This is a genomic window from Streptomyces sp. DI166 (assembly GCF_900091315.1).
GTDB classification, from domain to species: Bacteria; Actinomycetota; Actinomycetes; order Streptomycetales; family Streptomycetaceae; genus Streptomyces; species Streptomyces fuscus.
Window position 1 is genome coordinate 112,255 of sequence record NZ_FLSP01000001.1, and the last position, 113,460, is coordinate 225,714.

100 protein-coding genes, 2 tRNA genes and 2 pseudogenes (2 of these 104 cut by a window edge) are annotated in these 113,460 nt (G+C 71.8%); 53 read left to right on the forward strand and 51 right to left on the reverse strand.

Annotation, left to right across the window (positions count from 1 at the left end; all coding sequences use genetic code 11):
• Positions 1-306, forward strand: partial view of an enoyl-CoA hydratase/isomerase family protein gene (locus GA0115233_RS00555; RefSeq protein WP_093717999.1) — the final stretch only. It extends 450 nt beyond the left edge of the window; the window shows 306 of its 756 coding nt (coding positions 451-756); its start codon lies off the left edge, out of view; it ends in the stop codon at positions 304-306.
• Here the strand turns inward: GA0115233_RS00555 and GA0115233_RS00560 are convergent.
• Positions 293-928 carry a DJ-1/PfpI family protein gene (locus tag GA0115233_RS00560; protein WP_093718000.1) on the reverse strand — a complete coding sequence of 212 codons (636 nt, stop codon included), beginning with the start codon at positions 926-928 and terminating at the stop codon, positions 293-295. The genes GA0115233_RS00555 and GA0115233_RS00560 overlap by 14 nt on opposite strands.
• A gap of 29 nt (positions 929-957) precedes the next feature.
• Positions 958-1,919 (reverse strand): annotated as a pseudogene (locus GA0115233_RS00565) (GlxA family transcriptional regulator).
• A 137-nt stretch (positions 1,920-2,056) separates the two neighbouring features.
• On the opposite strand from GA0115233_RS00565, the gene GA0115233_RS00570 reads away from it, so the two are divergent.
• The 4 genes from GA0115233_RS00570 (at position 2,057) to GA0115233_RS00580 (ending at position 7,070) form a co-directional block, all read left to right on the forward strand.
• A complete protein-coding gene (locus GA0115233_RS00570; protein ID WP_093718001.1) occupies positions 2,057-2,926 on the forward strand; it encodes an SCO6745 family protein in 870 nt (289 codons plus the stop codon).
• Between the two features lie 219 nt (positions 2,927-3,145).
• Positions 3,146-3,277 (forward strand): LPFR motif small protein, encoded by a 132-nt coding sequence (locus tag GA0115233_RS40805; RefSeq protein ID WP_255310010.1) that lies wholly within the window; start codon positions 3,146-3,148, stop codon positions 3,275-3,277.
• Positions 3,278-3,359: 82 nt separating this feature from the next.
• A complete protein-coding gene (locus GA0115233_RS00575; protein ID WP_093718002.1) occupies positions 3,360-5,741 on the forward strand; it encodes a Tex family protein in 2,382 nt (793 codons plus the stop codon).
• A gap of 129 nt (positions 5,742-5,870) precedes the next feature.
• The gene (locus tag GA0115233_RS00580) at positions 5,871-7,070 is read left to right on the forward strand and encodes a serine hydrolase domain-containing protein (protein ID WP_093718003.1); all 1,200 of its coding nucleotides are present in this window, start codon (positions 5,871-5,873) and stop codon (positions 7,068-7,070) included.
• On the opposite strand, the gene GA0115233_RS00585 is transcribed toward GA0115233_RS00580, so the two are convergent.
• Positions 7,067-8,704 carry an ABC-F family ATP-binding cassette domain-containing protein gene (locus tag GA0115233_RS00585; RefSeq protein WP_093718004.1) on the reverse strand — a complete coding sequence of 546 codons (1,638 nt, stop codon included), beginning with the start codon at positions 8,702-8,704 and terminating at the stop codon, positions 7,067-7,069. The two genes, GA0115233_RS00580 and GA0115233_RS00585, sit on opposite strands and share 4 nt — an antisense overlap.
• Positions 8,705-8,744: 40 nt before the next feature.
• Positions 8,745-9,767: an oxidoreductase gene (locus GA0115233_RS00590; RefSeq protein WP_093718005.1), complete on the reverse strand. Its 1,023-nt coding sequence runs from the start codon at positions 9,765-9,767 to the stop codon at positions 8,745-8,747.
• A gap of 66 nt (positions 9,768-9,833) precedes the next feature.
• Between GA0115233_RS00590 and GA0115233_RS00595 the strand changes: the two genes are divergently transcribed.
• Positions 9,834-10,775: an FAD-dependent oxidoreductase gene (locus tag GA0115233_RS00595; protein WP_093718006.1), complete on the forward strand. Its 942-nt coding sequence runs from the start codon at positions 9,834-9,836 to the stop codon at positions 10,773-10,775.
• A 3-nt stretch (positions 10,776-10,778) separates the two neighbouring features.
• Here the strand turns inward: GA0115233_RS00595 and GA0115233_RS00600 are convergent, their stop codons facing one another.
• From GA0115233_RS00600 to GA0115233_RS00610, 3 genes are all read right to left on the reverse strand, one after another.
• Positions 10,779-12,434, reverse strand: coding sequence for a BCCT family transporter (locus GA0115233_RS00600; protein ID WP_255310011.1), 1,656 nt, complete (start codon positions 12,432-12,434; stop codon positions 10,779-10,781).
• 134 nt (positions 12,435-12,568) lie between these two features.
• Positions 12,569-13,816 (reverse strand): M14 family metallopeptidase, encoded by a 1,248-nt coding sequence (locus tag GA0115233_RS00605; protein WP_093718007.1) that lies wholly within the window; start codon positions 13,814-13,816, stop codon positions 12,569-12,571.
• A complete protein-coding gene (locus tag GA0115233_RS00610; protein ID WP_093718008.1) occupies positions 13,813-15,753 on the reverse strand; it encodes a Xaa-Pro dipeptidyl-peptidase in 1,941 nt (646 codons plus the stop codon). Before GA0115233_RS00610 ends, GA0115233_RS00605 begins: the two co-directional genes overlap by 4 nt.
• A 190-nt stretch (positions 15,754-15,943) precedes the next feature.
• On the opposite strand from GA0115233_RS00610, the gene GA0115233_RS00615 reads away from it, so the two are divergent.
• A complete protein-coding gene (locus GA0115233_RS00615; RefSeq protein WP_176711586.1) occupies positions 15,944-17,437 on the forward strand; it encodes a M1 family metallopeptidase in 1,494 nt (497 codons plus the stop codon).
• A gap of 51 nt (positions 17,438-17,488) precedes the next feature.
• Here the strand turns inward: GA0115233_RS00615 and GA0115233_RS00620 are convergent, their stop codons facing one another.
• Both GA0115233_RS00620 and GA0115233_RS00625 read right to left on the reverse strand, forming a co-directional pair.
• Positions 17,489-18,397, reverse strand: coding sequence for an adenosine kinase (locus GA0115233_RS00620; protein WP_093718009.1), 909 nt, complete (start codon positions 18,395-18,397; stop codon positions 17,489-17,491).
• Positions 18,394-18,882 carry a macro domain-containing protein gene (locus GA0115233_RS00625; RefSeq protein WP_093718010.1) on the reverse strand — a complete coding sequence of 163 codons (489 nt, stop codon included), beginning with the start codon at positions 18,880-18,882 and terminating at the stop codon, positions 18,394-18,396. The genes GA0115233_RS00620 and GA0115233_RS00625 overlap by 4 nt, the downstream gene beginning before the upstream one ends.
• 145 nt (positions 18,883-19,027) lie before the next feature.
• Here GA0115233_RS00625 and GA0115233_RS00630 point away from each other — a divergent pair, with 145 nt between their 5' ends.
• Positions 19,028-19,741: a MerR family transcriptional regulator gene (locus tag GA0115233_RS00630; RefSeq protein ID WP_093718113.1), complete on the forward strand. Its 714-nt coding sequence runs from the start codon at positions 19,028-19,030 to the stop codon at positions 19,739-19,741.
• 52 nt (positions 19,742-19,793) lie between these two features.
• Here GA0115233_RS00630 and GA0115233_RS00635 read toward each other — a convergent pair whose 3' ends face one another.
• From GA0115233_RS00635 to GA0115233_RS00655, 5 genes are all read right to left on the reverse strand, one after another.
• A complete protein-coding gene (locus tag GA0115233_RS00635; protein ID WP_093718011.1) occupies positions 19,794-21,962 on the reverse strand; it encodes a 3-hydroxyacyl-CoA dehydrogenase NAD-binding domain-containing protein in 2,169 nt (722 codons plus the stop codon).
• Between the two features lie 41 nt (positions 21,963-22,003).
• Positions 22,004-23,218 carry an acetyl-CoA C-acetyltransferase gene (locus tag GA0115233_RS00640; RefSeq protein ID WP_093718012.1) on the reverse strand — a complete coding sequence of 405 codons (1,215 nt, stop codon included), beginning with the start codon at positions 23,216-23,218 and terminating at the stop codon, positions 22,004-22,006.
• Positions 23,219-23,240: 22 nt separating this feature from the next.
• Positions 23,241-24,383, reverse strand: a complete 1,143-nt coding sequence (locus GA0115233_RS00645; protein WP_093718013.1) for an acyl-CoA dehydrogenase family protein — start codon at positions 24,381-24,383, stop codon at positions 23,241-23,243.
• Positions 24,380-25,516, reverse strand: coding sequence for a CaiB/BaiF CoA transferase family protein (locus tag GA0115233_RS00650; protein WP_093718014.1), 1,137 nt, complete (start codon positions 25,514-25,516; stop codon positions 24,380-24,382). The genes GA0115233_RS00645 and GA0115233_RS00650 overlap by 4 nt, the downstream gene beginning before the upstream one ends.
• A 107-nt stretch (positions 25,517-25,623) precedes the next feature.
• Complete coding sequence (locus tag GA0115233_RS00655) at positions 25,624-26,004, reverse strand: MmcQ/YjbR family DNA-binding protein (protein ID WP_093718015.1); 381 nt, start codon at positions 26,002-26,004, stop codon at positions 25,624-25,626.
• A gap of 91 nt (positions 26,005-26,095) precedes the next feature.
• On the opposite strand from GA0115233_RS00655, the gene GA0115233_RS00660 reads away from it, so the two are divergent.
• Positions 26,096-27,274, forward strand: a complete 1,179-nt coding sequence (locus tag GA0115233_RS00660) for a saccharopine dehydrogenase family protein (RefSeq protein ID WP_093718016.1) — start codon at positions 26,096-26,098, stop codon at positions 27,272-27,274.
• 572 nt (positions 27,275-27,846) lie between these two features.
• Here GA0115233_RS00660 and GA0115233_RS00665 read toward each other — a convergent pair.
• From GA0115233_RS00665 to GA0115233_RS00675, 3 genes and pseudogenes are all read right to left on the reverse strand, one after another.
• Positions 27,847-28,530 (reverse strand): annotated as a pseudogene (locus GA0115233_RS00665) (endonuclease V); the annotation flags it as partial.
• A gap of 27 nt (positions 28,531-28,557) precedes the next feature.
• On the reverse strand, positions 28,558-28,887 hold the full coding sequence (locus GA0115233_RS00670) for a plasmid stabilization protein (protein WP_093718017.1): 330 nt from the start codon (positions 28,885-28,887) through the stop codon (positions 28,558-28,560).
• A gap of 54 nt (positions 28,888-28,941) precedes the next feature.
• Entirely contained in the window at positions 28,942-29,958 is a 1,017-nt protein-coding gene (locus tag GA0115233_RS00675) for a WD40/YVTN/BNR-like repeat-containing protein (RefSeq protein ID WP_255310012.1), read from the reverse strand.
• A gap of 301 nt (positions 29,959-30,259) precedes the next feature.
• Here GA0115233_RS00675 and GA0115233_RS00680 point away from each other — a divergent pair, with 301 nt between their 5' ends.
• The 5 genes from GA0115233_RS00680 to GA0115233_RS00700 all read left to right on the forward strand — a co-directional run bounded on the left by GA0115233_RS00680 (position 30,260) and on the right by GA0115233_RS00700 (position 35,670).
• Positions 30,260-30,676: an SsgA family sporulation/cell division regulator gene (locus tag GA0115233_RS00680; protein ID WP_093718019.1), complete on the forward strand. Its 417-nt coding sequence runs from the start codon at positions 30,260-30,262 to the stop codon at positions 30,674-30,676.
• A gap of 303 nt (positions 30,677-30,979) precedes the next feature.
• Positions 30,980-32,602 carry an ABC-F family ATP-binding cassette domain-containing protein gene (locus tag GA0115233_RS00685; RefSeq protein ID WP_093718020.1) on the forward strand — a complete coding sequence of 541 codons (1,623 nt, stop codon included), beginning with the start codon at positions 30,980-30,982 and terminating at the stop codon, positions 32,600-32,602.
• A 201-nt stretch (positions 32,603-32,803) separates the two neighbouring features.
• A complete protein-coding gene (ddaH, locus tag GA0115233_RS00690) occupies positions 32,804-33,580 on the forward strand; it encodes a dimethylargininase (protein ID WP_093718021.1) in 777 nt (258 codons plus the stop codon).
• Between the two features lie 217 nt (positions 33,581-33,797).
• The gene (locus GA0115233_RS00695; protein WP_093718022.1) at positions 33,798-34,775 is read left to right on the forward strand and encodes an acyl-ACP desaturase; all 978 of its coding nucleotides are present in this window, start codon (positions 33,798-33,800) and stop codon (positions 34,773-34,775) included.
• 55 nt (positions 34,776-34,830) lie between these two features.
• Positions 34,831-35,670, forward strand: a complete 840-nt coding sequence (locus tag GA0115233_RS00700; protein ID WP_255310002.1) for a hypothetical protein — start codon at positions 34,831-34,833, stop codon at positions 35,668-35,670.
• A gap of 50 nt (positions 35,671-35,720) precedes the next feature.
• Here the strand turns inward: GA0115233_RS00700 and GA0115233_RS00705 are convergent.
• Positions 35,721-35,795, reverse strand: a tRNA-Trp gene (locus GA0115233_RS00705).
• Positions 35,796-35,885: 90 nt separating this feature from the next.
• On the opposite strand from GA0115233_RS00705, the gene GA0115233_RS00710 reads away from it, so the two are divergent.
• Both GA0115233_RS00710 and GA0115233_RS00715 read left to right on the forward strand, forming a co-directional pair.
• A complete protein-coding gene (locus GA0115233_RS00710; protein ID WP_093718024.1) occupies positions 35,886-37,292 on the forward strand; it encodes a hypothetical protein in 1,407 nt (468 codons plus the stop codon).
• Complete coding sequence (locus tag GA0115233_RS00715) at positions 37,289-39,082, forward strand: AAA family ATPase (RefSeq protein ID WP_093718025.1); 1,794 nt, start codon at positions 37,289-37,291, stop codon at positions 39,080-39,082. The genes GA0115233_RS00710 and GA0115233_RS00715 overlap by 4 nt, the downstream gene beginning before the upstream one ends.
• A gap of 51 nt (positions 39,083-39,133) precedes the next feature.
• Here the strand turns inward: GA0115233_RS00715 and GA0115233_RS00720 are convergent, their stop codons facing one another.
• From GA0115233_RS00720 to GA0115233_RS00735, 4 genes are all read right to left on the reverse strand, one after another.
• On the reverse strand, positions 39,134-40,462 hold the full coding sequence (locus tag GA0115233_RS00720; protein WP_093718026.1) for an SDR family NAD(P)-dependent oxidoreductase: 1,329 nt from the start codon (positions 40,460-40,462) through the stop codon (positions 39,134-39,136).
• A 63-nt stretch (positions 40,463-40,525) separates the two neighbouring features.
• Positions 40,526-40,597 (reverse strand) — tRNA-Asp (locus GA0115233_RS00725).
• Between the two features lie 63 nt (positions 40,598-40,660).
• Positions 40,661-40,906, reverse strand: a complete 246-nt coding sequence (locus tag GA0115233_RS00730; RefSeq protein ID WP_176711587.1) for a WhiB family transcriptional regulator — start codon at positions 40,904-40,906, stop codon at positions 40,661-40,663.
• 147 nt (positions 40,907-41,053) lie between these two features.
• On the reverse strand, positions 41,054-41,845 hold the full coding sequence (locus GA0115233_RS00735) for a VOC family protein (RefSeq protein WP_093718028.1): 792 nt from the start codon (positions 41,843-41,845) through the stop codon (positions 41,054-41,056).
• Between the two features lie 95 nt (positions 41,846-41,940).
• On the opposite strand from GA0115233_RS00735, the gene GA0115233_RS00740 reads away from it, so the two are divergent.
• Positions 41,941-43,404, forward strand: coding sequence for a HEAT repeat domain-containing protein (locus GA0115233_RS00740; protein ID WP_141689460.1), 1,464 nt, complete (start codon positions 41,941-41,943; stop codon positions 43,402-43,404).
• A gap of 13 nt (positions 43,405-43,417) precedes the next feature.
• Here GA0115233_RS00740 and GA0115233_RS00745 read toward each other — a convergent pair whose 3' ends face one another.
• On the reverse strand, positions 43,418-44,383 hold the full coding sequence (locus GA0115233_RS00745) for a multicopper oxidase domain-containing protein (RefSeq protein WP_093718030.1): 966 nt from the start codon (positions 44,381-44,383) through the stop codon (positions 43,418-43,420).
• Positions 44,384-44,546: 163 nt separating this feature from the next.
• On the opposite strand from GA0115233_RS00745, the gene GA0115233_RS00750 reads away from it, so the two are divergent.
• Together GA0115233_RS00750 and GA0115233_RS00755 are read left to right on the forward strand one after the other, a co-directional pair.
• The gene (locus GA0115233_RS00750; protein WP_093718031.1) at positions 44,547-47,024 is read left to right on the forward strand and encodes a ThuA domain-containing protein; all 2,478 of its coding nucleotides are present in this window, start codon (positions 44,547-44,549) and stop codon (positions 47,022-47,024) included.
• Positions 47,021-49,216: an OmpL47-type beta-barrel domain-containing protein gene (locus GA0115233_RS00755; RefSeq protein ID WP_093718032.1), complete on the forward strand. Its 2,196-nt coding sequence runs from the start codon at positions 47,021-47,023 to the stop codon at positions 49,214-49,216. Before GA0115233_RS00750 ends, GA0115233_RS00755 begins: the two co-directional genes overlap by 4 nt.
• Here the strand turns inward: GA0115233_RS00755 and ligD are convergent.
• From ligD to tnpA, 3 genes are all read right to left on the reverse strand, one after another.
• Positions 49,203-50,228 (reverse strand): non-homologous end-joining DNA ligase, encoded by a 1,026-nt coding sequence (ligD, locus tag GA0115233_RS00760; RefSeq protein WP_093718033.1) that lies wholly within the window; start codon positions 50,226-50,228, stop codon positions 49,203-49,205. The two genes, GA0115233_RS00755 and ligD, sit on opposite strands and share 14 nt — an antisense overlap.
• A 264-nt stretch (positions 50,229-50,492) precedes the next feature.
• Entirely contained in the window at positions 50,493-51,713 is a 1,221-nt protein-coding gene (locus GA0115233_RS00765; RefSeq protein WP_093718034.1) for an RNA-guided endonuclease InsQ/TnpB family protein, read from the reverse strand.
• On the reverse strand, positions 51,710-52,144 hold the full coding sequence (tnpA, locus tag GA0115233_RS00770) for an IS200/IS605 family transposase (protein ID WP_093718035.1): 435 nt from the start codon (positions 52,142-52,144) through the stop codon (positions 51,710-51,712). Before tnpA ends, GA0115233_RS00765 begins: the two co-directional genes overlap by 4 nt.
• A 45-nt stretch (positions 52,145-52,189) precedes the next feature.
• Between tnpA and GA0115233_RS00775 the strand changes: the two genes are divergently transcribed.
• Positions 52,190-52,714 carry a tyrosine-type recombinase/integrase gene (locus GA0115233_RS00775; RefSeq protein ID WP_218063391.1) on the forward strand — a complete coding sequence of 175 codons (525 nt, stop codon included), beginning with the start codon at positions 52,190-52,192 and terminating at the stop codon, positions 52,712-52,714.
• Positions 52,715-52,739: 25 nt separating this feature from the next.
• Positions 52,740-53,804 (forward strand): ATP-dependent DNA ligase, encoded by a 1,065-nt coding sequence (locus GA0115233_RS00780; protein WP_093718115.1) that lies wholly within the window; start codon positions 52,740-52,742, stop codon positions 53,802-53,804.
• Here the strand turns inward: GA0115233_RS00780 and GA0115233_RS00785 are convergent, their stop codons facing one another.
• Positions 53,805-54,995 (reverse strand): zinc-dependent alcohol dehydrogenase, encoded by a 1,191-nt coding sequence (locus GA0115233_RS00785; RefSeq protein WP_093718036.1) that lies wholly within the window; start codon positions 54,993-54,995, stop codon positions 53,805-53,807.
• Positions 54,996-55,189: 194 nt separating this feature from the next.
• Here GA0115233_RS00785 and GA0115233_RS00790 point away from each other — a divergent pair, with 194 nt between their 5' ends.
• Complete coding sequence (locus tag GA0115233_RS00790; RefSeq protein ID WP_093718116.1) at positions 55,190-56,176, forward strand: DUF3048 domain-containing protein; 987 nt, start codon at positions 55,190-55,192, stop codon at positions 56,174-56,176.
• 9 nt (positions 56,177-56,185) lie between these two features.
• Here the strand turns inward: GA0115233_RS00790 and GA0115233_RS00795 are convergent, their stop codons facing one another.
• Complete coding sequence (locus GA0115233_RS00795; RefSeq protein WP_093718037.1) at positions 56,186-56,650, reverse strand: MarR family winged helix-turn-helix transcriptional regulator; 465 nt, start codon at positions 56,648-56,650, stop codon at positions 56,186-56,188.
• 238 nt (positions 56,651-56,888) lie between these two features.
• Between GA0115233_RS00795 and GA0115233_RS00800 the strand changes: the two genes are divergently transcribed.
• Genes GA0115233_RS00800 through pcaD form a run of 6 tightly spaced genes read left to right on the forward strand, consistent with a single transcriptional unit; the run spans position 56,889 to position 62,136 of the window.
• The gene (locus GA0115233_RS00800; RefSeq protein ID WP_093718038.1) at positions 56,889-57,644 is read left to right on the forward strand and encodes a CoA transferase subunit A; all 756 of its coding nucleotides are present in this window, start codon (positions 56,889-56,891) and stop codon (positions 57,642-57,644) included.
• Complete coding sequence (locus GA0115233_RS00805) at positions 57,644-58,288, forward strand: CoA transferase subunit B (RefSeq protein ID WP_093718039.1); 645 nt, start codon at positions 57,644-57,646, stop codon at positions 58,286-58,288. Before GA0115233_RS00800 ends, GA0115233_RS00805 begins: the two co-directional genes overlap by 1 nt.
• A gap of 28 nt (positions 58,289-58,316) precedes the next feature.
• On the forward strand, positions 58,317-59,090 hold the full coding sequence (gene pcaH / locus GA0115233_RS00810; RefSeq protein WP_093718040.1) for a protocatechuate 3,4-dioxygenase subunit beta: 774 nt from the start codon (positions 58,317-58,319) through the stop codon (positions 59,088-59,090).
• Positions 59,091-59,096: 6 nt separating this feature from the next.
• A complete protein-coding gene (gene pcaG, locus GA0115233_RS00815) occupies positions 59,097-59,702 on the forward strand; it encodes a protocatechuate 3,4-dioxygenase subunit alpha (protein ID WP_093718041.1) in 606 nt (201 codons plus the stop codon).
• Positions 59,699-61,012, forward strand: coding sequence for a 3-carboxy-cis,cis-muconate cycloisomerase (pcaB, locus tag GA0115233_RS00820; protein ID WP_093718042.1), 1,314 nt, complete (start codon positions 59,699-59,701; stop codon positions 61,010-61,012). Before pcaG ends, pcaB begins: the two co-directional genes overlap by 4 nt.
• Entirely contained in the window at positions 61,009-62,136 is a 1,128-nt protein-coding gene (gene pcaD / locus GA0115233_RS00825; protein ID WP_093718043.1) for a bifunctional 3-oxoadipate enol-lactonase/4-carboxymuconolactone decarboxylase PcaDC, read from the forward strand. The genes pcaB and pcaD overlap by 4 nt, the downstream gene beginning before the upstream one ends.
• Before the next feature lie 16 nt (positions 62,137-62,152).
• On the opposite strand, the gene GA0115233_RS00830 is transcribed toward pcaD, so the two are convergent.
• A complete protein-coding gene (locus GA0115233_RS00830; protein ID WP_093718044.1) occupies positions 62,153-64,837 on the reverse strand; it encodes an ATP-binding protein in 2,685 nt (894 codons plus the stop codon).
• Positions 64,838-65,034: 197 nt separating this feature from the next.
• On the opposite strand from GA0115233_RS00830, the gene GA0115233_RS00835 reads away from it, so the two are divergent.
• Positions 65,035-66,066, forward strand: coding sequence for a DUF2510 domain-containing protein (locus GA0115233_RS00835; protein ID WP_093718045.1), 1,032 nt, complete (start codon positions 65,035-65,037; stop codon positions 66,064-66,066).
• Between the two features lie 145 nt (positions 66,067-66,211).
• Here the strand turns inward: GA0115233_RS00835 and GA0115233_RS00840 are convergent, their stop codons facing one another.
• Positions 66,212-66,913, reverse strand: coding sequence for a TetR/AcrR family transcriptional regulator (locus tag GA0115233_RS00840; RefSeq protein WP_255310004.1), 702 nt, complete (start codon positions 66,911-66,913; stop codon positions 66,212-66,214).
• 207 nt (positions 66,914-67,120) lie between these two features.
• Here GA0115233_RS00840 and GA0115233_RS00845 point away from each other — a divergent pair, with 207 nt between their 5' ends.
• Positions 67,121-67,942, forward strand: coding sequence for a phosphatase PAP2 family protein (locus GA0115233_RS00845; protein ID WP_093718046.1), 822 nt, complete (start codon positions 67,121-67,123; stop codon positions 67,940-67,942).
• Positions 67,939-68,928 (forward strand): DMT family transporter, encoded by a 990-nt coding sequence (locus GA0115233_RS00850; protein ID WP_093718047.1) that lies wholly within the window; start codon positions 67,939-67,941, stop codon positions 68,926-68,928. The genes GA0115233_RS00845 and GA0115233_RS00850 overlap by 4 nt, the downstream gene beginning before the upstream one ends.
• 4 nt (positions 68,929-68,932) lie before the next feature.
• On the opposite strand, the gene GA0115233_RS00855 is transcribed toward GA0115233_RS00850, so the two are convergent.
• Positions 68,933-70,984, reverse strand: a complete 2,052-nt coding sequence (locus GA0115233_RS00855; RefSeq protein ID WP_093718048.1) for a phosphocholine-specific phospholipase C — start codon at positions 70,982-70,984, stop codon at positions 68,933-68,935.
• Positions 70,985-71,176: 192 nt separating this feature from the next.
• On the opposite strand from GA0115233_RS00855, the gene GA0115233_RS00860 reads away from it, so the two are divergent.
• Complete coding sequence (locus GA0115233_RS00860; RefSeq protein ID WP_093718049.1) at positions 71,177-71,716, forward strand: GNAT family N-acetyltransferase; 540 nt, start codon at positions 71,177-71,179, stop codon at positions 71,714-71,716.
• 12 nt (positions 71,717-71,728) lie between these two features.
• Here GA0115233_RS00860 and GA0115233_RS00865 read toward each other — a convergent pair whose 3' ends face one another.
• From GA0115233_RS00865 to GA0115233_RS00870, 4 genes are all read right to left on the reverse strand, one after another.
• Positions 71,729-72,613, reverse strand: coding sequence for a glutathione S-transferase C-terminal domain-containing protein (locus GA0115233_RS00865; protein ID WP_093718050.1), 885 nt, complete (start codon positions 72,611-72,613; stop codon positions 71,729-71,731).
• A 114-nt stretch (positions 72,614-72,727) separates the two neighbouring features.
• On the reverse strand, positions 72,728-72,868 hold the full coding sequence (locus GA0115233_RS40810) for a putative leader peptide (protein ID WP_176711588.1): 141 nt from the start codon (positions 72,866-72,868) through the stop codon (positions 72,728-72,730).
• 101 nt (positions 72,869-72,969) lie between these two features.
• Positions 72,970-73,119: a hypothetical protein gene (locus GA0115233_RS40815; protein WP_176711589.1), complete on the reverse strand. Its 150-nt coding sequence runs from the start codon at positions 73,117-73,119 to the stop codon at positions 72,970-72,972.
• 26 nt (positions 73,120-73,145) lie between these two features.
• On the reverse strand, positions 73,146-74,534 hold the full coding sequence (locus GA0115233_RS00870) for an RNA-guided endonuclease InsQ/TnpB family protein (protein WP_255310005.1): 1,389 nt from the start codon (positions 74,532-74,534) through the stop codon (positions 73,146-73,148).
• A gap of 3 nt (positions 74,535-74,537) precedes the next feature.
• On the opposite strand from GA0115233_RS00870, the gene GA0115233_RS00875 reads away from it, so the two are divergent.
• The 4 genes from GA0115233_RS00875 (at position 74,538) to GA0115233_RS00890 (ending at position 77,027) form a co-directional block, all read left to right on the forward strand.
• Positions 74,538-74,699 carry a toxin-antitoxin system HicB family antitoxin gene (locus tag GA0115233_RS00875; protein WP_255310013.1) on the forward strand — a complete coding sequence of 54 codons (162 nt, stop codon included), beginning with the start codon at positions 74,538-74,540 and terminating at the stop codon, positions 74,697-74,699.
• A gap of 183 nt (positions 74,700-74,882) precedes the next feature.
• Positions 74,883-75,953: an aromatic ring-hydroxylating dioxygenase subunit alpha gene (locus GA0115233_RS00880; protein ID WP_176711590.1), complete on the forward strand. Its 1,071-nt coding sequence runs from the start codon at positions 74,883-74,885 to the stop codon at positions 75,951-75,953.
• Entirely contained in the window at positions 75,950-76,111 is a 162-nt protein-coding gene (locus GA0115233_RS40820) for a hypothetical protein (RefSeq protein ID WP_093718053.1), read from the forward strand. The genes GA0115233_RS00880 and GA0115233_RS40820 overlap by 4 nt, the downstream gene beginning before the upstream one ends.
• Positions 76,104-77,027, forward strand: a complete 924-nt coding sequence (locus tag GA0115233_RS00890; protein WP_093718054.1) for a PDR/VanB family oxidoreductase — start codon at positions 76,104-76,106, stop codon at positions 77,025-77,027. The genes GA0115233_RS40820 and GA0115233_RS00890 overlap by 8 nt, the downstream gene beginning before the upstream one ends.
• Here the strand turns inward: GA0115233_RS00890 and GA0115233_RS00895 are convergent.
• A complete protein-coding gene (locus GA0115233_RS00895) occupies positions 76,978-77,793 on the reverse strand; it encodes an IclR family transcriptional regulator domain-containing protein (RefSeq protein ID WP_093718055.1) in 816 nt (271 codons plus the stop codon). The two genes, GA0115233_RS00890 and GA0115233_RS00895, sit on opposite strands and share 50 nt — an antisense overlap.
• A 150-nt stretch (positions 77,794-77,943) precedes the next feature.
• Between GA0115233_RS00895 and GA0115233_RS00900 the strand changes: the two genes are divergently transcribed.
• Genes GA0115233_RS00900 through GA0115233_RS00915 form a run of 4 tightly spaced genes read left to right on the forward strand, consistent with a single transcriptional unit; the run spans position 77,944 to position 81,303 of the window.
• Positions 77,944-78,915 (forward strand): ABC transporter substrate-binding protein, encoded by a 972-nt coding sequence (locus GA0115233_RS00900; RefSeq protein ID WP_093718056.1) that lies wholly within the window; start codon positions 77,944-77,946, stop codon positions 78,913-78,915.
• Entirely contained in the window at positions 78,912-79,685 is a 774-nt protein-coding gene (locus tag GA0115233_RS00905; protein WP_093718057.1) for an ABC transporter permease, read from the forward strand. Before GA0115233_RS00900 ends, GA0115233_RS00905 begins: the two co-directional genes overlap by 4 nt.
• Positions 79,682-80,461 (forward strand): ABC transporter permease, encoded by a 780-nt coding sequence (locus tag GA0115233_RS00910; protein ID WP_093718058.1) that lies wholly within the window; start codon positions 79,682-79,684, stop codon positions 80,459-80,461. Before GA0115233_RS00905 ends, GA0115233_RS00910 begins: the two co-directional genes overlap by 4 nt.
• Before the next feature lie 20 nt (positions 80,462-80,481).
• The gene (locus tag GA0115233_RS00915; RefSeq protein ID WP_176711591.1) at positions 80,482-81,303 is read left to right on the forward strand and encodes an ABC transporter ATP-binding protein; all 822 of its coding nucleotides are present in this window, start codon (positions 80,482-80,484) and stop codon (positions 81,301-81,303) included.
• 63 nt (positions 81,304-81,366) lie between these two features.
• Here the strand turns inward: GA0115233_RS00915 and GA0115233_RS00920 are convergent, their stop codons facing one another.
• The 8 genes from GA0115233_RS00920 to GA0115233_RS00955 form a co-directional block, all read right to left on the reverse strand.
• Positions 81,367-82,362, reverse strand: a complete 996-nt coding sequence (locus GA0115233_RS00920) for a LacI family DNA-binding transcriptional regulator (protein WP_093718059.1) — start codon at positions 82,360-82,362, stop codon at positions 81,367-81,369.
• A 105-nt stretch (positions 82,363-82,467) separates the two neighbouring features.
• The gene (locus tag GA0115233_RS00925; protein WP_093718060.1) at positions 82,468-83,145 is read right to left on the reverse strand and encodes a GntR family transcriptional regulator; all 678 of its coding nucleotides are present in this window, start codon (positions 83,143-83,145) and stop codon (positions 82,468-82,470) included.
• A 130-nt stretch (positions 83,146-83,275) separates the two neighbouring features.
• Entirely contained in the window at positions 83,276-84,277 is a 1,002-nt protein-coding gene (locus GA0115233_RS00930) for a proline racemase family protein (RefSeq protein ID WP_093718061.1), read from the reverse strand.
• 6 nt (positions 84,278-84,283) lie between these two features.
• Positions 84,284-85,183: a dihydrodipicolinate synthase family protein gene (locus GA0115233_RS00935; protein ID WP_093718062.1), complete on the reverse strand. Its 900-nt coding sequence runs from the start codon at positions 85,181-85,183 to the stop codon at positions 84,284-84,286.
• A 53-nt stretch (positions 85,184-85,236) separates the two neighbouring features.
• On the reverse strand, positions 85,237-86,643 hold the full coding sequence (locus GA0115233_RS00940; RefSeq protein WP_093718063.1) for an NAD(P)/FAD-dependent oxidoreductase: 1,407 nt from the start codon (positions 86,641-86,643) through the stop codon (positions 85,237-85,239).
• Complete coding sequence (locus tag GA0115233_RS00945) at positions 86,636-86,938, reverse strand: (2Fe-2S)-binding protein (protein WP_093718064.1); 303 nt, start codon at positions 86,936-86,938, stop codon at positions 86,636-86,638. The genes GA0115233_RS00940 and GA0115233_RS00945 overlap by 8 nt, the downstream gene beginning before the upstream one ends.
• A complete protein-coding gene (locus GA0115233_RS00950) occupies positions 86,935-88,092 on the reverse strand; it encodes an NAD(P)/FAD-dependent oxidoreductase (protein ID WP_093718065.1) in 1,158 nt (385 codons plus the stop codon). The genes GA0115233_RS00945 and GA0115233_RS00950 overlap by 4 nt, the downstream gene beginning before the upstream one ends.
• A gap of 119 nt (positions 88,093-88,211) precedes the next feature.
• Entirely contained in the window at positions 88,212-88,883 is a 672-nt protein-coding gene (locus tag GA0115233_RS00955) for an MmyB family transcriptional regulator (RefSeq protein ID WP_093718066.1), read from the reverse strand.
• A 224-nt stretch (positions 88,884-89,107) separates the two neighbouring features.
• Between GA0115233_RS00955 and GA0115233_RS00960 the strand changes: the two genes are divergently transcribed.
• From GA0115233_RS00960 to GA0115233_RS00970, 3 genes are all read left to right on the forward strand, one after another.
• Positions 89,108-89,758, forward strand: a complete 651-nt coding sequence (locus tag GA0115233_RS00960) for a helix-turn-helix domain-containing protein (RefSeq protein ID WP_093718067.1) — start codon at positions 89,108-89,110, stop codon at positions 89,756-89,758.
• Between the two features lie 32 nt (positions 89,759-89,790).
• Entirely contained in the window at positions 89,791-90,321 is a 531-nt protein-coding gene (locus GA0115233_RS00965) for a toxin-antitoxin system, toxin component (RefSeq protein WP_093718068.1), read from the forward strand.
• Between the two features lie 134 nt (positions 90,322-90,455).
• Positions 90,456-90,692: a hypothetical protein gene (locus GA0115233_RS00970; RefSeq protein WP_093718069.1), complete on the forward strand. Its 237-nt coding sequence runs from the start codon at positions 90,456-90,458 to the stop codon at positions 90,690-90,692.
• Between the two features lie 12 nt (positions 90,693-90,704).
• Here the strand turns inward: GA0115233_RS00970 and GA0115233_RS00975 are convergent, their stop codons facing one another.
• Positions 90,705-91,367 (reverse strand): 4'-phosphopantetheinyl transferase family protein, encoded by a 663-nt coding sequence (locus tag GA0115233_RS00975; RefSeq protein ID WP_093718070.1) that lies wholly within the window; start codon positions 91,365-91,367, stop codon positions 90,705-90,707.
• On the reverse strand, positions 91,364-92,224 hold the full coding sequence (locus tag GA0115233_RS00980) for a metallophosphoesterase family protein (protein ID WP_093718071.1): 861 nt from the start codon (positions 92,222-92,224) through the stop codon (positions 91,364-91,366). The genes GA0115233_RS00975 and GA0115233_RS00980 overlap by 4 nt, the downstream gene beginning before the upstream one ends.
• Before the next feature lie 301 nt (positions 92,225-92,525).
• On the opposite strand from GA0115233_RS00980, the gene GA0115233_RS00985 reads away from it, so the two are divergent.
• Both GA0115233_RS00985 and GA0115233_RS00990 read left to right on the forward strand, forming a co-directional pair.
• A complete protein-coding gene (locus GA0115233_RS00985; RefSeq protein ID WP_093718072.1) occupies positions 92,526-93,656 on the forward strand; it encodes an ATP-grasp domain-containing protein in 1,131 nt (376 codons plus the stop codon).
• A gap of 127 nt (positions 93,657-93,783) precedes the next feature.
• Complete coding sequence (locus tag GA0115233_RS00990) at positions 93,784-95,463, forward strand: carbohydrate binding domain-containing protein (RefSeq protein ID WP_093718073.1); 1,680 nt, start codon at positions 93,784-93,786, stop codon at positions 95,461-95,463.
• Between the two features lie 47 nt (positions 95,464-95,510).
• Here GA0115233_RS00990 and GA0115233_RS00995 read toward each other — a convergent pair whose 3' ends face one another.
• The 3 genes from GA0115233_RS00995 to GA0115233_RS01005 are packed head-to-tail and all read right to left on the reverse strand — an operon-like array spanning position 95,511 to position 101,197.
• On the reverse strand, positions 95,511-96,761 hold the full coding sequence (locus GA0115233_RS00995; RefSeq protein WP_093718074.1) for an alpha-L-fucosidase: 1,251 nt from the start codon (positions 96,759-96,761) through the stop codon (positions 95,511-95,513).
• Positions 96,762-96,763: 2 nt separating this feature from the next.
• Complete coding sequence (locus tag GA0115233_RS01000; protein ID WP_093718075.1) at positions 96,764-99,805, reverse strand: alpha-mannosidase; 3,042 nt, start codon at positions 99,803-99,805, stop codon at positions 96,764-96,766.
• Positions 99,806-99,856: 51 nt separating this feature from the next.
• Positions 99,857-101,197, reverse strand: a complete 1,341-nt coding sequence (locus GA0115233_RS01005; protein ID WP_093718076.1) for a 6-phospho-beta-glucosidase — start codon at positions 101,195-101,197, stop codon at positions 99,857-99,859.
• A 198-nt stretch (positions 101,198-101,395) separates the two neighbouring features.
• Between GA0115233_RS01005 and GA0115233_RS01010 the strand changes: the two genes are divergently transcribed.
• From GA0115233_RS01010 to GA0115233_RS01025, 4 genes are all read left to right on the forward strand, one after another.
• On the forward strand, positions 101,396-102,244 hold the full coding sequence (locus GA0115233_RS01010; protein WP_093718077.1) for a hypothetical protein: 849 nt from the start codon (positions 101,396-101,398) through the stop codon (positions 102,242-102,244).
• Positions 102,245-102,253: 9 nt separating this feature from the next.
• Positions 102,254-103,015 (forward strand): IclR family transcriptional regulator, encoded by a 762-nt coding sequence (locus GA0115233_RS01015; RefSeq protein WP_093718078.1) that lies wholly within the window; start codon positions 102,254-102,256, stop codon positions 103,013-103,015.
• A gap of 155 nt (positions 103,016-103,170) precedes the next feature.
• Complete coding sequence (locus GA0115233_RS01020; protein WP_093718079.1) at positions 103,171-104,361, forward strand: sensor histidine kinase; 1,191 nt, start codon at positions 103,171-103,173, stop codon at positions 104,359-104,361.
• Positions 104,358-105,032 (forward strand): response regulator, encoded by a 675-nt coding sequence (locus GA0115233_RS01025; protein WP_093718080.1) that lies wholly within the window; start codon positions 104,358-104,360, stop codon positions 105,030-105,032. The genes GA0115233_RS01020 and GA0115233_RS01025 overlap by 4 nt, the downstream gene beginning before the upstream one ends.
• On the opposite strand, the gene GA0115233_RS01030 is transcribed toward GA0115233_RS01025, so the two are convergent.
• Positions 105,023-105,409 carry a VOC family protein gene (locus GA0115233_RS01030; RefSeq protein ID WP_093718081.1) on the reverse strand — a complete coding sequence of 129 codons (387 nt, stop codon included), beginning with the start codon at positions 105,407-105,409 and terminating at the stop codon, positions 105,023-105,025. The two genes, GA0115233_RS01025 and GA0115233_RS01030, sit on opposite strands and share 10 nt — an antisense overlap.
• A 352-nt stretch (positions 105,410-105,761) precedes the next feature.
• Between GA0115233_RS01030 and GA0115233_RS01035 the strand changes: the two genes are divergently transcribed.
• Positions 105,762-107,876 (forward strand): MMPL family transporter, encoded by a 2,115-nt coding sequence (locus GA0115233_RS01035; RefSeq protein ID WP_093718082.1) that lies wholly within the window; start codon positions 105,762-105,764, stop codon positions 107,874-107,876.
• Between the two features lie 318 nt (positions 107,877-108,194).
• Positions 108,195-109,583 (forward strand): glycoside hydrolase family 16 protein, encoded by a 1,389-nt coding sequence (locus GA0115233_RS01040; protein ID WP_093718083.1) that lies wholly within the window; start codon positions 108,195-108,197, stop codon positions 109,581-109,583.
• 95 nt (positions 109,584-109,678) lie between these two features.
• Here the strand turns inward: GA0115233_RS01040 and GA0115233_RS01045 are convergent, their stop codons facing one another.
• Positions 109,679-110,572: a helix-turn-helix domain-containing protein gene (locus GA0115233_RS01045; protein WP_093718084.1), complete on the reverse strand. Its 894-nt coding sequence runs from the start codon at positions 110,570-110,572 to the stop codon at positions 109,679-109,681.
• 160 nt (positions 110,573-110,732) lie between these two features.
• Here GA0115233_RS01045 and tkt point away from each other — a divergent pair, with 160 nt between their 5' ends.
• Together tkt and tal are read left to right on the forward strand one after the other, a co-directional pair.
• Entirely contained in the window at positions 110,733-112,808 is a 2,076-nt protein-coding gene (gene tkt, locus GA0115233_RS01050) for a transketolase (protein WP_093718085.1), read from the forward strand.
• A gap of 19 nt (positions 112,809-112,827) precedes the next feature.
• Positions 112,828-113,460, forward strand: partial view of a transaldolase gene (gene tal / locus GA0115233_RS01055; RefSeq protein ID WP_255310006.1) — the 5' portion only. It continues 513 nt past the right edge of the window; only the first 633 of its 1,146 coding nucleotides appear in the window; it begins with the start codon at positions 112,828-112,830; its stop codon lies off the right edge, out of view.

The following is a 113,460-nucleotide window of genomic DNA, read 5'->3' on the forward strand; positions in this document are numbered from 1 at the left end:
GCGGCGAAGTACCTGCTGTTCTCGGGCGAGTTGATCGACTCCGAGCGGGCGCTGCGCACGGGACTGGTCGACGAGGTGCTGCCCGCGGGCGAACTGGACAAGCGGGTCGCGGAGTTCACCCGGATCCTGGTGAGCCGGTCCCAGCTGACGCAGGCCGCCGCGAAGGAGTTCGCCGACGGCCGCGAGGACCGGGAGGACCACTGGCGCGTGCAGGCCCGCTCCGGGGGCGACCTGGCGGAGGGCGTCGCCGCCTTCCTCCAGCGCAGGCCGCCCCGGTTCACCTGGACCGTGCCTACCTCAGGATGAACCGGCTGTTGCTCCGGAACTCCTCCACCAGGTGCGCGGGGGCCTTCTCGGGCGAACCGGCGTCGTAGGGCGGGTGCGGGTCGTACTCGGTCAGCAGTTGTACGGCCTGGGCGTGCTCGTCGCCCGCGATGCGCCCGAGCAGGGTCAGCCCCATGTCGATACCGGAGGAGACCCCGGCGGCGGTGACGTACTTGCCGTCGATGACGACCCGCTCCCCCGTGGCCTCCACCTCGAACGTCTTCAGGTACTCCAGCGCCAGCCAGTGCGAGGTGGCCCGCCGCCCCTTGAGCAGCCCGGCGGCGGCCAGCAGCAGCGAGCCGGTGCACACGGAGGTGGTCCAGGTGCTGGTGGCGTCGGCCGCGCGCAGCCAGTCCAGGAGTGCGGTGTTCTCCATCTGCGGGGTCTGTCCCGGGCCGCCCGGCACGACGACGATGTCCGGGCTCGTCACGTCGGCGAGGGTGCGGTCGGCGGTGAGCGCGAGGTTGCCGGTGTCCGTGCGGACGGGACCGGCCTGCTCGGCCACGAAGACGGTTTCCGAGTCGGGAAGTCGGCCGAGGGTTTCGTAGGGGCCCACGGCGTCCAGGGCGGTGAAGCGGTCGAAGAGGAGGATGGCGATCTGCATGTCGGCCTTTCCGGGGTGGTGGCTGGTGCTCAGGACGTGTGCGCCGGGCGGAAGCGGCGGCGGTACTCCGTGGGGGCCGTGCCCAAGGCCTTGAGGAAGGCCCGGCGCATGGCTTCGGGCGTGCCGTAGCCGCTGGCCCGGGCGACTTCCTCGACGCCCGAGGTGGTGTCCTCCAGCAGGCGGCGGGCGTGTTCCAGACGGACCCGGTCCACGTAGCGGCCGGGGGTCGTGCCCGTTTCGGCGCGGAAGGCACGGGCGAAGTGGCGCGGGGAGAGGCCCGCGCGGGCGGCCAGGGTCTCGACACCCAGGTCGGCGGCCGGGTGCTCGGTGATCCACTGCTGGATGTCCCGAAGGGGTTCGCGGCGGGCCGTCTGGGCGGCCAACTGGGCGCTGAACTGGGCCTGGTTGCCGGGGCGGCGCAGGAAGACCACCAGGTGGCGGGCGACGGTCAGGGCGGTTTCCCGGCCCAGGTCCTCCTCGACCAGGGCCAGCGCCAGGTCGATGCCCGCGGTGACGCCCGCCGAGGTGGCGACGGGGCCGTCCCGGACGTAGATGGGATCGGGATCGACGCACACGGACGGGTGGTCGCGGGCGAGCTTGTCGCAGTACGCCCAATGGGTGGTCACGCGGCGGCCGTCCAGGAGGCCGGCCTCCGCGAGCAGGATCGCGCCGGTGCAGACCGAGACCAGGCGCGGGGTGTGCGGGCCGTGGCGGCGCAGCCAGTCCGTCAGGGCGGGGGCCGGGCTCCGGGTGCCCCTGGCCGCCGGGGGACCAGGAGGGTGTGCGGTGCGGGCGCGGCGGCGAGGGAGGTGTCCGGGGCCAGGGTCAGGCCGCTGGAGGTGCGGACCGGGGCGCCGTCCAGGGAGGCGGTGCGGATGCCGTAGCTGCCCGGGGCCTGGAGCTCCGCGCCCGCGAAGACCTCCAGCGGGCCGGTGACGTCGAGGCTCTGGACGCCGTCGAAGAGGATCAGGAGAACCGTTCGCTGCGCCATGCACACGATTCTTGGCGGGCGGGGCGATGGCCGCAATGACGAGTTTCCCACCTTTCCTGCCATCCGGGCGGCCCTGTTCCTGTCATCTGGGCGGCCCTCTGGACAGGAGATACCAACCGGTCGGTAACCTGCCGGGCATGACTACAGCCGCCCTGGACCCGCGCGCGGGCCGCCGCTGCGCCAGTGCCCTCAACACGCTGCACGCCCTGCACTACTTCGCGCCCGAACTGGGCCGGGAGGCGCAGGCCCTCGGGATCACCCACCCCAAGGCCGTGAACTTCGCGATGCGGGCCGCCGCCCTGGGCGCCGCGGGGCCCGGGACCGTGGCCGCGACCTTCTACAACTACAAGTACGAGGCCGTGGCCCGGCACGTCCCCGCCGTGTGGCGGACGGCCGCCCCGGAGCAGGTGCTGGCGGCACGCGCGCGTGCCGTGGACGCCATGCTGCGGCGGCTGCTCGGGGACGAGGCCGTCGCCTCGGCGGAGATGGCGGAGGCCGCGCGGCTGGCCCTGCGCGCCGCCGAGGCGTGCACGCGCCACGCCCGCCCGCTGTACGCGGCCCACGCCGACCTCGCCGTCCCCGAGGAGCCGCACCTGGCGTACTTCCACGCGGCCACGCTGCTGCGCGAGTACCGGGGCGACGGGCATCTGATCGCGCTGGTCTCCGCCGAACTGGACGGCCTGGAGGCCCTGGTGACGCACACCGCGACCGGCCGCGGCTTCACCCCGCGCTGGCAGCTGGCCACCCGCGGCTGGAGCCAGGAGGACTGGGAGGCGGCCCACGCCCGGCTGCGCGAGCGCGGACTGCTGGACGGCTCCGGCGGCCTCACCGACCGGGGCGCCGCCCTGCGCGAGGAGATCGAACAGCACACGGACCGCCTGGACCGCGCCCCCTACGAGCACCTGGGTCCCGAGGGCGTGGCCCGGCTGACCGAACTGACCTCCGGGTTCGTGCGCACGGCACTGGCGGCGGGCGCCTTTCCGGCGGACCTGATCGGGAAGGGCTGACCGGCAAGGGCCGACCGGCGCCGCACCGGGACCGGCAGCGGTCCGCGCGGCCGCGGCCGCATCGGTACGGACCGCCCCCGCCGGCCGCCGCGACCAAATGCGGCGGGCCTTCTCCCGGGCTGATCGATACGTCCCTGATCGACCGTCGTGCATGCCCCGGCGCAGGTGAGGTACCCGGCACCCACCGGCCGGCCCGGTCGGGAAGGAAAGGGGATGCTCGTGTTCCGTGCTATCGCTGATGTTCTGCGCCAGATCGGTGGCGCCATCGCCACTGTCGTGACGCTGCCGTTCCGGGCGCTCGCCCGACTGTTCGGCGGCGCCTCGGGCAGTGCCAAGGGGCACCGGGCCTGACGCCGTGGCGCCCTGATCCCCGGTTGTCGGTGTCACCTGCCACAATTGCCGCGCAACCTCAGTGAGAAGGCGGTACGGGATCGTGACGACACCCGGGTCCAGCGGGTCCAAGGCAGCAGGGTCCATCGAAGGCAGGATCGCCGAGGAGCTCGGCGTACGGGAGCGGCAGGTGAAGGCTGCCGTGGAACTGCTCGACGGCGGTTCGACGGTGCCCTTCATCGCCCGCTACCGCAAGGAAGCGACCGAGATGCTCGACGACGCGCAGCTGCGCACGATCGAGGAGCGGCTGCGCTACCTGCGGGAGCTGGAGGAGCGCCGGACGGCGATCCTGGAGTCCGTGCGCGAGCAGGGCAAGCTCACCGACGAGCTGGAGGCCCGGATCCGGGGCGCCGAGACCAAGGCGCGCCTGGAGGACATCTACCTGCCGTTCAAGCCCAAGCGGCGCACCAAGGCGCAGATCGCCCGCGAGGCCGGTCTGGAGCCGCTCGCCGAGGGCCTGCTCACGGACCCGACGGTCGACCCGCTCGCCGCGGCGGCGGCCTTCGTGGACGCCGACAAGGGCGTGGCCGATCCACAGGCCGCCCTCGACGGCGCCCGCGCGATCCTCACCGAGCGGTTCTCCGAGGACGCCGACCTGATCGGTGAGCTGCGCGAGCGGATGTGGGTGCGCGGGCGGCTGGCCGCCAAGGTGCGCGAGGGCAAGGAGGAGGCGGGCGCCAAGTTCGCCGACTACTTCGACTTCTCCGAGCCCTTCACCGAGCTGCCCTCGCACCGGATCCTGGCGATGCTGCGCGGCGAGAAGGAGGAGGTCCTCGACCTCGTCCTGGAGCCGGAGGAGCCGACCGACGGGCCGTCGTCGTACGAGGGCATCGTGTCCGCGCGGTTCGGTATCGCCGACCGGGGCCGCCCCGCCGACAAGTGGCTGAAGGACACCGTCCGGTGGGCCTGGCGCACCCGCATCCTGGTGCACCTCGGCATCGATCTGCGGCTGCGGCTGCGGACCGCCGCCGAGGACGAGGCCGTGAACGTCTTCGCGGCGAACCTGCGGGACCTGCTGCTCGCCGCCCCGGCCGGCACGCGCGCGACCCTCGGCCTGGACCCCGGCTTCCGTACGGGCGTGAAGGTGGCCGTGGTCGACGCGACCGGCAAGGTCGTCGCCACCGACGTCATCCACCCGCACGTCCCGGCCAACCGGTGGGACGAGGCCATCGCCAAGTTGGCGCGGCTCGCCAAGGAGCACGCGGTCGAGCTGATCGCGATCGGCAACGGCACGGCCTCCCGGGAGACCGACAAGCTCGCCGGTGAACTGATCGCCAAGCACCCGGAGCTGAAGCTCACCAAGGTGATGGTGTCCGAGGCCGGCGCCTCGGTGTACTCGGCCTCCGCGTTCGCCTCGCAGGAGCTGCCCGACATGGACGTGTCGCTGCGCGGTGCCGTCTCCATCGCGCGGCGGCTGCAGGACCCGCTGGCCGAGCTGGTGAAGATCGACCCGAAGTCGATCGGGGTCGGCCAGTACCAGCACGACCTGTCCGAGGTGAAGCTGTCGCGCTCGCTGGACGCGGTGGTGGAGGACTGTGTGAACGGCGTCGGCGTGGACGTGAACACCGCGTCCGCCCCGCTGCTCGCCCGGGTCTCCGGCATCACCTCCGGGCTCGCCGAGAACATCGTGGCGCACCGCGACGCCAACGGCCCGTTCCGCTCCCGTGCCGAGCTGAAGAAGGTGCCGCGGCTGGGCCCCAAGGCGTACGAGCAGTGCGCGGGCTTCCTGCGGATCCGGGGCGGCACCGACCCGCTGGACGCCTCCAGCGTGCACCCCGAGGCGTACCCGGTGGTGCGGCGGATGGTGAAGACCTCCGGTCAGGAGGTGGCGGGCCTCATCGGCAACACGAGCGTGCTGCGGTCGCTGAAGCCGCAGGAGTTCGTGGACGAGACGTTCGGTCTGCCGACCGTGACGGACATCCTCAAGGAGCTGGAGAAGCCCGGCCGCGACCCGCGCCCCGCCTTCAAGACGGCGACCTTCAAGGAGGGTGTGGAGAAGCTCTCCGACCTGTCCTCGGGGATGGTCCTGGAGGGCGTAGTGACGAACGTGGCCGCGTTCGGCGCCTTCGTCGACGTCGGTGTCCACCAGGACGGTCTGGTGCATGTCTCCGCGATGTCGAAGACCTTCGTCAAGGACCCGCGGGACGTCGTCAAACCGGGCGACATCGTCAAGGTGAAGGTCCTCGACGTGGACATCCCGCGCAAGCGCATCTCGCTGACGCTGCGCCTGGACGACGAGGCGGCCCCGCAGGGCCAGGGAGGCGGCGGACAGCGCCGTGAGCGCGGCGGCCGTCCGCCCCAGCAGCGCCAGGGCCGTCCCTCCAGCGGCGGTGGCTCCCGCCAGGCCCCGCCCCCGGCCAACAGCGCCATGGCCGACGCCCTGCGCCGCGCGGGCCTCGTGGACCCGAAGAAGGGCAAGCGCTGATCCACGGCCCGGTGCGGGGGCAGGCGCGAACGCCCCCGCGTTGGGCCGTGTGCAGCAACACGAGCGGCCCGGCGGGACGGGGGACCGCAGGCTGGTGCGCGACCGGTTCTGTGTCCCACGGGAGTGCCCATGTCGAAGCGTCGTCGTGTTGTCCGCCGTGCCCGGTGGGGGGCGGTTCCGCTGGCCGCGGTCTGTCTGGCCGGGCTGTCCCCCGCCGCCGCGAGTGCCGCCGGGCATCCACGGCCGGAGGGTGACCCCGCCCTCCAGCGGCAGTTGGAGGAGCTGACCCGCAGACCCGGCGGACCGCCCGGGATCATCGCCGTGCTCAAGGACGGGCACCAGGTGCGGGTGGTCAAGGCCGGGGTGGCCGAGCTGGGCACCGACCGCAGGCCCCGGCCGCACGACCACATGCGGATCGCCAGCACCGCCAAGGCGTTCAGCGGGGCGGTCGCGCTCTCGCTCGTCCAGCTCGGGGACCTGAGCCTCGACGACACCATCGGCAAGCGGCTGCCCGGACTGCCGAAGGCGTGGCGGGCCGTGACCCTGCGGCAGTTGCTGAACCACACCAGCGGGCTGCCCGACTACTCCGAGTCCGCCGGGTTCCTGGAGACGCTGCTCGCCGACCCCCGGCACCACTTCGACTCGCGCAAGCTGCTCGACTACGTCGCCGACCGGCCGCTCAACTTCCGGCCGGGCAGCCGGTACCAGTACTCCAACTCCGACAACATCGCCGTCGCGCTGATGGCCGAGGCCGTCACCGGTGAGCGGTACGAACGGCTGCTGCGCGAGCTGGTGTACCGGCCGCTCGGGCTGCGGAACACCAGCCTGCCGCAGGGGTACCGGATGCCGACGCCGTTCCTGCACGGCTACGACGTGACCCCGGGCGAGCCGACCGAGGACGTCAGCGAGCTGATCGGCATGTCCGGGGTGTGGGCCTCGGGCGGCATCGTCTCCACGCCCGCCGACATGACCCGCTTCGTCCGCGGCTACGCCGGGGGCAAGCTCTACGGCCGCCCCGTCGTCAAGCAGCAGCGGGCCTGGATCGAGGGTGCCTCCGAGCCCGCGGGGCCGGGGAAGAACATGGCGGGGCTCGCGCTGTTCCGGTACCAGACCCGCTGCGGTGTCGTCCTCGGCCACACCGGCAACACCCCCGGGTACACCCAGCTGATCGCGGCGACCCCGGACGGGCGCAAGTCGCTGACCTTCTCCACCACGACCCAGATCAACCAGAGGCTCAAGCCCGAGCTGCTGCGCAAGCTGCGCGCGGTCCAGGAGAATTTCGTCTGCGCCCTGCTCAAGGGCAACGGCAAGGGCAAGGACAAGAGCTAGCGCTCGGTCACCTTGCCGTCCGCCACCTCCAGGCGCCGGGTCACCCGCACCGCGTCCAGCATCCGTCGGTCGTGGGTGACCAGCAGGAGCGTGCCCTCGTAGGAGTCGAGGGCGGACTCCAGTTGCTCGATGGCGGGCAGGTCGAGGTGGTTCGTCGGCTCGTCGAGGACGAGGAGGTTGACGCCCCGGCCCTGGAGCAGGGCCAGGGCGGCCCTCGTGCGCTCACCCGGTGAGAGGGTGGCCGCCGGGCGCAGCACATGGTCCGCCTTCAGGCCGAACTTGGCCAGGAGGGTCCGCACCTCGACCGGCTCGGTGTCCGGGACGGCCGCGCAGAAGGCGTCCAGCAGCGCCTCCTGACCGAGGAACAGCTCGCGGGCCTGGTCGACCTCGCCGATCAGCACCCCGGAGCCGAGGGCGGCCTGTCCCGCGGTCAGGGGGACACGGCCGAGGAGGGCGCCGAGGAGTGTGGACTTGCCCGCGCCGTTGGCGCCGGTGACCGCGACCCGGTCCGCCCAGTCGATCTGGAGGGTGACCGGGCCCAGGGTGAAGCCGTCCCGGCGCACCTCGGCCTCGCGCAGGGTGGCCACCACCGCTCCGGAGCGGGGCGCGGAGGCGATCTCCATGCGCAGTTCCCACTCCTTGCGCGGCTCCTCGACGGTCTCCAGGCGCTCGATCATGCGCTGGGTCTGGCGGGCCTTCGCGGCCTGCTTCTCGCTGGCCTCGCTGCGGAACTTGCGGCCGATCTTGTCGTTGTCGCCGGCCTTGCGGCGCGCGTTCTTCACGCCCTTGTCCATCCAGGAGCGCTGGGTCTGCGCCCGCTCCTGGAGGGCGGCCTTCTTGTCGGCGTACTCCTCGTAGTCCTCGCGCGCGTGGCGGCGGGCGACCTCGCGCTCCTCCAGGTAGGCCGCGTAGCCGCCGCCGTAGAGGTTGATCTGCTGCTGGGCGAGGTCGAGTTCGAGGACCTTGGTGACGGTGCGGGTGAGGAACTCGCGGTCGTGGCTGACGACGACGGTGCCGGCGCGCAGGCCGGTGACGAAGCGCTCCAGGCGTTCCAGGCCGTCGAGGTCGAGGTCGTTGGTGGGCTCGTCGAGCAGGAAGACGTCGTAGCGGGAGAGCAGCAGGGAGGCGAGTCCGGCGCGGGCGGCCTGGCCGCCGGACAGGGATGTCATCGGCTGGTCGAGGTCCACGGCCAGGCCCAGGGCGTCGGCGGTCTCCTCCGCGCGCTCGTCGAGGTCGGCGCCGCCCAGGTCCAGCCAGCGCTCCAGACCGGTCGCGTAGGCGTCGTCCGCGCCGGGCGCGCCGTCGACGAGGGCCTGGGTGGCCTCGTCCATGGCGCGCTGGGCCTCGGCCACTCCGGTGCGCCGGGCCAGGAACTCGCGGACGGTCTCCCCGGGGCGCCGCTCCGGCTCCTGCGGGAGGTGGCCGACGGTCGCGGTCGGCGGGGAGAGCCGCAACTCGCCCTCCTCGGGCGCCGCGAGGCCCGCGAGCATCCGGAGGAGGGTGGACTTCCCGGCGCCGTTGGCACCGACCAGCCCGATCACGTCCCCGGGCGCGACCACGAGGTCGAGCCCGCTGAACAGGGCACGGTCGCCGTGTCCGGCGGCGAGGTTCTTCACGACGAGGGTGGCAGTCATCAGGCCCCCGATCCTAGAGCCTGTCGTCCGTTCCCCCGGATTACCGGGCCATGGCCTCCACCAGCACGCTTCCGGAGGTCCGGGCCACCACGAAGGACTCGCCCTTCACGGCTCTGGCGTCCAGGGCGATGCGGTGGCGGCCGGCTTCCAGGACGCCGTCGAAGACCTCGTGGGTGTGGGTGCGGTAGAGGCGGTCCAGGCGGTACGCGGTGAGGCGGACCCGGCACGGGGAGGTGACCTCCACCCCGGCCTCGCCGTCGGCCGCGACCAGCCGGGTCAGCCGGCGCTGCTGGAGCGGGCTGCGGTCCAGGGCGTGTTCTATCTGGGCGACCAGCAGCGGGACGATCGGGGCGAGGCCGTCGACGTAGGCCACCTCGACCCCGGCGCGTTCGAAGGCGGCGCGTACGGCGGCGCGTTCCTCGGCGCTGATCGCGCGGCCGAAGGCGACGGCGCCGTAGGAGCGCAGTTCGTCGGCGGGGACGCCCTCGGCGTCGCGGGTGATGTCGGCGCCGATGCCGATGGTGCGCAGGGCGGCGGCGAGTTTGGCGAGCAGGGCGACCCGGGCGCCGATGAGCAGGACCCGGCGGCGGCCTCCGGCGGGGGCCCGGTCGAGGAGGGAGGCCAGCGCGGCGCGGTACTCGGTGCCGTGGAACCGGAAGGGCCCTATGCCGTGGTAGCCGTTGAGTTCGAGGTCGGCGTGTTCGTCGGTCTGCCAGGCGAAGTCCCGCCAGACGAAGTCGGTGCCGTCCGCCTCGATGGCGGCGGTGACCGCGCCGCAGGCGAGGTTCTCGCACTCGGGGCAGCCGTAGATGACGTAACGGCCGCCGGGAAGCGGGGCGTCCGCCTCCAGCAGGAGGCTGCGGACGTGGGCGGTGAAGATCGCGGGTGGTACGTCGGAGGCGAGCGGGGAGACGGCGTCGAGGTCGGAGAGCTGGAACAGCAGCGGGCGGCCGTCGACGATGAAGTCGACGAAGTCCCGGTGCACTTGGTAGTCACCGTTGGCGAGGACGCCACCGGCACGCATCGCCGGTGCCAGGCCGAAGGTCGCGTACTCGGCAGACATGTTGTGAGTATCCCCAGCGCGGGGGTGATGTGAGCACGGCATGGCACATTCCGCTACGGTCCACGCGTGGAGACCGGGCGGAACGGCGAAGTCATCGTGGTCGGCGGCGGGGTCGTCGGACTGACCACGGCCCTGGTGCTGGCCGAGCGCGGGCACCGGGTGCGGGTGTGGACGCGGGACCCCGTCGAGCGGACCACCTCGGCCGTCGCGGGCGCGCTGTGGTGGCCGTACAGGATCGAACCGCTCGCTCTGGCCCGCGCCTGGGCGCTGGCCTCGCTCGATGTGTACACGGAGCTGGCGGCCGACCCGGACGCGACCGGCGTACGCATGGTCGAGGGGGTACTGGGCGAGGGTGAGCTGGACGCCTGGGCCGCCGGGCGGCTGTCGGGCGTACGGGCGGTGACGGAGGCCGAGGGCGGTGTGGCGGGGCTGTGGGCCCGGCTGCCGCTCATCGACATGTCGACTCATCTGCCGTGGCTGCGGGAGCGGTTGCTCGCTGTGGGCGGGACGATCGAGACGCGGACGGTGTCCTCGTTCACCGAGGCCGAGGCGCCGGTCGTGGTCAACTGCACCGGTCTCGGCGCCCGCGAGCTGGTGCCGGACCCTTCGGTGCGGCCGGTGCGGGGGCAGTTGGTGGTGGTGGAGAACCCCGGTATCGACACCTGGCTGACCTCCAGCGACGAGAACGGGGAGATGGCGTACTTCTTCCCGCAGCCGGGGCGGCTGCTGCTGGGCGGGACGGCGGAGGACGACGCCTGGTCGCTGGAGCCGGACCCGAAGACGGCCGAGGCGATCGTGCGGCGCTGCGCCGCGCTGCGGCCGGAGATCGCCGGGGCGCGGGTGCTGGCGCACCGGGTGGGGCTGCGGCCGGTGCGGGACGCGGTCCGGCTGGAGCGCGAACCCCTGCCGGACGGGCGGGTGCTGGTGCACAACTACGGGCATGGCGGCGCCGGTGTGACGGTGGCCTGGGGCTGTGCGCGGGAGGCCGCCGCCCTCGCCTCCCGCTGACGCTCAGGCGTGCTCGTGGCCCAGCGGGTCGCCCTCCGTCCCGGTGCCGCGCCCCGGGCCGACCTGGATCTCGAAGTCGCCGTCGTACTCGCGGTGCCCGGTGATCACGGCGAGCTCCACGGCCTCGTCACCCATCTCGCCGCGCACGATGACCGGGTCGTGCCGCAGGTCGCGCATGAGGGCGACGCACATGCCGATCATGACGAGGACGAACGGCGCGGCGGCGAGGATCGTCAGGTTCTGCAGACCGGTGAGCGCGTCGCCCTGGCCGCTGCCGACGAGCAGCATGATGGCGGCGACGGCACCGGTCACCACACCCCAGAACACCACGACGAGCCGCCCGGGTTCGAGGGCGCCCTTCTGGGAGAGCGTGCCCATCACGATGGACGCGGCGTCGGCGCCCGACACGAAGAAGATGCCGACCAGGATCATCACCAGCACGCTCATGACGGTGGCGATGGGGAACTCCTGGAGCAGGCCGAAGAGCTGGCCCTCGGGGGTGTCCTCGCCGCCGAGCGCGCCGCCCTCCCTGAGCTTCATCGCCGAGCCGCCGAAGATCGCGAACCAGATCAGGCTGACGGTGCTGGGCACCAGGATGACCCCGCCGACGAACTGCCGGATGGTGCGCCCGCGGCTGATCCGGGCGATGAACATACCGACGAACGGCGTCCAGGAGATCCACCAGGCCCAGTAGAAGACGGTCCAGCTGCCGAGCCAGTCCGCGACACCCTCGCCGCCGCTGGCCTCGGTGCGGCCGGCCAACTGGGGCAGATCGCCGAGGTAGGCGAAGATCGAGGTGGGCAGCAGGTCGAGCACGATGATCGTGGGGCCCGCGATGAACACGAACACGGCGAGGATCAGGGCGAGCACCATGTTGGTGTTGGACAGCCACTGGATGCCCCGCTCGATCCCGGACACCGCGGAGGCGACGAACGCCAGGGTCAGTACGGCGATGATGGCGACGAGCAGCCCCTCGCTGACGTCGTCCATCCAGTCCAGTTCCTGGAAGCCGGAGCCGATCTGGAGCGCGCCGAGGCCCAGGGAGGCCGCGGAGCCGAACACGGTGGCGATGATCGCGAGGATGTCGATGATCCGGCCGCCGGTGCTGCCCGCGTTCTTCTCGCCGATGAGCGGGGTGAAGACGGCGCTGATGGTCTGGCGGCGGCGCCTGCGGAAGGTGCTGTAGGCGATGGCGAGGCCGACCACCGCGTAGATCGCCCAGGGGTGCAGGGTCCAGTGGAAGAGGGTGGTCGCCATCGCCGTCTCCATGCGTTCGCCGGAGTCGGCGGGGTCGGTGCCCGGGGGCGGGACCAGGTAGTGGGTGAGCGGCTCGCTCACGCCGTAGAACATCAGGCCGATGCCCATGCCCGCGCTGAACATCATCGCGACCCAGGACACCGTGCGGAACTCGGGTTGCTCACCCTCGGCGCCGAGCGTGATACGGCCGTAGCGGCTGATCGCGAGCCAGAGGGCGAAGACGACGAAGCAGGAGGCGGCGAGCATGAAGGCCCAGCCGCCGTTGTGGATCAGGCCGTTGAGCGCCTTGCTGGAGACGGACTCCAGCGAGTCGGTGGCCACCGCGCCCCAGATGACGAAGGCCACGGTGATGACGGCGGTGACCCCGAACACCACCCGGTCCGTCGGCTGGTGGCTGGGAATGTCCGTGGGGCCTTCCCAGCCACCCCGCTTCTTCAGGTCTTCCGTCACCTGCGGCACCTTCCCGTGGAGGCCGTGGATATTTCCGTTTTAGTAGCCTCTAGGACGTACCACAAGTGCCGTCGTTCTCCTCCGTTTCAGCAGTCGGTGTCGGGCTGGGCGGCGGTGAGGTGGTAGGGGGCCCGCTCGTCGAGGAGCAGCGGGACGAGGGCGCGCAGGGGCTGGCGGAGCGGGACGTAGGTGCCGTGTGTCCGTACGCCGTGCAGGGCGAGTTCGTCCTTGATCTCGGTGTACTGCTCCCCCGTCAGCCGGTAGCCGCAGGGTGGGTCGGACAGTGTCTCGGCGGGTTCCGGCGGGTCGTTGTCGGCGCCGCCGAGATAGACCGGTCCGGTGTCGTGCAGGCCGGTGCGGCGGGCGTCGGCGGTGGCCGCGTCGACCGTCCGGCCCCGCTCCCCCGCGAAGGTGAACAGGCCGTCGAGGGCGGAGAGTTGGGAGTCGACCCGGCGCCGGTTGTTGACCGGTGCGGGCACGCCGGTCAGGTTGTCCACGCGGCTCTCGATGAGCAGGCCGACGGTGTGCTTGATTCCGGACATGTTCCGCAGGATGCGTTCCTGCCCGTCGCCGGCGACCTGCCGGGTCGGCTCACCGGTGACGGGGTCGGTCCAGATCCCGTAGGTCCCGGTGGTGTGGCCGGCGGCCTCGGCGGCGGGGCGGACGTACTGCTGCGACAGGGTCCGGGCCTCGGTGTGCAGGGCGGGGGCGGTGTTGGGGTTGCGGGGCCACAGGTCGAACAGGTCCTTGTCGTAGTACGGGGGTGTGGCGCCGTATTCGTGCAGGTCGTAGACGACGTCCGGGACACGGTCGCGGATCACGGCGGCGAGCGCGCGGCCCTCGGCGGTGCGCAGGGCGAGGTGGTCGCGGTTGATGTCGACACCGTCGCTGTTGCCCCGGGTGTTCGCGGCCCGGCCGTCGGGGTTGGCGGTGGGCACGACCAGCACCGTGGTGGACCTCAGCAGCCGTCGGGTCCGGGCGTCGTCGTCGAGGGCCAGGTCGCGGACGGTGGTCAGACAGGCCTCGCGGCCCGCGGGTTCGTCGCCGTGCTGGCTGCACACCAGCAGGACGGTACGGGTGGTGGGGCGGGTGCCGATGCGGACGAGTTGGAGCGGGCGGTTCTGTTTCGTGGTGCCGATCCGGGCGACCGACATGCGGTCGCTCGCCCGGTCGACGGCGGCGAGGAACGCCTGCTCCTCCGGCTGGCTGGTCCAGCGGGCGCCGCCCGACTCCTCGAAGCCGGTGCGGGGCGGGGTGTCGGCCGCCTGCGCGGGGAGCGACAGCAGGGGTGCGGTGAGGGCGGCCGCGATCAGCGCGGCAACACGGGACTTCACGATGCCTCCGGGACACGCGGGGCGGTACGCGGATCGCGTACGCCGTCGAGGACGGCCTCGCCCGGGGCGGTCGCCGCTCCCGAGGTGGCCGCGCGGAAGGCGTGGGCGCCGCCGACCAGCGGCAGCCTGGCCGAGGTGCGGGAGAGGTCGAGCGTCAGGGTGGGCCGGGTGGACGGGGGGTCGATGAGGTCCTTGTCGGTGCCCGCGACGATCAGGGCGAGCCGGTGTCCGGCCGGGACGACGTGGTCGGTGGCCGCGAGGTCCAGGGTGACGGTGTGCGGCTTGCCCGGTGTGAGGGGTGCTCCGCCGTAGGAGGCGAGGTCGGCCCAGCCTCGGCTGACGACCGTGAAGTCGACGTCGGCGGTCTTCGCCTCGGTCTCCCGGAAGCAGGCGCTGTCACCTGCCGTACTGGCGCCCCAGCAGGTGCGTTCGGTGAGGGTGGTGATGCCCTCGCCCGCGCTCGCGTAGTCGCGAATCGTGTCGGGGCCGAGGTCCACGAGGACGGCCGAGAGGTGGGCGGAGGAGGTGCTCGGGGTGGCGGTGACGGTGACCTTCGAGGAGCCGGACAGACGCAGGTCGCGGGTGAGTGGCGCGGTGGCGAAGCCCGCCTTGTCGGGGGTGGGCCGGTCGATGTGGGCGGCCCAGTCGGTCTCGTCGCGCGCCGGGTCGTCGGTGAAGGTCTCGGTGCCGCGGTCCCGCTTCGGACCGAGGGTGCCGACGCCGTCCTGGGGTCCTTCGGCGGGGCGCAGGGTGGTCCTCTCGGTGCCGCGCGGCGGCCAGACCTGGGAGGTGACCCACTGGTCGGGGCCGCGCTCGATGTCGGCCATCGGCTCGTCGTCGATGCCGTTGTCGTAGCCGAGGAGTTCGTGGTCGAACCAGCGGTGCAGGGTCCGGACCCAGTCGGCGCGGCGGAAGTCGAAGGGGTCGACGTGACCGGCCTGGCTGAGCCAGATCTTGCGCTCCACGCCGTTCTCGGCGAGGGCGTCCCACCACTGGCCGAAGTGCTTGGTGCGAACGTTGAGGTCCTGCATGCCGTGCACGACGAAGACGCTGGCCTCGACGCGGTCGGCGTCCGGCACGTAGTCGCGCTCGCTCCACAGCGGTGTCCAGGCCCCGGTGCGCGGGGCGCCGTCGACGAGCCCTTGCTGGACGGCGGCGCAGCGGGAGCGGGCGTCGGGGCTCTCGACGTAGTCCGACAGCCACTCGGGGCCGGAGTCGTAGAGCGGGGCGCCCTGGGCGAAGTAGTAGTCGTACCAGGAGGAGATGGCGCCGATCGGGACGATGGTCTCCAGGCCCTCGACGCCCGTGGCGGCGACACCGTTGGCGATGGTGCCGTCGTAGCTCTTGCCGATCATCCCGGTGCGGCCGTTCGTCCAGCCGGTGGCCCTGGCGCGGGTGCTGCCGGTGCGGGTGGTGTAGGCCCGGCCGCGGCCGTTGAGCCAGTCGACGACGGCCTTGGCGGACTGGATGTCGGAGCGGCCGCCGACGTCCACGCAGCCGTCGGAGCGGTTGGTGCCGGCGAGGTCGACGCCGACGAAGGCGTAACCGCGGGGCACGAAGTAGTTGTCGTAGTACAGCGGCATCCGGACGACGTTGCCGTCGGCGTCGTACGTCTTGCGCTGGCTCTCGTTGCCCCGTCCGCAGCAGGAGTAGTAGGGGCTGGCGTCCATGATGACGGGCACCTTGCGGCCCCGCTGTGCGGGTTCGCGGGGGCGGACGATGTCGACGGCGACGCGGTCGGTGCGGCCGTCTCCGTCGCCGTCGATACGGGTGTCCACCCATACGGCCTCGCGGATGGCGGCCTCGTAGGAGTGGACGGGTTCACTCGTGCGCGGGCCCGCTTGGGCCGTGGCCGGGGTGAGAAGGGTTGCCATCAGGGCGGCCGTGGCCGCCGTCGCGAGCGGTCTCCAGATCGTGAAGCGCGTGCGTATCGGCATGCGCCGGACGGTACAGCGGTCAACTCCCGTGCAGAAGAGGGCAATCGGGCAGGGTGCGGGGCGGGTGTGTACTGCACACGCGTGTCGGCCGAATGGCGATCGTGTGACAGCGGGGCCTGTGGACACCTGCGGGGCACAGGGAGTCAATAGGGTTCGAACAGCCTTCGGTCCCCGACGACTTGGAGCTTTCGTGCACCGCAGATATCTCGCGCCCGGCGCGCTCGCGGCGGCCACCGTACTGCTGGCGATCCCGGCATCGGCCGCGAGTTCCACGACCGGCGCCCCGGGCATCGGCGATCCGTACTACCCGGCCTACGGCAACGGCGGATACGACGTCGGCCACTACGACCTGCGGCTGAAGTACCAGCCCAAGACCGATCTGCTGGAGGGGACGGCGACCCTGCTGGCCCGCACCACGCAGGATCTTTCGCGGTTCAATCTGGACTTCCTGCTCGACGTCTCGGAGGTGCGGGTCAACGGCGCCAAGGCGTCGTTCGCCACCTCCGGCGAGCACGAACTGGAGATCACCCCGAAACACCCGCTCGCCAAGGGCTCGGACATCACCGTCGTGGTCCGCTACAGCGGCGTGCCGTCGAGCAAGAGCGCGTACGGCTTCACCGGCTGGCACCGCACCCAGGACGGCGGGGTCGCGGCCAACGAACCCGAGGCGGCCTGGTGGTGGTTCCCGAGCAACGACCACCCGCTGGACAAGGCCACCTACGACGTCTCCGTCCAGGTGCCCACCGGCACCCAGGCTATCTCCAACGGCACCCTCCAGTCGACGAGTTCACGGCTCGGCTGGACCCGCTACAACTGGCGCTCCAACAAGCCGCAGGCGACGTACCTGGCCACGCTGGCGGTCGGCAGGTTCGACATCACGACGTCGACGACGGAGAGCGGCATCCCCGTCATCAACGCCTACAGCAAGGAGCTGGGCGACAACTACAACGCCGCGCGCGCCAGCATCGAGCGGTCCGGTGAGATCACCGACTGGCTGAGCGAGTACTTCGGGCCCTACCCGTTCAACTCGGTCGGCGGCTATGTGCCCAACACCAGCACCCGGTACGCGCTGGAGACGCAGACCCGGCCGTTCTACAGCCCCGCCCGGTTCTCCAGCGGCACCAACACCTCGGTGGTCGTGCACGAGCTGGCCCACCAGTGGTACGGCGACCTGGTGTCGGTGGCCGGGTGGAAGGACATCTGGATCAACGAGGGCTTCGCCCGCTACTCCGAGTGGCTGTGGTCCGAGCACGAGGGCGAGGGCACGACCCAGGAGATCGCCGACTACGTGTACGCCTCCCACCCGGCGGACGATCCCTTCTGGACCGTGCGGCCCGGTGACCCGGGTCCGGACAACCAGTTCCACCTCGCCGTCTACGACCGGGGCGCGCTGGCCCTGCAGGCGCTGCGCAACGAGATCGGCGACGAGGACTTCTTCGCGATTCTGAAGGGCTGGACGGCCAAGTACGCCCACGGCAACGCGACCGTGGCCGACTTCCGCAAGTACGCGGAGCGGGTGTCCGCGCGGTCGCTGGGCCAGTTCTTCGACACCTGGCTGTACGAGCCGTCGAAGCCGGCCGCTCCGGAGGCGCGTGCGGCGTCCATCGCGCGGAAGGCGTCGGCGCCGGTGCCGCCGAAGTCGTGGAAGAAGCTGGTCGCGACGGCTGACGTGCACCAGCACTGAGCCCCCTTGTACCGGCCGTGGCCTCCGGCGGGGCCACGGCCGGTGCTTGTTTCAGCGGGCGTTTCGGCGCGCCTCGGCGAGCAGGCCGTCGCGGGAGATCGCGTCCGCGCGAGTCGCCGGGACCGTGCAGGCGTGGGCGCCCGCGATCGCGCCGTACTCGGCACAGCGGGCGAGGGGTTCGCCGCTCAGGTGGCCGTAGAGGAACGCGGCGGCGAAGGCGTCTCCGGCACCGTTGGAGTCGACGACCGGGGCCGGGGGTGTGACCGTGGGGACGTGGGTCAGCTCGTCGTCGGCCAGCAGGTACGCGCCCTCGGCGCCCGCGGTGGCGACGACGGCCCGGGCACGGCCCTCGCGGGCGATGCGGCGCATGACCTTCTCCCGGTCCGCCAGGGCCGTCGTGGAGAGGAAGACGAGGTCGGCGGCGAGGGCGAAGGGCTCGTGGTAGGGGTTCTCGCCGTCCCAGTTGTGCAGGTCGGTGGAGATCGTGACGCCGGACTCGCGGAGCAGGGGAAGGGTGTCCGCGCAGGGGTGGGTGATGGACACGTGCGCGTGTCGGCAGGCCGCGGCGAGGGCGCGGACGGTGTCCTCCGGGAACCGGTCCTCGGGGGCCGACCTGCTGATGTCGTACAGGGAGAGGCGGCGGCCGTCGGGGCCGACGAGGTTCACGGCGCGCTTGGTGCCGAGCGGTTGGGGTACGGCGGTCAGGCCGATGCCGCGCTCCTCGTGCAGGGCGCGCACCAGGTCGCCCTCGGGGTCGTCACCGAGCAGGTCGAGGTGGTGGACGCGCAGGCCGAGCGCGGTCAGACCGAGCGCGACGAAGTCCCCGGTCTGTCCGGCGCGGGTGTGCACCCCGGACTCGATCATGTAGCTGTCGGCGTACGGCAGCGGCAGCTCGGGCACCTGGACGATGGTGTCGACACCCGCCCCGCCCAGCACGAGTACGTCGGTGTTCCGGCTCAACTTCCGCCCTCTCCATGGTCGTAGATGGTGACGGGGATGCCCCGGCGCACCAGCCGGTCGGTGATGAGCGGCTCAACACGGGACCACTTGCCCCCGGCCAGGCCGCACCCTATCCGGGGCATGTGCACGGAGGCGCCCAGTTCGGCCGCGTGGTCCGCCAGCCGTTCCAGGGCCCGGTCGATCGCCTCGTAGCGGACGGGCACGCCCTTGCTGCCGGTGCGTATCCCTCGCTGGCCGATCATGTTGGCCACCCACACATACGGTTCGACCTGGACCACCTGCACCGCGCCCAGGCCGAAGTCGTTGGCCGCGCGGTCGCGGTGCCAGGCGCGGTAGGCCCGCTCCGGCTCGGGCCAGCGGCGCGACAGGGCCACCACGAAGCCCTTCCCCCACCCCCCGATGTCGTTGCAGACATGAGCGATCACCTTGACGCCCTTGACCGACGGCACGGTGGCGTCACCCCGGACGTACTCGATCTCCGACATGACGCCACCGTAGGCGCTGCCACTGACAGTGGCCGCCGGCACGTCTCACGCGGTGGCACCCATCACAGAGCGTCACGTCTCATACGGTGATCCAACCCGGTCCGAATGGTGTCACAGCATTGGTGAGACAGCGATACTGATGAACATGACGACCGGCACCGAGGAACCCACCCTCACGATCGACGAGCTGGCCGCGCGGGCGGGGATGACGGTCCGCACGGTGCGGTTCTACGGCACCAAGGGGCTGCTCCCGCCTCCGGTGCTCGGCCCGCGCCGGGTGGGGCACTACGGCAGGGAGCACCTGGCCCGGCTGGAGCTCATCGAGGAGCTGCAGCGGCAGGGGCTGACGCTGGCTGCCGTCGAGCGGTATCTGCACCGGCTGCCGCCCGGCGTGGACGCCCAGGATCTCGCCGTCCACCGGGCCGTGGTGGCGTCCTGGGCGCCGGAGGCCGTGGAGACGGTGACCCGCGCCGAGCTGGAGCAGCGGGCGGGGCGGGGGCTGTCCGACGAGGACGTGGAGCGGCTGGCCCGGATGGGGTTCGTCGAGTACGTCGGCCCGGACGTGCGGATCGACTCCGGGCTGCTGCGGCTGGGGGTGCGGCTGCTGGAGATGCCGCTGTCGCAGGAGGCGATCCTCGCCGCCCGCGAGGTGCTGATCGCGCACTCCCGGGCCGCCGCCCACGAGCTGGCGCAGCTGTTCCGCGGCGAGGTCGCCGAACGCGCCGCGAGCGATGTGAAGTCGCTGTCCGCGGAGATGCAACCGCTTGTCGTGCAGGCCCTGTTGACCACGTTCCAGCGCTCGATGCAGCAGGAGCTGCGGGCCTGGGTCAAGGCGGCGGAGGGCGAGGAGCCGGAATGACACGGCGCCGGACGGGCCGCGAAGGCCCGTCCGGCGCCCGGTCGTCGAGGGCTTACGCGTCCGTGAACCGCTCGCCCTTCTCCGCCTTCTCCACCAGCAGCGCGGGCGGCGTGAAGCGGTCGCCGTACTTCTCCGCCAGCTCCCGCGCGCGGGCCGCGAAGCCGGGCAGGCCGCCCTCGTAGCCGTTGATGTACTGGAGCACGCCCCCGGTCCAGCCGGGGAAGCCGATGCCGAGGATGGAACCGATGTTGGCGTCGGCGACCGAGGTCAGCACGCCCTCCTCCAGCAGCCGGACGGTGTCCAGCGCCTCGGAGAACAGCATGCGTTCCTGCATGTCGCGCAACGGGATCTCGGCGTCCTCGCGTGTGAAGTGCTCGCGCAGGCCCGGCCACAGGCCGACGCGCTTGCCGCTGTCGTCGTAGTCGTAGAAGCCCGCTCCCCCGCTGCGGCCCGGCCGCGCGAACTCGTCGACCATGCGGTCGATGACGGACTCGGCGGGGTGCGCCGTCCAGGTGCCGCCCGCCTCCTCCACGGCCCGCTTGGACTCGTTGCGGATCTTGCGCGGGAGGGTGAGGGTCAGCTCGTCCATCAGGGACAGCACCTTGGCGGGGTAGCCCGCCTGCGCCGCCGCCTGCTCGATCGACGCGGGCTCGATGCCCTCGCCGACCATGGCCACGCCCTCGTTGATGAAGTGGCCGATGACACGGGAGGTGAAGAAGCCGCGGGAGTCGTTGACGACGATCGGGGTCTTCTTGATCTGCCGGACCAGGTCGAAGGCGCGGGCCAGGGCCTCGTCGCCGGTGCCCTCACCCTTGATGATCTCGACCAGCGGCATCTTGTCGACCGGCGAGAAGAAATGCAGACCGATGAAGTCGGCCTGGCGCTCCACTCCTTCGGCGAGGACGGTGATGGGGAGCGTGGAGGTGTTGGAGCACAGCAGGGCGTCCGGCTCGACGATGTGCTGGATCTCCTGGAAGACCTTGTGCTTCAGCTCCGGGTTCTCGAACACGGCCTCGATCACCGCGTCGCAGCCCGCCACGTCCTGCGGGTCGGCGGTCGGAGTGATGCGGGCCAGCAGGGCGTCCGCCTTCTCCTGGGTCGTACGGCCGCGGGAGACGGCCTTCGCGCAGAGCTTCTCGGAGTAGCCCTTGCCCTTGGCGGCCGCCTCCAGGGAGACGTCCTTCAGGACGACCTCGATGCCGGCGCGGGCGCAGGAGTAGGCGATGCCCGCGCCCATCATCCCGGCGCCGAGGACGGCGACCTTGCGGACCTGGCGGGGCTCGATGCCCTTGGGCCGGTTGGCGCCGGAGTTGACGGCCTGGAGATCGAAGAAGAACGCCTGGATCATGTTCTTCGAGATCTGCCCGGCGGCCAGTTCCACGAAGTAACGGGCCTCGATGACCTGCGCGGTCTCGAAGTCGACCTGGGCGCCCTCGACGGCGGCGGCGAGGATGTTGCGCGGGGCCGGGTAGGGGGCGCCGTTGGTCTGCTTGCGCAGGGTGGCCGGGAAGGCGGGCAGGTTGGCGGCGAACTTCGGGTTCGCCGGGGTGCCGCCGGGGATGCGGTAGCCGGGCTTGTCCCAGGGCTGCTGCGACTCGGGGTTGGCCTCGATGAAGGCGCGGGCCTTGGCCAGCATCTCCTCCTGGGTGGCGGCCACGTCGTCGACGAGACCGTTCTCCAGAGCGCGCTTCGGGTCGTACTGGGTGCCCTGGAGGAGGACCTTCAGCAGGGCGTCGGCGATGCCGAGCATACGGACGGTGCGGACGACTCCGCCGCCGCCCGGGAGCAGGCCGAGGGTGACCTCGGGGCAGCCGATCTTGGAGCCGGGGGCGTCCAGGGCGATGCGGTGGTGGCAGGCCAGCGCGATCTCGTAACCGCCGCCGAGGGCGGCGCCGTTGAGGGCGGCGACGACCGGCTTGCCGAGGGTCTCGATGCGGCGCAGGTCGCGCTTGATGGAGAGGCCCCCGTCGAACAGCTCCTGCGCCGTCTCCGGGGTGACCCGGATGAGGTCGCGCAGGTCGCCGCCGGCGAAGAAGGTCTTCTTGGCGGAGGTGATGATGACACCGCGGATGGTGTCCTTCTCCGCCTCCAGGCGGTCGGTGACCTGGGTGAGGGAGGCGCGGAACGCCTGGTTCATGGTGTTGGCGGACTGGTCGGGGTCGTCGATGACGAGGGTGACGACGCCGGTGCGGTCCTGTTCCCAGCGGATGGTGGTGGTCATGAGGGGGTCTCCGTTGAAGTCTCGTGTGGCCGCTGGGGTGTTCAGACGCGTTCGACGATGGTGGCGATGCCCATGCCGCCGCCGACGCACAGCGTGGCCAGGCCGTAGCGCTTGTCCTGGCGCTCCAGTTCGTCGATGAGCGTGCCGAGGATCATCGCGCCGGTGGCGCCGAGGGGGTGGCCGAGGGCGATGGCGCCGCCGTTGACGTTGATCCTGTCCAGGGACAGGCCCATGTCCTTGGCGAAGCGCAGGACGACCGCGGCGAACGCCTCGTTGATCTCGACCAGGTCGATGTCGTCGATGGTCAGCCCGGCCTTGGCGAGCGCCTTGCGGGCGGCGGGGGCGGGACCGGTGAGCATGATGGTGGGCTCGGAACCGGAGACCGCGGCGGCGACGATCCGGGCGCGCGGGGTCAGGCCGTGGCGCTCGCCGACCTCGCGGGAGCCGATGGCGACCAGGGAGGCGCCGTCGACGATGCCGGAGGAATTGCCCGCGTGGTGGACGTGGTCGATCTTCTCGACCCAGTGGTACTGCTGGAGCGCGACCGCGTCGAATCCGCCGAGTTCACCGATGTCGGCGAAGGACGGCTTGAGCTTGGCCAGGGAGTCGGCGGTGGTGCCGGGCCGCATGTGCTCGTCGTGGTCGAGGACGACCAGGCCGTTGCGGTCCTTGACCGGCACGACCGACCGCTCGAAGCGGCCCTCCTTCCAGGCGGTGGCCGCGCGCTCCTGGGACAGGGCCGCGTACTCGTCGACGTCGCGCCGGGTGAAGCCCTCGATGGTGGCGATCAGATCGGCGCCGATGCCCTGCGGTACGAAGTTGGTGGCGAGGTTGGTCATCGGGTCGTTGAACCAGGCGCCGCCGTCGGAGGCCATCGGCACCCGGGACATGGACTCGACGCCGCCCGCGAGGACGAGGTCCTCCCAGCCCGAACGGACCTTCATCGCGGCCATGTTGACCGCCTCCAGGCCCGAGGCACAGAAGCGGTTCTCCTGGACGCCGGCCACGGTGTCGGGCAGGCCCGCGGCGAGGGCGGCGATCCGGGCGATGACGGAGCCCTGGTCGCCGACCGGGCTGACGACGCCGAGCACGACGTCATCGATGGCGGCCGGGTCCAGGCCGGGGAAGCGGTCGCGGATCTCGTGGATGAGTCCGACGACCAGGTCGACGGGCTTGGTGCCGTGCAGGGCGCCGTTCGCCTTGCCGCGGCCGCGCGGGGTGCGGATCGCGTCGTACACGTACGCTTCGGTGCTCACAGGGAAGCCTTTCGGGTGAGGGTCAGCCCAGCAGGGAACGGCCGATGATCTCCTTCATGATCTCGGTCGTCCCGCCGTAGATGGTCTGGATACGTCCGTCGGTGAACGCCTTCGCGACGGGGTACTCGCTCATGTAGCCGTATCCGCCGTGCAGTTGCAGACAGCGGTCGGCGACGCGCTTTTGCAGTTCGGTCGCCCACCACTTGGCCATGGAGGCGTCCACGGCGCCGAGTCCGCCGTCCGAGTGCTCCTCGACGCAGCGGTCGAGGAAGGTACGGGTGACGGCGCACTCGGTGGCCATCTCCGCGATCTCGAACCGGATGTGCTGCTTGGTGGCGAGCGGCCGGCCGAACGCCTCGCGCTCCTTGACGTACTCGGTGGTGATCTCCAGCAGGTGCTCGGCGCCCGCGATGGCGGCGACGGCGATGCTGAGGCGCTCCTGGGCGAGGTTCGTCATCAGGTGGACGAAGGCGCCGTTGAGCTCGCCGAGCAGGTTCTCCTTGGGCACGCGTACGTCGTGGAAGAACAACTCGGCGGTGTCCTGGGCCTTCTGGCCGATCTTGTCGAGGTTCCGGCCGCGCTCGAAGCCCTCCGTGCCACGCTCGACGACCAGCAGCGACAGCCCGTGCGCGCCACCCTCGGGGGTGGTCTTGGCGACGACGATCACCAGGTCGGCGAGGATGCCGTTGGAGATGAAGGTCTTGGAGCCGTTGAGGATCCAGTGGTCGCCGCGGTCCACGGCGTGCGTGCGAATGCCCTGGAGGTCGGAGCCCGCGCCGGGCTCGGTCATGGCGATGGCCGTGATCAGCGAGCCGTCGCAGAACCCGGGCAGCCAGCGGCGCTTCTGTTCCTCGGTCGCCAGGCCGGTCAGGTACGGGCCGATGATGTCGTTGTGCAGGCCCAGCGCGAGTCCGGGAGTACCCGCGCGGGTGAACTCCTCGGCCAGTACGGCGCTGTAGCGGAAGTCGGTGCTGCCGCCGCCCCCGTACTCCTCCGGCACGGCGAGGCCGAGCAGGCCCTGCTTGCCGGCCGCGCGCCAGGCGTCGCGGGAGACGACGCCGTCCTTCTCCCACTGCTCGTAGTACGGCAGTACTTCCTTGGCGAGGAAGGCGCGGACCGTCTCGCGGAACGCTTCGTGCTCGTCGGAGTAGATCCGCCGCTTCATTCGAGGTCGAGGCCTTTCGTCAGTTCGGGTGCGTCCCAGTCGCGTGCCACGTCCGCGGTGTCGGCGCCGGGCCGCGCGGGGCCGGTCCGGACGGTGGTGGGGGTGACGGAGAAGCGGGGCGCGGGGGCGGGCTGGGTGATGCCGTCGTGGTCGGTGAACGTGCCGCGGGCGGCCAGGTGCGGGTGGTGCGGGGCCTCGCGGAGGGTGAGGACGGGGGCCACACAGGCGTCGGAGCCCTCGAAGACGGCCGTCCACTCGTCCCTGGTACGGCTCTTGAAGCGGGCGGTGACGGCCTCGCGCAGCTCGCCCCAGCGGGTCCAGTCCTTGCGGGCGTCCGCGTGGCCCTCGATGCCGAGCAGGTCGAGGAAGGTGTCGTAGAACTGCGGCTCCAGGGCGCCGACGGCCATGTACGTGCCGTCGGCGGTCTCGTAGGTGCCGTAGTAGGGGCAGCCGCCGTCGAGGAGGTTGACGGCGCGCCGGTCCTGCCAGCCGCCGGCGGCGAGCATGCCGTGGATCATCGCCGAGAGGTGGGCGGTGCCGTCCACGATGGCGGCGTCCACGACCTGCCCGGTGCCGGTGGCGCGGGCGTGGTGCAGGGCGGCGAGGACGCCGACGACGAGGTAGAGGGAGCCGCCCGCGTAGTCGCCGAGCAGGTTGGCCGGGGCGGGCGGGGGCTGGTCGGGGCTGCCGATCATGCCGAGGGCGCCGGTGAGCGCGATGTAGCCGATGTCGTGACCGGCGGTGCGGGCCAGCGGGCCGTCCTGGCCCCAGCCGGTCATCCGGCCGTAGACCAGGCGGGGGTTGCGGGCGTGGCAGTCCTCGGGGCCGATGCCGAGGCGTTCGGTGACGCCGGGGCGGTAGCCCTCGATCAGGATGTCCGCGCGGGCGGCGAGGTCGAGCACGCGCGCGGGGCCGTCGGGGGCCTTCAGATCGATGATCACCGAGCGCTTGTTGCGGTTGGTGATGTCGTACGCGGGATCGATCGCCAGTCCCTGGCCGCCGGGCCGGTCCACCCGGACGACATCGGCGCCGAGGTCGGCGAGGAGCATCGCGGCGAACGGGCCGGGGCCGATGCCGCCCAGTTCCAGCACCCGTACGCCGGTGAGCGGGCCGTGCTCGGGCGTCTTTGCCATCCGGTCCCCAAGGTAGGTGTGACACTACTGCTGTAACACCAGGGATGTTAGGAAGTTGGCCGGGCAAGCACAAGAGCAAGCGCTTAGTAATCTTGCCGGGGTCGATCTCAGCGTGCGTCGAGCTCGGTGACCAGGCGTTTCGGCGCGATGACGCGGTAGCTCTCCTCGACCCAGTCGCAGAGCAGGTCGGCGGCGGGGGCACCCTTCTCCTCCAGCGGGACACGGACCCAGCCGGCCTTCCCGAGGCCGTACCCGGCGGGCTCGGCGCCGGGGCAGGTCAGCGCGTGGGCGTGGGCGGCCTCGTCCTTGAGCTTCACGGTCACCCCCATGGGATAGCTGCTGTCGTCCGTCCCCAGGAAGACGAACACCTTCTTGTTGACCTTCGCCACCGTCTCGCCCCACGGGTGTTCCTCGGTCGCGCCGGGCAGGTCGAAGGCGAAGCGGCGTACTTTCTCCCACTTCTTCAGGGCGTTCCGGTCCACGGCCATGCGCTGCCTCCCGGGCTGGTGATCGGACTCCGTATGCCCCAAGCTAGCCTCGGCCACCGACAACGGCGTGCGGTGCGGGACGAGAGGTGTCATGAGCAGGCTGAACAGGACGGATCGTCCCTACGACATCGTGCTCTTCGGGGCCACCGGCTTCGCGGGCGCGCTCACCGCGCGGTACCTCGCGGAACACGGGCCGGAAGGGCTGCGGTGGGCCGTCGCCGGGCGCGACAAGGCGAAGCTGGAGCGGCTGCGCGAGTCCCTGCCGGGCGGCGAGCGGGTCGGCGTGCTCCGCGCGGACGTCGCGGACCCGGAGTCGGTCCGGGAACTCGCCCGGCACGCGCGCGTGGTGGCCACGACGGTCGGGCCCTACGTCCGTTACGGCGAGGAACTCGTCGCCGCCTGCGCGGACAGCGGTACGGACTATGTCGACCTGTGCGGTGAGGCCGAGTTCGTGGACCTGATGTACGTCCGGCACGACGCACGCGCGCGTGAGACGGGCGCCCGGCTCGTGCACGCGGCCGGGTTCGACTCCGTGCCGCACGACCTGGGCGCGTACTTCACCGTCCGGCAGTTGCCGGAGGGGGTGCCGCTGACCGTGGACGCCTTTGTCACTGCAAGCGCCATGTTCTCCGGCGGCACCTTCGCCTCAGCGCTCGGGCAGCTCGCGCACCGGCGCCGGGTGCGGGCGGCGGCGCGGGACCGGGCCCGGTACGAGCCGCGTCTCATGGGGCGCCGGGCGCTGGCGCCCACCGGGACGCCCCGGTACGCCGGGGAGGTCGGCGCGTGGGCGCTGCCGCTGCCCACCATCGACCCGCAGATCGTCCGCCGCTCCGCGAAGTCCCTGGAGCGGTACGGGCCGGACTTCCGGTACCGGCACTACGCGGCGGTGCGGCGGTTGCCGGTCGCGGCGGCGGGCGTGGCGGGGGTCGCGGCGCTCGCTGCGGCGGCGCAGGTGCCCGCGGCGCGTAGCTGGCTGTCGTCCCGGCTCAGCCCCGGCGAGGGCCCGAGCCCCGAGAAGCGGGCCCGGAGCTGGTTCTCGGTCCGCTTCGTGGGCGAAGGCGGCGGGCGGCGGGTGTACACGGAGGTGTCGGGCGGGGACCCCGGGTACGACGAGACGGCCAAGATGCTCGCGGAGTCGGCGCTGTGCCTGGCGTTCGACTCCGTGCCGCCGACATCGGGGCAGGTCACTACGGCGGTGGCGATGGGCGACGCGTTGACGTCCCGTCTGCAGCGGGCGGGGATCGTGTTCCGGGTGGCGGCCAGGCGGTGAGGCGGCGGTGCCGTGGGTTGGTGCGGGGGGGTGTCGCTCGCCCGCGCTCGCGGGGTGCCTCCCCCAGAGGGGGGACCCCCAGCCCACCCGTGCCGCCCAAGCGGCACGACTGCCCGCAGCTACGTCGGCTCGGTGATGCTTGGCCCCCGCTCCCCCAGTGCTGCCTCCAGCCGCTCCCGTACCGCCGGGTCCCCGGACGCCTTCGCGTAGCGGTGGGCCAGAGGGCCGATCTGCCAGCCCGCGTGGTAGTCGAACCAGGGGGCGGAACCGGCGGCGTTGTGCGCGAGCTTGGCGATCAGTTCGGCCAGGAGGAGGAGCAACTCCTCCTGTTCGCCGTGCCGTTCGGTGCCACGCAGGCGGGAGAAGAGCTCACGGCCACGGTGCCACTGGTCCCGGTCCGCCGCCAGTTCCAGGGCCGCCGTGATCTCCGGGGGCCGCGGACCTTCGCCGACCGCCGCTTCGAGGACCCGGCCCGCCCAGGCCACGGGGTTGCGCCGGCGCTCGTACAAATCGCGGCCCCAGGAGCGGTTCGGGTCCCGTCGGGCCAGCTCCGCCAGTTCCGGGTTCGGCTCGGAGGCCGCCCGGAGGGCCTTGCGGCACAGGGAGTCCGCGCGGCGCGTTGTCTCCGGGAGGCGGTAGGTCGGGGTCAGGGTCAGGACGTGGGCGCAGGCGTTGTCCAGGGTGACGCGGTGGCCCACCGAGACGAAGACCGGTTTCACCGAGTCTCGGGTACGCAGGGCTCGGCCCACCTCCTCAACGCCCGCCAGCAAGGGGGACGTTGAGCCCCGGGTGTCCGTCGGGGCGGAGTACGTGAACGTGAACGGGTTCTTCGCCACGCCGATCGTGGGCAGCCCCGTGAGCACCCCCAGGTGGCTCGCCAGGCCGAAGCGGCGCGGGTGGGCCAGCCCGTAACCGTCGCAGACCACCAGGCCCGGCGGGGCCGGAAGCGCGTCCAGGGCAGCCAGCACCGCGGGAATCTCCCGGAACGCCAGCAGCCCCGGCACGTACGGGAACGAGATCCTGCCGACGCCCGTCGCCTCCGCGACGACCTCCAGCGTGGCCGCGTCCAGGGTGATGGCTGCGGCGGCGACGAGGTCCAGTTCGTCGTCGTAGGCCACGTCGACGCCGGTGACGTGCCCGGTGCCGGGCGGTGGTCCCGGCTCGTCCAGGACCACCTTCGCGCGCAGTTCGTCCTGGACGGCCAGGGCCTCTTCCTCGGTCGCGGGCCAGCCCGCGGGGATGCGTACGGTCGTCATAGTGACGACGAGCGTACGGGCCCCTCCTCAGCTCTTGCGGCCCAGGGCGCGTTGCAGCTGCCCCTTGTTCATGTCCGAACGGCCGTGGATGTTGCGGCGCTTGGCCTCCTCGTAGAGCTGGTCGTAGGTCGGCCCCTGGGAGCCCTTGCCGGACCGCTGTCCGCCCCGCTTGCCGGACGACATGTCCTCGGTCGAGGTGCGGCTGGCCGTCTTGGACTCACCGGAGCGGGCGCGTTCCTTGTTCACCGTGCGCGCCGCGATCTCCTTGGCCCGCCCGGTGCTCTCGCCGCGCTCCTCGGCGCTCTTCTTGATGTGCTCGTACTGCCGCTCCCGCTTGGGACTCGAACCGCGTGGCATGTGCGCTCACTCCTCTCGCAGTCGCCGTCGGCGGCCGAGTACCCACTTCGCGCATCACCTTTCAAGGCGCGCCGCGCGGCCCTTCTCCCCCGCCGCCCAGCAACTCCGGTCGGGCGTGCAGTCGACCGTGTCGTACGAGCCGGTGTCGACGGTGCGCCAGGCGCGGCCGCCGTCGGTGGTCAGGTCGGTGCCGGTGGGGCCCACCGCCAGCGCGGCCGTGCGGCTGTGCGGGAGCCAGGCGACCCCGGAGCGGTAGCCGCTGACCGGGGTCGCGGCGGGCGCCCAGGCGCGGCCGCCGTCGCGGGTGCGGGCGGACGCCTGCGGGGACTGCTGGTCGGGGCGGTAGTCGCCGCCCACTGCGAGCCCGTGGGAGCGGTCGCGGAAGGCGAGCGCGAACACGCCCCGCGCGGGGTCGCCGGCCGGGATCGGGGTGTCGGTGGCCGTCCAGGTGCGGCCGCGGTCGGCGGAGTGCAGGACACGCGCGCGTGCCGCGCCGCCCGTGGCCAGCCAGACGTCCCTCGGCCCGGCCGTCACCAGACACTGCCCACTGGCCGCGAACCCCGCCTCGCCCTCCAGCGCGGCGGGCATCCCGTCGTCGGGCAGCACCCGCCAGCTGCGGCCGCCGTCGGCGGTGGACAGGATCCGGAACCGCCCGTCCACGGGGTCGCTCATGGCGAGCCCGTGCCGCCGGTCGAAGAAGGCCACGCAGTCGTAGAAGGCGCGCGGGTCGGGGTTACGGAAGGTCTCGGTCCAGGTCGCGCCGCCGTCCTCGGTGCGGTACAGCCGGGACGCCTCGCCCTCCCCGATGGCGAGGGCGACGGCCCGGCGCGCGTCGAACGCCTCGATGTCCCGGAACTGCAGCTCCCCGGCCCCCGCCGGTGACACGTCCCGCCAGTTCGCCCCGCCGTCCGTGGTGCGCAGCACCGTGCCCGCGCTCCCGGCCAGCCACGCGGTCCCGCGGTCGACGGCGGCGAGCCCGCGGAAGCGGACCTCGGGGTGCCCGGTGTCCTTCACCGCCCACCGCCCGAGCGGCCCGGCGGGGTCGTGCGCCCGCGCGGGGGCGGCCGTCATCGTGGCCAGCGCGGCCGCGCACATCACCCCCGTGGCCGTCGTGCGAACCGTGCGTCCGAAGCGTCGCGTGTTCCCCAAGGGCCTCATGGCGGGGGAAGCTAGCCCACGCGTAACCGCACCGTAAAGACGGCCTCGCGCGCCCCTGGAAACCCGGTGATTGAAACGCGGTGACAGAGGTCACTCGACCTCCGTGTGCACGCAACGCCGGTTTCAGTCGTCCTACATAGTGCCGGGCGTCTCACGCCGGGCTCTGTCCAGCCGTAGCACCCGGCCCGTAACGCCGTAGCAAGGGAGCAAGACGTTGTCCGACGTCATCGAGCACCCAGTAGAGGCCCGTCTCGTCGCCGCCGCCCCGCGGATGTCGTGCATCCCCGCCGCGCTGCACTACGACCGGAGCGACCCGTTCGCCGTCCGGATGACCTTCCCGGCCCCGGCCACCCTGGAGGGTGTGGAGGTGTGCTGGACGTTCAGCCGCGAGCTGCTCACCTCCGGTCTGTCGGAGAGCGTCGGCCACGGCGATGTCCGGGTCCGCCCGTACGGCTACGACCGCACGGTCCTGGAGTTCCACGCCCCCGAGGGCACGGCCGTCGTCCATGTCCGCACCGGTGAGATCCGCCGTTTCCTGGACGCGACGAACGAACTGGTCCCGACCGGTCTTGAGCACCTCCAGCTGGACCTCGACCACGACCTCGCGGAACTGATGCGGGACGCCTGCTAATCCGGGCGTACCGCCGGTCGGTTAATTCCGTTGACAGCCCTTCCGGGCTCTCCTTACGGTGTACAACGGTCCTGTTGCCGTCGATTGGAGAAGGACGTTGCTCGTCTGAGGTCCTGAGACACCGCGTCGCACCCCCTGAGGTGCGTGCGCAGCGTGCGACCTCGGCGTTCGAGCCGTCCTCCGGCGCAGGGCTTTTCTCATGCCCTCCCCTTCCCGGAGTTCCCCGGACCTTCCCGCGGGTCGCCGCACCGTGTCTCGAAACGCGCTTGCCCCTGATCGTTTCGAGCAACCGCGGAGGCCCGCATGTCAAGTTCCATCACCTGTAACGCACTTGCCTTCACCTGGCCCGACGGCACCCCCGTCTTCGAGGGCCTCGACACCGCCTTCGGCCCCGGGCGCACCGGGCTCGTCGGGGTCAACGGGTCCGGGAAGTCCACCCTGTTGAAGCTCGTCGCGGGTGAACTCACGCCCGCCGACGGCACGATCAGGGTGGCCGGGGAGGTCGGCTACCTGCCGCAGAACGTCACGCTCGACACCGCGCTGCGGGTCGACGAGGCGCTCGGCATCGCCGCGCAGCGGGCCGCCCTGCACGCCATCGAGGCCGGTGACGTGGCCGAGGAGCACTTCGACACGGTCGGCGACGACTGGGACGTGGAGGAGCGCGCCCTCGCCACCCTCGGCGAACTCGGCCTCGGACACATCGAGTTGGACCGCACGGTCGGCGAGGTGTCGGGCGGCGAGTCGGTGCTGCTGCGGCTGGCCGCGCTGCTGCTGCGCCGCCCCGACGTGCTGCTGCTGGACGAGCCGACCAACAACCTGGATCTGTACGCCCGTCGGCGGCTGTACGCGGCGGTCACCTCCTGGCCCGGGGTACTGGTCGTGGTCAGCCACGACCGTGAACTCCTCGACCTGGTGGACCAGATCGCCGATCTGCGCTCCGGGGAGATCACCTGGTACGGCGGCAACTTCTCGGCGTACGAGGAGGCGCTCGCCGTGGAGCAGGAGGCGGCCGAGCGGATGGTCCGGGTCGCCGAGGCCGATCTGAAGAAGCAGAAGCGGGAACTGGCGGACGCGCAGGTCAAGCTGGCCCGCCGCAAGCGGTACGGGCAGAAGATGTGGGACAACAAGCGCGAGCCCAAGGTCGTCATGGGCGAGCGCAAGCGCCAGGCGCAGGTCTCGGCCGGCAAGCACCGCATCATGCACGAGGAGAAGCTCGCCGAGGCCAGGGAACGCCTCGACGAGGCGGTGGAGGCCGTGCGGGACGACGACGTGATCCGCGTCGATCTGCCCTACACGGCCGTGCCGCCCGGCCGCGAGGTGCTCACACTGCTCGACCTGGAGCTGCCGTACGGCGCGCGCGTGGCCGGCGGTCTCGATCTGCGCGGGCCGGAGCGGATCGCGCTGATCGGACGCAACGGCGCGGGCAAGACCACGCTGCTGCGCACGATCGCCGGGGAACTGGAGCCGGTGTCGGGCGAGGCACGGGCGCATGTGCCGATGCGGTTCCTGCCGCAGCGGCTCGATGTGCTCGACGGCGAGCTGACCGTCGCCGAGAACGTGGCCCGGTTCGCGCCGGGCGCCACCAACAACCGGGTGCGGGCACGGCTGGCCCGGTTCCTGTTCCGGGGTGCCCGCGCGGACCAGAAGGCGGCCACGCTCTCCGGCGGCGAGCGGTTCCGGGCGGCGCTGGCGGCGCTGATGCTGGCCGAGCCCGCGCCGCAGCTGCTGATGCTGGACGAGCCGACGAACAACCTGGACATGGCGAGCGTGCGGCAGCTCACCTCGGCCCTGGAGTCCTACGAGGGCGCGCTGATCGTGGCCAGCCACGATCTGCCGTTCCTGGAGTCGATCGGCATCACCCGCTGGCTGCTGTTGGACGGGGAGCTGACGGAGACCACTCCGGAGGCGGTGCTGTCGCCGCGGTGACGGGCGCGCGGCGCCGGACCCGACACCGAGGAGGTGATCTTCACGGGTCCGGCGCGGCTCGCGCACACCCTGGGCAGCGCGGGTCTCAGGAGGGCTACGACCTGATGACGACGGTTTTGCGCGGCCGGATCGGGACTGCATGATGGCTGATCGGTGCCCTATGCAACGGGTGCCGGAACCAGCCGCCGATTCGGAGTAGCCGTGCCCAGCAAGAAGGCCCTCGTACGCCGCCCCAGCCCGCGTCTCGCCGAGGGGCTGGTGACGCACGTCGAGCGGGAGAAGGTCGATGTCGACCTGGCGATGGAGCAGTGGGAGGCGTACACCGAGGCGCTGCGCGTCCACGGCTGGGAGACGGTCGAGGTGGAGCCCGCCGATGACTGCCCGGACTCGGTGTTCGTCGAGGACACGGTCGTGATGTTCCGGAACGTCGCGCTGATCACCCGCCCCGGCGCCGAGTCCCGCCGCGCCGAGACCGCCGGGGTGGAGGAGGCGGTGGCCGCGCTCGGCTGCTCGGTGAACTGGGTCTGGGAGCCGGGCACCCTGGACGGCGGCGACGTGCTGAAGGTCGGCGACACGATCTACGTCGGCCGCGGCGGGCGCACCAACGCGGCCGGGGTGCAGCAGGTGCGGGCCGCGTTCGAGCCGCTCGGGGCGCGGGTGGTGGCCGTACCGGTGTCCAAGGTGCTGCATCTGAAGTCGGCGGTCACCGCGCTGCCCGACGGCACGGTGATCGGGCACATCCCGAAGGTCGACCGGCCCGCGCTCTTCCCGCGCTTCCTGTCGGTGCCCGAGGAGGCCGGCGGCCATGTGGTGCTGCTCGGCGGGCACAAGCTGATGATCTCGGCGAGCGCCCCGAAGACGGCGGAGCTGCTCGCCGACCTCGGTCATGAGCCGGTCGTGGTCGACATCAGCGAGTTCGAGAAGCTCGAAGGCTGTGTGACATGTCTCTCGGTGCGGATGCGGGAGCTGTACGCCTGACCGGGTGAGCGCCTCACTCCTTCAGCCCTGGGACCTGCGGTTCCCAGGGCTGCTCTGCATGCCCTGAACACTCCGGGGAACCCGCGCTGATCAGCGATATTTACACTGCTCTTAACCTACGGCTTCGTAACCTACGGGTTCGTAGCCTACGATTCCGTAGGTTCCGCCGACCCCCCGCGGTCCCCTCCGCTCGTGTTACGTCCCCCTGGAGTACCCCGTGACGATCACCTCCCCGAACCTCGGCAGCCCGTCCTCCGCATGGACCGACGCCCGGCTGCTCTACGCGTTGGAGGAAGTGGTCGAGAAGGAGCTCAACCGGCATCTGAAGGTCGCCAAGGACTGGATGCCGCACGAGTACGTGCCCTGGAGCGACGGCCGGAACTTCCCCGGCTTCTTCGAGGACGGCGAGGCCTGGGACAAGGAGCAGTCGAAGGTCACCGAGATCGGCCGGATCGCGCTGGTGGTGAACCTGCTCACCGAGGACAACCTGCCCAGCTACCACCACGAGATCGCCAGCCTCTTCGGCCGCGACGGCGCCTGGGGCACCTGGGTGCACCGCTGGACCGCCGAGGAGGGCCGCCACGGCATCGTGATGCGCGACTACCTGCTCGCCTCGCGCGCGGTGGACCCGGACAAGCTGGAGGCCTTCCGGATGGCCCACATGAGCGAGGGCTTCGAGTCGGACAACCGCCACTCGATGCTGCACTCCGTGGCCTATGTCGCCTTCCAGGAGCTGGCCACCCGGATCTCGCACCGCAACACCGGCCACCAGTCCGGCGACCCGGTCTGCGACCGCATGCTGGCCCGCATCGCGACCGACGAGAACCTGCACATGATCTTCTACCGGAACCTGCTGAAGGCCGCGTTCGAGCTCGCCCCCGACCTGACCATGCAGGCGGTGCGGGACGTGGTCGTGAACTTCCGGATGCCCGGCCACGGCATGCCCGGCTTCGAGCGGTTCGCCGCGCAGATGGCCATCGGCGAGGTCTACAACCTGCGCATCCACCACGACGACGTGCTCCAGCCGGTGCTGCGCTTCCTGAAGATCATGGAGATCGACGGCCTCGGCCCCGAGGGCCGGCAGGCGCAGGACGAGCTGGGTCTGTTCATGGGCGGCCTGGACGCGGAGGCCGCCAAGTTCGACGAGAAGCTCGCCGCCCGCAAGGCCCGGATGGCGGCGCGCGCCGGGGCCTGACCCCGCCCCGGAATTCTCCTGGGCAGGATCGCGTGCCTGCGGCATCATGCAGGCCATGCGTGACAACAGCAGACCGCGACAGGCGGCCGGGTTCCTCCTCGGCCTGGTCGAGAAGGACACCGCCGCCCGGATCCGGGCCCGTACCGGCCTGCCCCCGGCGGAGTCCCCCGACGCGGTCCTGCTGCGGCTCGGGCGCGCCTGGAACTGGACGCGCCCGATGCCCGCCTCGGTGGCGCTGTGGGTGCTGGAGAACGACAACCCGAAGCTCAACGCGATCGTCTTCCGGCACCTGGAGCTGCAGCCCGGTCTGCGCCGGGCGATCGCGCGCGGGCTGCCGTTCGGCCCCGGGCGCCTGGAGCGGATACCGGTCGACGCCCTGATACGCAGCCAGGAGCCGGAGGTGCCGGGCGACTGTCTCCGCCTCGGTCTGGTCGGCTGCCTGCGCGCGGTCACCACGATGAGCGCGGGCCGCGCGGCGTCCTCGATGGTCCTCACCCGCGACGACTGGGAGACCGTCGCCGCGGCGGACCGGGAGCGCCCGCTGCCCGGGTACGCCCGCTGGGCGCTGTCGATACGCCCCGACTGCCCGCCCGGGGTGCGCGCCCGGTTCGGCTCGCACGCCAAGTTCACCCACCGGCTGCGGCAGGCCGGTGTCCTGGAGGGACCGGCGTCCTACGCGCTGTCCCACGACCCCGCGGTCGACGCCCTTGAGGTGCTGGCGATGGGCCGGGTGCTCTTCCCGCGGCGTGTGCGCGAGGCGGAGGACGCCCTGCGGCCGCTGGTGCGGGAGCACTTGGGCGACCGGGACGAGGCGTGGGCGATTCTGGCCCAGCTCGTCGAGACCTTCCACGGGACCGCGTACGAACTGGTGGTGACCGCGGGCGCCATCGCCTGAACGCGGCCGGTGAGGGCTCTGGTGAGGCTCCTGGTGAGGGTTCTTGAGGGGGCGGGGCGGCCGGATTCGAACCGGCGTGATTCGGTTTTGGAGACCGTGCGACTGCCTCTGCGCTACGACCCCGCCCTTGGCGCCCGATCGTAATGGCTTGGCCCGATGTCGGTGCGTCCTGGTACCAATGAGCCACGGGGGAAGTCCGGTTCGGGGGGCGGCACATGGCGTACGGGGAGCGGGGACGGCATGTCCCGGTGGTCGATCTCGCCGACCGCAGGGCCCTGGAGCGGTATCGCCCCGCCGATCCGGCGGTGGTCGAGGAGGCGCGGCGGCTGAAGGAGGCCGCGCTGCTGGACTTCGGGCTGACCGAGTCGGCGGTGGCGTCCTGGCTGTACGCCAAGTGCCATCACCAGATCCCGACGACCGCCGTGGAGACGGCCGCCGTGGTCGCCTCCGGCGACGGCACCTGCCTGCTGCTGTACAACCCGGACTTCTTCGTCGGCATCGGCCTGTCCGGCGTGAAGTTCGTGCTGTTCCACGAGGCCCGGCACCTGGTCCACCGGCATCTCTTCGCCGACCCCGACCTGCGCGCCGACCCGGTCTTCACCCTGGCCACCGAGGTCAGCATCAACCATGTCGCCCTGGTCCGGCTCGGCACCCGCGGGCTGCCCCTGCTGGACGGCAGACCGACGGGAGTGGACCCGCGCGCGGTGCACGAGCTGTACCACGCGGACCTGATGACCCACGGCCGCGATCCGCTGCCGTACGAGCAGTTCGTCGAGACCGACATGCGGGTGTACGGCGAGCTGAAGCGGATGCGCCATCCGCCGGTGCCCGAACAGCGGCTGTGCGCCCACCTGTTGGCGGACGGCGTCCCGGCCGACCAGGAGACCGTCGACCTGGTGGCCTCCTCCGCGCTGCTCAACTCCCTGCTGGCGGCCCGGCGCGGACACGCGGGCGCGGAGCTGGAGCTGCTGGATCTGATGGGCCGCAGTGAGGACGGCAACGCCCACGCGTCCCGGCTGTGGGGCCGGCTGGGCGCGGGTGTCCTGCGCGGGGAGACCACGAGCACACGCACGGTCGACTGGTGGCAGCGCTGGTTCGTCGACGTGCTCGGCTCCCGGCTGCGCGAGGGCGAACGGCTGGTGTACCCGAAGAAGCGGGGCGCGCTGCTCGCCGCGCTCGGCCAGGACCCGATGCTCTCCCGGCGCGGCCCGGTGCGCGAGAAGTCCGTCGTCATCGCCCTGGACACCTCCGCGTCGATGCCCCAGCACGTGATCCGCTGGCTGACCGACCTCGTCGGCCGGATCGACGGCGTGCAGGCCCACTGGCTGTCCTTCGACGGCGTGGTGATGCCCTTCAAGCCGGGCGAGCGGGTCTACGGCGGGGGCGGCACCAGCTTCCAGGTGGTCGCCGACTACGTGGAGGGCCGCACGGAGGTGAACGGGCGCCGCTTCGAGGAGTCGGCGGACGCCGTGGTGATGCTCACCGACGGATACGCGCCGACGATCACGCCCGCCGAGCCGGACAAATGGATCTGGCTGATCACCGAGGGCGGCGACGAGTGGCCCGAGCGATACACCCCCGCGATGGCCTGCCATCGTGTCAGCACAGGAACACGGACATGACCACACAAGTGAAGCGGCCCACCCTGTCCCGTCTGGAGTCGTTCATCGACGCGATGATCGAACTCGGCCAGACCGGGCAGGTCTTCGGCGAGCACGGCATCGGCAAGACGGCCACGTTCTTCACGCACATCGCCCGCGCCCACCCGGACACGGCCCTGGTGTACGTCCCGGCGGCGAACCTGACCCCGGACGATCTGCTGGTCAACGCACCGGTGCGGGACACGCACACCGGTGAACTGGTGCTGCGCCAGCTGGTGATGAGCCAGCTCAAGCCGGGCCGGCCGTTCGTGCTGCTCATCGACGACTCGCTCCAGGCGGGCGAGACGATCCAGTCGCAGCTGATGCAGATCGCCTGCAACTGGACGCTGGGCGAGCACGATCTGCGCGCCCTCGGCTGCGTCGGCGTCTTCCTCACCGACAACGAGTCGCTGTCCGAGACGGCCGCCCGGCGCGGCGATCTGGCGCTGCTGGACCGCATGGTGACCATGCGGATCAACGCCAACGACACCTCCTGGCGGGAGCATCTGACGGCCAAGTACCGCCCCTGGGACCTGCGCCCGGTGTTCTCGGTGTGGGCCTCCCTGCCGCCGCCGGTGAGGGAGTTGCTCTCCCCGCGCACCCTCGACCATGTGCTCGCCAACGCGCGGGAGGGTTTCCCGCTGCGCTGGGGCCTGCCCCTGGTGGACGGCGCGCGGCTGCGCCTGGCCGAGCCCGGCCCGGACGGCAGACCGGGCCGCAACCGCACGGCCGAGATCCTGGACCGGATCGCCGAGGCACTGGGCGTGCCCAACCCGTCCTCGGTTCCGGACCCGGTGCGCCAGGTGGTGCGGGCTGCCCTGCGCAACCGCTGGACGGTGCTGCTCCAGGGCCCGCCGGGCTGCGGGAAGACCGAGCTGGTGCGGCAGACGCTGCGCGAGGGGCTCGGCCGTGAGGCGCTGTACTTCTCGCTGCCGGTGACCAATGTCGAGGACCTGTGCGCGCCGATCCCGACGGCCGACGGCACCCTGGACAACCTGCTCGCCGCGAAGTTCACCGGCCCGGAGCCGAAGGCGATCGTGTGGGACGAGTACAACCGGCCCAAGGACCGGGCCGCGTTCGCCAAGCTGATGGAGGTCACCCAGGAGTGGTCGCTGGCGGGCCGCCCGATCGAGCATCTGCGGGCGCAGATCGCGGTCCAGAACCCGCCGTACCACCTGGGCCGCAAGCTTCAGGTGGCGCGGAACAACATCGCGCAGGCGACCCGGTTCACGGCCTCGCTGGAGGTGGCGCCGGAGGACATCCCGGCCAACGAGTGGCTGCTCGCGCGGTACGGCTCGGACGCCGAGACGGTGCTGGAGTGGTGGAAGCACGACATCGACGACGAGGGCCGGGCCTGGATCACCAAGCGCACGCTGGAGCGGCTGATCAAGCTGCACCGCAAGGGACTGCCGCTGCAGATGGCGACGGTCTACCTCGGGGACGGCGAGTACGCCCCGGTGCCGCTGACCGCGCTCGTCGACCGGCTGAACAACCGTCCCGTCACGGGGCTCCGCGAACTGGCCCGCGACGTCGATACGTGGGAGGCGCGGCTGCGCCGCGCGGCGGCGGCCAGTGAGGAGGGCGCGAACGACACGGACGTCGTCCACCAGATCCTCGCCAACGCCGAGCTGTCGCAGCTGAGGAAGCACCGGGCGGTGGTGACCCGGCTGGTGGCGTGGCTCCCGCCGAAGCTGCGGGCGACCTATCTGGTGGGGGCGGATCCGAAGCAACAGCGTTTCTGGACCGAGGTGTTCATGGCGATGCGGCGGTGAGCGGGAGCGGCACGGCATGGACCGCGGAGACCGCGATCGAGAACACGATCATCACCAGTCGGCGACCCGGTAGTCCTTGAGGAACACCCCGGACACCGGGTCGCCCGCCTCGCCCCGCACGATCGGGTCGTACACGCGGGCCGCACCGTCCACGATGTCCAGCGGGGTGCGGAAGCCCGCATCCGCCATCCGCGCCTTCTTCGGCGCCGGGTTCTCGTCGGTGATCCAGCCGGTGTCCACGGCGCACATGTGGACGCCCTGCTCGGCGAGTTCGGCGGCGCTGGTGCGGGTGAGCATGTTCAGCGCGGCCTTGGCCATGTTGGTGTGCGGATGGCCGGGCATCTTGTTGCGGACCGCGAACCGGCCCTCAACCGCCGTCACATTGACGACGTAGCGGCGGGGGTGCGGGGAGGCGAGCAGCAGCGGCAGCAGCCGGTCGCACAGCAGGGCCGGGGCGAGGGCGTTGACGAGCTGGGTCTCCAGCACCTCCGCCGGGTCGAGCGCGCCGAGCCTCGCGGACCAGGAGTTCTCCGGGGCGGGGTCGGGCAGCAGGCCGGCCACGTCGGCCTCGCGCAGGGCGGCCGGAAGCACGGCGGTGCCGCTCGGCAGCATCCGCATCGGGGTGAACCCGGGCGCCTGCCGGGCCCCTTCGGGCAGCGCGGCCCGCTCCCCGGCGGCGAGCAGGGCGTACGACTCGGGCGGGCGGCGTACGGTCTGGGCGGCGTTGTTGACCAGGATGTCCAGCGGTTCGCCCTCGGCCCGCAACTCCTCGCACAGGCCGAGGACCTGGCGCGGGTCGCGCAGGTCCACGGCGAGGACGGTGAGCCGGTCGAGCCACTTGCCGCTGCCCGGCTCGGCCCGGAAGCGGCGCACGGTGTCGTGCGGGAACCGGCTGGTCACCAAAACCTCGGCGCCGTCGCGGAGCATCATCAGCGCGAGCTGGAAGCCGATCTTCACCCTGCCGCCGGTGAGCAGCACGCGGCGCCCGCTCAGGTCGGTGCTCAGGGCACGGCGGCGGCGGTTGTCGGCGGCGCAGTCGGGACAGAGCCGGTGGTAGAAAGCATCGACCTGTCGATAAGGGGACTTGCAGACGTAGCAGCGGCGCGGTTTGCGGAGAGGGCCCCCGGTGCCCGCCTCGCCGAGCGGGGCGTCCTCGCGGCGGTCCGGTGCGCCGGTCGCGGTGGCCGCCATCGCGGCGGCGTCGGACGCGGAGACCTCGGCGCCGCGGGCCTTGCGCCGCCGCAGCCGTCCGTCCCGGGCGAAGGAGGCGGCGACCTGCTCGGCGCGCAGCCGTACCGGGTCGTCGACGGGCAGTGCCCGCAGCCTGCCGACCGTGCGGTGGAAGGCGGCCAGCTCCTCCTCGCCGATGCCCTCGCCCATGCGTCCCCGTCTGTCCGTGCCGTGCGGAGGCGCGCCCGCGACGGCGCGGTGGGCCCCCTGGGTCCCGGACGGCCGGATTCGAACCGGCGTATCCGCCCTGACAAGGCGGCGAGTCTGCCTCTGCTCCACGTCCGGGACGCCCCCGGATCCTAACCGGTCCCGAAGGGCCGGTCGCACGGATTTCCGGTGCCGCGGTGGTCAGTCCCGTATGCGCCGCAGTGCCAGGCGTTCCTTCTCCGAGAGCCCGCCCCACACGCCGAAGCGCTCGTCGTTGTCGAGGGCGTACTCAAGGCAGGCGGAGCGGATGGGGCACAGACCGCAGATCCGCTTGGCCTCACGCACCGAGCTGCCCGGCTCCGGGAAGAAGAACTCCGCCCCGGTCTGCGCGCACAACGCCTCCTCCTGCCAGGCGAGGTCGGGCGTGGGGACTGTGTCGATGAACATGGCGTGAAGCGTGCCCCGCGGCGAAAAACGTTCGATCAACGCCGGATCAACGGCGGGCGACGGGAGGCCGGGGGCGCGTCACGATGATGCCCGCGCACCGCGGGGCGGGGCACGGCGGCGCGCGGAAGGCCTTCGTTCGTACGTCGCTCAGTCCTGTGGCCGGGTGCCCTTGATCACGGCGAAGCGGGCGCCGTAGGGGTCCGCCAGTTTGGCCGTCCGGCCGACGCCCTCGATGTCGACGGGCGCCATCCGCACCGCGCCGCCCAGCTCCCGCGCCCTGTCGACGACTCCGTCGACGTCGTCGGTCGCGAAGTACGGCAGCCAGTACGGCTCGGTCTCGGTACCGGTGGGGTCGTCGGCCAGCGCCACCATGCCGCCGAAGATGGCCTCCTCGTCCTCGCCCGCGGGGTTGATACCGGTGTAGACGCCTCCCGGCAGGGGCATCGCGCAGGTCTCCCAGCCGAAGACCCGGTCGTAGAAGGCCGCCTCCCGGGCCACGTCCGCCGTGTACAGCTCGACCCAGCACAGCGCGCCGGTGTCACCCACCACGTCAAGTCCTTTGAGGGCGGCGGGCTGCCACACCCCGAAGGGCACTCCCGCGTGATCGGCGAGGAAGGCGAGCCGCCCCTGCCCGAACACGTCGTCGGGCGGCATCAGCACACTGCCCCCGGCCCGCCGGACCGTCTCGGCGGTGGCGTCGGCATCCGTGCTGTGGAAGTACACGTGCCAGCCGGGCGGCCCCTGCTCGGGCGCGACCCGCATCCCGCCCGCCGCGGTGCGCCCGCCGAGCCGGAAGAAGCCGTACCCGCCGGCCTCCGGCCCCGCCGACCGGAACTCCCAGCCGAACAGGGCGCGGTAGAAGGCCGCGGCGCCCTCCAGGTCGGGTGTCCCGACATCGACCCAGTTCGGGGCGCCCTGGACGTAGCGGGTGGTGAGCATGAGGGCCCTCCTCTGAGGGATCGCTTCGCCGTTCCCGACCGAGTCTCGCACCGCTTGCCGCCCATCGCCGTGCGCGCACGGCCTAGGCTGTCCGCGTGTTGTTCGGCAGGGGTGGGGAGCAGGAGCGCAAGCGGCGGCTGGCCGAGCGGCTGGCGTCGACGGACGCGGAGGTGCGGGCCGCCGCCGCGCAGGAGATCGCGCGGGCCCGCGATCAGGAGTGGGCGGTACGGGAACTGGCGCGGGCGCTGGACCGGGAGCCGTCGCCGGAGTCGTTCGGCGCGATCGTGGGGCCGTTCGCCGAGGCGCTGTGCCGGGACCGGGTGGCACGGCAGCGCGTCGAGCGCATGTTCGCGGCACACATCGACGATCCGGCCGCCCTGGTCCGGGAGTGGACGGCGCTGTTGGCCGAGTACGGGGCCGGGACGCCGGTGACGAGTGTCGGCGACGATCTCGCGGACGATGTGCGCGGCTGTCTGGGACGGTTGCAGGAGTGGGGCTGGCGGCCCCACGAAATGGGGCGGATGCGGCCGGGCACCTTTCCCTACACGGCGGCCTTCAATGCGGCCGTGGAACTGCTGCACATGGCCGTCCTGCGGGCCGCCCCGCTGGACCCGGCGGCCTCCGAGCGCGCCCGCTCGGAGGCCCGGTACGCCTTCGAGCGGGCCCTCCCCCATCCGCCGGAGAGCCAGGAGCGCGGCGAGATCCTGCTGAAGCTGGCCCAACGCCCCGAGGGACCGTCCTGGGCGGACCGCGCCCTGGCCTCGGTGCGCGTCGACGAGGCCCTCTCCTGGTGCCGGAGCACCGAACCGGACCGGGCCGTGCTCGGCGCTGAGGCGCTGGAGTCCATGCTCCTGTTCAACGACGAGGTCAGACGGCCCGCCGCCCGGGCCACGCTGGACTTCCTCGCGGCCCGGCAGCCGCGCACCCTGGCCACGGTGCTGCGCTGCTACACCATGCTGCAGAACTCCCGTCCCCTGGACGATCCGCCGGTGGACCTGTTCCTGGATTCCCTGGGCCACCCCAGTCCCCGCGTGCGGGTGGCCGCCGCTTCCGGGCTGGACGCCTTCGGCGCCGGTTCGCCACGGGAGGGCCGTGCGGTCACCGCCCTCGTCGACGCCCTGAACCGGGACCCGAGCCTGGACGTCGTCCGTGCGGCGGCCTCCTCCCTGGCACTGATCGTGTGCACGGACGAGGCCAACACGGCGGCGGCGTCAGCCGCGTTGGCGGCCAAGGCCGACGCCCGGGACCCGGGGGTGCGGGCCGCGAGCGTGGAGGGCGCCCTGTTCCGGGAGGAGCCCGGCGGATTCGCCCGTCTGGCGGCCGAGTTGCGGCGCCCCGACGTGGAGCCGGTGTTCCTCGGGGTCGCCGACTTCATCTGCGGCCAGGCGGACAGCTACATTCCCGACGACGTGCGCGCCGAGCTGATCAACCTGGTGGAGCTGCTGGACTACGGCGGCTGGGCGGACCTTCCGCTGGAGGACGACCTGTACCCGACCCCCGAGGACCGCGCCGAACTGCTGGAGCAGGTCCTGGACACCCTGCGCGCCGGGAACGGCTGAAGGGGGCGGCCGCTCAGTGCTCGTGCGGGTCGTGCGGTTCGTGTGGCTCGTAGCCGGGGATGGTGCCGTCCTTCTTCTTCACCAGGAACAGCCCCACCATGCCCATGTCGGAGTGGCTCTGGACATGGCAGTGGTACATCCACGCGCCCGCGCCGACGCCCTCCCCCGCGATGACCTGGAAGCCGAAGGAGTCCGCCGGGCCCACGATCTTGTTGTCGATGACCTGTGTGGGGTCGTCGGGCCCGGTGAGCATGCCGGTGCGGTTGTCCGCCCAGCGGTGACCGTGCATGTGGAAGGTGTGGTAGTACTCGCCGTGCGTGATCATCACGAACTCGACGCGTTCCCCCACCGTCGCCTCGAAGTTGGGCCCGGAGTGCGCCGGCCTGTTGTTGATCAGCATGTCGTTGAAGACGATCGTGTACGTCCTGTCCGGCAGCACATCGCCCGCGCGCCGTACGATCACCGGCCCGTAGAGTCCCTTGCGGATACCGCCCGTTCCGTGCTCGGTGCCGACGACGTGGTCGTGGTAGTGCCAGTAACCCGCGCTGCCCGCCCGCCAGGTGCCGTCCTTGCGGCGGCCGGGGGTGTGGGTGCGCCAGGTGTAGGTGCGGGTGCCGCCGGGCTCGACGTCGCTCTTGTTCAGTTTGGTGCCGTCGCTGGTGATCTCGTAGTCCAGGCCGTGCACATGGAGGCTGACGGGCACGTCCATGGTGTTCTCGAACTCGATGTGCAGGGTGTCGCCCTCGTTGAGCTCGATCAGCGGGCCGGGGATCGTCGCCTTCCCCTTCTCCAAGCCGTAGCCCATCTGGCCGTCGGCGAGCTTCTCGGCGTACATCCTGATGTGCCTGACCTCGCCGCCCGCGGGCGCCGTGCGCGCCGCCTGGACGGCGCTGTTCGCCGGGGGCGCGAGCGACAACGATGTCGTCGTCAGCGCCGCCCCGCCGAGCAGCACCCGCCGGTTGAACCCGCGTCTGTCCATGCCGAACTCCCCTGTTCCGGTACGGAGTTCGAGACAGTAGTAGGGTCGCGGCCGTTTATCCACAGCCTGGACAAAGTTCGAGTGATTACAGCCATAGGTATTGGCGGGTAGCGCAAAGAGGTCTAACTTCCTTGGCGCTGTTGCTGTGACCGAGGAGGTGCCCATGCACTTACGAGGGTTGAGCACAAGAAGACGCGGCTGGGCGACGATGGTCGCGGCCGGAGCCGTCACCGCCGGACTGGTGTCGGGTCCGCCCGCGAACGCGCGCCCCGCCCCGGATCCACCCTTGACAACGATGTCCATCAAGTCGCCTCCGGGCGGCGCGAACGTACGGGTGCTGATCTTCTACGGCTCGGCCGCCGCAGGTGACGAGTCGCCTCTGGTGAACGCCGGGATCGAGGCCATCGAGCGGATCGGTCTGTCGGGGCCGACGGACGAGCGCTTCAAGGTCGAGGCGACCGACGACGCCTCGGTCTTCACGAACGAGACCAGGCTGGGCCGTTACAACGCGGTCGTCTTCCTGACCGGCGGCGGCGATGTGCTCGACCCCGAGCAGGAGGCCGGCCTGGAGGCCTACATGGAGGCGGGCGGCGGCTTCGTCGGCCTGCACGACGCGGCGCGCGCGGAGCCGTACTCGGACTGGTTCACCGGTCTGATCGGCGCCCGGCCCGCCCCCACCAGCCCCACGGCCGTGCAGCGCGCGACCGTCGAGGTCGGCGACCGGGTCCACCCGGCCACCAGGAGCCTGCCGGTGCAGTGGAAACGCCCCGACCGCTGGCTGAACTGGGTAAAGAACCCCACCGGCACCGTGCACACCGTCGCCCGGGTCCGCGAGTCCACCTACCAGCCCGGAGCGAGCGCCAACGGCTGGGACCACCCGGTGAGTTGGTGCCGGGACTACGACGGCGGCCGGTCCTTCTACACCGCCATGGGCGGCACCGTCTCCTCCTACGACGAGAGCGACTTCCGCGCCCATCTGCGCGGCGCCCTGATGTGGACGACGCGGCTCGCGCAGGCGGACTGCAAGGCCACCATCACCGCCAACTACAAGGCCGAACGGCTCACCAAGCCCAACCAGCCCGGCCAGAACGACCAGATCGGGGAACCGCACGGCCTGGTCACCGCCCCCGACGGCCGCGTGCTCTACATCGGGCGCGGCGGCGCCGACTCCTCCCAGCCGGTGGTCACCGACTGGAACAACCCGGACGTCGGCAAGGGCAAGGGCGAGATCCATGTCTACGACCCGAGGACCGGCAAGGTCACCCTGGCCGGCGCGCTCACCGTCTTCGGCAACAAGGGCGGCGGCGACGAACTGGTCAAGGTGGAGGAGGGGTTGCTCGGCATCGAGCTCGACCCACGCTTCCAGGAGAACGGGTGGGTGTACCTGCACTACACCCCGCACGCGCAGATCGACCGGGACACCCGGATGGCCGAGCGCCGCGTCTCCCGCTTCACCCTCGACCTCGCCACCAACAAACTGGACCTGAGCAGCGAGAAGGTGCTGCTCAAGTGGCCGGTGCAGATCCACAGTTGCTGCCATGCGGGTGGCGGGATGGCCTGGGACTCCAAGGGCAACCTGTACATCGCGACCGGCGACAACAACTCCAGCCGCTTCAGCGACGGTTACTCCGGAAACAACCCGCAGCCCAACTACAAGGGCGTCTCCTTCGCCGACGCGAGGCGCACGGCCGGCAACACCAACAACCTCAACGGCAAGATCCTGCGCATCCACCCGGAGCCGGACGGCACGTACACGCTGCCGGAGGGCAACCTGTTCACCGGGCGGGAGACCGACGAGGGCGGCGGCAAGACACGCGGCGAGATCTATGTGATGGGGGTGCGGAACCCCGCCCGGATCTTCGTCGACAAGGAGACGGACACCCTCTACGCGGGCTGGGTCGGCCCCGACGCGGGCGCCCCGTCCACGACCTGGGGTCCGGCCAAGTACGACACCTTCGCCGTCATCACCAAGGCGAGCAACCGGGGCTGGCCGTACTGCATGGGCAACAAGCAGCCCTACCGGGACCGCAATCTGCCCGACCCGTCCAAGCCGCTCGGCTGGTACGACTGCGACCACCCGAAGAACGAGTCCCCGAACAACGACGGCCTGGTCAACCTGCCGCCGGTGACCGCGAACAACATCTGGTACTCGCCCCAGGGCGGCGCACCGGACTTCCCGCGCGACGCGGGCGGCATCCCGTCCTACAAGCAGGACGAGGCGACCTACCGGCTCCCGTGGCTCAAGGGCGGCGGCCAGGCGGCGATGAACGGCCCCGTCTACCGCTACGACGAGACCGCCTCCAGCGAGGTCAAGTGGCCCGCGTACTGGGACGGCAAGTGGTTCGTCGGTGACTTCTACGACGCCGACCAGCCGCGCAACGCCGTGATCACCGACCCGAAGAACCACGGGGACGGCGGGTTGCCGGTGCACTCGGAGTCGCTGAAGAAGATCGTGCCGGTCGGCAATGACGGCATCAAGAACCTCATGGACTGGAAGTTCGGTCCGGACGGCGCGCTGTACGTGCTCGACTACGGCCGGGGCTTCTTCACCTCGGACGCCAAGTCGGCGCTGTGGCGGGTCACTTACACGGGCGGCGGTCCCACGCCGGCCGCCGGCCGGCTGGCGAGGGGAGCCCGATGATCCGGCGGCGAAGACTCTTCCCGGCCCTGCTGGCGGCCTTGCTGATCCTGCTCGGCCTCCAGGCCGCGCCCTCCACCGCGCGCCCCGAGCGGGCCGCGGCGGCGGAACAGGTGCTCACCTGGACCGCCAATGACGACATCACCAAGTACACCTCGGCGCCCACCACCGCCGTGGCGGGCACGGCGACGATCGTCTTCGAGAACAGCGCGGCCACCGGCAACACCACCGGCATGCCGCACACACTGACGTTCGTCACCTCCGACCCCGAGTTCAACAGCGATGTCGAGCTGAACATCCTGGCGAACCCCAACGACGACCAGGGCGGCCGCCACACCGCCCAGGTCACGCTCACCCCGGGCCGGTACTTCTACCACTGCACGATCCCCGGCCACGGACAGATGCAGGGCATCCTGGTGGTCACCGAGGGCACCGGCGAGGACACCACGGCGCCGCAGGCCTCCGCGCATGTCACCGGGACGCAGAACTCCCAGGGGCAGTACGTGGGTTCGGCGAGCGTGGCGATCCACGCCACGGACGAGGAGGGCGGCTCCGGTGTGGACCGCGTGGAGTACGCGGTCGGTGACGCCGGGAGCTGGCAGCCGTACACCACTCCGGTCGTGATCGACCAGGTCGGCAGCCACAAGGTGCGCTACCGGGCCAGTGACAAGGCCGGGAACGTGTCGGCGGAGAAGAGTGTCGGGTTCACGGTCGTGGCCCCGCCGACTGACGACACGACCGCGCCGGAGACCTCGGCGACGGTGAGCGGTGAGCGCAACCCGGACGGCACCTATGTCGACATGGCGACGGTGACCGTCACCGCCTCCGACACCGGCTCGGGCCTCAACACCATCGAGTACGCGATCGGCGCCTCCGGTGCCTGGCAGCCGTACACCATGCCGGTGATGGTCCATCAGGTCGGTACGCACACCGTGCGGTTCCGGGCCACCGACAAGGCGGGCAATGTGTCCGAGGTCAAGAGCGTGGAGTTCACGGTGGTCGCCGCGCCGCCCGAGGACACCACTCCCCCGGTGACCGGTGTGAGCGTGGAGGGCACCCGTAACTCCGACGGGGCGTTCGTGGCCAGTGCCAAGGTCGCCGTCAGCGCCACCGACGAGGGCGGGGTCGAAACGGTCGAGTACTCCCTCGACGGCGGGCCCTATCTCACCTACCTCGGTCCGGTGATCGTCGACCGCGCGGGCGCGCACACGCTGGCGTACCGGGCGACCGACAAGGCCGGCAACACCTCCCCGGCCCGCACCGTGAGCTTCACGGTGGTGGCGGGCGGGGTGCCCGCGCCGCCCTGTCCGGAGTACGACGAGCGGCTGACGGTGATCGTCGGCACGGTCGACTCCGGGGTGCCCAACCGGCTCACGAGCAACCGGTGCCGGATCAACGAGATGATCGAGGACGAGAAGGAGTGGACCTCGCACGCGCTGTTCCTCAAGCATGTGAAGTCCGTCCTCGACCGGCTGCGGCGCGAGGGCGTCATCGACCAGCGCGAGCACAAGGCGATCACCAAGGCCGCCCGACAGTCGGGCATCGGCAAGCCGGGTCAGACCGAGGGCTACCGGACGGTCTTCGACGGCAGCACGGGCTCGTTCGCCAAGTGGCAGCACGTGGGCGGCGGTTCGTTCGGCCTCAACCCGGACGGTTCGATGACCAGCGGTACCAGCCGGGGCGGGCTCGGGATGCTGTGGTTCCCGGAGCGCAAGTACGGCGACTTCTCGCTGCGCCTGCAGTGGCGTGACGACGCGCCGGGCACCGGCAACGCCAACTCCGGTGTCTTCGTGCGCTTCCCGTGGGTCCACGACCACCCGGAGGAGCCCCGGCCGGAATGGGCCGCCATCAAGTACGGGCACGAGGTGCAGGTGTTCGACCGCCCCGACGGCGACATGTACAAGACGGGATCGGTCTACGGCTTCGACCGCGTCGGTCTGGCGGGCGCGGGCGTGACCGAGAAGGGCACCTGGAACGACTACGAGATCCGGGTGGTGGACCAGCACTACTCGGTCTACCGCAACGGCGTCCTGATCAACGAGTTCGACAACACCGGCGGCCAGGACTTCGTCCCGCCGCGCTCGGACGACCCGGGCACGGACGGGCGGCGGTTCGCCTCCGGATACATAGGGCTCCAGGTGCACGGCACCACCGACGTGGTGTCGTACCGGGACATCCGGATCAAGGAGCTGTAGGCGGCTGTTTACGGGCCCGGCTCGGCTGTACCCGCTTGGGCTCCCCCGGCATCTTGGGGTACTCGGGCGGGTACGGCAGATCGCCGAGCCCGTGGTCGTGCTCGTCCTTGCGGGCCAGCTCCAGCAGGGCCTCCAGCGAGAAGCGGTGGTCGTCCATGTCCGCGTGCACATCGCCGAGTTCGGCGAAGCGCGCGGGCATGGTCCCCAGGTCGAAGTCCCGGGGGTGGGCGACACCGACCTCGTCCCAGCGCAGCGGCGCGGAGACCGGGGCGTGCGGGCGGGGGCGTACGGAGTAGGCGGAGGCGATGGTGCGGTCGCGGGCGGTCTGGTTGTAGTCCACGAAGATGCGCTCGCCCCGCTCCTCCTTCCACCACTTGATGGTCACCTGCTCCGGCATGCGCCGCTCCAGCTCGCGGCCGACGGCGATGGCGGCCCGGCGGACCTGGGTGAAGGTCCAGCGCGGTTCGATGGGCACGAAGACGTGCAGTCCGCGTCCGCCGGAGGTCTTGGGCCAGCCCTTCAGCCCGCCGAACTCCTCCAGTACCGCGCGCAGTTCGTGTGCGGCGCGGACCGCGTCGTCGTAGTCGGTGCCGGGCTGCGGATCGAGGTCGAGGCGCAGTTCGTCGGGGCGGTCGACGTCGGCGCGGCGCACCGGCCACGGGTGGAAGGTGAGGGTGCCGAACTGGGCGGCCCACAGCACGGCCGCCTCCTCGGTGGGGCACATCTCGTCGGCGCTGCGGCCGCTGGGGAAGGTGATGTGGGCGGTCGGGATCCAGTCGGGCCAGTTCTTCGGAACCCGCTTCTGGAAGAAGTGCTCGCCGTTCACCCCGTCCGGGTAGCGCTCCAGGGTGGTGGGCCGGTCGCGCAGGGCGCGCAGGATGCCGGGGCCGACGGCCTGGTAGTACCGGGCGAGGTCCAGCTTGGTGAAGCCGCGCTCCGGGAAGAACACCTTGTCCGGACTGGACAGGCGTACCGTGCGCCCGCCCGCCTCCAGCTCCACCGCATCGCCCATGCGGCCACGGTAGGCGCGGCGGTCACGGCCCGCACACGGAAGCACCCGACCCCGCTGCGGTTACACCCCCGGTCACCTGCGACGATGGCGCCATGATCTGGCCTGGGCTCCTCGGATGCACCGTTGTCCTCTCCGTCGCCGCGGCGGCCGTCGTCATCGGGCGCGCCTTCTGCGGGGAGGTGCGGGCGCGCCGACAGGGGGGCTCCCTAGAGTCGAGCCGTGACTCCACCCACGCGTAAACGTGCGGGCTTCCTGCGTCGGTGGCTAAGCCGCCGCGCAGAGGACCAGCCCGGCCCTGTCGGAGATGTTCGAGGCGCCGACGTGGTCCGCGTTCGCGGTGAACCCACACGCCGCGCACTGGAACTTCGCTTGGGTGACGCGGCTCTTGCCGTCCACGTGTCCGCAGCCGCCAAGGCCGGGCGGGCACGTGCGAGAGGTGTTGCGGGGGTCCACCGGGATCACGAGGCGACCGGCACTCTCAGCCTTGTTCGCCAGGATCGCGAAGAACTGTCCCCAACCCGCGTCGAGGATGCTTCGGTTCAGCCCGGCCTTGGCGGCGGCACCGTTCGGGAGGAACGCGCCGTCGGTGCCGGGGTCGGGCTTGGGTGCCGGGCTCCTGGTCATCCCTGCGGTGTTCAGCCGCTCGTGTGCGATCACGTCGTTGTCGGCGACGAGCGCGCGGGCGGTCTTGTGGTGGAAGTCCAGGCGCTGGCGCCGCACCTTGGCGTGCAGCTTGGCGACCTTACGGGCGGCGGCCCGGTGCCGTTTGGTGCGCTGCCGGGTGCGCTTGGGGAACGTCGCCAGGTGCTGCTGTGCGGCGGCCGGCTCCTCAGCCACGGTGCCGAGGAAGCGCGGGTTCGGCACGTGCTCGCCCTCGGATGTGGTGAGGAAGTGCGTAACGCCCATGTCGACGCCGATGACGGCCCCGGTGGGCGGCAGCTCCTGGGCAGGCACGTTGTCGCAGGCGAGGACGACGTACCAGCGGTTCCCTTCGCACTTCACGGAAATCGTCTTGACGCGGCCCTGTACGGGCCGGTGCTGGTGCACGCGGACGTGCCCGACACCTTGGAGACGGACCCGGGTCTGCCGGTCGTGCGGGGTGGAGTTCCAGCGGCAGCCGTCGCCGTCCTTGGGGAAGGTGACGGTGTCGAAGTGCCCGACGCCCTTGAACCTCGGGTATCCGGGGTTCTGGCCGGCCTTGACGCGCTTGAAGAACGCCTGGAACGCCTTGTCCAGGCGCCGCAGGGTGGCCTGCTGGGAGGAGAACGACCAGCGGCCCTGACGCTCCGGGTCGAACGCCCGGATCTCCTTGAGCTGGGCGGACTGGTTGCCGTACTTGATACTCGTCTTCGAGGTGTGCCGCCAGGCGTCCCGGCGTTCCTGGAGAGCGCCGTTGTACAGCGAGCAGTGGTCCCGCAGCATCTCGCCCAGCGCGGCCGTCTGACGGGCTGTGGGGCGCAGGAGGAACTTGTACGCCCGGATCACGAGCCGTCCCCCTTGCTCTTCCTCCACGGGCGTTCCCACTGGGTGTCGATGTACCGGCGAACCGTGTCCGCCGAGACAGCGCCGACCGACGCCGCGAAGTACGACGACGACCACAGCGTGGGCAGCTGTGTATTGAGGTGCGGGAACTCCGCGCGCAGGACGCGTGAGGTGAAGCCCTTGAACTGGTTCGCGACGTATGACGCCGAGGACTTCGGGTCGTGCTTGACGAACAGGTGCACGTGGTCGGGCATGACTTCGAGTGTCACGATCTCCCACCCCCGTTCATCGGCCTTCTGGCGGATCAGCTCATCCAGGCGTGCCGCAACCCGTCCACCGAGAACCGGGCGGCGGTACTTCGGACACCACACGACGTGCAGCCCGAGGTCGTACACACCGCCGGAGAACCGGCGAACCTTCCTGGTCACGGCCATGCATCGTTTATACATGCGGTGCATGTCTAACAGGGAGGTCGCGACGTGGCCGAGGTGAACAGTGCAGATGCGGCGCTGAACGCCCAGGTGAAGGCGTTCCCAGCCACTCCCCAGACGATGGCCGCCACGACAGACGGCAACTGGCGGGAACGCAAGGTACGGCTGGTCTTCACGACAGCGGCCGGCGAGCCCGTGCAGCGGTCGCCGTGGGTGCGCACCTGGCGGAAGATGGTGACCGATGCGAACAAGATCCTTGCCGACCGGGGCGAGGAACAGATCCCGGCGGGGACGATGCTGCACACACTCCGCCACACGTACGCCTCGCTTCTGATCAAGCATGGGGAGTCGGTCAAGGTGCTGCAGAAACGTCTAGGCCACTCGTCGGCGGCGATCACGCTGGACACGTACAGCCACCTGTGGCCAGACTCCGCCAGTACCACCCGGCCGGCCGTTGAGCAGGGGCTGGGCTCACTCCTGAGCGAGTCGATCCAGGGCACATCTCGGGGCACACGGCAGCCGGTATCCACCGAAACGGACGGAAGGCGACAAGCAAATGTTGCCCATCAGTGACCGTTATAGGTGCAGGTGAATGACCATGGACCTCCCCGTCATGCCGCCCGTGAAGCCGATGCTCGCCAAGTCGGTGGCGAGAATCCCGCCGGGCATGCACTACGAGGCGAAGTGGGACGGCTTCCGGGCGATCGTGTTCCGCGACGGGCCCGAGGTGGAGCTGGGCAGCCGTACCACCAAGACGCTGACCAGGTACTTCCCCGAGCTGGTGGAGTCCCTGAAGGAGTCGCTGCCCGAGCGGTGTGTGCTGGACGGGGAGATCGTGATCGCCCGGGACGGGCATCTGGACTTCGACGCGCTCACCGAGCGGATCCACCCGGCGGCCTCCCGGGTGCGGACCCTGGCCGAGCGGACCCCGGCCTCCTTCGTCGCCTTCGACCTGCTGGCACTGGCCGACGAGTCGCTGCTGGACGTGCCGCTCACCGACCGCAGGGCGCTGCTGACCAGGGCACTCGCGGACGCCCGGCCGCCGGTGCACGTGGCGCCGGCGACGACGGACGTCGAGGTGGCCGAGCGCTGGTTCGAGCAGTACGAGGGGGCCGGCCTGGACGGGGTGATCGCCAAGCCGCCGGGCTCGCGGTACCTCCAGGACGAGCGCGCCATGTTCAAGATCAAGCACGACCGGACGGCGGACGTCGTGGTCGCCGGGTACCGCCTGCACAAGAGCGGCCCCGTCGTCGGCTCGCTGCTGCTGGGCCTCTACGACGACCAGGGCGCCCTCCAGCATGTCGGGGTCTCGGCCGCCTTCTCGATGAAGGTACGGGCCCAGCTGATCGAGGAGCTGGAGCCGCTGCGCATGGACGACATCTCCGGGCACCCGTGGGCGGCCTGGGCCGAGGAGGCGGCGCACGAGTCGGCGCGGCTGCCGGGGGCGCCGAGCCGCTGGTCCGGCAAGAAGGACCTGTCCTGGGTGCCGCTGAGACCCGAGCGGGTGTGCGAGGTGGCCTACGACCACATGGAGAACGGGGCCCGTTTCCGGCACACCGCCCGCTTCCGCCGCTGGCGCCCGGACCGGGCCCCGGAGAGCTGCACGTACACCCAGCTTGAGGAGCCGGTCCGGTACGACCTCCAGGAGATCCTGGGCGGTTGATCAGGGCTTCATGACCACCTTGACCGCGCCGTCCTGCTTGCGCTGGAACATCTCGTAGGCGTGCGGGGCGTCGTCCAGCGGCACGCGGTGCGTGGCGAAGTCGTCGACGCCGAGGGGGTCGTCGTCCGTGAGGTACGGCATGATCTCGTCGGTCCAGCGCCGTACGTTGGCCTGGCCCATCCGGATCTGGAGCTGCTTGTCGAACATGGTCAGCAGCGGCAATGGGTCGGCCATGCCGCCGTACACGCCGGACAGGGAGATGGTGCCGCCGCGGCGGACCAGCTCGATGGCGGTGTGGAGGGCGGCGAGGCGGTCGATGCTGAAGCGTTCGGCGAGCTTGCCGCTCAGTGCGCGCGGGAGCATGCCGGTGGCCGTCTGGGCGAGTTTGGCGGCGGCGCTGCCGTGGGCCTCGGTGCCCACCGCGTCGATCACGGCGTCGGGGCCGCGGCCGTCGGTGCGGTCGCGGATGGCGGCGACGAGTTCCTTCTCGCCGTCGAAGTCCCTCAGGTCGAAGGTCTCCACGCCCCGGTCCCGGGCCCGGTGGAGCCGCTCGGTGACCAGGTCCACCCCGAACACGGTTCCGGCGCCCCGCGCGAGGGCGATCCGGCAGGCCATGTCACCGATCGGCCCCAGTCCGAGCACCGCGACACTGCCGCCCTCGGGGATCCCGGCGTAGGCGACCGCCTGCCAGGCGGTGGGCAGCACGTCGGAGAGGTACAGGAAGCGCTCGTCGGACGGGCCCTCGGGCACCTTGATGGGGCCGAACTGGGCCTGCGGGACGCGCAGGTACTCGGCCTGGGCGCCCGGGACGGCGCCGTAGAGCCGGGTGTAGCCGAACAGGGCGGCGCCCATGCCCTCGCCGCTGACCTGCGTGGTCTCGCACTGGGTGGGCAGTCCGCTCAGGCACATCCAGCAGTCGCCGCACGCGATCTGGAACGGCACCACCACCCTGTCCCCCGCCTTCAGGTCCGGCACCGCGGCACCGACCTCCTCGACGATGCCCATCGGTTCGTGGCCGAGGATGTCGCCCGGCGTCATGAACGGGGTGAGCACCTCGTACAGATGCAGGTCCGATCCGCACAGTCCGCTGCTGGTGATGCGGATGACCGCGTCCGTGGGCTCCTCGATCCTCGGGTCGGGCACGTTCTCCACCCGGACGTCCCGCCTGCCCTGCCATGTCACTGCCTTCACGCCACCGACTCCCTCCGTGCGGTCCGCGCGGATACGCGAGATCGGCGCTCCGGGTACCCGGTGCCCGCGCGGGGAACCGTGGGTGCGGCAATCGGAGCAGTAGGCGAGACGTGCCGGAAACGATCGGGTATGGCGATCGATGAACATATGAGCGCACAATTATTGACAAGAGAAACGGGGTGCCGACGGTGACCATGAGACGCAAGGTGCGCGAGAGACGCGTCGCGGCAACGGCGGTGCTGCTGGTCTCCGCGCTGACGGCCACCCTGGCAGCGGGCTGCAGCTCGCCCGGGGGACGCGACGACGGCCGCGCCCCCGACACCCGGCCCCCGTCCAGCCCCGCGGAACCGACCACCCCGGCCGCGCCCCCGGTCCTCGCCGTGAAGATCGACAACGTCCCCGCGGCCAAACCCCAGACCGGCCTCGACACCGCGGACATCGTCTACGTCGAACAGGTCGAGGCGGGCCTGACCCGCCTGATGGCGGTGTACGCCACCGAGCTGCCCGAGACCGTCGGCCCCGTCCGCAGCGCCCGCGAGTCCGACCTGGAGCTGCTGCGCCAGTTCCCCGACCCGACGCTCGCCTTCTCCGGCGCCCAGAGCAAACTGCTGCCGCTGATCGACCAGGCACCCCTGAACGCCCAGCCGCCGGAGAGAACGGCCGGTGCCTACTACCGCTCCCCGAACCGGCCGGCCCCGCACAACCTCTATCTGCGCCCCGACCGTCTGATGCCGTCCGCGCCCGGCGCCGAGGCCCTCACCGTCACCGGCTTCCGCTACGGCGACGCGCCCTTGGGCGGCACGGCCGACACCTCGGAGACCGTCCGCTACCCGGCCACCCGCTTCACCTTCACCTGGTCCGAGCAGCAGAAGGGCTGGCAGGTATCGCAGGACGGGACGCCGACGGTGACCTCGGAGGGCGAGCGGATCGCCCCGGCGACGGTGGTCGTCCAGTACGTCCCGATCCGCAAGTCGGAGTTCCACGACTTCCTCGGCAACTACACGCCGTACACCGAGACCGTGGGCTCCGGCCGGGCGAAGGTGCTGCGCGACGGCCGCGCCTTCGACGTCGAGTGGAAGCGGCCGACGGCGGAGGACGGCACCGAGTTCACGACGGCGGACGGCGGCCCGGTGAACTTCGCCGAGGGCCAGGTGTGGGTGGTGTTCGCGAAGGCGGGCTGAGCCCCGGGGTCACCCCTGGGCGACGAGGGGTTCCCCGGGATTGCGCAGTCCCTCGGCGGCGTCCGCGACACGCCGGATCAGGTCGAGGAACACGGTCTGCTCCTCGGGCGAGAGCGGGGCCAGGAAGACCTGGTTCATCCGGGCGGTGCGCACGGTGAGCCTGCGGTGCGCCTTCACCCCGTCGTCGGTCAGCCGCAGCAGGAAGCGGCGGCCGTCCTGCGGGTCGCGCACCTTGTCCAGCAGCCCGCGACGGCCGAGCCGGCTGATGACCTCGGCGATCGTCGACCGGTCGAGCCCCACCCGCTCCCCCACCGTCCGCTGGTCGAGCCCGGGCTCGGCGACGAGGGTGTTGAGCACGGCGAACTGCGGGGAGGTGATCTCCTCCGAGACCATCGTGTTCCACAGCAGGTGGTGCGCCTGCTGGAGGCGCCGGGCCAGGTGCCCGGGATGGGTGGCCAGATCCACCGCGGCCATGTGCGCTCCCGTCGCCGGAAAGGTAGGTGCACGGAATCGTAGGTGCACGGAATCGTAGGCGCACTGAACAATACTCCGCCCGCCGTAGCGCGTCTGCCCGGTCGACTCGCCGCACTTCCAGGGCCTTGACGGACCACGGCCTCGGTGGCAGCGTGAGAAGAACCTCGCTGAAATACTCAGTGCCCTGATTAATTCTGACTGATTGACTCGGACGCACGGATGAGATGGGGCTGCACGGATGGACAAGGTGGTCGCCTCCGCCGTCGAGGCGGTGGCTGATGTGCCGGACGGCGCGTCGCTGGCGGTCGGCGGTTTCGGGCTGAGCGGTGTGCCGAACGTGCTGATCGAGGCCCTGTACGAGCGGGGTGTGGCGGGTCTGAAGGTCGTGTCGAACAACTGCGGCGCGATGGAGTCCGGGCTCGCGGTACTGCTCGCCGCCGGGCGGATCGCCCGGGTGACCGGCTCCTACATCGGCGCCAACAAGGAGTTCGCGCGCCAGTACCTGGCCGGTGAGCTGGAGGTCGAGATGATCCCGCAGGGCACGCTCGCGGAGCGGCTGCGGGCCGGCGGCGCGGGCATCCCCGCCTTCTACACCCCGGCCGGGGTCGGCACCCTGGTCGCCGAGGGCGGGATGCCCTGGCGCTACGACGGACGGGGCGGGGTCGCCGTGGCCTCGCCGCCGAAGGAGGTCCGGGAGTTCGACGGCACCGAGTACGTGCTGGAGCGCGGCATCCGTACCGACTTCGCGCTGGTGCGGGCGGCCAAGGGCGACCGGCACGGGAATCTGGTGTTCGCCAAGTCGGCCCGGAATTTCAACCCGCTGGCGGCGATGGCCGGACGGGTGACGATCGCCGAGGTGGAGGAACTGGTCGAGCCCGGCGCGATCGACCCGGACGCGGTGCATCTGCCGGGCGTGTTCGTCCAGCGGGTGGTGGCGCTGACCCCGGAGCAGGCGGCGGACAAGAGGATCGAGCGGCGGACGGTGCGCGACTGATGGCCTGGACACGCGAGGAGATGGCCGCGCGGGCCGCGCGCGAGCTGAAGGACGGTCAGTACGTCAATCTCGGGATCGGTCTGCCGACGCTGATCCCCAATCACCTCCCGGACAGTGTGGAGGTGGTGCTGGAGTCGGAGAACGGAATTCTGGGCACCGGCCCCTACCCGGCCGAGGACGAGGTCGACCCGGATCTGATCAACGCGGGCAAGGAGACGGTGACCGTGCTGCCGGGCGCCTCCTTCTTCGACTCGGCGCTGTCGTTCTCGATGATCCGCGGCGGTCATATCGATGTGGCCGTGCTGGGCGCGATGCAGGTGTCCGCGGGCGGCGACCTGGCGAACTGGGCCGTCCCGGGGAAGCTGGTCACCGGGATCGGCGGGGCGATGGACCTGGTGCACGGCGCCCGTACGGTCGTGGTGGTGATGACCCACACCGCCAAGGACGGCTCCCCGAAGATCCTCAAGGAGTGCACCCTGCCGCTCACGGGCAAGGCGTGTGTGAACCGGGTCATCACCGATCTCGGGGTGCTCGATGTGACACCCGAGGGACTGCGCCTCGTCGAAACCGCGCCCGGAGTGGCTGTTGACGAGGTCGTCGCGAGGACCGACGCGGAACTGACCGTTGCCAAGGATCTGCTGTGAACCCGGTTTACATCGAACGAGGAACCCCATGACCCTCACCCAGCGCGACATCGACCAGGAGATCGCGGCCGAGCACGCCGCCTACGACAAGCGGGTCGCCGACGGCGCGCCCCGCGAGCACCACCCGCGCCGCGACTACGCGCCCTACCGCTCCTCGACCCTGCGCCACCCCGGGCAGCCGCTGGTCGCGATCGACGTCAGCAAGGACCCGGAACTGGTGGAGCTGTCCTCCCCCGCCTTCGGGGAACGGGACATCACCGAGATCGACAACGACCTGACCCGCCAGCACACCGGCGAGCCGATCGGCGAGCGCATCACCGTCTCCGGACGGCTCCTGGACCGCGACGGCCGCCCGGTGCGCGGCCAGCTGGTGGAAATCTGGCAGGCCAACTCCGCGGGCCGCTACGCCCATCGGCGCGAACAGCACGACGCCCCGCTCGACCCGAACTTCACCGGCGTGGGCCGCACCCTGACCGACACCGAGGGCCGCTACAGCTTCACCACCGTCCAGCCGGGCCCCTACCCCTGGCGCAACCACCTCAACGCCTGGCGCCCCGCGCACATCCACTTCTCCGTCTTCGGCGCGGCCTTCACCCAGCGGCTGGTGACGCAGATGTACTTCCCGAACGACCCGCTCTTCCCCTACGACCCGATCCTGCAGTCCGTCACCGACGACGCCGCCCGCCAACGGCTGATCGCGACCTACGACCACGACCTGTCGGTGCCGGAGTTCTCCCTCGGCTACCACTGGGACATCGTCCTCGACGGCCCGCACGCCACCTGGCTCGAAGAAGGACGCTGACCAGACATGACGAGGATCGATCCCGACCGCCCGGAGACCGTCCGGCCCACGCCCTCGCAGACCGTCGGCCCCTTCTACGGCCACGCCCTCCCCTTCCCCGGCGGCGGCGACATCGCCCCGCTCGGCCACCCCGACACCGTCACCCTCCAGGGATACGTCCTGGACGGCGCGGGCGACCCGCTGCCGGACGCCCTGCTGGAACTGTGGGGCGCCGATCCCCAGGGCCGGGTGCCGCGGACCGACGGGGCGATGCGGCGCGACCCCGCCACCGGCGGCTTCCTCGGCCGCAACGGCGTGGAGTTCACCGGCTTCGGGCGCGTCCAGACGGACGCCAACGGGCACTGGTACGCACGGACCCTGCGGCCCGGGGCGCGCGGGCGGAGCGCGCCGTACCTGAGCGTGTGCGTGTTCGCGCGCGGACTGCTGCACCACCTCTACACCCGGATCTACCTCCCGGGCGACGAGGCGGCGCTGGCCGCGGACCCGCTGCTGTCCCGGGTGGATCCGGAGCGACGCGCCACGCTGATCGCGGTGGAGGAGCACCCGGCCGCCTACCGTTTCGACATCCGCCTTCAGGGCGAGGGCGAAACGGTCTTCCTGGAGTACCAGTGACTTCTGCCGATGCCGACAGCCTGCTCGGCCCCGGATGGGCGGACAGCGCCGCCGCGTCCGCCACCGGTGACACCGCCTTCCTCCAGGCACTGCTCGACGCCGAGGCCGCGCTGACCCGCGCCCAGGGCCCTGCCGAGGCAGGACGGGCGGTGACCGGGGCGGCCGACGCCGGCCGCTTCGACGTACCGTCGCTGGCGCAGCGGGCCCGTGCGGGCGGCAACCCCGTGATCCCGCTCGTCGAGGAGCTGACCGGGGCGGTGGGCGAGGAGTACGGCCCGTATGTGCACCGGGGCGCGACCAGCCAGGACGTCCTGGACACCGCGATGATGCTGGTCGCCCACCGCACCCTGGCCCCGCTCCTGGCCGACCTGGAGCGCACCGCGTCCGCGCTGGCCCGGCTGGCCGCCGAGCACCGGGACACCCCACTGCCCGGCCGCACCCTCACCCAGCACGCCGTACCGACGACGTTCGGACTGAAGGCGGCGGGCTGGCGCGCGCTGGTGCTGGACGCACGGGACCGGGTGACGGTCGTACGGGAGTCGCTGCCCGTCCAACTCGGGGGGGCTGCGGGGACGTTGGCGGCCTTCTCGGCGTACGGCGTCGAGGACGCGCCCGCGCTCGTGGCGGCGTACGCGCGGGAGGCCGGTCTCGCGGTGCCCGAGCTGCCGTGGCACACCCTGCGCACGCCGGTAGCGGATCTCGCCGGATGCCTGGCGTTCACCGCCGGGGCCCTGGGCAAGATCGCCGCCGATGTGCTGACCCTCTCCCGCACCGAGATCGCCGAGCTGGCGGAGGGCAGCGGCGGCGGTTCGTCGGCCATGCCGCACAAGGCCAACCCCGTACGGTCCACGCTGATCGCGGCCGCCGCCCGGCGGGCGCCACAGCTGGCCGCCACGCTGTACGGCTCGCTGGCGGCCGAGGACGAGCGCCCGGCGGGTGCCTGGCACGCCGAGTGGGAGCCACTGCGCGACCTGCTGCGGCTGGTGGGCGGGGCGGCCCGGGACGCGGCCGAACTCGCGGAAGGGCTGCGGGTGGACACGGACGCGATGCGCGAACACCTCGATCTCACCCACGGGTTGATCGTCTCCGAACGGCTCACCGCCGCCCTGACCCCGGCACTGGGCCGGGCCAGGGCCAAGGCCCTGCTCACGCACCTGGCCCGGCGCACGCGCACCGAAGGGCGGACGCTCGCCGAACTGCTCGCCGAGGAACCCGAGTTGAAGGATCTCGACCTCGCCGACCTCACCGATCCCGCCCGCTACACCGGCAGCGCCGCTGCCCTCACCGACCGCGCACTGGAGCGACGTTGACCGACCTTCTCCTCAACCACCGCGCCGAGGGCCCGGCTTCGGCCCCTCCCCTGCTGCTCGGTCCGTCGCTGGGCACCTCGTCCGCACTGTGGGACGCGGTCGCGCCCGAGCTGTCCGTGACGCACCGGGTGGTGCGCTGGGACCTGCCGGGGCACGGCGGCTCGGCCGCTGAGCTGATCCGGCCCGGGGCGACCGTCGGTGACCTGGCCGCGCTGGTGCTGCGGCTCGCCGACGCGCTCGGCCTGGAGCGGTTCGGGTACGCGGGGGTCTCCCTCGGCGGGGCCGTGGGTCTGCACCTGGCCGTGCACCATCCGGACCGGGTGGCGTCGCTCGCCGTGCTCTGCTCCTCCGCCCATTTCAACGGGGCGAAGCCGTGGCGGGAGCGGGCCGCGCTGGTGCGCGCGAAGGGGCTCGCGGAGCTGGCCGAGAACGCGAACTCCCGTTGGTTCACGCCCGGGTTCACCGTGCCGCGGCTCGTCCAGGATCTCCGCGAGGCCGATCCGGAGGCGTACGCGGCCTGCTGTGACGCGCTGGCCGCCTTCGACCTGCGCGACCGGCTCGCGGAGATCGCCGCGCCGACCCTGCTGATCGCGGGCCGGGAGGACCCGGCGACACCGCCGCCCCATCTGCGGGAGATCGCGGACGCGGTGCCGGGTGCCGCGCTGGTGGAGCTCCCCGGAGCCTCCCATCTGGCGGTCGCACAGTGCCCGGAGGCCGTACTGACGGCTCTGCGCGCCCACTTCGACGGTGCTGCCGCACGCGGCACGGCCGTGCGCCGGGAGGTGCTGGGCGACGTGCACGTGGACCGCGCCCAGGCCCGGCAGACGCCGTTCACCGCCCGCTTCCAGGACTTCATCTCCCGCTACGCCTGGGGCGAGATCTGGACCGACCCGACGCTCGGCCGCCGCGAGCGCAGCATGATCACGCTGACCGCGCTGGTCGCCCACGGCCACTACGACGAGCTGGCGATGCACGTGCGGGCGGCCCGGCGCAACGGGCTCACCCCGGAGGAGATCGGCGCGGTGCTGCTGCAGACGGCCGTCTACTGCGGGGTGCCCGCGGCGAACCGGGCCTTCGCCACCGCCCAACGGGTGCTGGCGGAGGAGGACCAGCAGGAGAACTGACCCTCCTCCGCCCCGGTCACTCCAGTGCCGCGCCCGCCGCCAGCTGCTCCTGCGCCTTGGCCACCAGACCGTCGGCGCCGCACATCCGGGCCAGGGTCAGACCCCGGTTGAGCTCGGCGGTGGAGCGGGCCGCGATGCCGTACTCGATCCGGGCGGCGGCGTGTTCGTACTGGCAGGGCGAGGCGTCCAGGAAGGTGACCGCCTGCGCGGCGAGCCGTACCGCGCGCTGGCCGGTCTCCAGGGCGGCGGCGCAGCGCAGGGCCTCGCCGATGGCGGTGTCGGTGCCGAAGCGCTCGGCGTACCGGCGGACGTCGGCGGCGAGCCGGGCGGCCCGTGCCGGGTCCTCGGTGGCGAGGGCGCGGGCGAGGTCGACGGCCCAGGGCACCAGGACGGGGTTGTGGTGACCGCGGGCCGTGGCCGCCTTCTCCGCCGCCTCCAGTTCGTTGATGCCGTCCTTGGTGCGGCCGATAGCCAGCAGCAGTCTGCCGCGCACCGAACGCGGGTCGGGCAGCACGATGGTGGACGGGTAGGGCGGGGCGAAGCCGTACTGCTCGGCCACTTCCCAGGCCCCCTCGACGTGGCCGCGGGCCAGCAGGGTGTCGACGAGGTTGCAGGTGGCGGACCAGTACAACGGCAGTCCGCGACCGACCCGTTCGGCGAGCCGCAGGGATTCGCGCAGCGACTTCTCCGCCTCCCGCAGACGGCCGCGCCTGCGGTGCCCGACACCGACGTAGGCGTGGGCCAGGGCGAGGTGGCCGCCGCTCCAGCCGGCCGACTCGTAGGCGCGCAGGGCCTCCGTGTACAGGGCCTCGGCGCGGTCGAGGCGGTCGATGAAGGCGTAGGAGTTGGCCAGCATCATCAGCAGCTCGATGCCCCACTCGGGGTCGGTCCAGCCGAGTCCGGGCGCCAGGCGGCCGTTGACGAGGGCGCGGTCGCACAGCTCGACGACCTCCTCGGCGTTCTCCCCGCGCACCATGGCGTCGAAGCCGCGCAGGATCAGCAGGGCGCGCTCGGAGTTGTCGCGTCCGGTGCAGGTGCGGGCGACCTCGACGAGCCGCTCGGAGCGCTCGGGCGTGGTGCCCTCGCCGGAGTGGATGCCCTCCCACATGAACTGCACGGCCTGCAGCCGCAGTCGGGCGGGACCGGACTCGTGCCGGGCCGCCTCCGCCTCGACCGTGCGGACGGCCTCGTCCATCTGGTTGTTGTGGACCAGGGCCTGGGAGAGCCGGAAGACGGCGTCCACCCGCTCGGGTCCGTCGAGTCCGGGCATGGCGAGGGCGTTGCGCAGATGGCCGATGGTGGTGGCCGGTGAGGTCAGCAGCGCGGCGCAGCCCAGTTCGTACAGGACGTGCGGGTGGACGTCGGGCCTGGGCGGTTCGCGCAGGGCGCGCTCCAGACAGCGGCGGGCCGCGTCGGGGGCGCCGACGGCCAGGTGTTCGCGGGCGGCTTCGCGCAGTTGGTCGACGAGGTCGGCGTCGTCGTCCGGGTGCACTTCCAGCAGATGGCGGGAGGCCGCGGCGGCGCCGCGTCCGGAGTCGGTGACCACACGGGCGGCGATGCCGTGCATGGCGGTGCACAGGGCGGGCGGGATGGAGTTGTAGACGGCGGTGGCGATCAGCGGGTGGACGAACTCCAGGTCGCCCTCGTCCCCCGGGGTCGCTGCCGGGTCGGGCACGGTGAGGATACGGGCGTTGCGCAGCAGGTCGGCGCAGCGGGCCGCGTCCTCGGGGCTCATGGTGGCGAGCCGGGCGACCTGGTCGACGGTGATCCCGGCGCCGAGGATGGCGGCCGCCCAGGCGAACCGCGTGGCCTCGATGCCGAGTCCCTCCAGGCGGGCGACGAGACCGCCGCCGCGGGCCGAGCGGTTCAGGGCGCGCAGTTCGGAGGCGGAGGACTCGACCGGGTCCATCTCGCTGTCCTGCACCTTGGCGAGCAGTTCGACGGTCTCGTACGGGTTGCCCGCGGTGACGGCCCAGACCTCGCGGCAGAACGCGGCGTCGGCGTGCGGTCCGAGGGTGGCGCGGGTGAGGCTGGCGGTGGCGTCCGGGGTCAGCGCGCTCAGGCTGGCGACGGGGCGGCTGGCCGCCGCGGAGACCGCGTCGAGGTGGCGGGCGCTCTCCCCGCGTACGTCGCCCGGCCTGCGGGCCACCACGACCAGTACGGACAGGTCGTCGAGGCGTTCGGCGAAGGCGGCGAGCCAGCGCAGGGTCTCCTGGTCGGCCCAGTGGGCGTCGTCGATGAGCAGCACCAGCGGCCACTCACGGCGGGCGAGCCGTCGTACGGCGGCGACCAGGCCGTCGCACACGCCCTGCGGGTCGGGGCGGCGTTCGCCCGGGTCCGTTATGCCGAGGGCGGGGCCGGCGATGTCGTACCAGTCGCCGAGGTACTCGCGGGCCTCCTCGGGGTGCAGGGAGACCAGGCCGGGCTGGAGTAACTGGCGCACCACGTGGAAGGGGACGGACCTGAGGTTCTCGCCGCCGCGCGCCGACCACACCTGACAGTTCCGGGCCTCGGCGATCTTGCGGGTCTCGGCCAGCAGCGCGGTCTTGCCGAGGCCCGCCTCGCCCCGGATCACCAACAGGCTTCCCGCGGAGGACCGGTCGGCGGTCAGGGTCTCCACCGCCCCCTTGACGGCGGCGAGTTCGGCTTCCCGCTCCCACAGGGGAGCCGGGGTGGCCGCCGTGGGCCCTTCCTCCGTCATCCCGCTACCTCCCCAAGTCGCCCGAACGACGTACAGGACTTGAGCGTAGTCCTCTGACGAGCCGGTTGGCGGGCGGTCCGGGCAGCTTTGCCGTCACGGGTGACACGGAGGTCGGGAAGATGACAGACGCGGTCCGGAGAGGAAACGTTACCGGGGCCTCTCATACGGATCTCACGGTCACCTCATACCGTTGGGGCATGACGCAGGTGACTCCTCCCGGGTGGTACCCCGATCCGGGCCAGACAAGTGACGCTCCCGCCACCGAGCGCTGGTGGGACGGCAGTGCGTGGACGCAGCAGACCCGTCCCGCTGGATCGGCCGCCGCCTGGGGGCAGCCGCCGGCCGCGGGGGCGCTCACCGCCGGGGCGCCGACCGTCGGGGCGCCGACCGCGTACCCGGGCTTCGGGCCTGCCCCGGCGTACCCGGCGTACCCGGCCGTGCCGCCACCGCGGCGGCGCGGGCTGCGTACGGGCATCGCCGTGGCCGTGGCGGCAGCCGTGCTCGCCAGCATCGGGGTGGGCGTGTACGTCCTCACCGACGACGGGGGTTCGGACAATACGTCCGCCGACTCCCGGCAGCAGCCGCGCGACGACGACCGGCCGGAGGGCGGGGGCGGCGGTGAGGACGATCCCCGCGGCGACGACGGAGGCGACCGCGAGCGGTCCCCGTCCCCGTCGCCGGAGGGGTCCGAGGCGCCGCGGATCGAGAGCGGCTCGGTGACCGACCCGGTCAACGGGATCAGCCTGCCCATTCCGGACGGCTGGCACGGCCAGGCGTACGCCGCGGGCGCGTCGGTGACCTCGAACGACACGTACGAGTGCCCCGAGCCCGCCTCCTCGGCCTGCGTCAAGGGCGGCGCCTACTCGACCTCCGCCGGTCTGCTGGGCAGCCAGGGCAGGACCGCCGAGGCCATCGCCAAGGCGGACATCGAGAAGAACGCCGAGCAGTCCTACAGCGAGGGCTACGGCGGGATCACCTCCCACAAGGTGCTGGCCTCCGAGGCGGTCACGGTGGCCGGGGAGAAGGGCTACCGGATCCGCTGGAAGGCGGTCACCAAGAAGGGCACCGACGGGTACGTCGAGTCCCTGGTCTTCCCCTCCCCCTCGGCGTCCGGGCAGTTCGTGGTGGTCCGGTTCGGGGTCGACGTCGGCGAGAAGCAGTCCGTCATCGACGAGATCACCAAGGGCATCAAGCCGGCGTCCGGCGGCGGCAGCGGCCAGGAGGTCTGAGGGCTCCGACAGATCGACGGCCGGGCAGGGCCCCTCTCCGCTCAGCGAGGGACCCCACCCGGCCGGGGGGTGCGCGCCGCCCCCGTCCCCACGGTGCGGCGCGAACAGGCCACCGTCCAGTCATCCCGTGGACGGCGGCCTGGGCTCAGTGTTTCTCGGGGCCGGGGACCTGATCCGGATGGTTTTCGGACATTTTCTGCGAGCCGGGCTCTGTCGCGGCCGTGCCCGGCCCTTCCGCCAGCCCCAGCGTGGGCAGTACGGCGGCCTCCACGAACCGCACCAGGTAGTCCGGGTCGGCGAACTCGCCCTCCAGGACCGGCCGGGCGCGCAGTACGCCGAAGATCTGTGCCGCGATGTACGGCAGTGCCGGGTGGTCGGCGGCGACCTCGCCGCGGTCGACCCCGCGCTGGATGATCTTCCGCAGCGCGGCCAGCTCGGGCTCCACGAGCGTCTCGCGCAGCGCCTGCTGGAGCTCGCGGTCCTGGGTGACCGCGTGCCCGAAGGCCTGGAGCAGGATCGTGGTGTCGCCGGACAGGTCGCCCGCGGCCCGGCCCGCCTCGCGCAGGTCCCCCGCGAGGCTTCCGGTGTCGATGCCGGCGAACCGCGGACAGCGGCTGGCGCGCAGGGCCGCCGCGACGAACTGCGGTTTGGTCTTCCACTGCCGGTAGAGCGTGGACTTGCTGCACCGCGTGCTCGCGGCGATGCCCTCCATCGTCACGGCGTCGTACCCGCACTGACGGATCTGGTCGAGGACGGCGTCGAAGAACTCCTGCTCACGCTCGGGCGTGATCTTGGAGCGGCGCGAGGCGGTGACCGTCTCCGGTCCGTCCACGGCCTGCGACGTCATCGGCTCTTCCTTTCGCTCGGCTGCTTCCAGTGTGGCCTATGTCTATCGGTACGCCAGTGTACCGGTACCCGACCGTATCGGTACACTGCCGTATCGGTACAGTGGCGTATCGGTACTCGCCCGTATCGATGAGTTCGGCGCCTTCGCGGAGTCACAGCTCCGCGGGCCGCCGCCCGCACCACCCACCGTCAGCGAAGGGGCCGGGGGATGAATGCCCGCACCGAGCCTGCACCGACCGAGTCGGCCGTCGTAGCGCGTCCGCCGCTCGTCCGTGAGCTCCTGCTCGTCGCAGGGCTCTTCCTGGTCTACAAGCTGGGCCGGCAGCTGGCCGTCGGGGACACCGGCGAGGCGTTCCGCAACGCCGACCGGGTGTGGGACCTCCAGCGGGCGGTCCGGCTGCCCGACGAGGTCTCGGTGCAGTCGCTGCTGCTGCACGGCGAAACCCTGGTCCAGGCCGCGAACACCTACTACGCGACCGTGCACTTCCCGGCCACCGCGGCCTTCCTGGTCTGGCTCTACCTGCGGCGCCCCGCGCACTACGTGTGGGCCCGCCGGGTGCTCGCCACGGTCACCGCGGTCGCCCTCGTGGGCCACTTGCTCTTCCCGCTGGCCCCGCCCCGGATGCTCACCGCGAGCGGGCTGATCGACACCGCCCGGGTGTTCGGGCCGTCCGTGTACGGCCCGCCCGCCGGCGACCAGCTGTCGAACCAGTTCGCCGCGATGCCCTCCCTGCACTTCGGCTGGGCCCTGATGGTCGCGATCGGCCTGATCGTCACCACCCGGTCCCGCCTGCGCTGGCTGTGGCTGGCCCACCCCATCGTCACCCTGCTGGTGATCGTGGGGACCGCCAACCACTACTGGCTCGACGCGATCGTGGCGGCCGTACTGCTCGGCCTCGCGCTCGCCGTGATCCGCCCGCCGCACCGCACCGGCACCACCGGGGGACGCGGCACCGAACCCGCCGAACCGGCGGACGCCCAGGCCGACGAAAACGTCGCCGAACCGACTCTCGTGGGAGCGGGCCGATGAACGCCACCCTGTTCGCGGTAGTGCTGTCCCTGTTCTCCGCCGTCGCCTACGCGACCGCCGCCGTCGCCCAGGAGCGGCTCGCCTCGCGCACTCCCGGCGCCGGAGTCCTGCGGATGCTGGGCTCGGGCGCCTGGTGGTCGACCGTCGGCCTGAACGCCACCGGCGCGCTGCTGCACGTCGTGGCCCTGAAGTACGGGCCGCTCACCGTGGTCCAGCCGCTCGGCGCGCTGACCCTGGTCGCGGCCGTGCCGCTGGGCGCGCGGGTCGCCGGGCGCCGGGTCACCGGCACCGAGTGGCGGGGCACCGCCCTCACCCTGCTCGGTCTCGCGGCGATCCTCGTCACCGCGTCCGGGCACGCCCCCGACGACGTGCTGAGCGTGTCCGAGGCGATCGCGGTCGCCGGGATCACCTCGGTGCTGATCGCGGCCCTGGGGCGGCCGGGCAAGCGGCGGGGCCTGCGGCACGCGACGGCGTCCGGGATGGCCTCCGGGGTGGCCTCGGCGCTCACCCAGACCGTGACCGTGGCCGCCACGGACCGCTCCGGATCGCTGCTGAGCATGCAGGTGATCGGGGTCGCCCTGGTCGTGGCGGTGTTCGCGGCGGGCGGTCTGCTGCTGTCGCAGTCGGCCTACCGCGACGGCCTGGACGCCCCGCTCGCGCTGGTCACCCTGGCCAACCCGGTGGCCGCCGCGGTCATCGGCCTCGCCCTGCTGGGCGAGCGGATCCAGGGCGGCCCCGCCGGAGTGCTGCTCGCCCTGGCGGGCGCCTGCCTCGCCGCCCGCGGCGTGGTCCTGCTCACCCGGGTCACCGAGCCGGAGGAGCACCGGGTCACCGAGCCGGAGGAGGAGCACCCGGTCGCCGCGGTACTGGCCCTGGAGCCGGGCACCGCGTCCCCGGAACCGGCGCTGCGGCTCCAGCCCGCGACGCCCCTGGACCTCGGCCTGATGCCCCGGCAGCCGGAACCGGGGCACCTCACGGCGCTCTGAGCCGCTACTCGACGAGCATCGCCGGGTCGCTCACCCCGGGACGGCCGTTCTCCACGTGCCCCGCGAACCGGCGCAGGAACACCGGGTCGGTGTCCGAGGTGACGGTCAGGTCGTACCAGCGCCGGCTCGCCTTCAGGCAGACGGTGTGCCGGACGGTGGCGCCCGGCCGGACGGTGAAGGCGCGGTCCCGTCCCCCGTACGCGTTGCCGACCTTGAGCCGGACAGCCTCGGTGCCCTTGTTGGTGAAGGTCAGCCGTACGTCGTCACCGGCGTGCCGGGCTCCGACCTCCGGGCCCGGGGTGTCGTTGCGGCCCTTGAAGACGCGCAGGAAGCCGTTGGGGCCGTGCACGACCAGGTCGTACGAGCCGTGGGACCACACCGAGTTCCAGGTGTCGGCGAGGCTCTTGCCGGCCTCGGTGGTGTACGTCCAGGGCCCGTCGCCGCGGTTGCCCGAGGTCACCAGGAAGGCGGCGCCCGCCTCGGCCCCCGAGGCGAAGGCGAGCGTGAAGGTACCGGCCGCCGCGTCCACCGAGCCGTCCACGTACGGGGCGTACTTCAGGGGGCGGGCGGGGCGCAGTCCGCGTTCCTGGCGGGGCATGTCGGGGTCGGCCGGAGGTGTCGGCCGGTAGTCGGGGTGCCGTTCGCGGTCCGGCGGCTCGTAGGCGTCCGTGCCCGGCAGGGCGGCCGGGCGGCTGTCCCGCCGGGAGAAGTCGAAGGCGGAGGTGAGGTCGCCGCAGACGGTCCGGCGCCAGGGGGAGATCTGGGGCTCGCGCACCCCGAAACGGCGCTCCATGAAGCGCAGGATCGAGGTGTGGTCGAGGGTCTCGGAGCAGACGTACCCGCCCTTGCTCCAGGGCGAGACCACCAGCATGGGCACCCGCGGCCCGAGTCCGTAGGGCCCGGCGGGCCTGCGGATGTCACCCGGGTACAGGTCCAGTGAGACATCGACGGTGGACTTCCCCTGGGAGGCGTCCTTCGGCGGGAGCGGCGGCACGAGGTGGTCGAAGAAGCCGTCGTTCTCGTCGTACGTGAGGAACAGGGCCGTCCTCGACCAGACCTCCGGGTTGGCGGTGAGCGCGTCGAGGACCTGGGCGATGTACCAGGCGCCGTAGTTGGAGGGCCAGTTGGAGTGCTCGGAGAAGGCCTCGGGGGCGGCGATCCAGGAGACCTGGGGCAGGGTCCCCGCCCTGACGTCGGCTGCGAGCCGGTCGAACCAGCGGTCCCCGTTCCTCACATCGGTACCGGTACGGGCCTTGTCGAACCAGGGTTCGCCGGGCCGGGCCTCCCGGTACTTGGTGAAGTACAGCAGGGAGTTGTCGCCGTAGTTGCCGCGGTAGGCGTCGCCGATCCACCCCCACGACCCCGCCGCGTCGAGTCCGTCCCCGATGTCCTGGTAGATCCGCCAGGAGACCCCGGCCGCCTCCAGCCGCTCGGGGTAGGTGGTCCAGCCGTAGCCCAGCTCCTCGTTGCCGAGGACCGGGCCGCCGCCGGTGCCGTCGTTGCCGGTGCAGCCCGTCCACAGGTAGTAGCGGTTCGGGTCGGTGGAGCCGATGAACGAGCAGTGGTAGGCGTCGCAGACGGTGAAGGCGTCGGCGAGGGCGTAGTGGAACGGGATGTCCTCACGGGTGAGATACGCCATCGTCGTGGTGCCCTTGGCGGGGATCCACCGGTCGTACTTCCCACCGTGGTACGCCTGTTGACCGTCGGTCCACCCGTGCGGCAGCCCCTCCAGGAACTGCATGCCGAGATCGTCCGCGGTCGGGTGGAAGGGGAGCACGTCCTTGGCGCCGTCGGACTGGTGCCACACCGACTTCCCGCTGTCGAGGGTGACCGGATGCGGGTCGCCGAAACCGCGGACGCCCCGCAGCGTGCCGAAGTAGTGGTCGAACGAACGGTTCTCCTGCATCAGGACGACGATGTGCTCGACGTCCTCGATGGAACCGGTGCGATGGTGCGCCGGGATGGCGGCGGCCCGCTGGATGCTGCCGGACAGCGCCGAGAACGCGGCGGTGGCGCCGGTGAGCTGGAGAAAACGGCGCCGGTTGACGTCGGCCATGGATGAGTGACCTCTCGTGCTGGGTGGGGGTACCGGACGGGGTCATGACGAATTGCGCGCGAAAGGAGTGTTCCAGGAGCACGAAACGCCAGGGAAGGGGGCGGTGGCGGGGGTGTGAAGGTTGGGGGTACCCGGGCGGAGGCGAGCGCCCTACGACGGCTCCCCTGATTCGAGGTGTGTGAACATGAATGCATGCCGAACACCGAGGTGCCGCGCCGGGATCGGGTCGAGGGAGGCTCCGTGCGGATCGTGCCGATGACCGAGGAGCACGCCCGACAGGTGCTGGAGATCTACCGGCTGGGGATCGAGGAGGGCGACGCCACCTTCGAGACCGAGCCGCCGGACTGGGTCGCCTTCGACAAGGCCAAGTTGCCCGAACAGCGGTTCGTCGCGCTGGACGAGGGTGACGGACGGGTGCTCGGGTGGGTGGCCGCCAGTGCCGTTTCCGACCGGTGCGCCTACGCCGGGGTCGTCGAGCACTCCGTGTACGTCCGTCCCGACGCCCGGGGGCGCGGTGTCGCGCGGCGGTTGCTGGACGCGCTGATCGAGTCGACGGAGGCGGCGGGGATCTGGACCGTCCAGTCCGGCATCTTCCCAGAGAACACCGCCAGTCTGGCGCTCCACGAGCGGGCCGGGTTCCGGGTCATCGGCACCAGGGAACGCATCGGCCGCCACCACGGGCGCTGGCGCGACGTCCTGCTCGTCGAACGTCGCAGCCCTCGCGTCGACTGAACGGCGGTCCCGTCAGACGGGCCGGTGCGCCACCGGTTCCGGGGAACCGTGGCGTGCGTACGCCTCCCAGTCCACGATCCGCACCGCCGCGCCCGCCGCCTCCTCGCCCCGGCAGTGGGCGTGGTGCCTGCGGGTGATGCCGTCCAGGTCGAGGTGGGGACCGAAGGCGGGATGGGCCGCCAGCCGTCGGGCGTAGGCCCAGACGCGGGAGTGCTCGGTGACGCGCTGCACCGCGGCGGCGTCCAGGTAGTGGCGGTGGACCAGGTCCAGTTGGACCAGGGTGACCCACAACTGGACGTCGGCGAGGGTGAGTTCAGCGCCGAGGACGTACGCGTGGGAGGCCAGGCGCCAGTCCAGTACGTCCAGGGTGCGCAGCAGGGTGGCCAGGCCGCTGGTGCGGTCCGCGGGGTCGCCGTCGGAGCGCCCGGCGCGCTGGGCGGCCGAGACGATGCCCCGTTCGCAGAGTCGGGACACGGTCTCGACGGCCTGCTCGGTACCGCGCGGGCACAGGTCGGGGCCGTCGCCGCCGAAGCGCCGGGCGAGGTCGCGCAGGATGTCGGGGGTGTGCGTACTGACGACGGTGCCGGTCCAGTCGTCGCTGAGGACCGGCGCCGCGGCCGGTCCGCGGTGCTGGTGCGCGCCGGCCTCGTAGAGCGGGCGCAGGGCGAGGTGGCCGCCGTCCGGGCCGTCGGGCAGGGCGGGCAGCAGGGTCACGGGGAGGGTGTCGTCGAGGCCGAGCAGGCGGTGCGTGATCGCGATCTGCAGGCAGTTCGGACAGGACGGCGCGAGGTGGAGCCGGTAGCGGTGCGGGGCGGCGTAGTAGCCGCTGCGGGCGTCACAGCCGATGCGGCTGCGGAAACGGGGAACGGGGGCGGCGGTCGGGGATGCGGCGGACATACGTCTCCCTGGGTGCTGGTCGCGGGCATACGGGCGCGGGTATGCGGACAGGGGGCGGGGACGGCACGCGGCGGCTTCGGCACGGCCGGTACGGGGGTGCGGGCGCGGGTGGGCTCAGAGGCCGCGGTACCGGGGGAAGCCCGCCGCGCTGCACACGCGCAGCAGGTCGATGTGACGGCGGGACGTGAGCAGGGGCAGCGGGCACGCCGCGATACGGACGGCTGGCCGACCGGGGTCCAGCACAGAACGGTCCATCTTTCCCTACCAATTCACTATGATTCCCGTACTGGAGTGTCGGCCCACACCCCGGCGCCGTCAAGGGGGCGTGCCGACACAACCTCGGTGACTGGCAGGGGTCAGGGCTTCAGGCGACCGCTCGCGAAAAGGACCGCCGACCAGGTGGTGAGGGCTGCCGCGAGGCCCCAGACCACGGCGAGCGCCCAGAGCGCGCCGACGTCACCCTGGCCGAGGAAGCCGATGCGCTCCACCTGGACCATCCAGAACACGGGGTTCAGTTGACATCCTCCCCCTCTTAAAAGACGGGGATTCCAACCCATTCAGGCTGAGGTTCACGGACGCTCGACCGCTTGTTCGGCGGTGTCGTCCCTCCGGCACCGGCTGATCGCCGGGGGCGGGGAATCCCGCCCTGTCCTGCCGCGACGTTGATAGCTGCGTTCTCATCCGCGTTGCAGGTGAACCCGCAGGACACGCAGACGAAGTCAGCTTGGCTCTTGCGTGACTTCTTCTCAATCCAACCGCAGGCGCTGCATCGCAGGGAGGTGTACGGGGCCGGGACGTCTTCGACCCTGCCCGGGGCCTTGTGTTCGGTGCGCTGCCGCAGCAGCCCCCAGCCTTGAGCGAGGATGCTGCGGTTGAGCCCGGACTTGGCGCGGACGTTCCGTCCGGGCGCGTCGACTGTGCCTTTCGCGGAGCGGGTCATGGTCCGGATGTTCAGCTTCTCGAACCGCACCAGATCGTAGGTGCGGGCGAGCATGGTCGAGGTCTTCTCGGCCCAGTCCTTACGCCGGTTCGCCTCGCGTGCTTTGAGCTTGGCGACCTTGGCGCACTCGGCGGTCTTGAGGTCGCTGCCCTTGGGTGCGCGGGCGGCGCGCCGCTGGTGCTTGCGGACCTGTGCGCGTTCCTTGGCGGTGAGCTGAGGGCAGTTCAGGCGTCGGCCGTCCGACAGGGCTGCGGTGATTTTCACACCCCGGTCGATACCGATGACCTCGCCGGTGCCGGGTGCTTCGATCGGTTCCGGGACGACGGCGAACGCTGCGTGCCATTGGCCGTTCTTGTACGTGACGCGGAACGACTTCGCGGACGGCAGTACGGCGCCCTTGCCGCCGGGGCTGAGGCGGATGCGGACCCATCCACATCCGGGCACCTTGACCTGAGCCCACCGTCGGTTGAGTTTCTGCACGGTCACGGCGCGGCCCATGACTTGCTTGCCGGTCTTGACGTTCAGCTTCGGCGTGCCGTCCTCGTTGCACTCAGGCACGCGGTCGTCGCCGATGACGCGGAACCCTTCGTGCCGGTGCTTCTTCCGCCAGGTCGGCTCGCCGAACCCGGAGGTGAAGCGGGCGTTCTTGGCCTTGGCGAAGTCCTTCAGCGCCTGGGCCTGGACGGTCTGGTTCCCGGCTCGGAGCCAGTCGGAGGCGGCGCGGGCTTCGGTGAGCTGGCGGCACTGCTCCGCGAACGACGGCGCGGCTTTGCGGCCCGGCTGCCAGTGCGCGTGCTGCTCGACGGCGAGATTCCAGACGTACCGAGCGTGCGCGCAGTGCAGCAGCATCTGCTCTGCCTGCGCGGGCGTCGGGTACATCCGGAAACGACTCATGGTCCCATAATAGCTCCATTCTGAGACCGGTGCCAGAATGGTCCTATGACCAAGCACGTGAACCTGCGCCTCCCGGACGACGTACACGCGATGGCCATCGCCGCTGCTGCCGCTGACGACCGCTCCCTGAACTCATGGCTGGTCTCCGTAGTGCGCCGTGCTGCTGAGTCCCCCGGTACGCCGGATCGACCCGGCGGCGATCCGGCTACTCCTGCCCCGCTACGCGGGGGCGGGCATTCCCCCCGGCCCTAAAGGACCGGGCACCCTGCCCGGCAAGATCGGTGGGACCGGAATGCGCCTTGGGGTGTGGAGCGCTGCTCCCGGTGGCTTCCGCCGGGTGGAAGTCGTCTTGCGCAGGCACCGTGCCCGTCAGGACCCTGGTTGCGACCACGGTGCGCGGGGCGGTGCCGCCCCGCCGACAGGGACGGGACCGCCATGCCGCACATGACCGCGTTCGCCAGGAACCAGTGGTACGTCGCCGCCTACAGCCACGAGGTGGGGCGGGAGTTGCTCGGGCGAACCGTGCTCGGGGAGCCGCTCGTGCTCTACCGGTCGCAGGAGGACGGGACGCCGGTCGCGCTCAACGGCCGTTGTGTGCACCGGCGTTACCCGCTCTCCGAGCCGCCCACCCGGCTCGACGGCGACCGGATCGTGTGCGGGTACCACGGGTTCACGTACGACACGACCGGCGCGTGCGTGTACGTGCCGGGGCAGAAGCGCGTACCCCGCACCGCCCGGATCGCCTCCTACCCCGTGGTCGAGCAGGACTCGCTGGTGTGGGTGTGGATCGGCGACCCCGCCCTCGCCAATCCGTCGGGCATCCCCCGGGCCCGGCACCTGGACTCCCCCGGCTGGGTCACCGTGCGCGGCATGGAGCCGATCGACTGCGACTACGGGCTCCTCGTCGACAACCTGCTGGACCTGTCGCACGAGACGTACCTGCACGGCGGGTACATCGGCACGCCCGAGGTCGCCGAGACGCCGATCACCACGGAGGTCGACGAGGGCGCCGGGATCGTACGGGTGAGCCGGCACATGGACGACGCCGAGTGCCCGCCCTTCTACGCGAGGTCGACCGGGATCGAGGGGCGGATCACTCGCTGGCAGGACATCGAGTACTTCGCGCCCTGTCTGTACCTGCTGCACAGCAGGGTCGCGCCGGTGGGCGTGGTCCCGGAACCGGACGGCAGCGACCCGGGCGGCTTCCACACGGAGGTGACGTACGCGATCACGCCCTCTGCCGACGGCAGGGTGTACGACTTCTGGGCGGTCTCCCGGGACTGGGCGACCGACGAAGCGGAGGTCAGCGAGTTCCTGCGGAGCAACAACCACACGGTGGTGATGCAGGACGTGGACGCGCTCAATCTGCTCCAGCGCACCCTCGGCACCGAGCGCCACGGCTACCAGGAGCTGAGCATCAACATCGACACCGGCGGTCTGGCCGCCCGCAGGATCCTCGCCCGGCTGGCGGAGGAGGGCGACAAGCCGGTGGAGCGGGCCCGGTGACCGCGCCGGCCGGCAAGATCTACCGCGTCGACTGGGTGCCGGGCACCGACCTGCTGCACGGCACCTGTCACTGCGGCGCCGAGCACACCGCCGAGGATCCGGTCGCGATGTGGGAGTGGATGCTCGGACATCCCGAGGGGCACCAGGGCGTTGAGTGAACTCGTCGTGCGGGAGCGCCGGTTGATCGCCGACGACGTTCTCGCGCTCACCCTCGCCGACCCGCTCGGCGCGCCCCTGCCCGTCTGGGCGCCCGGCGCCCACATCGACCTGCTCCTCGCGCCGGGCCTGGAGCGCCAGTACTCCCTGTGCGGCGACCCGGCCGACCGCACCTCCTGGCGGATCGCGGTGCTGCGGGAGGAGCACGGGCGGGGCGGATCGGCGTATGCGCACGAGCGGTTGGGGCTCGGCGACAAGGTCCGCTTCCGCGGCCCCCGCAACCACTTCGCCCTGCGCACCGCGCCCCGCTACCGGTTCGTGGCGGGCGGTATCGGCATCACCCCGATCCTGCCCATGCTGGCCGCGGCGGAGGCGGCGGGCGCCGAGTGGAGTCTGCTGTACGGGGGCCGCAGCCGCTCGTCGATGGCGTTCGCCGGGGAACTCGCCCGCTACGGCGACCGCGTGACCCTCGCTCCCGAGGACGAGACCGGGCTGCTGGACCTGCCCCCGGTGCTGGACCACCTCCCCGACGGCACCCTGGTGTACTGCTGCGGTCCCGGGCCGCTGCTGGACGCGGTGGCGGCCCGCTGCCCGGCCGGCCGCCTCCACGTCGAGCGGTTCCGCCCCAAAGAGCAACTGGGCCACGAGGAAGGTGAGTTCGAGGTCGTCCTCGCCCGCAGCGGGCGCCGTCTCACCGTGCCGCCCGGGGTCTCCGTGCTCGACGCCGTGCGCGCCGCCGGGGTCGAGGTGCTGTACTCCTGTACCGAGGGCACCTGCGGCACCTGTGAGACGGAGGTCGTCGAGGGCACCCCCGACCATCGCGACTCGCTGCTGACGGAGGACGAGCGCGCGGCCGGGGAGACCATGCTCATCTGTGTGTCCCGGTGCCGGGGGAAGCGGCTCGTGCTGGACCTGTGATCCTCAGGTCGGCCTCGATCCGGGCGACCGTCTCCAGCAGCGGCGGCAGCAGGTCGCGGCGGACGGACTCCAGGGAGTTGCGGCCCGCGTGCACCGCGATGTTCACGGCCGCCGTCACCTCCCCGGCCCGGTCCCGCACCGGGGCGGCCACCGAGCGCAGCCCCAGCTCCAGTTCCTGGTCGACGATCGCGTACCCCTGGCGGCGCACCCGGCGCAGCTCGGCCCACAGGGCGTCCGGCGTGGTGAGCGTGCGCGGGGTCAGCGGGGTCAGGTCGGCCCGCGCGAGCCGGGTGTCGATCTCCCCGTCCGTCAGGTGCGCGAGGATCACCCGGCCCACCGAGGTGACATGGGCCGGGAAGCGGGTGCCCACGGTGATGGACGCGGTCATGATGCGGCTGGTCGGCACCCGGGCCACGTACACGATGTCGTCGCCGTCCAGGACGCACAGCGAGGACGACTCCCTTATGCGGGCGACCAGTTGCTCCAGATGCGGCTCGGCCAGCTCGGGCAGGGTGAAGCTGGAGAGGTAGGAGTAGCCGAGTTCCAGCACGCGCGGGGTGAGCCGGAAGCGGCGGCCGTCCTGGTGGACGTAGCCCAGGTCGGCCAGGGTGAGCAGCAGTCGGCGGGCGGCGGCCCGGGTGAGCCCGCAGTCACGGGCGACCTCGGAGAGCGTACGGGCGGGGTGCTCGGCGTCGAAGGAACGGACGACGGCGAGGCCGTGTGCGAAGGAGTTCACGAAGTGTCGTCCACGGTCCGGCTCGGACATCGTCGCCTCCTGGGATGTCAACAATTATGTCAGCCACCAAGGTTGACCCGATCGGTACGGGACCCCTACCTTCCCGCTGTACACGCTTGAGCACTACTGTGCGGTCTGCGCACAGCCTGTCGGAACACCGTTGTCTCCACAGGAGGAGTCATGCGTCGTCTGCTCGCCGGTCTCGCGGCAGGCAGTTTCCTGTTAGCCCTCACCGCCTGCGGCTCGTCCGACGACGGTGACACGTCGGACGAAGCGGGCTCGTCCGGCGACGTCACGACGGTCACCGTGGGGCTCATCCCCATCGTCGACGTCGCGCCCCTCTACCTCGGCCAGGAGAAGGGCTTCTACGAAAAGCACGGCCTGAAACTGAAGTTGACGAGTGCTCAGGGAGGCGCCGCGATCGTGCCGGCCGTGGTCAGCGGGCAGTACGAGTTCGGCTTCAGCAATATGACCTCGCTGATGATCGCCCAGTCCAACAAGGTCCCGGTGCGGGCCATCGCCAACGGCATCGCGTCGACCGGCGAGGACGGCAAGGACTTCGGGGCGCTCACGGTGAAGGGCGACAGCCCTCTGAAGTCACCGAGCGAGCTGGAGGGCAAGAATGTCGCCGTCAACACGCTGAAGAACATCAACGAGACGGCGGTCCGCGAGTCGGTGCGCAAGGCGGGCGGCGACCCGGACAAGGTGGAGTTCGTCGAGCTGGCCTTCGACCAGATGCCAGCGGCCCTGGACGAGGGCCAGATCGACGCGGCGATGGTCGTGGAACCGGCGCTCGCCACCATCAAGAGCCAGGGCGGCCGGGAGATCGCCTCCTCCCTCGTCGATGTGGCTCCCGACCTGACGGTCGCCATGTACTTCACCTCCATGCAGTACGCGGAGAGCGAGCCGGAGGTGGTGGAGAAGTTCCAGAAGGCCACCGCGGAGTCCCTCGCCTACGCCGACGCCCACCCGGACGAGGTCCGCGAGATCGTCACGACCTACACCAAGATCCCGCCGGACGTGCTCAAGCAGGTGACGCTGCCGAAGTGGCCGGCCGAGGCGAACCGCCCCTCCATCGAGAAGCTGGCGGAACTCGGCGAGCGGGACGGCCTGTTCAAGTCTGCGCCGGACCTGGACGAACTGCTGTCGTGAAAGGGCTGAACACCCTGCTCGGCACGGCCGGGCTCGCGGCCTTCCTCGCCCTGGGCGAGGCGGTGCCGCGGCTCGGCCTGGTCAAGGAGGAGTACTTCCCGCCGACCGGCGAGATCGCCGACGCCCTCGCCACCGAACTGGCCGACTCCGCCTTCTGGTCGGCCCTCGGTGACACTCTCACCGGCTGGGCGCTGGGCCTCGCCCTCGCCTCCTGCGCGGGAATCGTGGCGGGCGTGGTGATCTCGGTGGTGCCGTACCTGCGCGAGGCCACCGCCTCCACCATCGAGTTCCTGCGCCCGATCCCCTCGGTCGCCCTCATCCCGCTCGCGGTCCTCCTGTACGGCACCGAACTGCGCTCGGTGCTCCTGCTCGTCGTCTACGCCTCCTTCTGGCAGGTGCTGATCCAGGTGCTGTACGGCGTCCAGGACGTGGACCCGGTCGCCGACGAGACGGCGCGGTCGTACGGTCTGGGCACCTGGGCGCGGGTCCGTCATGTGCTCTGGCCGACCGCCCTGCCGTATGTGATGACCGGGGTACGGCTGGCCGCCGCGGTGGCGCTGATCCTCGCCATCACCGCCGAACTCGTCATCGGGGCACCGGGGTTGGGCTCGCGGATCGCGGTGGCGCAGACCTCGCAGGCGGTGCCGGAGATGTACGCGCTGATCGTGGTCACCGGGCTGCTGGGGCTGCTGATCAACGTGGGCGCCCGCACGGTGGAGCGGCGGGCGCTGGGCTGGCACCAGTCGGTGCGCGGGGAGGTGGCGGTGTGAGGACCCTGCTGCTGCGGACCGTGTTCGTGCTCGCGCTGCCCGCGGTGCTGGTGGCCGTGTGGTGGGTGGCGTCCGAGGACAGCACGGACGTGTACTGGCCGCCGCTGTCGACGATCCTTGAGACCTTCCCGGACGTGTGGACCGCCGACCGGCTCACCGGCGACGTCGTGCCCAGCGTGCTGCGCCTGAGCGGCGGTTACGCGCTGGCGGCCGTGGTGGGTGTGGGGCTCGGCACGGTGATCGGCTCCTACCGGCGGGTGCGGGCGGTGTGCGAGCCGGTGCTGGAGTTCCTGCGCGCGGTGCCGCCGCCGGTCCTGGTGCCGGTCATCATGCTGTTCGCGGGCATCGGCGACACCATGAAGGTCACCGTGATCGCGAGCGGCTGTGTCTGGCCGATCCTGCTGAACACCGTGGAGGGCGTACGCGCCGTCGACCCGGTGATGGCGGAGACGGCCCGCAGTTACGGCCTCACGGGCGCGGCGCGGCTGCGGCACGTGGTGCTGCGCTCGGCGAGTCCGCAGATCTTCGCGGGGCTCCGCCAGGCGCTGTCCATCGGCATCATCCTGATGGTCATCAGCGAGATGTTCGCGGCCAGCAACGGGCTGGGCTTCACCATCGTGCAGTTCCAGCGCAGTTTCGCGATCCCCGACATGTGGACCGGGATCCTGGTCCTCGGCCTGCTGGGCTTCCTGCTGTCGGTCGTCTTCCAACTCGTCGAACGGCGGGTGCTGGGCTGGTACCACGGCCTGCGCGCCGCCACGCGTCGTTCTCCGTGAGCCTGAGGAAAGGGCAACCCATGCTCGACGTGCGCGGATTGAGGAAGGTCTACGAGGGGTCCGGGCGCCGCGTGGAGGCGGTGCGGGATCTCACCTTCACCGTGGACGCGGGCGAACTGGTCTGTCTCGTCGGCCCGTCCGGCTGCGGCAAGACGACGCTGCTGAAGTGCATGGGCGGACTGCTCGCCCCGACCGGCGGCGAGGTCCTGCTGGAGGGGCGGCGGGTGACGGGTCCGCCGCCCGGCATGGCGTTCGTGTTCCAGGAGTACGGCCGCAGTCTCTTCCCGTGGATGCGGGTCGGTGAGAACGTCGAACTACCGCTGAAGCAGAAGAAGTTGAGCAAGGCGCGCCGCCGTGAACTGGTGCGGGACGCGCTGCACTCGGTGGGTCTGGCGGACGCGGTGGGGGCGTACCCCTGGCAGTTGTCCGGCGGGATGCAGCAGCGGGTGGCCATCGCCCGCGCTCTGGCCTACGAACCCCGGGTGCTGCTGATGGACGAGCCGTTCGCCGCGGTCGACGCCCAGACCCGCGCCGACCTGGAGGACCTGGTGCGGCGGCTGTGGCGGGAGCGGGGCATCACGATCCTGTTCGTCACGCACGACATCGACGAGGCCGTCTATCTCGGTGAGCGGGTCCTGGTGCTGTCGGCCTCCCCCACGGTCGTCCAGGAACAGCTGAAGGTCGATCTGCCGGATGCGCGCGACCAGTTGAACACGCGGGTGTCCGCGCGCTTCGCCGAACTGCGGACCCATGTGTACGAGCAGATCCAGGCGGCGAAGCGCGGGGGGCCGGTCACGAAGTCGGAGGCGGTCCCGAAGTCGGATGGGCGCCCGTCTCATTGAATTGGCGGGTTCGCAAGATGTCATGCAAGTTTTGAAATTCTGCGACAACCCAGTGGGGCCCGCTCAGCTACGAGGCGCCTGGGCGGTCGACCCCCGGACCACCAGTTCCGGCTCGAAGAGCAGCTCTTCAGGAGTCACGGAGGCGCCCGCGATCTGCGCGTTCAGCAGGTCCACCGCGGCCCGGCCCATCGCCTCGATGGGCTGGCGGACGGTGGTCAGCGGGGGCTCGGTGCAGTTCATGAACGCGGAGTCGTCGTAGCCGACCACGGACACCTGGGCGGGGACTTCGAGCCCCTTGCGGCGCGCGGCCCGGACGGCGCCGAGGGCGAGGGGGTCGCTGGCGCAGATGATGCCGGTGACGCCCCGGTCGATCAGCCGGGCGGCGGCCGCGTGACCGCCCTCGATGGAGAACATCGCGCGCGCGACGTGCTCGTCCGGCAGGTCGCCGAGACCTCGCGCGGCGGCCAGCTTGCGGGCCGACGGCACATGGTCGTCCGGCCCCAGCACCAGCCCGATCCGCTCGTGCCCGAGCGAGGCCAGGTGCCGCCACGCCTGCTCCACCGCGACCGCGTCGTCGCAGGAGACGGCGGGGAAACCGAGGTCCTCGATGGCGGCGTTGACCAGCACGACCGGGATGTTGCGGTCGGCGAGCTGCCGGTAGTGGTCGTGCGGGGCGTCGGCCTGGGCGTACAGACCGCCGGCGAACACCACACCGGAGACCTGCTGCTGGAGCAGCAGCTCCACGTAGTCCGCCTCGGAGACGCCGCCCTTGGTCTGGGTGCACAGCACCGGGGTCAGCCCGAGCTGGGCGAGCGCGCCGCCGATCACCTCGGCGAAGGCCGGGAAGATCGGGTTCTGCAGCTCGGGCAGGACCAGGCCGACCAGCCGGGCGCGCTCGCCGCGCAGTTGCGTGGGGCGCTCGTAGCCGAGCACATCCAGGGCGGACAGCACCGTCTGCCGGGTCGCCTCGGAGACGCCGGGCTTGCCGTTGAGCACCCGGCTGACCGTGGCCTCGCTGACCCCTACCTTCTTCGCCACCTCGGCCAGTCGTCGCGTCATGGGCGCAAGGTTAGCGCAAGAAACGCAAACGGCTTGCGTCGAGTTGCGAACTCGTTCGTCACCGGGTCGGGGCGCCCGGCCCCGGCGCCCGGTCGTGCGGTCCTGCTACTTCGCGGCCCACAGTCCCCGGACATGGCCGAGGTGGCGGGTCATCACCTCGCACACGCCGTGCTCGTCGCGGGCGAGGAGGGCGTCGAGGAGTTCCAGGTGCTCCTCGGCGGAGGCGAGCAGCCGGCCCGCCTCCACCAGGGCGGTGAGGCCGTACAGACGGGACCGGCCGCGCAGGTCGCCGACCACCTCGACGAGGTGGGCGTTGCCCGCGAGGGCGAGCAGGCCGAGGTGGAAGCGGGTGTCCGCCTCGACGTACGCGATGAGGTCACCGGCCGCCGCGGCCTGCACGATCTCCCGGGCGGCCGGACGCAGCGCCTCCAGCGAGACCGGGTCGGCGGTCCGGGCCAGGTCCACCACCGTGGGGATCTCGATCAGCGCCCGGATGTGCTTGTACTCGTCGAGCTGTTTCTCGGAGACCGCCGTGACCCGGAAGCCCTTGTTGGGCACGGTGTCGACCAGGCCCTCCTTGGCCAGGTCGAGCATGGCCTCGCGGACCGGGGTCGCCGAGACGCCGAAGCGGGCGGCCAGGGTCGGCGCCGAGTAGACCTCGCCCGGGCGCAGTTCACCGGCGATCAGCGCGGCCCGCAGCGCGTCGGCGACCCGCTCGCGGTAGCTGCGCTTCTTACCGCCCAGCGAGGGGAGGGAGGGGGCGCCTGCGGGCCGGTCGGGCATGGGGAGGTCTCCTCGGTCGTACGGTGCGGGGTTTCGCGGTGGCCAGTGCGATGTCACGCGCCCAGTGCAATGTCATGCGCCCAGTGCAATGTCACGCGTCACCGGCCATTATCCGGGGCCGCGGCGGGCCCTAGAGGACGAACCCTGCCGGGAACGGGTCGCTCGGGTCGAGCAGGTACTGGGCGGTCCCGGTGATCCAGGCCCGGCCGGTGAAGCTCGGCAGGACGGCGGGGTGCCCGGCGACCTCGGCGGTGCCGAGCAGCCGCCCGATGAACCGGGTGCCGATCAAGGACTCGTTGACGAACTCGGTGTGCAGCGGAAGTTCGCCGCGCGCGTGCAGCTGGGCCATGCGGGCGCTGGTGCCGGTGCCGCACGGCGAGCGGTCGAACCAGCCGGGGTGGATGACCATCGCGTGCCGCGAGTGCCGCGCGGTGGAGCCGGGCGCGTACAGGTGGACGTGGTGGCAGCCGCGAATGGAGGGGTCCTCCGGGTGCACGGGCTCCTCCTCGGCGTTGATCGCCTCCATGAGGGACAGTCCGGCCTTGAGGATGTCGTCCTTGCGGGTGCGGTCGAAGGGGAGCCCGAACGCGTCCAGCGGAAGGATCGCGTAGAAGTTGCCGCCATAGGCCAGGTCGTATGTCACCGTGCGCCCGTCCGGCAGTGTGATCTCGCGGTCGAGGCCGACGGTGAAGGACGGCACGTTCCGCAGCGTCACCGCCCTGGCCGCGCCGTCCTCCACCGCCACCTCGGCCACCACGAGGCCCGCCGGGGTGTCGAGCCGGATGGTGGTGACCGGCTCGACGACCTCGACCATGCCGGTCTCCACCAGCACGGTCGCGACCCCGATCGTGCCGTGGCCGCACATCGGCAGATAGCCGGAGACCTCGATGTAGATCACGCCCCAGTCGCAGTCGGGGCGGGTCGGCGGCTGGAGGACGGCGCCGCTCATCGCGGCGTGGCCGCGCGGCTCGTTCATCAGGAGCTGTTTGATGTCGTCGCGGTGCTCGCGGAAGTACAGGCGCCGCTCGTTCATGGTGGCGCCGGGCACGGTGCCGATGCCGCCGGTGACGACGCGGGTGGGCATGCCCTCGGTGTGCGAGTCGACGGCGTGCAGGACGAGTCTGCTGCGCATGGTCCCCTACGCCAATCCGGCCGCGACGGCCTTCTCCGTGGCCGCGCGGACGGCGGCCTCCTGCTCGGGCAGCAGCGGGACGCGCGGCGGGCGCACGGGTCCGCCGTGGCGTCCGACGATGTCCATGGACAACTTGATGGCCTGGACGAACTCCACCCGCGAGTCCCAGCGCAGCAGCGGGTGCAATTGCGCGTACAGCTCCTTGGCGGTGTCCAGGTCCCCGGCGACGGCCGCGCGGTACAGCCGTACCGAGGCCCGCGGCAGCGCGTTCGGGTAACCGGCGACCCAGCCCTTGGCCCCGGCCAGCGCCAGTTCCAGCAGGACGTCGTCGGCGCCGATCAACAGGTCGAGTTCCGGGGCGAGTTCGGCGATGCGGTAGGCGCGGCGGACGTCGCCGGAGAACTCCTTGACCGCCTTGATCCATCCCTCGGCGTGCAGCTCGGCGAGCAGCTCCGGGACCAGGTCGACCTTGGTGTCGATGGGGTTGTTGTACGCCACGACCGGGACGCCCGCCTTGGCGACCTCGGCATAGTGCGCGCGCACCGAACGCGCGTCGGCGCGGTAGGCGTTGGGCGGCAGCAGCATCACGGAGGCGCAGCCCGCGTCGCGTGCCTGCTCGGCCCAGCGGCGGGCCTCGGCGGAGCCGTACGCGGCCACGCCGGGCATCACCCGGGCGCCGCCGATCGCGGACACCGCGGTCTCGACGACCTTGGCCCGCTCCTCGGGGGTGAGGACCTGGTACTCGCCGAGCGAGCCGTTCGGCACGACTCCGTCGCAGCCGTTCTCGACGAGCCAGGCGCAGTGGTCGGCGTACTTGGCGTAGTCCACGGAGAGGTCGTCGGTGAGCGGGAGGGCGGTGGCGACGAGGACGCCGCGCCAGGGGCGCTCGGGGTCGGTGGTGGTCATACCGGTAGTGGTCATCCGGGGCTCCTCAGGGCTCCTTGGTGAGGTGTGACATTTCACTGTTCGGCACAGGGGTCGGCCGGGTCGGTGTCCGCGAGCACCCCCAGCGGTACCGGCCGGGCGAACGGCCGCCGGGACGGTGCCGGAGCGCACCCGGCGAGCCCTTCGACCGCCGGTCCGCACACCCGCCCCTGGCACCAGCCCATCCCGGCACGGGTGAGGAGTTTGACGGTCCGCAGGTCCCGGGCGCCCAACTCCTCCACGGCCGCGCGGACCGCGCCGCCGGTGACCTCCTCGCACCGGCACACCACGGTGTCGTCGGTGACCAGCGCGGTCCAGTGCGCGGGCGGCGCGTACCCGGTGTCCAGTGCGGCGAAGAAGGCCCGCAGCCGGGTGCGGGTGCGGGCGGCCGGTGCCCAGGCGCGCGGGTCGGGTTCACGTCCGTGCAGCCGCGCGGCGGCGGAGCGGCCCGCGATGTGCCCCTCGGCGAGGGAGAGTACGGCGCCGCCGATCCCGGTGGCCTCCCCCGCCGCCCAGACGCCCGGCACATCGGTGCGCTGCTCCTCGTCCACGTGGACGGCGGTCGCGTCGATCCGGCAGCCGAGGGTCTCGGCGAGGTCGGTGTGCGGCAGCATGCCGTGGCCGACGGCCAGGGTGTCGCAGGGGACGCGGCGTTCGGTGCCGGGCCGGACCCGCCCGGCGCGGTCGAGCGCGGCCACGGTCACCGCCTCGACCCGGTCGGTGCCGTGCGCCTCGACGACGGTGTGCCGGGTGAGCGTCCGTACGCCGTGCCGCAGCAACCGGGCCGCGTACCCGGCGCCTTCGACGAGCTTGCCCGGTTCGGCGGCCAGGGCCCGGGAGCGCCGTAGGAAGGCCATCGGGTCGGCCGACTCGACCAGCGCCGCGACTCGCACGCCCGCGGCCGCGAGCCCGGTCGCGACCGGCAGCAGCAGCGGTCCGGTCCCGGCGACGACGGCGGTACGGCCGGGCAATGCGAGGAAGCCCTTGAGCATGGCCTGCGCACCGCCGGCGGTGACGACTCCGGGGAGGGTCCAGCCGGGGAAGGGCAGCACCTTCTCGTACCCGCCGGTGGCCAGCAGTACGGCGTCGGCGCGCACGGTGGAGGGCTCGCGCTGCTCGGGACCGAGGAGGGCGTGCACGGTGAAACCGCGCGACTCCCGCTCGACCAGCCAGACATGACGCTCCGTCAAGTGTGTGACCGTGCCTGCCGCGACGTGCTGCCGGAGCCCGTCGCGCAGCCGCTCCCAGGTGCGCCACTGGTGGTGCAGTGCGTCGGGCCGCCGGGCGCCGAGGGCTGCGGCGGGCTGACGGTAGAACTGGCCCCCGGCCTCCGCGGCCGCGTCAATCAGGCTGACCCGCACGCCGCGAGCCGCGGCCGCGAGGGTCGCGGCGAGTCCGGCCGGTCCCGCCCCGATCACCGCCAGATGCGGTCGTTCAGTCATCGTGCCCGGTCCCTTCCTGTGTACGGATGGCGTCGCCGGGCCGCAGCGGCACCAGACAAGCGCGCTGGTTGGGCCGGTCATTGACGGTCACCAGGCAGTCGAAGCACACCCCGATCCCGCAGAAGACCCCGCGCGGACACCCCTCGCCCCGGGTGCTCCGCCATGAGGTGACCCCGGCCGCCCAGAGCGCGGCCGCCACGGTCTGGCCGGGCAGCACCTCGATCTCCCGCCCGTCCAGCGTGGCCGTGAAGGGCGGTCCGGGCCGGGCGTCGGCCAGACGCAAGGGACGTGTCACGCGGCCTCCTCGGGGGCGGGAAAGCGGTCGGGGCGGAACGGGGTCAGGGGCAACTCGGGGGTGCCGCCCGTCAGTGCCTGGGTGATGAGGTGCCCCGTGGCGGGGGCCAGGCCGATGCCCGCGCCCTCGTGGCCGCAGGCGTGGTGCAGGCCCGGGACGCGGGGGTCGGGGCCGATGGCGGGCAGGTGGTCGGGGAGGTAGGGGCGGAAGCCGGCGTAGGTGCGCAGGGCGCGGACGTCGGACAGTGCGGGGAACAGTCGGGTCGCCCCGGCGGCCAGGGCCCGGACGACGGGCAGGGAGAAGGTGCGGTCGAACCCGACGCGTTCGCGGCTGGCGCCGATCAGTACCGGTCCGGCGGCGGTGCCCTCCACCACGGGTGAGGTCTGGAGCGCGGCGGAGTCGCTGGCCACGTCGGCCACGTAGTCGGCGGCGTACACCTTGTGGCGGATCAGGCGCGGGAGCGGTTCGGTGACGAGGACGAAACCGCGGCGCGGGAGGACGGGGAGGTGGACCCCGGCGAGGGCGGCCACGTCGCCGCCCCAGGTGCCGGTGGCGTTGACGACGGCGGGCGCGTGCAGGTCGCCGCGGTCGGTGCGGACACCGCGGACGGCGCCGTCTGGGGTGCGCAGGATGTCGGTCACGATGTGGCCGGTCAGCAGGCGGGCGCCCGAGGCACGGGCCAGGACGGCGGCGGCCAGCGCGGGCATCACCTGGGAGTCCTGCGGGTACAGCACGCCGCCGGGCAGGCCGGGGGCGAGGTGGGGTTCGAGTTCGTACAGCTCCTCCCCCGCGACCGTCTCGGCGGCGACTCCGGCCGCGCGCTGGGCGGAGGCGAGGCGTTCCAGGGCGGTGAGGCCGTCGGGGGTCGGGGCGACGACCACGCCGCCCTTGGCCTCGTACTCGACGGCGGGCCCGAACTCGTCGGCGAGCCGCGCCCACAGGCGCAGGGAGAGGAGGGCCAGGTCCAGTTCCGGACCGGGTTCCTTGTCGGAGACCAGGAGGTTGCCCTCCCCGGCGCCGGTGGTGCCGCCCGCCACCGGGCCCCGGTCGACGAGGACCACGTCGAGGCCCGCCCGGGTCGCGTACCAGGCGCAGGCCGCGCCCACCATTCCGGCTCCGACGACCACGACATCGCAGGTCAGACGCTTGCTCACGCCAGTACTATGTCACACAACACTCTCTGTGGGAATGACCCGCGCGGGGAGGAGGAGCGGTGCGGGGGAACGGGACGCTGACCAGGCGCCGTCGGCGACCTGAACGCCGACGGTGCCTGTCAGACCTCGGGGGCGGGCACCACGCTCAGGTGGGCCGCCGTGCGGCGCGGACGCCCCGCCCGGCGGGAGGAAGGCGCGGGGCGACGCGCGTCACGCAGCACGAAAGTGATCCGCGTGCAGCCCATCTCCTTCAGGAAGTCGGGCGTCTCGTCGACGATCCGGCAGTCGGTGGCACCCCAGCGCGGGTCCGGGTGCAGCAGCGGCCGTACGGCGCCGTCCGCCGCGACCGCCCGCTCGCCGACGGTGCGGATCCAGTGCGGCAGCCCGTGCCGGTAGGCGGCCTCCATGATCGGGTCCTGGGCGATGTCCCGGCGGATCGCCTGGAGCCCGGCGTCGTGACCGTGACGCTCCACGGCGGCCGCGAAGTTCGCGAGCATCGGCAGGCACCAGCCCGCCTCGTGGTCCCCCAGGACGGTGGCGGCGTCGGGGTGAAACAGCACGAACCGGAGGAAGTTGTCACCGGGCATGGCCGTGGGGTGCGGGCCCACCTCGCGGAAAAGTGACGCGAAAGCGCTGTTCGCCAGGACGACGTCCCAGCGGTGGTCGAGCACCACGGAGGGGAACGAGACGGCTTCCAGGAGCAGGGCGTAGTCCTGGAGGTAGGCATCGGCCTCGGGATTCTCGGGGACGGGCCGCGGTGCCGATCGCTGCCCTCCTGCCTGATATGCCATCGGGAGGTCACCCCTCTTGCCTGTGCGGCCTTGACGCGGCGCCCCGATCCTGCGGCCCCGACGCGATCCGTGTCAACTATCGTGGCATTTCATGCCCGTTGACGGCTGAAATTGGCCACAGTTGTGGCGAGACCTGGATGCAAGTTCGAACGACCCGCTAATCTCCGGGAAGTTCACGGCGACCGATGGTGAGAAGTCGGTAGAGAGACGTAGGAGTTCTGTCGGTGACGGGTGGCTTCGAGGGTCCGGGCGCCACGGGGACGGCGGCACTGCCCGCCGTCGTCGGTCGGGTGGCCGCGCTCGCCGACCGACTGGGCGTAGCCCACTCCGAGGTCTTCGACACCGGCCGGCTGTCCGTCGCCTCCGGTGTCCCCGAGCCCGTGGTCAAGGCGCTGCTCAGCGGCCGCCCCGCGGGCGAACCCGATGTCCAGGCCCGGTTCCTCCAGCGGCTGGACCTGCTGCGCCGTACCCGGCTGAAGCCCAACGGCCGCAAGTACACCCAGCAGGAGATCGCCGACGGCGCGGGCATGTCGCGGCAGCAGGCGGGCGCGCTCATCAACGGCGACCGACGGCCCACGATGGAGCACTGCGACGCCATCCAGCGCTTCTTCCGGGTGCACGCGGGTTTCCTCACCGCCGAGGACCCCGAGGCGCTCGCGGGTGCCCTCCAGCGCACCGAACAGGAACTCCTCCAGCAGCTCGCCGAGCGGGAGGCGGCCGTCGCCGCCGAGGACCCGCTGGAGCGGCTGCTGCAGGACCACGGCGTGCGCGGGATCGCCTGGCGGGCCGCGCAACTGCCCACCGACCAGCATCGCGACAAGGTCGCCGAATGGCTGGACATGCTCCTGGAGAGCGTCAAGCGGCCCGAGTCGTGACCCGGGGGAGAACTGTGGGCATCCGTAGGGACATGCACCGCCTGTGCGGCGAACTCGTCGGCGAGCTGGAACTTCCCGTTCCGGCGCATCCGCAGGACCTGTACGGCGCGTTGTGCTCGGCCATGGCCAGGCGCCGGGGCCGCCCGGTGCGGTACCGCATGGCCGCCTTCCCGCCCGACACGGCCAGCGGGCTGTGGCTGGACATGGCGGACCAGGACCTCGTGGTGATCGAGGAACGCACCGCGCCGGACCACCAGTTGGTGATCCTCGGCCACGAGCTGTGGCACATGCAGGCCGGGCACAGCGGCCACCACGTGGACGGCGCGGCGGTGGCGGCCCGCCTGCTGCGGGACGACGCCCAGCTGGAGGCGACGGTACGGCAGGTGGCGGCGCGCAGCCGCTTCGACCTGAGCGACGAGCAGGAGGCGGAGAGCTTCGGCCTGCTCCTGGCCAGCAAGTGCCGCGCCTGGCTCGCCGGTTCCTCGGTGCGCGGCCCGGTCCAGCGCGACCACCTGGCGGGCCGTATCGAGGCCACCCTCGGGTACCGCAGAGCGCAGGGCTGAGCGGGCGCCGAGGGCTGCGCTGAGTGGGCGAACCGGCGGGTGGTCGGACCCGATTGTCAGTGGTGGGCGGCAAGCTGGTGGTGCGCCCCGTTTTGCGGGGCGGCGACGACGCCGACTTTGGGGAGAGCCGACCGATGCCCACCGCCGTACTGACCGACCGCGAGCGCATCGCCGTGCAGGCGTATCTACGGCTGCTGCACACCGTTCGGGCCGCCTTCGACGCCGCCGGAGGCCCGCCCGGCGCCCAGCGACCACCCGTGGTGCCGCCCGGCGTCCTGGCCGAGGCGGAGCGCGCCCTGGCGGCCGCCGGACTCACGGGCAACGAGGAGGAGTTCTTCCGGCTGCTCCAGAGCTGGTGTCCGGAGCCCTGACGGTCCGCCGGATCAGGCGTGCGGCACCGTGACCGCCGTGGCCACCAGTCCGCGGCCCGCCGTCCAGCGGCCCTCGAAGACGTCCAGGCGGCGGCCGCGGACCAGGGGGCCGGGGACGAGGAGCGTGGCGGTGAAGGTGCCGCCGGGGCGCAGGTCGATGTCGGCCTCGGTGAAATCCAGCCACTTGCCGGTGAGCGGGAACCACGCCTTGTAGACGGACTCCTTGGCGCTGAACAGCAGCCGGTCCCAGCGGATCTCCGGGCGCTCCCCGGCGAGCCGGTCGATCCGCTGGGCCTCGCCGGGCAGGGACACGGCGGGCAGCACCCCGTCCGGGAGCCGTTCGTCGGGTTCGGCGTCGATCCCGAGGGAGGCCAGGTCCTCGGCGCGGACCAGGGCGGCGGCGCAGTAGCCGTCGCAGTGGGTCATGCTGCCGGTCAGGCCGTCCGGCCAGCGCGGGGCGCCCCGTTCGCCTGGCAGCAGCGGCTGCGGGGGGACGCCGAGCTTTTCCATGGCCCGGCGGGCGCAGGAGCGTACGGCGGCGAACTCGCGGCGGCGCTTGTCCACCGCCTGCGCGACGACGGCCGCCTCCTCGGGGTACAGGTCGGCGGGCGAGGCGTCCTCCTCGCCGTACGCCGCCACGGTCACCACCGAGTCCGGCAGCAGTTCCTCGATCACGGGGCCCCTACCTCCCTGGGCAGTATGCGGCGCAGCCGTCCCGGCGGCTCCGGGCGCTTGCGCCACTCGCGCGGGTAGCCCACCGACACCTCCTCGAACCGCACGCCGTCGTGGAAGGTGGTCCGGGGGATGTGCAGATGGCCGTAGACCATGGTCTCCACCCGGAACCTGCGGTGCCAGTCCGCGGTCAGCTCGGTGCCGCACCACATGGCGAACTCCGGGTGCCAGAGGATCTCCATGGGGTGCCGGTCCAGCGGGTAGTGGTTGACGAGCACCGTCGGCAGGTCCCCGGGGAGTTCGGCCAGGCGCCGCTCGGTGGCGGCGACCCGGGCCCGGCACCAGTCCTCTCGGGTGGGGTAGGGGTCGGGGTGCAGCAGGTACTCGTCGTTGCAGACGATGCCGGTGCCGTGCGCGTACTCCAGTCCCTGTTCCTTGGTCACGCAGCCCTTGGGCAGGAAGGAGTAGTCGTAGAGCAGGAAGAGCGGGGCGACCGCGACGGGGCCGCCGGGACCGTCCCAGACGGGATAGGGGTCCTCCGGGGTGAGCACGCCCAGGTCGCGGCAGAGGGCGATCAGGTACTCGTAGCGGGCGACGCCGCGCAGCGTGACGGCGTCCCTCGGGTGGGTCCATAACTCGTGGTTGCCCGGGGCCCAGATGACCTTGGCGAACCGTCCCGCAAGCGTTTGCAGGGCCCATCGGATGTCGGCCACGGTCTCCGCGACGTCGCCGGCGACCACCAGCCAGTCGTCGTCGGTCTCGGGGCGCATCTTCTCGACCAGGGCGCGGTTCTCTTCGTAGCCGATGTGCAGGTCACTGATGGCCAGCAGCTGTCCGGCACCGCCGACCGTCGACGCCACCTTTCGTCCCCCTCCGTAGGTGGAAAGCACCACGAGAACACATTTGCGGTTCCGGGACAAGGCGGGTTCGCGCCCATGGCGGCGTTGCGGGGCGGGTGACGTCGGGGTCTCCCGACCGGGCCGGCCGTGATCGGGAAATCCGTAACACGCATGTTGCACGCGGGGCCTCGCGCAAGCCGTATGATCGCCCCAACACCACCGCTGGAACTTCCCTTCGTACGGGGCGGTTTGGTGTCCCTCCATACTCCCTGGCCGGGCACGGCCCGCTTCGCCGTGCCCCGAAACCCGAAAGGCGGCCTGCATGGTCTCTCGCGTACGCGTCTGGCTCAACCGCACGTACGCGGAGAACGTGTTCTTCATGGATCAGCTCCGCCGAAATCCCAGTGATCGCGCGGTGGAGATCCATGCGACGCACGGTGACGCCGACTCCCCCGTGCTGGCCGCCGCCGACACCGCCGACCTGGAGCCGGAGGGCCTGTCCCCCGCCGCGTACGTGGAGTACGCGCTCGACCAGTGTGTGCGGCGCGGTATCGATGTCTTCGTGCCGCGGCTGCACCAGGCCGCGGTGGTGGCGCACCGCGCCGAGTTCGAGGCGGTCGGCACCGCGCTGCTGGCGCCGCCGCCGGAGGCCGTCGCGGTCTTCCAGGACAAGGTGATCGCGTACGAGGCCGTGCAGGCGATCGGTGTGCCGGTGCCGCCGTGGTGGCGGGTGCGCGGTGCCGAGGAACTGGTGGCGGCGGTCGAGGAGCTGGAGGCGGCCGGGCACCGGGCCTGCTTCAAGCCCGCGTCCGGCGCGGGCGGGGTGGGCTTCCGCGTGATCACCCGCGCCCCCTTCTCGCTGGTGCACCTGGAGGGCTTCCCGAGCCCGTACGTCCCGCTCGACCTGGTCGTGGACGCGCTCGCGCGGGCCGAGGAGGAGGTCGACTGGCTGGTCATGCCGCGGCTTGAGCAGCCGGAGGTGTCGGTGGACTGCCTCACCGGCCCCGACAACCGGATCCGGATGGCGGTGGGCCGCACCAAGAACGGCCGCCGCCGCGGGTTCACGCTGCACGAGCAGTGGCTGGAGCCGGCCCGGGCGCTCACCGAGGGCTTCGGGCTGCACTACCTGTCGAACATCCAGTTCCGGATGTTCGGGGACCGTCCGGTGCTGATGGACGTCAACACGCGTCCGGCGGGCGGGCTGCACCAGCTGTCGCTGTGCGGTATCAACGCCCCTTGGGCCGCTGTGCAGTTGGCGCTCGGCGAGGACCCGGGCGAGATCGTCCCGCCGTTCCTGGGGCAGGACTACACGGTCGTTTCCGGCCCCCGTCCGCTGCGGGGCGTGTCCCTGCCGCAGCAGCGTCCCGCGGAGCCGCAGCAGGCGCTGCCCGCCGTTCCGGCGCCGGTGGGCGCCGTCGAGGCGACGCGGGAGGGCCAGGCCCTGCCGCTGTAGGGGTACCGCGGTACGGACCAATTCCCGCCGAACTCCTTGACAGTTCAGTTGGTCCATACCAATTTGGGTTGCGCACTCTCGTTCTGCACCACCTCCCGAACCACCCCCATATCTTCAGGGAGTTCGCGTGCGCACCTCACTGTTCAGACGTCCCGGACGTCGTCTCCTCGCACTGCTGGGCTCGGCGGCCCTCGCGCTCACCGGAGCGGTCGCCCTGCCCGGCACGGCCCACGCGGCCAACATCCTGTCCAACCCGGGCTTCGAGTCCGGCTCCCTCTCCCCCTGGACCTGCACCGGAAACCTCGGCTCGGTCGTCTCCTCGCCCGTGCACGGCGGCTCGCGGGCCCTGCAGGGCGCGGTGAGTTCGAGCGACATCGCCAGGTGCAGCCAGACGGTACGGGTCCAGCCGGGCACCGCGTACACGCTCAGCGGCTGGGTGCGCGGCAGCTATGTCTACCTCGGCGTCGAGGGCGGCGCCTCCACCTGGACCACCTCGCCGTCGGCGTACAGCAGGCTCACCGTCTCCTTCACTACCGGCCCCTCTCAGACCTCGGCCACCGTCTACACCCACGGCTGGTACGCGCAGGGCACCTACTACGCCGACGATGTGAGCCTGGACGGGCCGGGCGGCGGCTCGGACACCCAGGCGCCGACCGCGCCGGGCAACCTGCGCTCCACCGGAAAGAGCTCCACCAGCGTCTCGCTGGCCTGGAACGCCTCCTCCGACAACGTGGGCGTCACCTCCTACGACGTCTACCGCGGCTCCACCCTGGCGACCAGCGTGTCCGGGACGAGCGCCACGGTCGGCGGACTGTCGCCGAGCACCGCCTACACCTTCACCGTGCGGGCGCGCGACGCCGCCGGGAACACCTCGCCGGCCTCCAACGCGGTCAGCGTGACCACCGACCAGGGCGGCGGCGGAGGCGGCTTCAAGCAGGCCGCGCCCTATCTGTACCTCGGCTGGGGCGACCCGCCGAACGCGGCCTCGGTGATGAGCCAGACCGGTATCAAGTGGTACACGATGGCCTTCATCCTCTCCTCCGGCGGCTGCAACCCGGCCTGGGACGGCAACCGTCCGCTGACCGGCGGCAACGACCAGAGCGTCATCAACTCCATCCGCGCGGCGGGCGGTGACATCGTGCCCTCGATCGGCGGCTGGAGCGGCAACAAACTCGGGCCGAACTGCTCGTCGGCGGAGGCCCTCGCGGGCGCCTACCAGCGGGTGATCGACGCCTACAACCTCAAGGCGATCGACGTCGACATCGAGAACACCGACGAGTTCGAGAACGCGGTGGTGCAGGACCGCATCCTCAACGCCCTGAAGATCGTCAAGGCCAACAACCCGGGCCTGCGCACGGTCATCACCTTCGGTACCACGACCACGGGACCGAACTACTGGGGCAACCGGCTCATCGAGCAGGCCAGGGCGCTCAACGCCGACATCGACGTGTTCACGATCATGCCGTTCGACTTCGGCGGCGGCGCCGACATGTACGGCAACACCGTGAACGCGACGGAGGCCCTGAAGAACAAGCTCAAGTCCACCTTCGGCTGGGACGACGCGACCGCCTACGCGCACATCGGGATCTCCGGCATGAACGGGCTCAGCGACCAGCAGGAGCTGACCTCGCCGGGCACCTGGACGCAGATCCGCGACTGGGCGAACTCCCACCACATCGCGCGGCTCGCCTTCTGGTCGGTCAACCGTGACCGGCCGTGCCCCGGCGGCGGCGTGGTGAGCAACTGCTCCGGCATCAGCCAGAGCAACTGGCAGTTCACCTCCATCACGGCCGGGTTCACCGGCTGACGACCGCCTGACGGGCGTGGGGAGCACGGCTGGCATCCCCACGCCCGTCAGGCACGTCCGGCACCCCGGTACACCTCCAGCTCGCCGTCGAGTTCGACGGCGAGCACGGTGGCGTACGGGTCGAGGTCGGCCCCGTCCGGCGGGTCGATCCACAGCACGCCCGGCGTCTCGTGCAGCCCGCCGATCACCCGGTACGGCAGTTCCCGGCCGCTCCCCAGCACGGTGACCCGGCGCGCCCTGCTGACCAACCCGCGCACCCCGATCTCGGCGCGCGGGATGTCGAACAGGGTCAGATACAGGGTGCGCCGGTCCGCCGACAGGGTGCTCGGGCCGTAGTGATGCCCGGCGGGCAGCCCCCGCCCGGTGCCGTACACGGCGTCCGCGTGCCGGGCGATCCAGTCGCCGAGCCCCTCCAGCCGCTCGGCCTGCGGGGCGGGGATCGTGCCGTCCTCGCGCGGGCCGACGTCGAGGAGCAGGTTGCCGCCCCCGCCGATGGTCTCGGTGAGGTAGCGGACCAGTTGGGCGACCGACTTGTGGTTGTGGTCCTGGTGCTGGAAGCCCCAGGAGTCGTTGACCGTCAGGCACAGCTCCCAGGGACCGTCCGGCGGGATCACCGGGGCGCCCTGCTCGGGGGTGGCGTAGTCGCCCTCGCTCAGCATGCGCGCGTTGAGGACGACGTCCGGGACCTCGGAGCGGATCAGGGCGGCCAGTTCGGGGATGCGCCACTGTTCCTCGCTGCGCTCCCACTCCCCGTCGAACCACAGCAGGTCGGGCCGGTAGCGGGTGGTCAGCTCGCGGATCTGGCCGTCCCGGTAGGCCAGGTACCGCTCCCAGGCGGCCGGGTCCTCGTCCCCCTCGGCGGGCTGGGCGTAGGGGTTCTCCTCCTGGCCCGGCAGTCCACCCGGCCTGCGGACGGTGGCGTAGTCGGGGTGGCTCCAGTCGGAGTGCGAGTAGTACAGGCCGACCTTCAGGCCCTCCTCGCGCAGGGCGTCGGTGTAGCCGCGGATCAGGTCCCGGCCGACGTTCAGCTTGCCGTGGGCGGAGTCCCACAGGGCGACGCCGTCGTGGTGACGGCTGGTGAGCACGGCATACCGGGCTCCGGCGCGCGCGAAGAGCCGTGCCCATTCCCTCGGTTGGTACCGGGCGGCGGTGAAGCGGTCGAGCTGGGAGAGGTAGCGGTCGTAGGGGACGCGTCCGTCGTAGAAGGACCAGGACTCCGCGACGCCGTCAACCGCGTAGATCCCCCAGTGGACGAAGATCCCCAGCTTGGCGTCGGTGAACCAGGGCGGTATCGGCACGGTCAGCTCCTCGCCAGGCGGAGGGTCAGGATCTGGAACGGGCGCAGTTCGAGGGGGACGGCGCCGTCGGCGAGGGCCGCCTCGGACAAGGGGCGTTCCAGGAGGTCGGTGATGTGGGCCCGGGCGGTGCGGAAGCCGGGGCGCAGGGTGCCGCGGGCGCGACCGCCGCGGGACTCGTAGAGCCGTACGACCACGTCGCCGGAGCGGTCGTCGGCGAGCTTCACGGCCTCGACCGTGATCCCGTCGCCGTCGACCGCGACGACGGGGGCGGGCGGTGCGGCGGCGTCCGCCAGGCGCAGGGGCAGGTTGAGGGCGTAGCCCTCGGCGACCGCGTCCGCGATGTCGGCGCCGGGGAGCAGGGCGTAGGTGAAGCGGTGCCTGCCCTGGTCGGCCTCGGGGTCGGGGACGCGCGGGGCGCGGACCAGGCTGAGCCGGACCGTGGTGGTCGTACCGCCGTCCTCGCGGACCGTGCGGGAGACGTCGTGGCCGTAGGTGGAGTCGTTGATGACGGCGACGCCGTAGCCGGGTTCGCCCACGTGCACCCAGCGGTGGCCGGACACCTCGAAACGGGCCGCCTCCCAGGTGGTGTTGGTGTGCGTGGGCCGCTGGACGTGGCCGAACTGGATCTCGGCGGCGGAGTGCGGGGCGCGGATGTCGATCGGGAAGCCCGCCTTGAGGAACTTCTCCGCCTCGTGCCAGTCGAGGTCGGTCGCGAAGTCGATGCGGGGGCTGTCGGCGCGCAGGGTGACGGTCTGGGTGATCGTGGAGCCGTTGCCGAAGGTGCGCACGACGCGGATCGCGCCGATCAGCGGGTCCTGTTCGACGACCGTGATCCGCGTGGTCTCCAGCAGGTCGGTGTAGCGGTGCTGGTAGTGCTTGTCGACGTCCCAGGCGTCCCAGTAGTTGGGCAGGTCGGTGTGCAGGCGCAGCAAGTTGCCCTTGCCCGCGAGGACTTCGCGGCCCGCACGTCGGTCGAGGACGGAGGCGAGGGTGCCGTCGTCGGCGAGTTCGACGCGGACGAGGCCGTTGTCGAGGACGCGTTCCTCGACGGTCACGGGGTGCTGGGGCGCGACCGGGGTGAGGGGCGCGCTGCCGTTCGCCGGGACGCGTACGAGGGCCGCGCTTCCGTCCGGCCTGCGCACCACCTCGCGCCGCTCGCAGGGACTGGTGTTGAAGACACGGCCCTCCCCCGCGCCCAGCGCCGCCAGCGCCTCCGCCGTCAGGGCCTCCGACTCCTCGGCCACACGGGCGTATTCGGCCTCCGCCTCCCGGTGCACCCAGGCGATGGAGGACCCGGGCAGGATGTCGTGGAACTGGTGCAGCAGCACCGTCTTCCACAGCCGGTCCAGTCGCTCGTACGGGTAGGCGTACCCGGGTGCGTGCAGGGCCGCCGTGGTCGCCCACAACTCGGCCTCGCGCAGGGCGTGTTCGCTGCGCCGGTTGCCCTGCTTGGTGCGGGCCTGGGTGGTGTAGGTGGCGCGGTGCAGTTCGAGGTAGAGCTCGCCGACCCAGACGGGGGCGTCCGGGTACTCCTCGCGGGCCTTGGCGAAGAACTCGTCCGGGTGCTCCACCACGACCTTCGGGGAGCCCTCCAAGTCGGCGAGCCTGCGCGCCCGTTCCATGATCTCGCGGGTGGGGCCGCCTCCGCCGTCGCCCCAGCCGAAGGGGGCGAGCGAGCGGGTGGCGCCGCCCTTCTCGGCGTAGTTGCGGACCGCGCGGGACATCTCCTCGCCGCTGAAGCGGGCGTTGTAGGTGTCGATGGGCGGGAAGTGGGTGAAGATGCGGGTGCCGTCGATGCCCTCCCACCAGAAGGTGTGGTGGGGGAACCTGTTGGTCTGGTTCCAGGAGATCTTCTGGGTGAGGAACCACTCGTTGCCCGCGAGCTTGGCGAGCTGCGGGTAGGCCGCGTTGTAGCCGAAGGAGTCCGGCAGCCACACGCCCTTGGTCTCGATGCCGAAGTGCTCGATGAAGAACCGCTTGCCGTGCACGAACTGCCGGGCCACGGCCTCCCCGCCGGGCAGGTTGCCGTCGGCCTCCACCCACATGCCGCCGACCGGCACCCACTGCCCCTTGCGCACCGCCTCCTCGATACGCGCCCACACCTTCGGATAGTGGTCGCGCACCCACGCGTACTGCTGGGCCTGGGAGCAGGCGAAGACGAAGTCGTCGTACTCCTCGGCGAGCGCGGTGACATTGGAGAAGGTCCGGGCCGTCTTGCGCTTGGTCTCCCGAATCGGCCACAGCCACGCGGAGTCGATGTGGGCGTGGCCCACGCCGGAGATCACATGGGCGCTGGCGTGCGCGGGCCGGGACAGGGACGGTTTGAGGGCCTCGCGCACGGCGGGCGCCGAGCCGGGGATGTCGTCCAGGTCGAGGAGGTCCATGGCCCGGTCGAGGGCGTGCGCGATCTCGTGGCGGCGCGGGTCGTGCTCGCCCAGCTCCCGCATCAACTCGCTCAGCACCTGGACGTCCAGGTCGAGGTGGAAGACCTCCTCGTCGAGGACGGCGAGGTCGGCGCGGCGGAAGGTGTAGAGGGGGCGGTCGCCCGCGGTCAGGACGTCGCCGAGGGGGGTGGGACGGGCGAAGCCGTCGGCCAGGATGTCGGGGTTGGAGGCCGCCTCGACGAGGTAGTCGATCCGCTCGCCGCCGGTCGCCGCCCGCGCCACGGGGACGTACTGGTTGAGCGGGTTGACGGCCTTCAGCGGGGTGCCGTCGGGGAGGTGGACGAGGGCCTCGGCCTGGTTGCCGGGCCAGTCGCCGGTGAAGCCGAGGTCGATGACCGTCTCGACGCGCCTGCCCGCCCAGGCGGCGGGCACCTCGCCGCGCACCCGGAACCAGGTGGTGCCCCACGGCGGCCCCCACGGGGTGTCCATCGCGAACGGGGTGTACGGGGCGGCGGCGGCCTCCTCGAACGGCACCGGTTCGCCCGGTGCCTGCCACGCCTCCACCGTCAGCGGCACGGTGGCCGCGTACAGCGCGGGGCGGATGCGCTGGTGGTGCAGGCGCTCGACACGCTGCTCGATCCTCCGGCGTTCGTCGTGCATGGGGTCTCCAATGGGGCGGGCGGAAAGCCGACGGTAAGCCGGGGAAAGCGCTTACACAAGGTACGCCAGGCCCGGATGTACCGCGGTGTACCCCTCCACCAGCCTGCGCGCGACGTTCACCGAGTCGACCAGCGGATGCAGCGCGAACGCCTTCAGCGCCGTCGCCCGGGACCCGGACTCGGCGGCCGCCAGCACCTCCCGCTCGACCGCCTTCACCGAGCACACGAGCCCGGTGGCGTGGCCGGGGAGCGGGTCGACGGCGACCGGGTGGGCGCCGTTGGCGTCGACCAGGCAGGGCACCTCGATGACGGCGTCGGTGTCGAGCGCGGAGAGGGTGTGCCGGTTGCGGACGTTGAGGATCAGGGTGGTGCGCTCGTCGCGGGCGATGGCCCGCATCAGGGCGAGCGCGACCTTCTCGTAGCCGCCGGAGAGGTCGTCGGCGTCGCGCTCGCCGGCGCCCGCGGTCTCCCGGTTCTCGGACATGTAGGTGGCCTCGCGCTCGGCCCGGGTGCGCTCCCAGGCGGCCAGCGCCTGGGCCTGCGGGTCGGTCATCCCGTCGTAGAACCCGGCCTGCTGGTCGCGCAGGAAGGCCCCGCGGGTCCGCTCGGCACGCTGGTAGGCGAGGACGGTCTCGCGGTTGAAGTAGTAGTAGTGCAAGTACTCGTTGGGGACGGCGCCGAGTTCGCGCAGCCAGTCGGCGCCGAAGAGCTTGCCCTCCTCGAAGGAGGAGAGCAGGGCCGGGTCGGCGAGCAGCCGCGGCAGTTCGTCCCGGCCGCCGACGCGCAGGCCGCGGACCCAGCCGAGGTGGTTGAGGCCGACGTAGTCGATCCACGCCTCGGCCGGGTTCTTCACGCCGAGGACGCGCGCGATACGGCGGCCCAGGCCGACCGGTGAGTCGCAGATGCCGATGACCCGGTCGCCGAGGTGGCGGGACATGGCCTCGGTGACCAGGCCCGCGGGGTTGGTGAAGTTGATGACCCACGCGTCCGGGGCGAGCCGGGCCACCCGGCGGGCGATGTCCACGGCCACCGGCACGGTCCGCAGCCCGTAGGCGATGCCCCCGGCGCCGACCGTCTCCTGGCCGATGACGCCCTCGGCGAGCGCCACCCGCTCGTCGTTCGCCCTGCCCTCCAGACCGCCGACGCGGATCGCCGAGAAGACGAAGTCGGCGCCGCGCAACGCCTCGTCGAGGTCGGTGGTGGCGGTGACCGCGGGCGCGCCGGCGACCGGCGCCGCCTGCTCCGCCAGCACCCGGGTGATCGCGGAGAGCCGCCCGGCGTCCAGGTCGTGCAGCACCACCTCGGTCACCCCGCCCTCGCCCCGGTCGGCCAGCAGCGCCCCGTACACGAGCGGCACCCTGAATCCGCCGCCGCCCAGAATCGTCAGCCTCACGCCCGCACCTTTCCTCGCCCGATCACCGGTCACAGAGCCAGGGGCATCCTGTCCCTCCCTCGGGAGGGGGATTCCGGCCCGGTCGAATTGTCCATCGCGGGGACGGCATCGGACCCGAACCGCCGCTTCCCGGGCGGTGACCCGGGCCCCGATCCATGGTTCGATTCCCCCTGTCCTCGTCGATGGGAAGGGAGCCTGATGAAACGTCAACTCACCTGTGCGGCGGCCTTGTTCGGTGCGCTGGCGCTCGGTGCGAGCACGGCCACGGCGGCCGGTGACCCGCAGTGGGCCGAGGCCGGTACGGCGTACACCGACAGCCTGGGCGGCGGACAGGGGCTGGCGAGCCGGGCCGACGGCTCACTGCTGTACCGGGGACTGCTCGACATACCGCTCTCGCTGCGGATCAAGGGCTGGAACCACGTCGGCGACCCCGACATCGCCGAGGGCCATGTCTTCGACGCCTACCAGGGCCCGGACAACGCGACCTCGAAGATGTTCGCGGTGACCACCCCGTCCGGCAAGCGCTACGAGTACGTGCACCAGCTCAACCCGGGCGAGAAGCTGAACAACTCCTTCGCCGCCGTCTCCCCGGACGGGCAGTGGATGGTGGCGGGCGAATGGGGCGAGCAGCACCGCCTCCAGGTCTTCCCGACGCCGGTGCTCAACAAGTCCACGCCACCGACCGGCGGTGACCTGAAGGAAGCCTGGCAGATCACCCTGGACAAGCCGGTGCGGGACATCCAGGGCTGCGACTTCGTCACCGACACCCGCCTGGTCTGCGCCTCCAACGACGCGACCGGCTCCAACTTCCCGGAGATCCGCCCGCTCCTCCAGGTCGACCTCCCCCGCAAGCTGGACGGCCAGCCCGTCACCGGCACGGTGAAGTCCCTGTTCGCCCTGCCGCAGCGCAGCTGGTGCTCGGGCACCTTCGAGACGGAGGGCGTGGACTACGACGCCAGGAGCGGCACCCTGCGCGCCCAGGTGATCCAGCCGGGGGTGTGCGCGGTGTCGACGACCGTGTACTCCTACCGGCAGGCCACCGGCTGACGCCACGTCATGACCCCGCGTTCCGCGCCCGACCGGCTGCTGGCCGTGCTCGCCGCCTTCGACCACGAGCATCCGGCGCTGCGTCTGACGGACATCAGCCGGCGGGCCGGGCTGAGTCTGAGCACCGCGCACCGGCTGGTGCGGGTGCTCAGCGCGTGGGGCGCGCTGGAGCGGGACCCGGAGGGCCGGTACCACGTGGGGCTCCGACTGTGGGAGCTGGCGGCACTCGCGCCGCGCGGGCTCGGCCTGCGCCAGGTGGCGCTGCCGTACCTGGAGGACCTGTACGAGGCGACCCACGAGAACGTGCAGCTCGCGGTGCGCGACGGCGACGAGGTCGTCTACATCGAGTGGCTCTCGGGCCGCTCCGCCGTCGGCGTCCACATCCGGGTGGGCGCCCGCTGGCCCCTGCACGCCACCGGGGTGGGCCTGGCCCTGCTGGCCCACGACGACCCGGCCCGGCAGGAGGAGTACTGCGCGGGTCCGCTGCCCGCCTTCACCCCCTACACCCTCACCGATCCCGCCCGGCTGCGCCGCGCACTGGCCGAGGTGCGGCGCACGGGTGTCGCGGTGAGCAGCCGCCAGGTCACCGACGACGCCCTGTCGGTGGCCGCCCCGGTGCGCGGCGCCGACGGCACGGTCGTCGCCGCCGTGTCGGTGGTGGTGCCCGAGGCGGGCGCCCAGGTCCCGGTGCTGGCCCCGGCGGTACGGCTCGCGGCGCGGGGGATCTCGCGGGCCCTGGGGTGGCTGCCGGACGAGGGAGCCACTGGATAGGCCGGTCCGCGCTCTCCTCCGCGGGCGGACCCGAGGGACTTCACGGCCACCTCCTTCCCAGCGGCCCGATATCCCTCTCACCGGTGAGGACGGTGCCGCGTCCGACTCCGATACTGGACGGGCCTCCTCCCCCGAGAGAGCCCAGGGAGCCGCCCATGCCCCCGCCGTCCTGGCTCGCGCCCGCCGTCACCCGGCTGCGCACGGCGAACCCGTACGTCGTCGACGCCGCGCTCGCCGCGCTGGTGCTGTTCGCCGCCTCCCTCCAATGGATGTTCCCGGACGAGGGCGACGACCGGCTCACCACACAGGGCTGGCTGCTCGCCCTGGCCACCGCACTGCCGCTGGTGTGGCGGCGCCGCGCGCCCTTCGCCACCGCCATCGCCGTCTCCGCGGCCACCGCCTCCATGGCCTGGTACCACGCCCCGCCCCCGGACGTCGTCTACGGGGGCCTGGTCGTCCTGTACACGATGGCCGCCCAGGGCAAGGTCTGGCAGCGCCGGTTCATGCTGACGGGCTGGATCCTCGGCGTGGTCCTCACCATGCAGCACAAGGAGGATCCCCTCCCCTTCGAGTACGCCTTCCAACTGCTCAGCCTGGTCTTCGGATACGGCTTCGGCATGCTCGCCCGGGTGCAGCGCGCCTACACCGCGGCCCTGGTGGACCGGGCCCGGCGCCTTGAGCAGGAGCGGGCCGCCGACACCGCGCGGGCCATGGCGCAGGAACGGGCGCGCATCGCCCGGGACATGCACGACATCCTCGCCCACGCCGTCAGCCTGATGGTGGTGCAGGCCGAGGCGGGTCCGGTGGTGGTGCGCAGCGATCCGGAGCGCGCGGAGGCCGCGTTCGACGCCATCGCGGCGACCGGCCGGGACGCGATGGCCCAGTTGCGGCGCATCCTCGGGGTGCTGAAGGAGGAGGAGCGCGAGGACGGCGCGCGCCGCGTGCCGCAACCGGGTGTGGCGGCGCTGCCCGCACTGGTCCGGCAGGTCACCGAGACCACCGGGCTCCGCGTCGGCCTGTGCACCGACGGCGATCCGAGCCCGCTGCCGCCGGACACCGAGGTCGCCGCGTTCCGCATCGTGCAGGAGGCGCTCACCAACACCGTGAAGCACGCCCACGCCTCGTCCGCTACCGTCGCTCTGGAGTGGGGGGAGGACGAGTTGACGCTGTCGGTGACGGACGACGGACAGGGCCCGTCGGGGCCGGGCGGCGGCCATGGGCTGATCGGCATCCGGGAACGGGCCGCCGCCTGCGGAGGCAGCGCACGTACCGGGCGCGGTCCCGAGGGCGGGTTCCGGGTCGTCGTACGCCTTCCGGCCGGTGACCGGCAGGCGGCGCTCGGGTGAGCATCCGTGTGGTGGTCGCCGACGACCAGGAACTGGTCCGCAGCGGCTTCAGCATGATCCTGGAGGCGCAGCCGGACATCGAGGTGGTCGCCGAGGCCGGGGACGGCGCGCAGGCGGTGGCCGCCGTGCAGGCGCACGCGCCAGACGTGCTGCTGCTCGACATCCGGATGCCCGTCATGGACGGTCTGGAGGCGGCCCGCCGGGTGTGCGGGCAGTCCGCCTGCAAGGTCGTCATGCTCACCACCTTCGATCTGGACGAGTACGTGTACGAGGCGCTGTGCGCGGGGGCCAGCGGGTTTCTGCTGAAGGACGTGCGCCGGGACGACCTGGTGCACGCGGTCCGGGTGGTCGCCGCCGGGGACTCCCTGCTCGCCCCGACCGTGACCCGGCGCCTGGTCGCGGACCTGGTGCGGCGGCGCCGTCAGGAGACGGCGGCGGAGGTCACGCCGGAGCGCCTGGAGGTGCTCACCGCGCGGGAGGTGGAGACCCTGCGGATGCTGGCCCGCGGGCTGTCCAACGCGGAGATCGCCTCGGCGCTGTTCGTCAGCGAGCACACCGTGAAGACCCACGTCAGCAATGTGCTGAGCAAGCTGGGGCTCAGGGACCGCGTGCAGGCGGTGATCTGCGCCTACGAGACCGGGCTGGTGACGCCCGGGGAGCATCAGTCCTGACCGTCCCCCAGTTCGGTGAAGAGCGTGAGCTGCAGGGCGCCCGGGGCCTCCAGACGGGAGTTGAGCGAGTTCCATGGCGTGCGCGTCGGCTCGGCGACGACCTGGGCGCCGGCGTCCGCCAGTCGGCGCGTCACCGCCGGTGAGTCGGCCACCTCGAACGCCACCCGTATGTGCCCGGCAACCCGCCGTCCGACCTCGACCTCGTCGATGAACTCCGCGTGGTTCGGATCGGTCAGCTCCAGCGTGGCCCGGCCCGCCTCCAGGATGCTCACCCGCCCGCCCGGCGAGGAGAACGCGGCCCGCTCGGGCAGGCCGAGGACATCCCGGTAGAAGCGCAGCGCGGCGTCGTAGTCCTCGGCGGTGACAACGAGCCGCATTTCACGGACCGCCGGCTCGGGCTGCTCCGGCCCCTCTTCCCGCTCCCGAGACTGCTCCGGAGTCCGTTCCTGCCTCTGCTCCTCGGACATGTGCGCTCCCCCGTGAACGACGTTCCCGACCCCGTGGCCGTCCTCGACTTCCCCGACCCCGCGATCAAGCTTTCCTGACCGGACAACTCCCGGCGCGCACCCGAAGATTCCCACCGCCCCATCCCTCGTACGAGTGAGTCGGCCCGGTCACTCCCCCGTACGACGGACCCCCGCAAACCGCTCCCTCCGGCGATCCGGCGCACCCCGGTCCGGGACGAGTCTGGGGGCACTTGACCACTGTCCCTATTCGCCGGAGGCTCCCGTGCTCTCCACGTTCGCCCGGGCGGCCACCCGCCGCCCCCTCACCGTCATGCTGCTCTGGCTGCTCTTCCTACTGCTCGGCTTCGGGCTCGGCACAGGCGTCTTCGGACGGCTCTCCGACGAGGTACCGAACGTCCCCGGTACCGAGTCGGAGCTGGCCGAGGAGTACCTCTCCTCGGTCGACCCGACCGGCGAGTCCATTACCGCGGTCGTCGCGGGCGGTCCGGTCTCCGACGCCGCGCTGCGCGCCCAGGTGGAACGGGCCGTCGCCGATGTGCGCGAGATCGCCGGGGTCGCGGCCGTGCCCGATCCGTACACCACGCCCGGTCTCACCGCCGAGGACGGGCGGGCGCTGATCATCCCGGTCACGTTCGAGGGCGGTCTGGACGACGGGGCCGAGGAGGAGGCGACCGACGCGGCCGCGGACCGTATCCGGGAGATCGACGCGCCCGACGTCCACGTCAGCGGCGGCGAACTGCTCGGCACGCAGATCGGCGAGCGGGCCCAGGAGGACGTCAAGAACGCCGAGTTGATCTCCCTGCCCGTCGTACTCGCCCTGCTTCTGGTGGTGTTCGGCGGGCTGCGCGCCGCGGCGCTGCCGCTGGTGATCGCGGTCAGCGGGATCGCGGGCGCGTTCCTGGCGCTGTTCGCGTTCAGCGAGGTCACCGACATCTCCGTGTACGCGATCCAGGTGACCACCATGCTGGGGCTCGGACTCGCCGTGGACTACGCCCTGTTGATGCTGGTGCGGTTCCGGGAGGAGCGCCGGCACACCGAGGACGTGGTGGAGGCCGTGCACCGTACGGTCGCCGCGGCCGGGCGTACCGTGCTGTTCTCCGGGCTCACGGTGGCCGTCAGCCTGACCGGGCTGCTGGTCTTCCCGAGCGTGTTCCTGCGCAGTATGGGCCTGGCCGTGGCCGCCGTGGTGGTCGTCGACATGCTGGCGGCGCTCACCCTGCTGCCCGCGCTGCTGGCCAGGTTCGGCGGGCGGATCCCGGCCGCGAAGGTCCGCCCGGAGCGTGAGGAGGGGCGGCTGTTCGCACGGCTGGGCCGGTTCGCGGCGCGCCGCCGGATCGCCGTGGTCGCCACCGTCGTACCGGTGCTGCTGGTGCTGGCCCTGCCCGTGGCCGGGCTGACCATCGGCATCGGCGACGCCAAGCAACTGCCCACGAGCACCGAGGCGCGGCAGCTCTACGACACGATCGACGCGCACTTCCCGACCGGTACCGGGGTAGAGCCGATCACCGTGGTCGTCCGTCCCGGCACCGACCCTGCGACGGCCGAGCGGATCGGCTCGCTGTCGGGTGCCGAGTCGCGTGAACTTCCGGGCGGGACCACGGTGGTGGAGATCCAGCCGCCGGGGAGCGCGGACGGCGGGGCCGCCACGGACCTGGTGGAGCACATCCGGGAACTGCGCGGTGACGAACCGGTGGAGGTGACCGGGGTCGCGGCGCGGCTGGTGGACTTCCGGGAGATGCTCGCCGAGCGGGCCCCCTGGGCGGCGGTGACCGTGCTCGCGGGGATCTTCGCGCTGCTGTTCGCCTTCACCGGTTCGGTGCTCATCCCGCTGCGCACCATCGCGACCACGCTGCTCAGTCTGGGCGCGGCGCTCGGTGCGGTGGTGTGGGTGTTCCAGGACGGGCATCTGGCCGGGCTGCTGGGCGCCGAGGGCCTGGGCGCGCTGAGCCTGACCGCTCCGCCGCTGATCGTGGCCATCGCCTTCGGACTCGCCATGGACTACGAACTGTTCATCCTGGCCCGGATGCGGGAGGCCCGGGAGCGCGGTGAGGACGAGCGCGAGGCCGTCGTGACCGGTCTGCGCCGCTCCGGGCGGGTCGTCACGTGCGCCGCGCTGCTGCTGGCGGTGGTCTTCGGCGCCTTCATGACGGGCGGCTTCTCCCCGATCCTGCAGATCGGGCTGGGGCTCACGCTGGCGGTGCTCATCGACGCCACCGTCGTACGGATGCTGCTCGTCCCGGCGACGATGGCGCTGCTCGGACGGCACGCCTGGTGGGCACCGCGGCCACTGCGCCGGCTGCACGACCGGATCGGGATCAGCGAGGCACCCGAACTCCCGGAGCACGAGCGGGCGGTGAGCACGGGCGCGCGGCCGTAGGTACCGGCGCCTTCCTCGGACCGGCACGGCCGCAAGGTGCTGGTCACCGCGACTACCGGATCAGCACGGCCGCGAGGGGATGGTCACAGCAGCTTCCGCATCAGCACGGCCGCACCCCGGCCGTGCTGACCCGTGCAGAACACCTCGCATCACACCCCCAGCCCCCCTTCACCGCGTGAACTCACCACTACCGAGCGGGATTTCTCTGCTTCACCTCTTGACGGCCGAGGTGCCGAGCGGCACATTGACGTCACTTTGAGAGCGCTCTCAGGGTGCTCTCAAGGGCTCCCCACACCCGTACCCGAGAGGCAGCACCCGATGAGTGAATCCTCCGGCACCCCCCACAGACGACGGCGCCCGGTGCGGCGCGCACTCGTCGCGGCGTTCAGCGCGCTCGGCCTCGCGGCGGCGGCCGTAGCGTCCGCCGACGCCGCCGCGCCTCCGCCCCCGTCGGGCTGGACGCAGGTCTTCGTGGACGACTTCAACGGCCCCGCGAACACCGGCGTCAACACCGCCAACTGGCAGTACGCGACCGGTCACGGCTACCCGGGCGGGCCCGGCAACTGGGGCACCGGCGAGATCGAGAACATGACGTCCAGCACGAACAACGTGTCCCTGGACGGCAACGGCAATCTGCGCATCACCCCGCGCCGGGACGCCGCCGGCAACTGGACGTCCGGCCGGATCGAGACCGTGCGCGGTGACTTCCAGCCCCCGGCGGGCGGCAAACTGCGGGTGCAGGCCCGTATCCAGATGCCCAACGTCACCGGCGCCGCCGCCCGCGGCTACTGGCCCGCGTTCTGGATGCTGGGCACGCCCTACCGGGGCAACTGGTGGAACTGGCCGAGCGTCGGCGAGCTGGACATCATGGAGAACGTCCAGGGCCTCAACACCGTCTGGTCGACGATGCACTGCGGTACGTCCCCGGGCGGCCCCTGCAACGAGACGTCCGGCATCGGCGGTTCGCGTGCCTGTCCCGGCGCCACCTGCCAGGCGGGCTTCCACACCTACGCGCTGGAGTGGGACCGCTCCACCAGCCCGGAGCAGATCCGCTTCTACGTCGACGACATCAACTACCACACCGTGCGCTCCAACCAGGTCGACGCGACGACCTGGAACAACGCCACCAACCACGGGTACTTCATCATCCTGAACGTGGCGATGGGCGGCGGATTCGTGGACGCGTTCGGCGGCGGTCCGGACGGCGCGACCGTGCCCGGCCACTCGATGGTCGTGGACTACGTCCAGGTGCTGTCCAGCGGCGGCGGTCCCACGACGCCTCCGCCGACCGGCAACCGGGACGCCTACAGCACCATCCAGGCCGAGTCCCACGACAGCCAGTCCGGCACGTTCGTCGAGGCCACCTCCGACTCCGGCGGCGGCCAGAACATCGGGGCGATCGCCAACGGCGACTGGGCGCTGTACAAGGGCGTCAACTTCGGTTCCACGGCGGCCACTCAGTTCGTGGCGCGGGTCGCGAGCGGTGCCGGGGCCGGAGTGAGCGGCCTGGTCGAGGTGCGCCTGGACAGCCGTAGCAACGCCCCCATCGGGAGTTTCGCCCTGGCCAACACCGGCGGCTGGCAGAGCTGGCGGACCGTCCCGGCGAACATCGGCGCGGTAACCGGCACGCACGACGTGTACTTGACCTTCACCAGCGGCCAGCCGGCCGACTTCGTGAACGTCAACTGGTTCCACTTCGGCCGCTGACACCGGCGGCGAGCACTTCGGCGGTCCGGATTCCCGAGCGGGAGTTCCGGACCGCCGTCGCACGTACGGCGAGGAACACGCGCACCCCCACCCCGCTACCGCATCTCCGCCCGGAACGCCGCCGGAGTCGTCTCCGTGTGCTGGTGGAAGAACTTGCTGAAGTTCGCCGCGTCCGGGAAGCCGATGGCCGCGCCCACCCGGCCGACCGGGAGGTCGGTGTGGGCGAGGAGGCGTTTGGCCTCCAGGACGACGCGTTTGTCGATGAAGGACTTCGGTGTCTCCCCGGTCGCCGCGCGGACCGCGCGGACCAGGGTGCGGCGGGAGCAGCCGAGTTGGTCGGCGTAGGCGCTGACGCTGTGGTTGGTGGCGAAGCCGCGCTCCACGGCGTCCCGGAACTGGGTGAAGGCGGAGTCCGCCTCCCGGCGGGCGGTGTCGTGCGCGCTGGCCGCGAGATGGGCGAGGCGCAGCAGGAACGCCGACAGGGAGTGGCGCAGGACCGCCGTGTGCAGGCTCAGGGGGAGTGTGGTCGAGTCCTTGTACTCGCGGCGGAGCTGACGGAGCGAGGAGCGCAGCGCCGCGCGTTGCGCCTCGTCCGGATGGAGCAGTGGGGGCAGGTCGTAGCGGTACAGGCCGGTCGCCTCGACCGTCGCGCGGGGCAGGAAACCGGGCTGCATGGTCAGGACGGTGCCCCGGTAGGCGCTCGTGTCGCTGAAGCGGTGGATCTGGCCGGGGCGGATCCAGAGGAGGTCGCCCGCGCCCGCCTCGTACTCGGTGAAGTCGATCATGTGGCGGACGGGGCCGTCGTCGAACAGCATCACGACGTGGAACTCGATGCGGTGCACCCGTCCCGGCGGCGCCTCGGCGTGCCAGGTGCGTTCGGGCTTCATCGGCCCGACCCGCATGCCGACGCCGAGCACGCTCAGGTCGACCGGGAAGGGGAAGGTTCTGATTCCTTCCGCGCCGTCGCCTTGCACTGTTCTGTCCGCCATGTCGCCCTCGTACCGCCTCGGCCCCGCACTGCGTGTCCCACTTTCACCACAGGCTGACACACCTGGACCTTCCCTCGAAAAAGTCAGACTTTTACAGTCGAACGCGCCTCACCAGCAAAGACGCCGTATTCGATGAACTCTTGAAGAGGACTGGCTTCAGATGAGCACGCAGCACCCGGACCCCCTGGACTGGATCGACCTCGACCGGCGTGCCGTCGACACCGCGCGCCTGCTGGCCGCCGACGCCGTGCAGAAGGTCGGCAACGGCCACCCCGGCACCGCGATGAGCCTCGCGCCGGCCGCGTACACGCTCTTCCAGAAGGTGATGCGGCACGACCCCGCCGACCCGGAGTGGACCGGACGCGACCGCTTCGTCCTCTCCCCCGGCCACACCTCGCTGACGCTCTACACGCAGCTCTTCCTCGCCGGGTACGAGCTGGAGCTGGCCGACCTGAAGGCGTTTCGCACCCAGGGCTCGAAGACCCCCGGCCACCCCGAGTACGGCCACACCGCGGGCGTGGAGACCACCACCGGACCGCTCGGGCAGGGTGTCGCCAACGCCGTCGGCATGGCGATGGCCGCCCGCTACGAGCGCGGCCTGTTCGACCCGGAGGCCCCCGAGGGCGCCTCCCCCTTCGACCACACCGTCTGGGCGATCGTCTCCGACGGCGACCTGGAGGAGGGCGTCGCCGCCGAGGCCTCCTCCCTCGCGGGCCACCAGAAGCTCGGCAACCTGGTCTTCCTCTACGACGACAACCACATCTCCATCGAGGGCGACACCGCGACCGCGTTCTCCGAGGACGTACTAGGGCGCTACGAGGCCTACGGCTGGCACACCCAGCGCATCGAGCCCACCGAGGACGGCGACGTCGACGTCCGCGCCCTCTACACGGCGCTGAAGGCGGCGCGGGCGGAAACCGGGCGACCCTCGATCATCGCGATGCGCACGATCATCGCCTGGCCCGCCCCGAACGCCCGCAACACCGAGGCCTCCCACGGCTCCGCGCTCGGCGAGCAGGAGATCGCCGCCACCAAGCGCCTGCTGGGCTTCGACCCCGAGCAGACGTTCGAGGTTGCCGACGAGGTCCTCGCCCACAGCCGCCGCGCCCTGGACCGCGGTGCCGAGGCGCACGCCGCCTGGGACAAGCAGCTCGCCGAGTGGCGCACCGCCAACCCCGGGCGCGCCGAACTGTTCGACCGGATCGTCGCCGGGCAGCTCCCCGAGGGCTGGGCGGCTGCCGTACCGGTGTTCGAGCCCGGCAGGTCGGTGGCCACCCGCGCCGCCTCCGGGAAGGTGCTCCAGGCGCTCGGCCCGGTCATCCCCGAACTGTGGGGCGGTTCCGCCGACCTCGCCGGGTCGAACAACACCACCATCGACAAGAACAGCTCCTTCCTGCCCAAGGGCAACCCGCTCCCCGAGGCCGACCCGTACGGACGCACCATCCACTTCGGCATCCGTGAGTTCTCCATGGCCGCGGAGATGAACGGCATCGCCCTGCACGGCAACACCCGCGTGTACGGCGGCACCTTCCTGGTGTTCTCCGACTACATGCGCAACGCCGTGCGCATGTCCGCCCTGATGCAGCTCCCGGTCACCTATGTGTGGACCCACGACTCCATCGGCCTCGGCGAGGACGGCCCCACCCACCAGCCGGTCGAACACCTCGCCTCGCTGCGCGCGATCCCCGGCCTGAACGTCGTCCGCCCGGCCGACGCCAACGAGACCGCCGTCGCCTGGGCGGAGATCCTGCGCCGCCACGCCACCGCCCCCGCCCCGCACGGCCTGGCCCTCACCCGTCAGGGTGTACCGGTCTACGAGCGCAACGAGGACGCCGCCAAGGGCGGTTACGTCCTGCGCGAGGCCTCCACCGAGGTCCCGGAGGTCGTGCTGATCGCCACCGGGTCCGAGGTCCAGCTCGCCGTCGCCGCCCGCGACCTGCTCGAAGCCGAGGGCGTCGGCACCCGCGTGGTGTCCATGCCGTCGGTGGAGTGGTTCGAGGAGCAGCCCCGCGAGTACCGCGACTCCGTCGTTCCCCCGTCCGTGCGAGCCCGGGTCGCGGTCGAAGCCGGGATCGGCCTGACGTGGTACCGGTTCGTTGGGGACGCGGGACGCATCGTCTCCCTCGAACACTTCGGCGCCTCCGCCGATGCCCAGACCCTGTTCGCCCAGTACGGCTTCACCGCCGAGAACGTCGCAGCAGCAGCCCGGGAGTCCCTGGCCGCCGCGCGTGGTTGATCCGAACGCCAGAAAGAAGTTGATCGCAGTGACCGAAGCAACCGCCGCCGCGGGAGCACTCCAGCGCCTGTCCGACGAGGGCGTCTCCATCTGGCTGGACGACCTGTCCCGCACCCGGATCGCCTCCGGCAACCTGGCCGAACTCCTCGCCACGAAGAACGTGGTGGGCGTGACCACCAACCCGTCCATCTTCCAGGCCGCCATCGGCAACGGCGACGGATACGAGGACCAGCTCGCCGACCTCGCCCTGCGCGGGGTGACGGTCGAGGAGGCCGTACGGATGATGACGACGGCCGACGTGCGCGCCGCCGCCGACGTGCTGCGCCCCGTGTACGAAGCGACCGGGGGCCGGGACGGCCGGGTCTCCATCGAGGTCGACCCGCGCCTCGCCCACCACACCAAGGCCACGATCGCCGAGGCCAAGCAGCTCGCCTGGCTGGTGGACCGGCCCAACGTCATGATCAAGATTCCGGCGACCAAGGCCGGTCTGCCCGCCATCACCGAGGTCCTCGCCGAGGGCATCAGTGTCAACGTCACGCTGATCTTCTCGCTGGAGCGCTACGGCCAGGTCATGGACGCCTACCTCGCCGGTCTGGAGCAGGCCGCCGAGCGGGGCCACGACCTGTCGACGATCCACTCCGTGGCCTCCTTC

Excerpts from the sequence above, each read along its gene's own strand:
- GA0115233_RS00560 (WP_093718000.1), bottom strand. The coding sequence starts at position 928 with ATGCAGATCGCCATCCTCCTCTTCGACCGCTTCACCGCCCTGGACGCC.
- GA0115233_RS00570 (WP_093718001.1), top strand. The coding sequence starts at position 2,057 with ATGACTACAGCCGCCCTGGACCCGCGCGCGGGCCGCCGCTGCGCCAGT.
- GA0115233_RS00580 (WP_093718003.1), top strand. The coding sequence starts at position 5,871 with ATGTCGAAGCGTCGTCGTGTTGTCCGCCGTGCCCGGTGGGGGGCGGTT.
- GA0115233_RS00585 (WP_093718004.1), bottom strand. The coding sequence starts at position 8,704 with ATGACTGCCACCCTCGTCGTGAAGAACCTCGCCGCCGGACACGGCGAC.
- GA0115233_RS00590 (WP_093718005.1), bottom strand. The coding sequence starts at position 9,767 with ATGTCTGCCGAGTACGCGACCTTCGGCCTGGCACCGGCGATGCGTGCC.
- GA0115233_RS00610 (WP_093718008.1), bottom strand. The coding sequence starts at position 15,753 with ATGCCGATACGCACGCGCTTCACGATCTGGAGACCGCTCGCGACGGCG.
- GA0115233_RS00625 (WP_093718010.1), bottom strand. The coding sequence starts at position 18,882 with ATGTCGGAGATCGAGTACGTCCGGGGTGACGCCACCGTGCCGTCGGTC.
- GA0115233_RS00630 (WP_093718113.1), top strand. The coding sequence starts at position 19,028 with ATGACGACCGGCACCGAGGAACCCACCCTCACGATCGACGAGCTGGCC.
- GA0115233_RS00635 (WP_093718011.1), bottom strand. The coding sequence starts at position 21,962 with ATGACCACCACCATCCGCTGGGAACAGGACCGCACCGGCGTCGTCACC.
- GA0115233_RS00645 (WP_093718013.1), bottom strand. The coding sequence starts at position 24,383 with ATGAAGCGGCGGATCTACTCCGACGAGCACGAAGCGTTCCGCGAGACG.
- GA0115233_RS00650 (WP_093718014.1), bottom strand. The coding sequence starts at position 25,516 with ATGGCAAAGACGCCCGAGCACGGCCCGCTCACCGGCGTACGGGTGCTG.
- GA0115233_RS00655 (WP_093718015.1), bottom strand. The coding sequence starts at position 26,004 with ATGGCCGTGGACCGGAACGCCCTGAAGAAGTGGGAGAAAGTACGCCGC.
- GA0115233_RS00660 (WP_093718016.1), top strand. The coding sequence starts at position 26,096 with ATGAGCAGGCTGAACAGGACGGATCGTCCCTACGACATCGTGCTCTTC.
- GA0115233_RS00670 (WP_093718017.1), bottom strand. The coding sequence starts at position 28,887 with ATGCCACGCGGTTCGAGTCCCAAGCGGGAGCGGCAGTACGAGCACATC.
- GA0115233_RS00675 (WP_255310012.1), bottom strand. The coding sequence starts at position 29,958 with ATGACGGCCGCCCCCGCGCGGGCGCACGACCCCGCCGGGCCGCTCGGG.
- GA0115233_RS00685 (WP_093718020.1), top strand. The coding sequence starts at position 30,980 with ATGTCAAGTTCCATCACCTGTAACGCACTTGCCTTCACCTGGCCCGAC.
- GA0115233_RS00700 (WP_255310002.1), top strand. The coding sequence starts at position 34,831 with ATGCGTGACAACAGCAGACCGCGACAGGCGGCCGGGTTCCTCCTCGGC.
- GA0115233_RS00710 (WP_093718024.1), top strand. The coding sequence starts at position 35,886 with ATGGCGTACGGGGAGCGGGGACGGCATGTCCCGGTGGTCGATCTCGCC.
- GA0115233_RS00715 (WP_093718025.1), top strand. The coding sequence starts at position 37,289 with ATGACCACACAAGTGAAGCGGCCCACCCTGTCCCGTCTGGAGTCGTTC.
- GA0115233_RS00720 (WP_093718026.1), bottom strand. The coding sequence starts at position 40,462 with ATGGGCGAGGGCATCGGCGAGGAGGAGCTGGCCGCCTTCCACCGCACG.
- GA0115233_RS00730 (WP_176711587.1), bottom strand. The coding sequence starts at position 40,906 with ATGTTCATCGACACAGTCCCCACGCCCGACCTCGCCTGGCAGGAGGAG.
- GA0115233_RS00735 (WP_093718028.1), bottom strand. The coding sequence starts at position 41,845 with ATGCTCACCACCCGCTACGTCCAGGGCGCCCCGAACTGGGTCGATGTC.
- GA0115233_RS00745 (WP_093718030.1), bottom strand. The coding sequence starts at position 44,383 with ATGGACAGACGCGGGTTCAACCGGCGGGTGCTGCTCGGCGGGGCGGCG.
- GA0115233_RS00750 (WP_093718031.1), top strand. The coding sequence starts at position 44,547 with ATGCACTTACGAGGGTTGAGCACAAGAAGACGCGGCTGGGCGACGATG.
- GA0115233_RS00755 (WP_093718032.1), top strand. The coding sequence starts at position 47,021 with ATGATCCGGCGGCGAAGACTCTTCCCGGCCCTGCTGGCGGCCTTGCTG.
- ligD (WP_093718033.1), bottom strand. The coding sequence starts at position 50,228 with ATGGGCGATGCGGTGGAGCTGGAGGCGGGCGGGCGCACGGTACGCCTG.
- tnpA (WP_093718035.1), bottom strand. The coding sequence starts at position 52,144 with ATGGCCGTGACCAGGAAGGTTCGCCGGTTCTCCGGCGGTGTGTACGAC.
- GA0115233_RS00780 (WP_093718115.1), top strand. The coding sequence starts at position 52,740 with ATGGACCTCCCCGTCATGCCGCCCGTGAAGCCGATGCTCGCCAAGTCG.
- GA0115233_RS00790 (WP_093718116.1), top strand. The coding sequence starts at position 55,190 with ATGAGACGCAAGGTGCGCGAGAGACGCGTCGCGGCAACGGCGGTGCTG.
- GA0115233_RS00795 (WP_093718037.1), bottom strand. The coding sequence starts at position 56,650 with ATGGCCGCGGTGGATCTGGCCACCCATCCCGGGCACCTGGCCCGGCGC.
- GA0115233_RS00800 (WP_093718038.1), top strand. The coding sequence starts at position 56,889 with ATGGACAAGGTGGTCGCCTCCGCCGTCGAGGCGGTGGCTGATGTGCCG.
- GA0115233_RS00805 (WP_093718039.1), top strand. The coding sequence starts at position 57,644 with ATGGCCTGGACACGCGAGGAGATGGCCGCGCGGGCCGCGCGCGAGCTG.
- pcaH (WP_093718040.1), top strand. The coding sequence starts at position 58,317 with ATGACCCTCACCCAGCGCGACATCGACCAGGAGATCGCGGCCGAGCAC.
- pcaG (WP_093718041.1), top strand. The coding sequence starts at position 59,097 with ATGACGAGGATCGATCCCGACCGCCCGGAGACCGTCCGGCCCACGCCC.
- GA0115233_RS00830 (WP_093718044.1), bottom strand. The coding sequence starts at position 64,837 with ATGACGGAGGAAGGGCCCACGGCGGCCACCCCGGCTCCCCTGTGGGAG.
- GA0115233_RS00835 (WP_093718045.1), top strand. The coding sequence starts at position 65,035 with ATGACGCAGGTGACTCCTCCCGGGTGGTACCCCGATCCGGGCCAGACA.
- GA0115233_RS00840 (WP_255310004.1), bottom strand. The coding sequence starts at position 66,913 with ATGACGTCGCAGGCCGTGGACGGACCGGAGACGGTCACCGCCTCGCGC.
- GA0115233_RS00845 (WP_093718046.1), top strand. The coding sequence starts at position 67,121 with ATGAATGCCCGCACCGAGCCTGCACCGACCGAGTCGGCCGTCGTAGCG.
- GA0115233_RS00850 (WP_093718047.1), top strand. The coding sequence starts at position 67,939 with ATGAACGCCACCCTGTTCGCGGTAGTGCTGTCCCTGTTCTCCGCCGTC.
- GA0115233_RS00855 (WP_093718048.1), bottom strand. The coding sequence starts at position 70,984 with ATGGCCGACGTCAACCGGCGCCGTTTTCTCCAGCTCACCGGCGCCACC.
- GA0115233_RS00860 (WP_093718049.1), top strand. The coding sequence starts at position 71,177 with ATGCCGAACACCGAGGTGCCGCGCCGGGATCGGGTCGAGGGAGGCTCC.
- GA0115233_RS00865 (WP_093718050.1), bottom strand. The coding sequence starts at position 72,613 with ATGTCCGCCGCATCCCCGACCGCCGCCCCCGTTCCCCGTTTCCGCAGC.
- GA0115233_RS40810 (WP_176711588.1), bottom strand. The coding sequence starts at position 72,868 with ATGGACCGTTCTGTGCTGGACCCCGGTCGGCCAGCCGTCCGTATCGCG.
- GA0115233_RS00875 (WP_255310013.1), top strand. The coding sequence starts at position 74,538 with ATGGCCATCGCCGCTGCTGCCGCTGACGACCGCTCCCTGAACTCATGG.
- GA0115233_RS00880 (WP_176711590.1), top strand. The coding sequence starts at position 74,883 with ATGCCGCACATGACCGCGTTCGCCAGGAACCAGTGGTACGTCGCCGCC.
- GA0115233_RS00895 (WP_093718055.1), bottom strand. The coding sequence starts at position 77,793 with ATGTCCGAGCCGGACCGTGGACGACACTTCGTGAACTCCTTCGCACAC.
- GA0115233_RS00900 (WP_093718056.1), top strand. The coding sequence starts at position 77,944 with ATGCGTCGTCTGCTCGCCGGTCTCGCGGCAGGCAGTTTCCTGTTAGCC.
- GA0115233_RS00915 (WP_176711591.1), top strand. The coding sequence starts at position 80,482 with ATGCTCGACGTGCGCGGATTGAGGAAGGTCTACGAGGGGTCCGGGCGC.
- GA0115233_RS00920 (WP_093718059.1), bottom strand. The coding sequence starts at position 82,362 with ATGACGCGACGACTGGCCGAGGTGGCGAAGAAGGTAGGGGTCAGCGAG.
- GA0115233_RS00925 (WP_093718060.1), bottom strand. The coding sequence starts at position 83,145 with ATGCCCGACCGGCCCGCAGGCGCCCCCTCCCTCCCCTCGCTGGGCGGT.
- GA0115233_RS00930 (WP_093718061.1), bottom strand. The coding sequence starts at position 84,277 with ATGCGCAGCAGACTCGTCCTGCACGCCGTCGACTCGCACACCGAGGGC.
- GA0115233_RS00935 (WP_093718062.1), bottom strand. The coding sequence starts at position 85,183 with ATGACCACCACCGACCCCGAGCGCCCCTGGCGCGGCGTCCTCGTCGCC.
- GA0115233_RS00940 (WP_093718063.1), bottom strand. The coding sequence starts at position 86,643 with ATGACTGAACGACCGCATCTGGCGGTGATCGGGGCGGGACCGGCCGGA.
- GA0115233_RS00955 (WP_093718066.1), bottom strand. The coding sequence starts at position 88,883 with ATGGCATATCAGGCAGGAGGGCAGCGATCGGCACCGCGGCCCGTCCCC.
- GA0115233_RS00965 (WP_093718068.1), top strand. The coding sequence starts at position 89,791 with ATGCACCGCCTGTGCGGCGAACTCGTCGGCGAGCTGGAACTTCCCGTT.
- GA0115233_RS00970 (WP_093718069.1), top strand. The coding sequence starts at position 90,456 with ATGCCCACCGCCGTACTGACCGACCGCGAGCGCATCGCCGTGCAGGCG.
- GA0115233_RS00985 (WP_093718072.1), top strand. The coding sequence starts at position 92,526 with ATGGTCTCTCGCGTACGCGTCTGGCTCAACCGCACGTACGCGGAGAAC.
- GA0115233_RS01000 (WP_093718075.1), bottom strand. The coding sequence starts at position 99,805 with ATGCACGACGAACGCCGGAGGATCGAGCAGCGTGTCGAGCGCCTGCAC.
- GA0115233_RS01010 (WP_093718077.1), top strand. The coding sequence starts at position 101,396 with ATGAAACGTCAACTCACCTGTGCGGCGGCCTTGTTCGGTGCGCTGGCG.
- GA0115233_RS01015 (WP_093718078.1), top strand. The coding sequence starts at position 102,254 with ATGACCCCGCGTTCCGCGCCCGACCGGCTGCTGGCCGTGCTCGCCGCC.
- GA0115233_RS01020 (WP_093718079.1), top strand. The coding sequence starts at position 103,171 with ATGCCCCCGCCGTCCTGGCTCGCGCCCGCCGTCACCCGGCTGCGCACG.
- GA0115233_RS01030 (WP_093718081.1), bottom strand. The coding sequence starts at position 105,409 with ATGCGGCTCGTTGTCACCGCCGAGGACTACGACGCCGCGCTGCGCTTC.
- GA0115233_RS01040 (WP_093718083.1), top strand. The coding sequence starts at position 108,195 with ATGAGTGAATCCTCCGGCACCCCCCACAGACGACGGCGCCCGGTGCGG.
- GA0115233_RS01045 (WP_093718084.1), bottom strand. The coding sequence starts at position 110,572 with ATGGCGGACAGAACAGTGCAAGGCGACGGCGCGGAAGGAATCAGAACC.
- tkt (WP_093718085.1), top strand. The coding sequence starts at position 110,733 with ATGAGCACGCAGCACCCGGACCCCCTGGACTGGATCGACCTCGACCGG.